The sequence below is a fragment of the Dokdonia sp. genome (assembly GCF_039945015.1).
Lineage (GTDB): Bacteria > Bacteroidota > Bacteroidia > Flavobacteriales > Flavobacteriaceae > Dokdonia.
On record NZ_JBDUXP010000002.1, the window covers coordinates 230,686 to 346,028 of the forward strand.

90 protein-coding genes (2 of these 90 only partly in view) are annotated in these 115,343 nt (G+C 31.9%); 49 read left to right on the forward strand and 41 right to left on the reverse strand.

What is annotated here, in order from left to right; genetic code table 11:
* The 4 genes from ABJD27_RS01215 to ABJD27_RS01230 form a co-directional block, all read left to right on the forward strand.
* Nucleotides 1-1,117 carry the 3' portion of an ankyrin repeat domain-containing protein gene (locus ABJD27_RS01215; protein WP_348173258.1) on the forward strand. The gene continues 785 nt to the left of window position 1, outside the view, so 1,117 of the gene's 1,902 nt are visible here — the last part of the coding sequence; its start codon lies beyond the left edge, outside the window; its stop codon occupies nucleotides 1,115-1,117.
* 41 nt (nucleotides 1,118-1,158) lie between these two features.
* Nucleotides 1,159-2,049, forward strand: coding sequence for an ABC transporter ATP-binding protein (locus ABJD27_RS01220; protein WP_348173256.1), 891 nt, complete (start codon nucleotides 1,159-1,161; stop codon nucleotides 2,047-2,049).
* A gap of 12 nt (nucleotides 2,050-2,061) precedes the next feature.
* Nucleotides 2,062-5,676 carry a M1 family aminopeptidase gene (locus ABJD27_RS01225; RefSeq protein WP_348173254.1) on the forward strand — a complete coding sequence of 1,205 codons (3,615 nt, stop codon included), beginning with the start codon at nucleotides 2,062-2,064 and terminating at the stop codon, nucleotides 5,674-5,676.
* Nucleotides 5,677-5,833: 157 nt separating this feature from the next.
* The gene (locus tag ABJD27_RS01230) at nucleotides 5,834-11,251 is read left to right on the forward strand and encodes an ATP-binding protein (RefSeq protein ID WP_348173252.1); all 5,418 of its coding nucleotides are present in this window, start codon (nucleotides 5,834-5,836) and stop codon (nucleotides 11,249-11,251) included.
* Between the two features lie 126 nt (nucleotides 11,252-11,377).
* Here the strand turns inward: ABJD27_RS01230 and ABJD27_RS01235 are convergent, their stop codons facing one another.
* The 11 genes from ABJD27_RS01235 to ABJD27_RS01285 all read right to left on the reverse strand — a co-directional run bounded on the left by ABJD27_RS01235 (nucleotide 11,378) and on the right by ABJD27_RS01285 (nucleotide 22,212).
* Complete coding sequence (locus ABJD27_RS01235; RefSeq protein WP_348173250.1) at nucleotides 11,378-11,530, reverse strand: hypothetical protein; 153 nt, start codon at nucleotides 11,528-11,530, stop codon at nucleotides 11,378-11,380.
* Between the two features lie 501 nt (nucleotides 11,531-12,031).
* On the reverse strand, nucleotides 12,032-12,946 hold the full coding sequence (locus ABJD27_RS01240; protein ID WP_348173248.1) for a M23 family metallopeptidase: 915 nt from the start codon (nucleotides 12,944-12,946) through the stop codon (nucleotides 12,032-12,034).
* A gap of 114 nt (nucleotides 12,947-13,060) precedes the next feature.
* A complete protein-coding gene (locus tag ABJD27_RS01245) occupies nucleotides 13,061-14,389 on the reverse strand; it encodes a peptidoglycan DD-metalloendopeptidase family protein (RefSeq protein ID WP_348173246.1) in 1,329 nt (442 codons plus the stop codon).
* A 1-nt stretch (nucleotide 14,390) separates the two neighbouring features.
* Complete coding sequence (locus ABJD27_RS01250) at nucleotides 14,391-14,774, reverse strand: BlaI/MecI/CopY family transcriptional regulator (protein WP_348173244.1); 384 nt, start codon at nucleotides 14,772-14,774, stop codon at nucleotides 14,391-14,393.
* Nucleotides 14,775-14,972: 198 nt separating this feature from the next.
* Nucleotides 14,973-15,194 (reverse strand): hypothetical protein, encoded by a 222-nt coding sequence (locus tag ABJD27_RS01255; RefSeq protein WP_348173242.1) that lies wholly within the window; start codon nucleotides 15,192-15,194, stop codon nucleotides 14,973-14,975.
* Between the two features lie 151 nt (nucleotides 15,195-15,345).
* A complete protein-coding gene (locus ABJD27_RS01260) occupies nucleotides 15,346-15,498 on the reverse strand; it encodes a hypothetical protein (RefSeq protein WP_348173240.1) in 153 nt (50 codons plus the stop codon).
* 91 nt (nucleotides 15,499-15,589) lie between these two features.
* Nucleotides 15,590-15,748, reverse strand: a complete 159-nt coding sequence (locus tag ABJD27_RS01265; RefSeq protein ID WP_348201989.1) for a hypothetical protein — start codon at nucleotides 15,746-15,748, stop codon at nucleotides 15,590-15,592.
* Nucleotides 15,749-15,821: 73 nt separating this feature from the next.
* Nucleotides 15,822-17,411, reverse strand: a complete 1,590-nt coding sequence (locus ABJD27_RS01270; RefSeq protein WP_348173236.1) for a vitamin K epoxide reductase family protein — start codon at nucleotides 17,409-17,411, stop codon at nucleotides 15,822-15,824.
* 223 nt (nucleotides 17,412-17,634) lie between these two features.
* Nucleotides 17,635-18,519 (reverse strand): T9SS type A sorting domain-containing protein, encoded by an 885-nt coding sequence (locus tag ABJD27_RS01275; RefSeq protein ID WP_348173234.1) that lies wholly within the window; start codon nucleotides 18,517-18,519, stop codon nucleotides 17,635-17,637.
* 88 nt (nucleotides 18,520-18,607) lie between these two features.
* Nucleotides 18,608-20,356: an AraC family transcriptional regulator gene (locus ABJD27_RS01280; RefSeq protein ID WP_348173232.1), complete on the reverse strand. Its 1,749-nt coding sequence runs from the start codon at nucleotides 20,354-20,356 to the stop codon at nucleotides 18,608-18,610.
* A gap of 227 nt (nucleotides 20,357-20,583) precedes the next feature.
* A complete protein-coding gene (locus ABJD27_RS01285) occupies nucleotides 20,584-22,212 on the reverse strand; it encodes an FAD-binding protein (protein ID WP_348173230.1) in 1,629 nt (542 codons plus the stop codon).
* A 343-nt stretch (nucleotides 22,213-22,555) separates the two neighbouring features.
* Between ABJD27_RS01285 and ABJD27_RS01290 the strand changes: the two genes are divergently transcribed.
* Nucleotides 22,556-23,449 carry a phospholipase A gene (locus ABJD27_RS01290; RefSeq protein ID WP_348173228.1) on the forward strand — a complete coding sequence of 298 codons (894 nt, stop codon included), beginning with the start codon at nucleotides 22,556-22,558 and terminating at the stop codon, nucleotides 23,447-23,449.
* A 78-nt stretch (nucleotides 23,450-23,527) separates the two neighbouring features.
* On the opposite strand, the gene ABJD27_RS01295 is transcribed toward ABJD27_RS01290, so the two are convergent.
* On the reverse strand, nucleotides 23,528-26,980 hold the full coding sequence (locus ABJD27_RS01295) for a hypothetical protein (RefSeq protein ID WP_348173226.1): 3,453 nt from the start codon (nucleotides 26,978-26,980) through the stop codon (nucleotides 23,528-23,530).
* 511 nt (nucleotides 26,981-27,491) lie between these two features.
* Between ABJD27_RS01295 and ABJD27_RS01300 the strand changes: the two genes are divergently transcribed.
* The 4 genes from ABJD27_RS01300 to ABJD27_RS01315 all read left to right on the forward strand — a co-directional run bounded on the left by ABJD27_RS01300 (nucleotide 27,492) and on the right by ABJD27_RS01315 (nucleotide 31,876).
* Complete coding sequence (locus tag ABJD27_RS01300; RefSeq protein ID WP_348173224.1) at nucleotides 27,492-28,457, forward strand: pyridoxal-phosphate dependent enzyme; 966 nt, start codon at nucleotides 27,492-27,494, stop codon at nucleotides 28,455-28,457.
* Nucleotides 28,441-29,391 (forward strand): NAD(P)-binding domain-containing protein, encoded by a 951-nt coding sequence (locus tag ABJD27_RS01305; RefSeq protein WP_348173222.1) that lies wholly within the window; start codon nucleotides 28,441-28,443, stop codon nucleotides 29,389-29,391. Before ABJD27_RS01300 ends, ABJD27_RS01305 begins: the two co-directional genes overlap by 17 nt.
* An 84-nt stretch (nucleotides 29,392-29,475) precedes the next feature.
* On the forward strand, nucleotides 29,476-30,927 hold the full coding sequence (gene thrC, locus ABJD27_RS01310) for a threonine synthase (protein ID WP_348173220.1): 1,452 nt from the start codon (nucleotides 29,476-29,478) through the stop codon (nucleotides 30,925-30,927).
* A 1-nt stretch (nucleotide 30,928) separates the two neighbouring features.
* Nucleotides 30,929-31,876, forward strand: a complete 948-nt coding sequence (locus tag ABJD27_RS01315) for a homoserine kinase (protein ID WP_348173218.1) — start codon at nucleotides 30,929-30,931, stop codon at nucleotides 31,874-31,876.
* A gap of 48 nt (nucleotides 31,877-31,924) precedes the next feature.
* On the opposite strand, the gene ABJD27_RS01320 is transcribed toward ABJD27_RS01315, so the two are convergent.
* Nucleotides 31,925-32,503 (reverse strand): YceI family protein, encoded by a 579-nt coding sequence (locus ABJD27_RS01320; protein WP_348173216.1) that lies wholly within the window; start codon nucleotides 32,501-32,503, stop codon nucleotides 31,925-31,927.
* 116 nt (nucleotides 32,504-32,619) lie between these two features.
* Between ABJD27_RS01320 and ABJD27_RS01325 the strand changes: the two genes are divergently transcribed.
* Nucleotides 32,620-33,486 carry a winged helix-turn-helix domain-containing protein gene (locus ABJD27_RS01325; RefSeq protein WP_348173214.1) on the forward strand — a complete coding sequence of 289 codons (867 nt, stop codon included), beginning with the start codon at nucleotides 32,620-32,622 and terminating at the stop codon, nucleotides 33,484-33,486.
* Between the two features lie 12 nt (nucleotides 33,487-33,498).
* Here the strand turns inward: ABJD27_RS01325 and ABJD27_RS01330 are convergent, their stop codons facing one another.
* Complete coding sequence (locus tag ABJD27_RS01330; RefSeq protein WP_348173212.1) at nucleotides 33,499-34,056, reverse strand: YceI family protein; 558 nt, start codon at nucleotides 34,054-34,056, stop codon at nucleotides 33,499-33,501.
* 524 nt (nucleotides 34,057-34,580) lie between these two features.
* Between ABJD27_RS01330 and ABJD27_RS01335 the strand changes: the two genes are divergently transcribed.
* Entirely contained in the window at nucleotides 34,581-37,826 is a 3,246-nt protein-coding gene (locus ABJD27_RS01335; RefSeq protein ID WP_348173210.1) for a S8 family serine peptidase, read from the forward strand.
* A 54-nt stretch (nucleotides 37,827-37,880) separates the two neighbouring features.
* Here ABJD27_RS01335 and ABJD27_RS01340 read toward each other — a convergent pair whose 3' ends face one another.
* The 3 genes from ABJD27_RS01340 to ABJD27_RS01350 all read right to left on the reverse strand — a co-directional run bounded on the left by ABJD27_RS01340 (nucleotide 37,881) and on the right by ABJD27_RS01350 (nucleotide 39,670).
* Nucleotides 37,881-38,051 (reverse strand): hypothetical protein, encoded by a 171-nt coding sequence (locus ABJD27_RS01340; RefSeq protein WP_348173208.1) that lies wholly within the window; start codon nucleotides 38,049-38,051, stop codon nucleotides 37,881-37,883.
* Nucleotides 38,032-39,183, reverse strand: coding sequence for an FAD-dependent monooxygenase (locus tag ABJD27_RS01345; RefSeq protein ID WP_348173206.1), 1,152 nt, complete (start codon nucleotides 39,181-39,183; stop codon nucleotides 38,032-38,034). Before ABJD27_RS01345 ends, ABJD27_RS01340 begins: the two co-directional genes overlap by 20 nt.
* A 124-nt stretch (nucleotides 39,184-39,307) precedes the next feature.
* Nucleotides 39,308-39,670 (reverse strand): hypothetical protein, encoded by a 363-nt coding sequence (locus ABJD27_RS01350; protein WP_348173204.1) that lies wholly within the window; start codon nucleotides 39,668-39,670, stop codon nucleotides 39,308-39,310.
* A 353-nt stretch (nucleotides 39,671-40,023) separates the two neighbouring features.
* Here ABJD27_RS01350 and ABJD27_RS01355 point away from each other — a divergent pair, with 353 nt between their 5' ends.
* The 7 genes from ABJD27_RS01355 to ABJD27_RS01385 all read left to right on the forward strand — a co-directional run bounded on the left by ABJD27_RS01355 (nucleotide 40,024) and on the right by ABJD27_RS01385 (nucleotide 52,226).
* On the forward strand, nucleotides 40,024-43,311 hold the full coding sequence (locus tag ABJD27_RS01355) for a hypothetical protein (protein ID WP_348173202.1): 3,288 nt from the start codon (nucleotides 40,024-40,026) through the stop codon (nucleotides 43,309-43,311).
* A gap of 153 nt (nucleotides 43,312-43,464) precedes the next feature.
* A complete protein-coding gene (locus ABJD27_RS01360) occupies nucleotides 43,465-43,914 on the forward strand; it encodes a hypothetical protein (RefSeq protein WP_348173200.1) in 450 nt (149 codons plus the stop codon).
* A gap of 12 nt (nucleotides 43,915-43,926) precedes the next feature.
* Complete coding sequence (locus tag ABJD27_RS01365; RefSeq protein WP_348173198.1) at nucleotides 43,927-44,544, forward strand: Crp/Fnr family transcriptional regulator; 618 nt, start codon at nucleotides 43,927-43,929, stop codon at nucleotides 44,542-44,544.
* A gap of 144 nt (nucleotides 44,545-44,688) precedes the next feature.
* Entirely contained in the window at nucleotides 44,689-47,025 is a 2,337-nt protein-coding gene (locus ABJD27_RS01370; RefSeq protein ID WP_348173196.1) for a TolC family protein, read from the forward strand.
* A gap of 19 nt (nucleotides 47,026-47,044) precedes the next feature.
* The gene (locus ABJD27_RS01375) at nucleotides 47,045-48,130 is read left to right on the forward strand and encodes an efflux RND transporter periplasmic adaptor subunit (RefSeq protein ID WP_348173194.1); all 1,086 of its coding nucleotides are present in this window, start codon (nucleotides 47,045-47,047) and stop codon (nucleotides 48,128-48,130) included.
* A 131-nt stretch (nucleotides 48,131-48,261) separates the two neighbouring features.
* Entirely contained in the window at nucleotides 48,262-51,372 is a 3,111-nt protein-coding gene (locus ABJD27_RS01380; protein ID WP_348173192.1) for an efflux RND transporter permease subunit, read from the forward strand.
* Nucleotides 51,373-51,554: 182 nt separating this feature from the next.
* A complete protein-coding gene (locus ABJD27_RS01385; RefSeq protein WP_348173190.1) occupies nucleotides 51,555-52,226 on the forward strand; it encodes an ion channel in 672 nt (223 codons plus the stop codon).
* 4 nt (nucleotides 52,227-52,230) lie between these two features.
* Here the strand turns inward: ABJD27_RS01385 and ABJD27_RS01390 are convergent, their stop codons facing one another.
* Nucleotides 52,231-52,575 (reverse strand): helix-turn-helix domain-containing protein, encoded by a 345-nt coding sequence (locus tag ABJD27_RS01390; protein ID WP_348173188.1) that lies wholly within the window; start codon nucleotides 52,573-52,575, stop codon nucleotides 52,231-52,233.
* A gap of 102 nt (nucleotides 52,576-52,677) precedes the next feature.
* Here ABJD27_RS01390 and ABJD27_RS01395 point away from each other — a divergent pair, with 102 nt between their 5' ends.
* From ABJD27_RS01395 to ABJD27_RS01425, 7 genes are all read left to right on the forward strand, one after another.
* Nucleotides 52,678-53,751: an alkene reductase gene (locus tag ABJD27_RS01395; RefSeq protein WP_348173186.1), complete on the forward strand. Its 1,074-nt coding sequence runs from the start codon at nucleotides 52,678-52,680 to the stop codon at nucleotides 53,749-53,751.
* Nucleotides 53,752-53,879: 128 nt separating this feature from the next.
* Complete coding sequence (locus ABJD27_RS01400) at nucleotides 53,880-54,071, forward strand: cold shock domain-containing protein (protein ID WP_348173185.1); 192 nt, start codon at nucleotides 53,880-53,882, stop codon at nucleotides 54,069-54,071.
* A 121-nt stretch (nucleotides 54,072-54,192) separates the two neighbouring features.
* The gene (locus ABJD27_RS01405; protein ID WP_348173183.1) at nucleotides 54,193-54,642 is read left to right on the forward strand and encodes a KTSC domain-containing protein; all 450 of its coding nucleotides are present in this window, start codon (nucleotides 54,193-54,195) and stop codon (nucleotides 54,640-54,642) included.
* Between the two features lie 42 nt (nucleotides 54,643-54,684).
* Nucleotides 54,685-55,977, forward strand: coding sequence for a DEAD/DEAH box helicase (locus ABJD27_RS01410; protein WP_348173181.1), 1,293 nt, complete (start codon nucleotides 54,685-54,687; stop codon nucleotides 55,975-55,977).
* A gap of 213 nt (nucleotides 55,978-56,190) precedes the next feature.
* Nucleotides 56,191-57,210 carry a type 1 glutamine amidotransferase domain-containing protein gene (locus ABJD27_RS01415; protein WP_348173179.1) on the forward strand — a complete coding sequence of 340 codons (1,020 nt, stop codon included), beginning with the start codon at nucleotides 56,191-56,193 and terminating at the stop codon, nucleotides 57,208-57,210.
* 23 nt (nucleotides 57,211-57,233) lie between these two features.
* Nucleotides 57,234-58,289: a helix-turn-helix domain-containing protein gene (locus ABJD27_RS01420; protein WP_348173177.1), complete on the forward strand. Its 1,056-nt coding sequence runs from the start codon at nucleotides 57,234-57,236 to the stop codon at nucleotides 58,287-58,289.
* 41 nt (nucleotides 58,290-58,330) lie between these two features.
* Nucleotides 58,331-58,870: a hypothetical protein gene (locus tag ABJD27_RS01425; RefSeq protein ID WP_348173175.1), complete on the forward strand. Its 540-nt coding sequence runs from the start codon at nucleotides 58,331-58,333 to the stop codon at nucleotides 58,868-58,870.
* Between the two features lie 52 nt (nucleotides 58,871-58,922).
* On the opposite strand, the gene ABJD27_RS01430 is transcribed toward ABJD27_RS01425, so the two are convergent.
* The 10 genes from ABJD27_RS01430 to ABJD27_RS01475 form a co-directional block, all read right to left on the reverse strand.
* Nucleotides 58,923-60,038, reverse strand: a complete 1,116-nt coding sequence (locus tag ABJD27_RS01430) for an acyltransferase family protein (RefSeq protein WP_348173173.1) — start codon at nucleotides 60,036-60,038, stop codon at nucleotides 58,923-58,925.
* A gap of 106 nt (nucleotides 60,039-60,144) precedes the next feature.
* Entirely contained in the window at nucleotides 60,145-61,017 is an 873-nt protein-coding gene (locus ABJD27_RS01435) for a LytTR family DNA-binding domain-containing protein (protein WP_348173171.1), read from the reverse strand.
* A 108-nt stretch (nucleotides 61,018-61,125) separates the two neighbouring features.
* On the reverse strand, nucleotides 61,126-61,629 hold the full coding sequence (locus tag ABJD27_RS01440) for a hypothetical protein (protein WP_348173170.1): 504 nt from the start codon (nucleotides 61,627-61,629) through the stop codon (nucleotides 61,126-61,128).
* Nucleotides 61,630-62,066: 437 nt separating this feature from the next.
* Nucleotides 62,067-62,708, reverse strand: coding sequence for a thiamine phosphate synthase (locus ABJD27_RS01445; RefSeq protein WP_348173168.1), 642 nt, complete (start codon nucleotides 62,706-62,708; stop codon nucleotides 62,067-62,069).
* A gap of 108 nt (nucleotides 62,709-62,816) precedes the next feature.
* Entirely contained in the window at nucleotides 62,817-63,377 is a 561-nt protein-coding gene (locus tag ABJD27_RS01450) for a DUF4494 domain-containing protein (protein ID WP_348173166.1), read from the reverse strand.
* Between the two features lie 308 nt (nucleotides 63,378-63,685).
* Nucleotides 63,686-65,452 carry a serine hydrolase gene (locus ABJD27_RS01455; RefSeq protein ID WP_348173164.1) on the reverse strand — a complete coding sequence of 589 codons (1,767 nt, stop codon included), beginning with the start codon at nucleotides 65,450-65,452 and terminating at the stop codon, nucleotides 63,686-63,688.
* Between the two features lie 37 nt (nucleotides 65,453-65,489).
* Entirely contained in the window at nucleotides 65,490-66,212 is a 723-nt protein-coding gene (locus ABJD27_RS01460; protein WP_348173162.1) for a response regulator, read from the reverse strand.
* A gap of 1 nt (nucleotide 66,213) precedes the next feature.
* Complete coding sequence (locus ABJD27_RS01465; protein WP_348173160.1) at nucleotides 66,214-67,032, reverse strand: histidine kinase; 819 nt, start codon at nucleotides 67,030-67,032, stop codon at nucleotides 66,214-66,216.
* A gap of 393 nt (nucleotides 67,033-67,425) precedes the next feature.
* Nucleotides 67,426-68,127 carry a response regulator transcription factor gene (locus tag ABJD27_RS01470; RefSeq protein ID WP_348173158.1) on the reverse strand — a complete coding sequence of 234 codons (702 nt, stop codon included), beginning with the start codon at nucleotides 68,125-68,127 and terminating at the stop codon, nucleotides 67,426-67,428.
* Nucleotides 68,114-69,136 (reverse strand): histidine kinase, encoded by a 1,023-nt coding sequence (locus tag ABJD27_RS01475; RefSeq protein ID WP_348173156.1) that lies wholly within the window; start codon nucleotides 69,134-69,136, stop codon nucleotides 68,114-68,116. Before ABJD27_RS01475 ends, ABJD27_RS01470 begins: the two co-directional genes overlap by 14 nt.
* Before the next feature lie 162 nt (nucleotides 69,137-69,298).
* On the opposite strand from ABJD27_RS01475, the gene ABJD27_RS01480 reads away from it, so the two are divergent.
* Nucleotides 69,299-71,146 carry a S41 family peptidase gene (locus tag ABJD27_RS01480; RefSeq protein ID WP_348173154.1) on the forward strand — a complete coding sequence of 616 codons (1,848 nt, stop codon included), beginning with the start codon at nucleotides 69,299-69,301 and terminating at the stop codon, nucleotides 71,144-71,146.
* A 186-nt stretch (nucleotides 71,147-71,332) separates the two neighbouring features.
* On the opposite strand, the gene ABJD27_RS01485 is transcribed toward ABJD27_RS01480, so the two are convergent.
* Complete coding sequence (locus ABJD27_RS01485) at nucleotides 71,333-71,890, reverse strand: Crp/Fnr family transcriptional regulator (protein WP_348173152.1); 558 nt, start codon at nucleotides 71,888-71,890, stop codon at nucleotides 71,333-71,335.
* 95 nt (nucleotides 71,891-71,985) lie between these two features.
* Here ABJD27_RS01485 and ABJD27_RS01490 point away from each other — a divergent pair, with 95 nt between their 5' ends.
* A complete protein-coding gene (locus ABJD27_RS01490; RefSeq protein ID WP_348173150.1) occupies nucleotides 71,986-72,558 on the forward strand; it encodes an HD domain-containing protein in 573 nt (190 codons plus the stop codon).
* Nucleotides 72,559-72,562: 4 nt separating this feature from the next.
* A complete protein-coding gene (locus tag ABJD27_RS01495; protein ID WP_348173149.1) occupies nucleotides 72,563-73,735 on the forward strand; it encodes an MFS transporter in 1,173 nt (390 codons plus the stop codon).
* 196 nt (nucleotides 73,736-73,931) lie between these two features.
* On the opposite strand, the gene ABJD27_RS01500 is transcribed toward ABJD27_RS01495, so the two are convergent.
* The 3 genes from ABJD27_RS01500 to ABJD27_RS01510 all read right to left on the reverse strand — a co-directional run bounded on the left by ABJD27_RS01500 (nucleotide 73,932) and on the right by ABJD27_RS01510 (nucleotide 76,662).
* Nucleotides 73,932-74,405 (reverse strand): heme-binding domain-containing protein, encoded by a 474-nt coding sequence (locus tag ABJD27_RS01500; RefSeq protein WP_348173147.1) that lies wholly within the window; start codon nucleotides 74,403-74,405, stop codon nucleotides 73,932-73,934.
* Between the two features lie 184 nt (nucleotides 74,406-74,589).
* Nucleotides 74,590-75,705: an ABC transporter permease gene (locus tag ABJD27_RS01505; protein ID WP_348173145.1), complete on the reverse strand. Its 1,116-nt coding sequence runs from the start codon at nucleotides 75,703-75,705 to the stop codon at nucleotides 74,590-74,592.
* Between the two features lie 36 nt (nucleotides 75,706-75,741).
* Complete coding sequence (locus tag ABJD27_RS01510; RefSeq protein ID WP_348173143.1) at nucleotides 75,742-76,662, reverse strand: ABC transporter ATP-binding protein; 921 nt, start codon at nucleotides 76,660-76,662, stop codon at nucleotides 75,742-75,744.
* Nucleotides 76,663-77,145: 483 nt separating this feature from the next.
* Between ABJD27_RS01510 and ABJD27_RS01515 the strand changes: the two genes are divergently transcribed.
* Nucleotides 77,146-78,258, forward strand: coding sequence for a TIR domain-containing protein (locus ABJD27_RS01515; protein WP_348173141.1), 1,113 nt, complete (start codon nucleotides 77,146-77,148; stop codon nucleotides 78,256-78,258).
* Nucleotides 78,259-78,349: 91 nt separating this feature from the next.
* On the opposite strand, the gene ABJD27_RS01520 is transcribed toward ABJD27_RS01515, so the two are convergent.
* Genes ABJD27_RS01520 through ABJD27_RS01530 form a run of 3 tightly spaced genes read right to left on the reverse strand, consistent with a single transcriptional unit; the run spans nucleotide 78,350 to nucleotide 81,209 of the window.
* Entirely contained in the window at nucleotides 78,350-79,897 is a 1,548-nt protein-coding gene (locus ABJD27_RS01520) for a hypothetical protein (RefSeq protein ID WP_348173139.1), read from the reverse strand.
* 34 nt (nucleotides 79,898-79,931) lie between these two features.
* Nucleotides 79,932-80,795, reverse strand: coding sequence for an ABC transporter ATP-binding protein (locus ABJD27_RS01525; RefSeq protein ID WP_348173137.1), 864 nt, complete (start codon nucleotides 80,793-80,795; stop codon nucleotides 79,932-79,934).
* Nucleotides 80,796-80,822: 27 nt separating this feature from the next.
* Nucleotides 80,823-81,209, reverse strand: coding sequence for a hypothetical protein (locus ABJD27_RS01530; RefSeq protein WP_348173136.1), 387 nt, complete (start codon nucleotides 81,207-81,209; stop codon nucleotides 80,823-80,825).
* A 213-nt stretch (nucleotides 81,210-81,422) separates the two neighbouring features.
* Here ABJD27_RS01530 and ABJD27_RS01535 point away from each other — a divergent pair, with 213 nt between their 5' ends.
* The 3 genes from ABJD27_RS01535 to ABJD27_RS01545 all read left to right on the forward strand — a co-directional run bounded on the left by ABJD27_RS01535 (nucleotide 81,423) and on the right by ABJD27_RS01545 (nucleotide 84,264).
* A complete protein-coding gene (locus ABJD27_RS01535; RefSeq protein WP_348173133.1) occupies nucleotides 81,423-82,400 on the forward strand; it encodes a sensor histidine kinase in 978 nt (325 codons plus the stop codon).
* A gap of 1 nt (nucleotide 82,401) precedes the next feature.
* The gene (locus ABJD27_RS01540) at nucleotides 82,402-83,100 is read left to right on the forward strand and encodes a LytTR family DNA-binding domain-containing protein (RefSeq protein WP_348173130.1); all 699 of its coding nucleotides are present in this window, start codon (nucleotides 82,402-82,404) and stop codon (nucleotides 83,098-83,100) included.
* A gap of 483 nt (nucleotides 83,101-83,583) precedes the next feature.
* Nucleotides 83,584-84,264, forward strand: coding sequence for a type II CAAX endopeptidase family protein (locus ABJD27_RS01545; protein WP_348173127.1), 681 nt, complete (start codon nucleotides 83,584-83,586; stop codon nucleotides 84,262-84,264).
* 42 nt (nucleotides 84,265-84,306) lie between these two features.
* Here ABJD27_RS01545 and ABJD27_RS01550 read toward each other — a convergent pair whose 3' ends face one another.
* Both ABJD27_RS01550 and ABJD27_RS01555 read right to left on the reverse strand, forming a co-directional pair.
* On the reverse strand, nucleotides 84,307-85,005 hold the full coding sequence (locus tag ABJD27_RS01550) for a LytTR family DNA-binding domain-containing protein (RefSeq protein WP_348173124.1): 699 nt from the start codon (nucleotides 85,003-85,005) through the stop codon (nucleotides 84,307-84,309).
* A 4-nt stretch (nucleotides 85,006-85,009) separates the two neighbouring features.
* Nucleotides 85,010-86,689 (reverse strand): histidine kinase, encoded by a 1,680-nt coding sequence (locus tag ABJD27_RS01555; protein ID WP_348201990.1) that lies wholly within the window; start codon nucleotides 86,687-86,689, stop codon nucleotides 85,010-85,012.
* Nucleotides 86,690-86,845: 156 nt separating this feature from the next.
* Here ABJD27_RS01555 and ABJD27_RS01560 point away from each other — a divergent pair, with 156 nt between their 5' ends.
* The 8 genes from ABJD27_RS01560 to ABJD27_RS01595 all read left to right on the forward strand — a co-directional run bounded on the left by ABJD27_RS01560 (nucleotide 86,846) and on the right by ABJD27_RS01595 (nucleotide 95,792).
* Nucleotides 86,846-87,748: a hypothetical protein gene (locus ABJD27_RS01560; protein ID WP_348173118.1), complete on the forward strand. Its 903-nt coding sequence runs from the start codon at nucleotides 86,846-86,848 to the stop codon at nucleotides 87,746-87,748.
* A gap of 97 nt (nucleotides 87,749-87,845) precedes the next feature.
* Nucleotides 87,846-88,730, forward strand: coding sequence for a DUF5050 domain-containing protein (locus ABJD27_RS01565; RefSeq protein ID WP_348173115.1), 885 nt, complete (start codon nucleotides 87,846-87,848; stop codon nucleotides 88,728-88,730).
* Between the two features lie 5 nt (nucleotides 88,731-88,735).
* A complete protein-coding gene (locus tag ABJD27_RS01570; RefSeq protein ID WP_348173112.1) occupies nucleotides 88,736-89,629 on the forward strand; it encodes a hypothetical protein in 894 nt (297 codons plus the stop codon).
* Nucleotides 89,630-89,731: 102 nt separating this feature from the next.
* The gene (locus ABJD27_RS01575) at nucleotides 89,732-91,573 is read left to right on the forward strand and encodes a serine hydrolase domain-containing protein (RefSeq protein WP_348173109.1); all 1,842 of its coding nucleotides are present in this window, start codon (nucleotides 89,732-89,734) and stop codon (nucleotides 91,571-91,573) included.
* Nucleotides 91,574-91,624: 51 nt separating this feature from the next.
* The gene (locus ABJD27_RS01580; RefSeq protein WP_348173106.1) at nucleotides 91,625-92,863 is read left to right on the forward strand and encodes a serine hydrolase; all 1,239 of its coding nucleotides are present in this window, start codon (nucleotides 91,625-91,627) and stop codon (nucleotides 92,861-92,863) included.
* 221 nt (nucleotides 92,864-93,084) lie between these two features.
* Nucleotides 93,085-93,789 carry a hypothetical protein gene (locus ABJD27_RS01585; RefSeq protein WP_348173103.1) on the forward strand — a complete coding sequence of 235 codons (705 nt, stop codon included), beginning with the start codon at nucleotides 93,085-93,087 and terminating at the stop codon, nucleotides 93,787-93,789.
* Nucleotides 93,790-93,969: 180 nt separating this feature from the next.
* Nucleotides 93,970-94,860, forward strand: a complete 891-nt coding sequence (locus ABJD27_RS01590) for an alpha/beta hydrolase-fold protein (RefSeq protein WP_348173100.1) — start codon at nucleotides 93,970-93,972, stop codon at nucleotides 94,858-94,860.
* A gap of 5 nt (nucleotides 94,861-94,865) precedes the next feature.
* Entirely contained in the window at nucleotides 94,866-95,792 is a 927-nt protein-coding gene (locus ABJD27_RS01595; protein ID WP_348173097.1) for a hypothetical protein, read from the forward strand.
* A 178-nt stretch (nucleotides 95,793-95,970) separates the two neighbouring features.
* On the opposite strand, the gene ABJD27_RS01600 is transcribed toward ABJD27_RS01595, so the two are convergent.
* Entirely contained in the window at nucleotides 95,971-96,861 is an 891-nt protein-coding gene (locus tag ABJD27_RS01600; RefSeq protein ID WP_348173094.1) for a LysR family transcriptional regulator, read from the reverse strand.
* Nucleotides 96,862-96,990: 129 nt separating this feature from the next.
* Between ABJD27_RS01600 and ABJD27_RS01605 the strand changes: the two genes are divergently transcribed.
* Both ABJD27_RS01605 and ABJD27_RS01610 read left to right on the forward strand, forming a co-directional pair.
* Entirely contained in the window at nucleotides 96,991-97,683 is a 693-nt protein-coding gene (locus tag ABJD27_RS01605; RefSeq protein WP_348173091.1) for an amino acid racemase, read from the forward strand.
* Between the two features lie 41 nt (nucleotides 97,684-97,724).
* Nucleotides 97,725-98,579, forward strand: coding sequence for a LamG-like jellyroll fold domain-containing protein (locus ABJD27_RS01610; protein WP_348173088.1), 855 nt, complete (start codon nucleotides 97,725-97,727; stop codon nucleotides 98,577-98,579).
* A 380-nt stretch (nucleotides 98,580-98,959) separates the two neighbouring features.
* Here the strand turns inward: ABJD27_RS01610 and ABJD27_RS01615 are convergent, their stop codons facing one another.
* Nucleotides 98,960-99,652 (reverse strand): hypothetical protein, encoded by a 693-nt coding sequence (locus ABJD27_RS01615; protein ID WP_348173085.1) that lies wholly within the window; start codon nucleotides 99,650-99,652, stop codon nucleotides 98,960-98,962.
* Nucleotides 99,653-100,038: 386 nt separating this feature from the next.
* Between ABJD27_RS01615 and ABJD27_RS01620 the strand changes: the two genes are divergently transcribed.
* From ABJD27_RS01620 to ABJD27_RS01630, 3 genes are all read left to right on the forward strand, one after another.
* Complete coding sequence (locus ABJD27_RS01620; RefSeq protein ID WP_348173082.1) at nucleotides 100,039-101,133, forward strand: histidine kinase; 1,095 nt, start codon at nucleotides 100,039-100,041, stop codon at nucleotides 101,131-101,133.
* Nucleotides 101,114-101,869 carry a LytTR family DNA-binding domain-containing protein gene (locus tag ABJD27_RS01625; RefSeq protein ID WP_348173078.1) on the forward strand — a complete coding sequence of 252 codons (756 nt, stop codon included), beginning with the start codon at nucleotides 101,114-101,116 and terminating at the stop codon, nucleotides 101,867-101,869. Before ABJD27_RS01620 ends, ABJD27_RS01625 begins: the two co-directional genes overlap by 20 nt.
* A 108-nt stretch (nucleotides 101,870-101,977) precedes the next feature.
* The gene (locus tag ABJD27_RS01630) at nucleotides 101,978-103,273 is read left to right on the forward strand and encodes an amidohydrolase (RefSeq protein ID WP_348173075.1); all 1,296 of its coding nucleotides are present in this window, start codon (nucleotides 101,978-101,980) and stop codon (nucleotides 103,271-103,273) included.
* A gap of 468 nt (nucleotides 103,274-103,741) precedes the next feature.
* Here the strand turns inward: ABJD27_RS01630 and ABJD27_RS01635 are convergent, their stop codons facing one another.
* Together ABJD27_RS01635 and ABJD27_RS01640 are read right to left on the reverse strand one after the other, a co-directional pair.
* The gene (locus ABJD27_RS01635) at nucleotides 103,742-104,437 is read right to left on the reverse strand and encodes a LytTR family DNA-binding domain-containing protein (protein ID WP_348173072.1); all 696 of its coding nucleotides are present in this window, start codon (nucleotides 104,435-104,437) and stop codon (nucleotides 103,742-103,744) included.
* 1 nt (nucleotide 104,438) lies between these two features.
* Complete coding sequence (locus tag ABJD27_RS01640) at nucleotides 104,439-105,431, reverse strand: histidine kinase (protein ID WP_348173069.1); 993 nt, start codon at nucleotides 105,429-105,431, stop codon at nucleotides 104,439-104,441.
* Between the two features lie 183 nt (nucleotides 105,432-105,614).
* Here ABJD27_RS01640 and ABJD27_RS01645 point away from each other — a divergent pair, with 183 nt between their 5' ends.
* From ABJD27_RS01645 to ABJD27_RS01660, 4 genes are all read left to right on the forward strand, one after another.
* Nucleotides 105,615-106,490 (forward strand): hypothetical protein, encoded by an 876-nt coding sequence (locus ABJD27_RS01645; protein ID WP_348173066.1) that lies wholly within the window; start codon nucleotides 105,615-105,617, stop codon nucleotides 106,488-106,490.
* A 145-nt stretch (nucleotides 106,491-106,635) separates the two neighbouring features.
* Entirely contained in the window at nucleotides 106,636-108,627 is a 1,992-nt protein-coding gene (locus ABJD27_RS01650) for a serine hydrolase (RefSeq protein ID WP_348173063.1), read from the forward strand.
* 346 nt (nucleotides 108,628-108,973) lie between these two features.
* On the forward strand, nucleotides 108,974-111,853 hold the full coding sequence (locus ABJD27_RS01655; RefSeq protein ID WP_348173060.1) for a T9SS type A sorting domain-containing protein: 2,880 nt from the start codon (nucleotides 108,974-108,976) through the stop codon (nucleotides 111,851-111,853).
* Nucleotides 111,854-112,614: 761 nt separating this feature from the next.
* A protein-coding gene (locus tag ABJD27_RS01660; protein ID WP_348173057.1) for a T9SS type A sorting domain-containing protein crosses the window boundary here: on the forward strand, nucleotides 112,615-115,343 show its 5' portion. The gene runs 436 nt beyond the window's last position; the window shows 2,729 of its 3,165 coding nt (coding positions 1-2,729); the start codon lies at nucleotides 112,615-112,617; its stop codon lies beyond the right edge, outside the window.

Sequence of the window (115,343 nt, forward strand, 5' to 3'; positions counted from 1 at the left end):
TAAGTTATTACTAGATTATGGCGTAAACCCTAATCAAATTCTTCAAGACAATTACTCTGCTATTGATGTAGCAAAAAAAGAAAACATTCGAGAAGTATTAGAAGTACTTAACATTCCTTATGAGGGTGTTAGTGATGGTCCATATGTACAGGAATCAGAAGCAGGACGCACTGCTATTTGGATACACAAAGGAGAAACTCATCTGGAAAAGAATATTTCTATAACCTCTCAAACCATACAATATGAAGATATGAGCGTTGCACTTCATCCTGGAAATTTGGAAGAAGAAGATCAACTGGAATATCAAGGAGTTTCTAAAGTTGCAGCTATTAGTGATATACACGGTCAGTATGACACATTTATAAAGCTCTTAAAAAACAATAATATTATAAATCAACAAGGGAAGTGGAGTTTTGGGCAAGGACATTTTGTTGTTGCTGGCGACATTTTTGATAGAGGATCTCAAGTTACTGAGGTATTATGGTTCTTATATGACTTAGAAAATCAGGCACAAGAGCAAGGAGGAAAAGTACACGTATTACTTGGGAATCATGATGTTATGGTACTTAACGGAAATTTACGCTCTGTACATCCAAAATACACAGAGGTTGCTACTATTTTGGGAAAACCATTTCACACTTTCTTTACGGATGAAACCGTACTAGGAAATTGGCTACGTACACGTCCTGTTGTAGTCAAAATAAATACTTTATTATTTACTCATGGTGGTTTACATCCAGATTTAGTTACTAAAGGGATATCTCTTAATGAGATAAATAGGGAATTTAAAAATCAATTAATTGAAAGTGAATTGTCAAATGGCCGTAATGAGTTAGGAACTTATCTGCATAGAGGTGATGGTCCAATTTACTATAGAGGCTATTTTCAAGGAGAACTTGCTACAGATAATCAGATAGATCAATTACTACAACATTTTAAAGCCACAAATATAATTGTTGGGCATACTACGCATAGGCATATCGAAACACGATATAATGGAAAAGTAATTGTCATTGATGCCAATATGAAAAGTGGTGAAATGGCTGAAATTCTTTTATGGCAACCCGATACGTTCACTCGCGGGAATCTTGCAGGAGAGAAATTAACATTAGAATAGTCCAGTACATCATCAGATACAACAATCAAAAAACGGATTTTATGGAACTTATAATAAACAATTTATCCAAAACATATACTAATGGGGTTAAAGCTCTTAGCGGAGTTTCCTTAGAAATTTCAAAAGGGATGTTTGGACTCTTAGGCCCTAACGGTGCAGGAAAATCAACCTTAATGCGTACCATCGCAACACTTCAAAAAGCTGATCAAGGCACAATTACCTTAGGAGATATAGATGTCTTAAAAGAGCAAAATACTGTACGAAAAATGCTAGGATATCTCCCACAAGAATTTGGAGTGTATCCTAAAATATCTGCCGAAGTATTGCTTAATCATCTTGCTGTATTAAAGGGGATAACACACAAAAATGAGCGTAAGGAAATTGTACAAGCATTGTTACATAAAACCAATTTATATGAACATCGAAAGAAGAACCTTGGAGGCTATTCTGGCGGGATGAAACAACGTTTTGGGATAGCACAAGCATTATTAGCAAACCCTTCATTAATCATTGTAGATGAACCTACAGCTGGACTAGACCCAGCAGAACGTAATCGATTTTATAATTTATTGAGCGAACTAGGAGAGCAGGCTGTTGTCATCTTATCGACACATATTGTCGATGATGTAAAGGAACTGTGTACCGATATGGCAATTATTAATAGAGGAGAAGTATTACTTAAAGGCAACCCTAAAGAAGCCATAACACAACTAGAAGGAAAAGTATATCGTAAAACGATTGAAAAACAAGAACTACAAAGTCATAAACAAGAATACAAAATTATTGCTGAAAAATTTCTTCAAGGAAAACCAATGATTCATATCCTAAGTGAGACACATCCTAGAAATGGTTTTGAACCAATCCAAACAGATCTTGAAGATGTATACTTCTCTCACATCTTTGGAAATATATCTACTCATTCTGCCAATTAAAATGATATTATAATGTTTTTAGAAATATTCAAATTCGAATTAAAATATAGAGCCAAACGAGCAGATACATATATCTATTTTGTAGCACTATTCTTGTTTTCGATTATTGCTGTTGATTTTTTAAATGACGAACCTCTAGGAGCTCTTAAAAGGAATGCTCCTATTGTAATTGCTAGAACCTTAGGTATTATATCTGCACTTTTTATGATGATCTCATCTATGATTATGGGCGTAGCGATATTAAGAGATTTTAATCATGGAATGGAATCATTGATGTTTATTAATCCAATCAAGAAAAGAGATTACTTGGCTGGACGGTTTTTAGGATCCCTAACAGTATTACTTCTTATTTTTTGCGCCGCACCACTAGGAATGATGCTAGGGGATCTTATGCCTTGGCATGACCCTATTATATTGCTTCCATTTAATGGATGGCACTATATACAACCGTTTATAACGATTGTAATCCCAACATTGTTTTTTGGGGGAGCTATTTTCTTTGTGAGTGGTATGCTTAGCCGGAAACTTATTGTAGTGTACACACAGGGAATATTATTTTTAATGATCTATTTGATTTCTATGCAATTAGTAAAAGGAAGTGATCACCTTTTTACCGCTGCATTATTGGAGCCATTTACATTTATGACTATCGGCATTATAGGACAATATTGGACCATTGTAGAGAAGAATAGTTTTATAATTTCTTTAGAAGGAGTGTTGCTATACAATCGATTAATTTGGATGGGAATAGGAATACTTGTATTACTTATTGGATATTATCGCTTTCGACTGATCGTAGTAAGAGATCGTGTTCGAAAACGTATACAAACCAACACAAAAGATCAAGAAGTTTTTAAATCAGAAAAAATAATCGAGATCCCTCATACTGTACAAGAAACAGGATATAAAGCTTTTTGTAAATTATTAGTCAGACATTCTTTATTCTATTATAAATCTATTCTTAAGGAAGTATCATTTTGGGCCATAATTATTTGTGCCATGTCCATAGTACTAATTTCTTCTATTAATTTAGGAACTGCTTTTGGAGTAGATAGTTATCCTACATCATTTATTATAATTGGAGAACTTATAGAGAATACTGCCATTTTCTTTTTATTAATTATCATTTTCTATTCTGGAGAATTAATATGGAAAGAAAGGGATAAGAAAATACAACCTATTTATGATGCATTACCTATCTCAGACACCTTAAATATTACAAGTAAGTTTATAGGCCTTATGTGCATTCTTTGTACTTTGATTATAGCTATGATTATTGGTGGTGTATTATTTCAAACATTTAAAGGATATTACCAATATGAATTAGATGTGTACTTCACTATATTTTTTATAGGAATATTTCCATTTCTATTTTTATTATCTATTGTCAGTTTCTTTTTTCAGGTATTGATTAATCATAAATTTGTGTCACATATAGTCACTGTTATTGTTGGGTTTGCGATCACAATTCCTCTAAAAGTAAAAGGACTAGATCATGGATTGTATACCTTTGGAGGTGCTGATTTAGGGGGATATTCTGATATGAACGGCTATGGGCATTTCTTAACACCATATCTATGGTTTAAAGTTTATTGGATTGCATTTGTTTTATTATTATTTATTGTTGCTATTATCATTTCTGTAAGAGGCTTAGAGGTTTCATTTTTGAAACGTATACAACAAGGAAAGTTGCGTTTTACAAAATCATTACAAAAAGCAAGTAGTGTACTTATATTGATCTTTGTGAGTTCGGGAAGCTATATATTTTATAATACGAATGTTTTGAATACCTATACATTCCCATCTACAGAGAACACATATAGAGCAAACTATGAGAAAGAACTCAAGCAGTTTGAGCATATACCACAACCTAAAATTGTGGATGTACACCTTACTGTAGAATTATATCCTTCAGAAAGGAAGTATAGTGCAGAAGGTTATTTTTTATTGACTAATACAGAGAATGATCCCATCACAGAAATTCATATACAAGAACTCCCAAGTAACGATGTACATTATGAATATCTCACATTAAATAAAGGAACGACAATCAATAAAGAATATGAAAAGTTTGGGCATCCCATTTTTGAACTAGATGCCCCATTACAACCTGGAGATTCTATACACCTTAATTTTAAACAAGTATATGCACCTAAGGGATTTACGGAGGACAAAGAGTATGCTATTATACATAATGGTACTTTCTTTACCAATTTTCATTTTCCAACAATAGGATATCAGGGTGATATAGAAATAGAAGACGTTGAGACACGTAAAAAACATGGCTTAGAACCACAAAATGGAAGAGCAACTATAGATGACCCACTTGCTCTTATGTCTGCAAGATCTGAGGGAGATGGTGAAGAGATTAATTTTGAAATGATTATGGGTACCGAAGCAGATCAAACTGCTGTAGCACCAGGGTACTTACATAAAGAATGGATAGAAAATGAACGCCACTATTTTCATTATAAAATGAATAGTCAGATGTCTAATTTTTATGCTATGCTTTCTGCTCGTTATGAAGTAGTAAAAGATCAATGGGTATCTTCAGGAGACACAAAAATGACACCCGTTGGTCTTGAAATTTATTATCACAAAGGACATGAGTACAACCTAGATAGGATGCTACACGGAATGAAGAAATCTTTTGACTACTTTAATGTTGCATTCAGTCCGTATCAATACCAACAAATTCGTATTGTAGAAATGCCTAATTACCAAAAGAAAGCACAATCTTTCCCTACCACAATACCATTTTCAGAAAATATAGGATTTATCCTTGATATTGATGACAATGAAGATTTAGACATGCCATTTTTTGTAACTGCTCATGAATTAGCACATCAATGGTGGGGACATCAAGTAAATCCTGCCAATGTACAAGGAAAATCCATGATCTCTGAATCATTAGCACAATACGGAGCTATGATGGTGTTTAAAAAAGAGTTTTCAAAAAATAAAATGCAGCAGTTATTAAAGCAAGAAAGATATCGTTATTTAAAAGGACGAACATTAGAAGAAGGTAGAGAAATGCCATTAAGTCTAGTCGATCGAAATCAAGATTACATTCATTATGGAAAAGGAATGGTCAATCTATATGCATTTCAAGATTATATTTCTGAAGATAGTGTCAATGTAGCTTTACAGCGTTTTATAAAAGATTGGAATAGCTTTGATGGGATTAAAAAGACCCAAACAAAACACTATCCTACAACAAAGAATTTGTTGAGATATTTTAGAGAAGTTACACCAGATAGTTTGCAGTACACAATTACAGACTTGTTTGAAACAGTCACTCTTTATGAAAATAAGACAGTAGGTGCTTCTTATAATATGCTCTCAAATAATCAATATAAAGTACAGCTAGAGGTAGAAGCTTCCAAATTTCGTTTAAATACGGATGGTATAGAAAATGAAATCCCCATAAATGATTGGATAGATATCGGGGTGTATTCAGAAGAGACTAATGAGCTCCTCTATTTAAAAAAGCATAAGATTACAGAACATATGACTACACTAGACATTATAGTCGATCAAAAGCCTTCTAGAGCGGGAATAGACCCTCTTTCAATGCTTATTGATAGAGAAGATGATGATAATATCATGTTACTTGAAGAGAAGTGAAATTATCATTAGTTTGATGTGATTAAGTATGCTTTCGCGAAAGCGTACTCAATCACTTTTTTCACAACTAAAAAACAGGTGTATATACTTGTTTTTAAATTTATTTATTTTGTCTAAATTGCTGATATTCTTGTAGATAAATATCAAATGCAATTGTATGGATAATAAATACCACGACTACTATTCAAAAATTAAAGATGTATTTATTGAATTACCTGGATTTTCATTTTTCCATAGTCCATCTGGAAGATTTCGTAATAATCCAAAAATGGTAGGTCGAGAAAGGGTTAAGAAAAAATTATATGGAATTTTAACTAATGCAGAAACTAAAACAGGATCCTATATAATAACAGGATTTCGTGGGGTAGGTAAGACAAGCCTAGTAAATCAAGTAATAAATAAATTACAACCTAGAGGCGTTATTTTAAAACAAGCATTATTGATTATAATAACATTGGTTATTATACATTTAATAAATACTAAAATAGTATTTATACATTTAATTAAAACTAAAATAATATATATAACTATACTATATAAATATATAAACGTATACATAGTATATATATGTTTATTAATATTTAGTACACTCTTTCTTTTTTATAGCAATAAACTTATTAGGTATGTACTAAATTCATCTGAAAGATTTTATAAGAATCAGGATGGGAAAGAGAAAAATACTTTATTTCTAATATTTAAAAAAATTAAAAATGACTTAATTAGTATATTTATTTTAGATTTTAGTTTTTATAAAAAATCCAATGCATTTAGAATATATTGCATATTACTTTATAGCTTATTATTAGAGTTATTTATTTTCTTTTTTTGGGAAATTAAATTAAATTTTGCCTCATTAGTATTGATTTATTTAGGCATTATAACTATATCCTACATATTAGCAAAAAGAAATAAAATACGAAATCTTTTATTGAAGTTACTTATAGAAATTACTCCAAAAAGAATACATGCAATTTTATTAAAATTATTATCAAAAGAGTCAAACAAAAACAGTGACATAAAATCAAGTAATTACCTAAAACAATTTGTTAATCACAGTCAAAAAGTCTTTGTACGCTTAAGTTTTCCTCAACATACTATAAATTCTAAAGATATTTTAAAGTCACTTGCGCAAAATATGTACAAGGACTACAGAAGGTACAGTGGTTTTAATAGATGGGTCTCTAAATTTTTAATTTTTTCAATAGTGTATATTATCACATTTATATGTTATTATAATTCTGCAGTTTATGATAGTTGCATTGAAATAAAAGATTATTACAATGTTTCTGATTTCTTTCCTAGTCAAGGATTAAATAATAATACTAGTGAAAAAAACAAAAAAGTATATGCCCTTTTAGGAAATGATTTTCTTTTTTTTAAAAAAGATCAAGATATCATAAAAAGTTATAAGAAGAGTCCTATTATGACATATAGTGAAGTATTAGGGACTTCAACAATTACAAATAGTTATCAATCGTTACAGGCATATACATTAATAATAGACTATTATATTTCTTACCTTTATAACAAACTACACACCTTTATAATTCCAGATATAGGTATCTTCAATTCAAGTAAGCCCCTATTTCCAAGATATCCAGATTTTTTCTTTTTCTTTTTTCTAATGTTATCTTTTTTTATCGTCAATTTAGTAAGTCGACTTGGATATAAGTTTGGATTTATTACAAATGGATACATTAATAGATTACTTAAAGATCTAAATAACAGGTGTATCGCTGAAATACAATTAGAAACTCAAAGAACTCAAAATTTAGGTATTAAAGCACCACTTTTGAAATTTATAGAAACGATTGGGATTTCTTCTAGACAAACTAAAAACTTAACATATCCAATTGCAGACGCAAGAGATATAGAACAAGATTTGATCTATATTTTTGATCAGTTAGATAGAGTTCCAAGAATACTGGCTCCTCCTGAATTTGTTTTTATTTTTGATGAATTAGATAAAGTAGAGGTTCTGAATAGTGATACTGCTGATGAAATACTAGAATCCGAAAGGATAAGAAAAAAAAGAGAAATAGTTTCTGGTATCATGGCTAGCATGAAAATCTTCTTTACTACGGCAAAAGCAAAATTTATTTTTATTGCAGGTAGAGAGATGTATGATGCATCTTTAGCTGATTCTTCCGATAGAGAATCTTATCTAGGAAGTATCTTTCATGATATTATATATGTAAGTAGCTTATATAAAGATCCATATGATGATCATTCTAATATTTCAAAGAAACCCATTGATATAACTTATTTTACAGAGAAGTATGTCTGTGGTCGATTGATTCCAGAAAATTCTCATCATAAAAATAATTTAGAAGGATATTCTAATTATTTAAAAGAACAATTAAAATTTGAGAGTAAACCTGATTTAAATACGATAGAATACAAACGTAAAGTTTATAAATTAAAAAAAACTATAAGTATTATAAATGTATTTATTAACTACATCGCTTTTAGGAGTAAAGGTAGTCCTATGAATATGGTAAAATTGTTTGAAGATTTTGTTGAAGAATTCCCCAATAAAAGATATAAAGTATTTAATGATAGAGATAAAGAAAAACTCATTTTAGGATACAGTAATCCTAAAAGTTATTTTTTAACTTTTGATTTTCACGCACAATACAGAATATCATTAGTTGCAGACATCTTCAGGCCATATATATTAAACAATGGATTGTATCTTAAAAATTTAAGTGATAAAATTTTAGTTTCTACTAGTTATCTATTGGATCATATATATAAATTTCATGAGTTTGGATTTTCATGGAAAAACTTAGAATTACTACCCGAAATTATAGATATTAATAGAGCTCCTCTTTTGAGAAGGCATATTGAAAATATAATCACCTTTTTATCAGATTCTAGTATAAAAAAAGTAGATAATGGTTTTGTGAATTTCAAATTTCATAGAAAAGTCATAGAGGAAATCAATTTTCTCTCTAAACAATCTGATGCTGAATCTGCTATTTTTAATTTCACACTAGATGAATCTTACACTATTAAAAAACATTATTCACAACGTTTACAGAAACTTAGTGAATCCTATGAACAATTCAAAAGTTCTGAAGCTGAATTTGTTAGCAGCAAAACTTTTTTAGAAGTTGTTTTAGGAGATCTTCATTTTTTTGATAAAGAATATGATGAGGCAATTTTATATTATACAGAAGCTAGTCAAAAACTTAAAAAAATGAGTATAGATGATAAACTTTCATTATCTCAATCTTTTTTCTATACTCAAATAATGTTAAAAGAAGCTTTAGTTTTTGAAAGGTTAAATACTTACGGAACTGCTTTAATTAAATATTCAGAATTAGTAGAATTAATAAGGTCACATGGAAGTAAATTAAAGAAGTTAGGAGAAGAGGATTCAAATAATAGAAAAGCTGTAAAGGGCAAGAAAAATCTTTTCAAAAAATATGATCTGCAGAAAAAAACAAAAGATAACCGTTCAGATTTCCATTTTGCAAAATCTATGTATGAAAATTTTTCAATTATGTTTCTTTCAATATTAGCAAAACTAGTTAATATAGAAAATATTGGAAAACAGGGAATTACATTAAAAGACTCTAGAAGAGCAGATAGAGATTTTCATTCAGTATATGACTATTTGAAAAAGGATGAAAAATATTTAATTAAAGTAGAATACCACTTGCAAAAAGGGGATATTCTATTTTATAAGAATGGTTTACTATATAAAGATTATAATAGAGCATCAGAGACCTTGCAATTAAGAGGGTATAATAGTATTCCGGATGGAGGATACAGAGATTATAACGCTCCATTTAGTGCCTATGAAGAGTACTTATTTGGATTATCTTTAGCCGTTCATAAACTTAATGACAATTTTTTAAAAGACTTAATAGATGATTCTAGCTTAGACAACCCTAAAATTGGTAGTGATAAAATAGATGTGCTAGAAATAAAAAAGTATGAAAACTTCACAGAGGTACTGTTTAAAAAATTAAGGGACAATCATAAAGGAGAAGGTTTAAAAAGGTTAGAAAACGATCTTATTAAATATATAATTCCATTTCTTAAATTTCAAAAAGATAGTTATAGTCAATTAAATATCTCACATAATACCTGGAATATCATTGCTCGATTATTATCAGCTGTTGGTGATTGTTTATTAATTACTTGCCCAAATCCTTCTATAAAAAATCTTACTAAAAAATTTAAAAAAGGGTTTAGTCTTATAGGTCAAGATATACTTGAGTATTTAAAAAGTAATGATAAAAGTATAAGTAAATATACGAGTAAAGGTAAAAGAGTAGGTCAATGTAAAGAATTTTCAAGAACTGAACTTGCGCTTATATATTTTGCAGCTTCTGCAAAATGCTATGAGCGCGCTAATGAAATTAGGAATAGTGCATTTCAAAATAAAAAAATCCTATATACGATTAAATCTTTAAAAAAATATTTTAAGATAGATACTAATCTCTCAAATACAAATCATTTTTTAAGTGAATTAACAATAGGAATTATAGAATTATTAAATAAGAATAGAGATTTAATTATTTATCCAGAATTTTCAAAAGCTAAGAACCTAACAAAACCTCTAAACCTTCCTCCATCAAAATTATATAATGAATTACGAGAGTATTATCGATTTTCATATAATACAGAAGTAAAAATGACCATTCTTCATTGGTATGATTTATATATATGCGATTTTAAAAACTCAATTTTTTTCTCTAAAAATAAAAACCCAGATTTTTCAATACTATTAGATAAAATACCTATTAACTCTTATAGTTCTGTTAATGATCAGATGGTTAGAATGTTTGAATTACGATTTAAAGATCGATTGAACCGAAAAATATTTTTGGATAGAATGTTTGATTATTATACAGAAGAATCTTCATTTAAAGAAAAAATTATAGAATATTGGAATAAACTATCTAAACAAGATCATATAATAGATGATTTAGATTGGTGTGAACAATATTTCCCTGTTGATAATCATATTATTAATGATTTTTCAAGAAAATTTATTACAATTGATTCTAAAGTAGTTTTAAAAAATTTATATAACAAGAAAAAACGTGATGAAATACAATTTTTAATAACTGATAGTATTTTTTGTAATTTAAGAATTATAGGAAGTATCCAATTAAATGAAATTTCTTATATAAAAGGTTATAGTTATCTAGGAGATGCATACTTCTCATTAGGGTGGTGGGTTGAATTATGGAATCATTTTTTTCGAAGAAATCAAAATCCAGAAGAAAATAAAGAAAGTAAAGAACGAAAAGAGCTTCAAGATATGATAGGTGAACATGAAATACATTATGTTGATAATCCCGAATATGCATATCAACAAGCATTATCACACTATTATAAATGTATTAATATGCACAATGAAGGGTCAACATATAAAACAATTTTAAATAACATGTATTTTACCGAAGGTGATTTTCATGATGATAACCAACATTATTGTGCTACGATAGAACGCTTTCTAATTAATAATGGTAAAATTAGAAATAGGATAGAATTTATTAAAAAGTTTAAAATCAAAAACGATAACCTTTTTGAAAAAGAAAATATTGAGATGTAATTGTGTTTAAAAAGTAATAATGATTTGATATTCGCTTTCGCGAAAGCGTATATTCATAAAAGAGGCTAGATACATTACTTCAAAAACAGAGATGTATCTAGCCTCTTATTAATGCTTATACAACCATTAACAGGCTACACAACGTCCATTTATACATACCTCAGGTGCTGGACATTCACCAAATGGAGTACAACGTCTTCCGGTGCCTCCATTGATAACAACTTGTTCCTTTTTTTTAAGCTCTTGAGCTCCTTTTAGATTTAAAATGTGTGTTAACATAATACTAGAATTTAAAGATTATTATCATGTGATTATTTTAAGACATTCACAGTATATGTCTTTCCTTGCAAGAATTTTTATAGCATTCGTTTTTTATCAATTGCTATATTTTTTATAAGAGATTTAGAGTAAACTTTTATTTTATAGAAATATACTTTTGGGAATGACCAATACTTAATGAGGTTAGTAAAAAAGGGGGATATTTTTCATATTGAGAGCATGTATGGTGAACTCAAATATACAGATCAGAAGATGATCTTTAAAAAGTAAGAAAGTCAAATTTATAAATTTGATAAAATTAACATATCTTTTTGATTTTAAGATTGTTATAAGGTTTATTTAATCTTAAGATATCATTGAAATAGATGCCAGTAAAAACATGTTTTCTATACGAAAATTAGAAATGATTATACTATGATGAAGACGTTTCTAAGTACGCTTTCGCGAACCTACCTCGCCAGCAGGCAGGAGCGTATTCATTCTTTTTAAAAGTTAATATTATTACTTATTTACTACCAATTTTTGCCCTATCCTAAGGGTACTAGTTTTCCTTATAGAATTTTCTTTACAAATAGCAGTTATGGAAGTGTGATGTCTATTTGCAATTTTAGAGAGTGTATCTCCTTTTCGAACAATATAGATTTTCTTTTGTTTTTCTTCATTCTGAATGGCTTCTTCTTCAGAAGTAGCTATTATAATAGTACTTTGTCTTTTGGAATTATGTAGATACGGTGTTGCCCATCTTCTGGTTACCCAAAGTTCTTGGCTTCTAATTTTATTTTCTTCCCCAAAATCAAATAAATATTCAGGATTAATATACACACCTTTGTAACTTACAATAAGATGTAAATGGCTTCCTCGAGAATTTCCTGTATTTCCACCTTTGCCTATAATAGTTCCTTTAGTAATGGTGTCATTTACTTTTACCAGTTGTTTTGATAAGTGACCATAAACGGTTTCAATACCATTATAGTGCCTAACGACAACCGTTTTACCTAACCCTGGGAATGTCTTTACAGCGCGTACTTTTCCATCAAATAAGGCCATAACTTGATCACCCGTAATTAAGTCTATATCAATTCCTTTGTGAGCCCTTCTATTTCTCCACCCATAACGTGAGGTGACTACTTTTTTACCAACAATGGGAGATGCATACGTACTATCTGTAAATGAAACTTGAAATGGATACGTTTGTTTATAATACTTATAAGGATTAAAAATGGTTGTATCCCAATGTTCTGTCATTATAGCAAGAGAGAGACTGTCTTCTTTGACTAGGGTTTTTGAGAGAAGATAAGAATCTACTTGATTTGTAAAAATAAGACTGTCTAATTTTAAAAGCCTAAGATCAATTGTCTGGCTGTATCCATTCATATACATACAAATACAGCAAGCGATAAAGGAGGTGAGTTTCATAAAAAATGTAAATTTTACTTGATAATATCAAGCATAGGCGTCCACTGTCTGACATAAAAAACAGTAAGACTAATTAAGTAACGTAAAAAAAATAGGTTTATGTTAGAAGGCTAATTATTCAAAATAATCCATAGGGTTTATACTTGTTTTATGGTGTTTTAATTCATAATGTAGGTGTGGACCTGATGAGTTCCCTGTATTTCCCACATATCCAATGATTTCTCCTTTGGTAACCACTTGTTTTTCTGTAATAGCAAAGCCTTTTAAATGTGCATACCAGGTTTCATATCCATCAGGATGGGTGATAACAATTAGATTTCCCCATGCTCCTTTATTTGCGGCTATAGAAATAACACCATCGGCGGTGGCAACCACAGGAGTGCCACGTACAGCTCTTATGTCAATTCCTGTATGACTACGAGTTATTTTCACATTTTTAATAGTTCTATCTCTGGCGCCAAAAAATGAAGTAATATTATTCTTAGGACTATTTTCAATTGGAAATATAAAAGATGGCGTACTTGGTGTAGACTCAACAATCTGTACAATATCTTTTATAAGTGTATTTTCTATGGGTTGTTTGGTATATGCCATGAGTACTAATGCACAAACCGGAAGTAATAAAATGTATACAGATTTTAAGAATGAATGGGATGTTTTCTTTGTCATCATATCAATTCGTTTTTTGAGTATAGGAGTATTAAAATAACTATAGAGTTGATTTTGATGGTTGTTTCCTAGATGTTGTATTACCAATTTTAAATAATGAGATGTCTTTATTTCGTTTCTTAAAACGTGTTGATCTGCTTGAAATTCGTGTACAGATCTTAATGATTTTCTATATGCATATACCATTGGGTTATACCAGAACAATGCAATATAGAGTTCGGTTATAATAAGATCTACCGTATGTTTCAATTGGATATGTGCTTTCTCGTGCTCAATGATTAATGGATCACATGAACTTCCTTTAGGAATAAATACCCATTTGAAATACGAAAATATAGTTGTAACATCTGCATTGACTAGTGTAACTCCAGACTGCTGAATTTGAGAGGCATTTTTCTGAAGAATATAGAGACGCCGCATACTATTATAAAACCGATATAAGCATATTATAACGCCTACACAGTACAATATAATTCCAATAATGAGTATATAGTTGGCCCTAGAAATAGCCTCTAGGTTTTCTGTAAAGACTAGGGGAGTGGTCATAGTAATTGCGGTCTGTATATTTTCAAATGCCTGTGGTATTTCTATTACCGTATTTGACATTAATAATGGTAGTATAGTAGCTATCCATGGAAGTAGTAATGAAATAGGAATAAGGGCTATTAATACAAACCTATTTGCCGCATGAAAAGTAAGTTTGCTTAAGACAAACTTATATACCGCAAATAATACAGAAAAAAGGATCGTTGCTTGTAAAAGATATAAGACCATATCAATCATTATTTTCTTTTAGTTTTTCGATTTTTTCTTCAATCATATGCTTCATTTCTTCTAACTCAGTCAGGTTTATATCTTCTGTTTCTGTAAAGAATAATGCAAACTTACTTACCGAACCACTAAAGAAGTTACCTATAACATCCTTCATATGTCTCTTAAAATAATTGTCTTTTGATATAGCTGGATAATATTGCCTAATTTTGCCATAAGTTTCAAATTTCAAAAACTCTTTTTTAACCAAAACCCTTACTACTGTTGAGATAGTTGTATATGCTGGTCGTGGTTCAGGGAAAGCTTCGACGATGTCTTTAAGAAATGCTTTCTTTAATTTCCAAGAGTATTGCATCACTTGTTCTTCTGCCTTTGTGAGTTCTTTCATAGGGCAAATATACTATTATTTTTGAATTATGACTATAAATATAGTTATACAACTACTTTTATAGTCACATTATTGTGTTTTTATGGAGTATGCTTTCGCGAAAGCGTATAAAATAGTATTAAAATAAAGAGGCCAGATACCTGATATAATCGTAGTACCTGACCTCTCATCCAACTGATGTGTGGGATGCTTATTTGCTTAACAATGGTAGCAATAGTAGTTTTGACAGAAATCGCCTGGAGCACAGTCAGCATTTGATGTACATTGTGGTGTAATACAATGACCAGCTGCGCTACAAACACGACCACCAAAACAGTCATTATCAGAGTCACATAAGAGTCTTATACCTCCATTAATAGTTGCTTGCTGACTTTTTCCTAACGTATGAACTCCTTCTAGATTTAAAATTTTTTTTAACATGAGTAATAGTTTAAAAGTGATTTTATTGTGAACATTTAAAGACACTCACAGTATATGTCCTTCCTTGCAAGAAATTTTTAAGACGTACGTCTTATATCTATATTTTACTGTTTCATTTTTTTGATGTGATGTTGTGTTTGTTGTCTAGAGACTAACATGGAACACATCTTCCATTAATACATTCTAGTCCATCTCTACAAGAGATAAAAAAGCAAGCATTAATCTTGTTACCTCCATTGATGTGTACTTGTTCTGCTTTGTTAATTTTCTGAACTCCGTTTAAGTTTTTGATGTTTTCTAACATAATAATTTATTTAAAAAATTGTATTTCGTGTGATCATTTTGAGACACTCACAGTTTATGTCTTTAGGATTTATTTTAATTGAGAGAGGTGTTTAACAGTCTATAAATATGCACTGACCAATAACACATTCTTCTCCTTCTTCACAAGAAGCATCACTAGTACAGCGTGGTGGTGCACCTCCCATGAGAAATAGTTGTTCTTTTTTTTCTAGTTTTAGAACTCCGTTTAAATTTTCGATTCTTTTTAACATCATAATTGTATTTAATAATTGTAGTTATTCTGTGAACATTTTGAGACACTCACATATGTGTCTTTTGTTATGATTATTCTTCTAAGACAGGGACTTCACTCTCTATAGCATCGAGTATTAAGTCATCTATAAAAAATAATAAATCACTAAGTTGATATGGATCTTTTGGAAATGCTCTATTATTTATAATCGTTTCTGGGGTATAATTCATATTGTTTTGTTGACACCATCCACTATAATTTGTAAGTATTTCTAACGTGCTATTTGCGGTGATTTCTTCTTTCTTGGGATATTTTTCTGTCCAAGATGTTACGTTCTTTTCTCGATACCAATCAAGTAATGCGTTCCAAGCCAACATTTTATTTTGCTGATAAAGCCTTATTACTTGCATCGTAATTTCTGTTGCCTTATTCTTTACATCCAATGGGGTGTTAAACACTAATGATATCTGTACTTGATTAGGATAATAGGTTATCAACCTAGCATAGGTTTCAAAAGGCTCGCTACAGTATCCACACAAAGGATTGGTAATAGCTACGATTTTAATAGCTGCATTCTCATTACCAAAAGTCAGTGCATATGATGATATGATATCATTTGTGGGTATAGGCGCATTTTCATGTAATGCTTGCTTAAACAAGGTTTTATTTCGCTTAAAGCGAAAATATTCTTGACGTACTTTTTGATGTTCAATTTTATGTTTCCATAATTTTTTAATTTGTGTCCAACCTATAGCCGTCCAGATTACAATGATCGCAGAGAATATGAGATAAGACAACGTCATATCCCAACCAGAAAATGCAGTAATAGCTAGCCCAAATTGTGCCATCAGAATCATAGAGGTAACGACACACAATAAACACCATTTTTTGAGTGTAATAGCCTGTATATACACAGAAGCTATAACAACGGGAATAGAAAGAGCCGAGAGAGATAAAAGAATAGTCACCTCAAAGCCAAGTATGCTTACAATTAAATAAAGGCTTATAAAATAAACCATCACTAGCGTTTTAAAGGGAATATATCTCACTCCTTTTAATTCTTTTGAATTAATGAGAGAACCACAGTCACTGCCAGTCTTTGATAAACTGCTGCATAGTTTGGTAATTCTTTTATCTTTTATTCCTAGCTCTTCCTTAGTTATAAAATACCCCGCCATCATTCCTAGTAAGCATAAAAACAATTCTCCTTTTACAATCCACGTGGTGCCTAGATATATTTGTAAAAAAAGAGTGCTGACTAGTAATACTATAAAAAATAGAGGTTCAGTTTTGATTGTTTTAAAAGAGGATGATAATTCTCTTTTTTCATTCTTCTCAATGGCGATTATAGTGCCTGTCCATTGTTGTATAAATTGTTCTCTTGATTGTTTTATCGTTTTACCATCAGCTTTTTTGAGGTGTATTTTCTTTTTTACAGAAATATGAACTAATTGTTTTTCATTTTCTTGTTGAATAAGCGCTAAGAAGTTATCGGGTAATTGATGTAAAACATCTTTGGGTACGTTTGCCGTTATATTTTCGATGCCAAAATAATCTAATGTGTCAGTAATCGATTTTACACTTGGGTATTCTGGATGTGATACTAATTGTAGATGTACATCATTAGTACTTACTGTATATATATGATTACTATAAAGTAGCGATATAATGAGTTTTTCCATAGTTTATATTATTTAAATACACGAAGTAATTTAATGTATTGTTAGAGGGTGATTGTTCTATGTAACTTATTTGTTATGAGTTAGTTTGAGTAGCTAATCTATAAAGAACACTGGCATATAAAAAGAAAGGAATAAGCAGATTTATAAATTTGACATTCTTTTTAATAGGAGGGAACACTTGTATTTTTATAAAGTGTTCCCTCTTTACTTTAAATGCAGTTTATTATTTCTTAAGTAGTGATTTAGTATACGTTTTATCACCTATGTGTATGACATAGTAATAGAGTCCAGGAGATAAATCTGGATTTTGAAATTGATACTGCATACCATCCTGTTTTTGAGTTCCAAATGTAAGAGGACTTGTATACAGCTGTACTCCTGTAGTGTTATAAATAGTAATTTTTGCTTTTGAATTTAGATCCTTGGTAAGATTCTTAATATAGAGATCTGATTGTAGTGGGTTTGGGAATACATCTATATCACTAACTTGAGGAGTATGAGTAGATTGTGCAGTAGAGTTTGGGAACGTATTGTTTCTTACCATAAAATTGCCTCTAAGTTTAGATACTAGAACCCTACCAGTTGGAGAATTATTTAAAAATAAATTAAAGTATAGATATTTGTTTCCTATTTCATTAAATACAAAACGTTGTTCATTTGTTTCTACAGGAAAATCCTCATCATCTTCCTCTTCAACTGGTGGAATGGTAATAGGTTTTAATCCTCCTAATATTGGATCATTATCACCTTCAACTAATGGAACAGCGCCAGAAAGGTCAACATCTTCTAAGTATTCTATTCCAAAATCGAGAGGTACAATAGGGGGGATTGAAGAGTCGTATTTCAAAATAATACGAAACCCAACATAATCTTCTAAATCAAAAACCTTATAACGAGGAGTATATTTTGGAAATTCTAAAGAATACTTTTGTACAACATCTACATTACCATTAATATTAAAAGTAATACTATCCTCTATATGTAATACGATGTCATAAACATAAGTAAACGGTTGGGATATTCTTTCTATTGGCGTTTCAGTCTGTTGAGAATTTACGGTTGTAACCATGCATAAACATATGATTACTAGTGAAATAAATTTTTTCATGAGATTAAAGTTTTAAGGTGAACTCAAATATACAGATCAGTATACCTCGTTTTTAATCACATAAAATCAAATTTATAAATTTGACATTTTAGGTAAACATTTTAGATTCTAATTGCTTAATATAATAGGAGGGAGTTAAGCCAGTATGTGTCTTAAATGCTTTGGTAAATGTATTAATACTTTTATAGCCTACTTCTGCAGAGATTGCTTTTAGCGTATAGGCTCTAAACCTAGTGTTTTCCTTTAGTTGTATCAAAATATATCGAATTCTAAGTTCGTTGAGATATTGATTAAAAGATTGCTTCTTATAGGTGTTTAATGTTTTTGATAGATAGGTTGTATTTGTATCTATTTGTTTTGCAGTATTATATAGATTACAATCCTGAGCAATAAAGAAATTAGTCTTCTCAAGTACCGTTAACCGTTCAATTATTCCTAGTGCCCGATCATCTTTTACTTGTGTATCTTCATTTTTATCATTTGAGACAACAGGAACAGGAGTTTTTACCTCTTTTAAATCAGTTATAATGGCCTGAAATTTCCTTTCATTGGTTTTAATTTTATGTTTATAACGTATCCAAGTGATTAATAATAAAAGAAGCATTACAAGAGCAATACAAGCTGCTATTTTTTTCTTGAGTTCTTGTTTTTCTTTCTCTATATCTAATAATTTATTATGATCTTTTAGTGTTTTTACATCACTATCAAATAGGAGATCTCTAGTCTTTGTTTGATTTTCTAGCTTTAATTTACTGAGGAGTTTATTTTGATTCAGAAATATAAGCTGTTGATCTGTATCTTCTTGTATTTCTGCAATTTTAATCCCAAGGTCATACATCTCTACAATCTTATCTGTCTTGTAATTTGCTCCTATAACACCAAAATTGTGTTGTAACAGTTCCATGGCTTCATCATAATGTTGTGTCACATAAAAACATTGTGCTAAATAATAATTTGTAATTAATATATTATTATACGTATCATTATAATGTTCACTAAGCAATTGCTTTGCTCTTTGTAAGTAATCTATTGCAAGCTGGTACTGAGCTTTTTTGTAGTAGAGGTTCCCTATATTAAGGTAAAATTCTCCATTATAAATGGTTAGGTCATATTTTTTGGCAAGTCTGATACCTTCTTCGTATGTAATTAGTCCTTGATCATAAAACCCTAAATCCACAAGACTTTTTCCTTTGCCTAAAAGTGTACTTAAACGAGTATGAATATTTGAAAGGTCTTCTTTTCCTAACAGTGATAACGTTGTATTATAAGCCTTTAAAGCATCTTCATTACGTCCTAATTTCACACGGATGTTTGCTATATTAGATAAGCAAACAAGTTCAGAACTCTGATCGTCAGTTTTCTGAGCTAGTTCTTTGGCTTCTTGATAGAGTTTTAATGACTTATCATAAATTCCTAATTGGAAGTATACATTACCTAATAATACATGACTTCTAATCATGTATGAAGAATCTTTAGCTTCTATTGAAGCTTTTAGAGAAATAGCCGAATACTTAAAAGCTCTTTCATAATCTGCTATTTTATTATAATAACCTCCCAATCTAGATCCTGAATAATATTGAATTCTTGGCGCCTTAGTGCGTGTTCCTCTATCTAAAAATAGTTTGTAATACTCCATTGTTAGGAGTGTGTCTTTATCCAGGCGTTCTGTTCTCTTAAACAAATCCTTGATTTTCTTTATAGAATCTGACGTTGTGATAAACATTTTCACCTTGTCAGAAACGACAGGTACGGTATCACCTTTATGATGCTGTTGCCCATAAGTATGTGTTACAAGAGCAAAAAAAATGAATATAGAGGTGTAAGTTTTATAATACATAGCAGGTAATTGTCTTGTTCATTATAATAGACGCAAAAAATATAACTATGTATCAATTTTACAGAAAAAAATATACGTAAACTGTTATTTTTCAGCAATAAAGATGTATAAATTAACGATGGATCAATATTGAGTACGCTCCTGTCTGCCGGCGTGGCAGGTTCGCGAAAGCGTATATCTCTACAATTTACGCCTCAAAAATAAGTCCAAAGAGTTATATGTCCCTACTATGCTTCTTGAGGAATACTCATCTCAAAGTCAAAGAAATTTCTAGGATCATAATGCGATTTTATGCTACGTAACCTTTCTAAGTTTTCTGTACCGTAATAGATAGTTAGTAACTCTATTCGTCCTTCGGGAGTTGTAGGATCCTCGACCAATAATTTATCTACAAAATTGATGAAAGCGCCTTCTATATGTGGTGCCAAATAGTTCCTATACTCTTCTACCCATTGTACATATGCCTCATTACGGGCCACATTGGTAAATGCATTTCCTGCATTATCCCACCAGCATTGTATTTGTAACATATATGGTTTATTATAAAAAGCAAATACCCTCGTATCACTATTTTCTCTGACAGCACCACCCAAACAGTGAAAACTCATATACCTACTCACATCTTTATAGTAGCAAGTCCGCCCTAAAAAGTGGTAAATTTCTTCTACCAGTTGGTGATGTTCTTTCTCAGAATGAGCTATTGGAAATCCAGAAGTGATCTTATGAGGATGAGGGCGATCACACGTAGATGTAGGAGCATCAGGAAGGATCCGATAGTTTCGATCACCGCAATGTTCGGTCTCTAACGTATGCTCATAAGTGGGTACTGTAGGGTTTACAAAATCTGAAATATGACTTTGATGTTTAGAAAGAGATACATTCTCAGGCGCTGCAGCTACAGCGTTCTTAGCTGTACTTGCGAGATAATGTTTCTCTTGAAGAGTTACAAATTCGCTTTCTTTTTCTGGAATAAGCGTCCCAAAATGATCTCGTAGTAAACACAATAAATCATCTTTTGACCCATAAAAAAGCCCTCCCATTCGAGCTTGTACATTGCTTATGTGTCCCGCTGGTAATACAACACCTTTAGCATTAGGATCGGCAACCATCATTCCACAAGCAGTAGATAGTGCGGGAGTCAATGCACCTGGAGTCGCATGGATAGAAGTCCATATCTTTAAAGCTGATAGTGCTTCATCCGATTTTTCCCAAAGTAATGAAAATGATGTCGTCACTGGCGCTAGCGAGAACAATTTAAATTTAAAACGAGTTACAATACCAAAATTTCCGCCGCCGCCGCCCTTAAGTGCCCAAAACAAATCTGGCAAATTGGTAGGAGATGGGTAAGCAATCGTACCATCTGCAAGTATTATTTCGCATTCAAGAATAGCATCACAAGTCATCCCAAACTTCCTGATAGAAAGTCCCCAACCACCACCTTGTGTGATTCCGCCTATGTTTACAGACTGACAACCACCACCAGGAATTATTTGACCTCGATCCTCTAACTCCTCATATACTTTACCTAACTGTTTTCCTACTGGAATCCACGCGTGGTCACGATCGATGTAGGTTATTGTATCCATTTCAGAAAGGTCAATAATTAAAACACCATTTCCAGAAGACATTCCTTCATGTTGATGGCCACCAGATCGGATTCTAAACTTTTGATCATATTTACGACAATAATCTATACAAAACTGTACATGACTTGTCGTTTTACAATATGCAATACTATAGGGCATATCTCCAAATCGAGCATTAGAGATGACACGTGCATATTGATATAATGGATCCCCTAATGAAATAATTTTAAGATCGCTTGGAGCATTGTCTTTTATAGGATTGGTTGACATAAAGAACGGTTTTGATATATGGTTAAATTATCGAATAGTGAGAATGAATCTAAAAATACAAAATATAACTTATTGAAAAAGAAATGAATAGTATTTTGATAAATCATATAAGTCTAGGAAATAGTATTCATCAATAAGAGGTATTATTCCATATAAAAAAAGTACATATTGGTTACTTTTTTTACTAATTTATAGTACCAAAATTTATTTTTATATGTAGGTTTACGCTTTCGCGAAAGCGTACTTAGAAATCATCCCGCTGTTTTCTATATAATTGTAATACAGTATGTTATGAGTTTCTTGTTTTTAAAATAATTCCTATACGTTGAAGAATACAGTACCCATGAAGATTTATAGTTTCCTAGTATTATTTGTGCTTACATCTACCATGAGTTTAGGGCAATCTCTAATTCAAGATCCTGGAGAGAGTTTATCCCAACGCTGGTTAATTAATGATACCATTACTAAGCGATTTAAAATTATACCCTATAAACCCGTTTATTTTCTAGCGGCAAATTATACCACAAATATTAACAACTTTCCGACAAGTGATAACCCACTTAATACGGTAACAACACCTTCTGAGTTTTCTGACATCGAATTAAAGTTTCAGTTAAGTTTTAAAACGAGAGCTGCTAGAAATTTATTAGGAAAAAAACTAGGAGGAGATCTCTGGATAGGATATACACAGACCTCTAGATGGCAATTATATAGTGCAAATATTTCTCGCCCATTTAGAGAGACCAATTACGATCCTGAGATCATGTTTATCTTGCCTACTAAATATCGACTTCTAGGATTAAATGGTGTATTTACGGGAATAGGTATTAACCATCAAAGCAATGGAAGATCCAATCCATTATCAAGAAGTTGGAACCGAATTATCCTGCAACTAGGTCTAGAAACTCCTTCTTGGAGTATCGTGTTACGTCCTTGGTTACGATTACAAGAAGATGACATAGAAGATAATAATCCAGATATAGAAGATTATGTAGGTCGAGCAGAAATCTTAACGGCATACTCTAAAGGAAGGCATGATCTAAGTATTCTTGCAAGACATTCATTAAATACCGGAAGTAATAGTAGAGGCGCAGTAAGAATAGATTATTCTTTTAGAATAATAGATAATTTAAATCTTCATGCACAAGTATTTCATGGGTATGGTGAAAGCCTCATTGATTATAACCATAAACAAACTACTTTTGGGCTGGGGCTATCTTTATTACAATGGAGATAATACTCATATATCTGATTGCTCTTTACTATTATCACAGCACAAAACTTTTGTTTAACCGCATTTCTGTTCAATATATAACTATTTAATAGAGATAATTTCTTGTATATCTTTATGTGCTTCTGAATCTTTTCCTAACATAGATTTCATAAAATCATAGGCATCATTGGCAAGTACTCTACTCATAGGGGGCTCAATCACTCGACCATAATTAAAGTCACATACTGAATTTAACAACCCTTTTATTTTGCTATCGTTGTCAAGAACACTTTGGTATAAGGACTTATAAGTCTCGCTTTGTCCATTTCCTAATTCCAATTCTTCTCCATATATGTTTTTAACATCATTCATAGTAAATGTATGCGGTAGATATATGGTTTTAAAATCTATCAACCCTTCTTTATCTAATCGCTCTAACTCTTTTTTAATATAAATAGGCATCATCTCGGTAGATGCAATAGAATTAAGAATAGCATTGATTTCTGTACTCTCATTAATTTTATTAATTCGTAAAGTATCCTTTATCGATTTTTCTACAACATTTTTGATGTATAAATTTTTATCATTCACGATATTAATAAAAACATTACGCTGCGTGAGATGACTTAAATCCCTTATTGAGTCAAGTCTATTTATACTCCTAAAGAGTTTGTATGCAGAAAGTAATCCTGAATTATCATAAATACCTCCGTCATTATACTGACCTAATGTTTTAATCGTTGCTGCAGGACTAATTAAAGGAAAACGATTTGATGTAGATGCTGCATTGTAATAGGAGAGGGTCACATCCGTAATTGTAGGTATGGTATCATTATCTATATATTCTATACGTTCTAGATCTAAAATATTATTAGCACCTTGATATAAAAGTGAATATTCTGGTTTATTTTCATCTATCTGAATACTTACAGCCATCCCTTGATTACCAGATACATTGGTTGTATTTGCAATTAGAATAGGAAAGTGACTATTTTTTGATTCGTATAATTCTTTCCAATACACTCTAAAAGGAATTGAATTTACAGTTTCTTGTGAATTTCCGGATAAAGAAGCATAGCGTTGCATAGCCCGTGTAGATCTATCTTTTCCGCTTAAATTTATTCCTGGTATAAAAAGATGATTAAAGGTATCCCTTCCCAAAATATGTGTCAAATCTAATGAAAGTACATGCTCTGTAGAGATATTGGTAATCATCTTTTGCTGTTCCTCAACAATTTGTTCGCGATTTACAATGGCAGACCAATTAATTAATCCCATAGTCCCTCCTGAAGCACCAGAGATGACTACTGCCTTTTCTAAAAATTGTGGATCATCATTATAAAATTTATTAAGAACTGATAAAGTCCAAGCATTAGACTTCATACCACCACCATAAGCTCCTATATAATAACGTGTTTGCTTTTCAGGTAGTTTAGAAACATACGTTTCCAAATCTAATTCTGCACTTACTACACGATCAACCGTTTCAAGAGTAAACAGGTCATTGGGAAATATTCTACCCAATCTATTTCCAAGGAATAATATGAAAAAACCTAGCACTAAATAGAACTTAAATTTTTTGCGATTGTTCATGGCATATGACTCTTTAGAATATTTGTAGAAAATATAATTCTTTGTCAAAACCACTAAAATTCCATAATACAAAAATAATGAAGAGAGTATAATGAGAGCAGCATTAAAATAGAAAGAAGACCAATCTATGCTATTAATAATGATAAGAAAAAATGTATTAATTAAACCAAAAACGATCGTAAACTGAAGAAATAAAACATCATTACTGAGTGATCCAAAACTAAAAAATTTAATGTTGAATATCCCATTATTCCAACGACTATAAAACTTTAAAATTCCTGTAAAATCCCCAAATGGTTTTTGTTCAAAAAAGGTGAGTAATTGTTTTTTTTTAAAATCTATATGATATTGTGATAACTGTACTTCTTCCTTTGGATTTACCTCAATAACTCTCATAATGTAAAAAGCATTTATAATGACATCATTATCCTTAGAAAAGAACACAAACTTTAATATAGATCGAAAAGTACGGTAATAAATGTAGGTGATCATCTGTGAAAAAATACACAGAAGACTAAGTAATACAGGGATACGAGAGTAAAAACAATCATTGCATTCTGCTATAAATGCAGCATATCCAAAATATCCAAATAATAAGACATGAAAGATAATTGTGGTGGTCAATACCCATAAATAAGCTCTTATTGATGGTAAAATTTTTTGTAGATTTTCTTTTTCACCTTTTGAAATAGGTAGTTTTGCAGTGATGGACTTTCGACGATTTTCTAAAAGCCTTTTTAAAGCTTTTAGTGCATTTGCTTCTTCTTTAGTAATCTTTTCTTCATTAGCTTTCTCATCACTATTCTCTTCTTCTTCCTCTTGTGGTTTATTGGATTGTTTTGTAATCCTTGGGTTATAATCCCCCTCCGAAAAAGGAATCCTTTTAGATAAAAAATAAATATTTGTATATAACCAAGTGTTCTTTCTTATCGTTAAGTTATATAATACATAAATCCCTAAGGCGAGCATGGTAATTGCTATCCCAGAAGTTGAAATCCCCCATTTAAAATTGATTTCAGAAGTAAAAGCAATCAAGTAAAAAAGCGCTACATAAAATAAAATCCCTAGAATTCTAAAAAGAAAATTAAGATCTCCTTCTATAACACCATCGCTATCTCCTTTATGGTCTTTATTACGTCTATAAAATACCGTACTGGCTAATCCCAAACGACAAAACGCTCTATACCATTTACGGAATTTCTCATCTATATTAAAATAACTGGGATAATGTGCTAGCATTACAGAGTAAATAGGAGCAGAGATTACCAGTAAAATAAATAGGTTTAGAGGATGATCATAGAGGTTAACCACGATAGAATTTATCTGAGTTGCTGTAGGTAGTAAAACACCAATAATAACAATAATAAATAAGCTATATACAGAAGCTTTTAAGAAACTCAGGACTGTTTTATTATAGACCTTAAAGTACTTTCTTATCACTAAAATAAGAAACAACAACGCTACAGCTGTGTATAACGCAATCTTAAGATTGACAAGTCCTTCTGGGTAATAAAAATCTTTTAGGTAGATATAATTCTCTATACAATCTGCACTATATGCAGCACAAATAACTATTATAAAAAATACAAAACCTATTCGCATTACCCAATGAGTAGCATGCTCATTTCCAGGAATGAGTTTCCATTTGGAAAGTGTTTTTTTATATTCTTCTTTTACAAAATAATAAATGACCCAAAGAAGTAAGAATGCCCAAAAATAATCAATGATAAAAAAAGTATAATATGCCCAAAGCATATCGTTTAATCTTAATTGTGTTTCAACCCAGTCCCCACTTATTGGAGTCGTAAATTGAGGATGATCAATGAGTCCAGGAATAGTACACATACTAGAGATCAATATCATTAACAAGGTCCCCGCGAGTAGTATTTTAAATCTTCTTTCTTGTATCCAAGAGAAAAACTTCTTTGGGTTAGATGATCGTGTATTCTTAAATGTAGTCATCGATTTATTTTTTAACAATGAATAAATGCTAGGTCATATACTGTTTATAAATATTCGGGAGGGGGAGAACTATCTGAGTAGTTTACAGGATGTAAGATACAGAAATCGAATTATTTACAGATACCCATTATAGGGTATTTTTTAAATAGCCATTTTTCATCGGTATGAAAAATACACTTTACAATGGATATTTGTGGGTATACGCTTTCGCGAAAGCGAACTTTTAAACAACATATCTTATGATCCTATTTTGAGAGTATAAAAGCATAACAACGTTTCTCTTAGATTGATTTTTTTTTAAATTATAGGAAGTTTTGTATATTTGTAGTTCGAAAGAGCAATGGTAACTTTGGTTACAGGCTTATTTTCTATCATAAGGAAGACATTGGGAAAATAAGTTATATTTCTTACGGAAATCTCCGTATACCTTAATTAGTAATAACTAATTTGGTGTACGGAGATTTTTTTTTTGCGCCAACTTAAAAGCTTTAAACATGAAAATAAAGGTAACATGATCAGCAAAAAGGAAATAGAAATAACATATGCTACTATCAAAAATGATATTATAAAAACGTCATTAGTATACTCAGCAAAACTGAGTGAGTTATCGGGAGCAAATGTCTATCTCAAAATGGAGCATTTACAGCATACAAGCTCTTTTAAGCTTAGAGGGGTCTTAAGTAAGATGAACTCTTTACACTCAAATGATTTTGAGAACACTTTTATCGCAGCATCTACAGGTAATCATGCGGCTGCGTTTGGATATGCCTCTGAGAAATTTGGTTTTAAAGGGGTATTGTTTCTGCCAGAAAGTGTAGAAAAAGAAAAGCTTGCTTCACTTAACAACTATGCCATTGAGAAAGTATTATATGGACAAACTAGCATGGAAACTGAAGCAAAAGCTACCCAACATGCTAAGGATACTGGAGGAGTTTTAATCCATCCCTATAATGATATTCATATCATAAAAGGGCAAGGGACTATTGCTTTAGAAATAGAAGCACAGTTACCTCAGGTAGACATTGTAATTGCCCCTATAGGAGGAGGAGGACTTATCTCAGGAATATGTTCTTATTTTTCAGATAATAAGCGTGTAAGCGTTATAGGAAGTCAACCAGAACATGCACCAGAGATGTATGATTCTATAAAAGAAGGAACTATTGTTCCTCCAAGTACCTTAAAAACAATTGCCGATGCCGCCGCAGGAGGAATCGAGAAAGATGCTATCACATTTACAATTTGTAAAAATTACCTTTCTACTATACAACTTATAGAAGAAGATGCAATTAAAAAAGCAGTATCGTTTTTATATTCCTATCATGATACTATAATAGAACCAACTGCTGCATTACCCATAGCTACGTTATTAAAAGATGATATCTATAGTGATAAAAATGTGGTGTTAGTGCTTACTGGAAATAAAATAAATAAAGAATTATTAAACGAAATAAATACAAAATATGGCAACTATTATTAATCTTGAAGAAATCAAGGCTATTGTAAAAGATATAGATGTTGTTGCGGCAATGGAAGAAGGTTTTATTCATTATAGTAACGGGAATACGGTAGTTCCTCCTGTAGGAGAGTTACTATTTGAAGAGCCTAAAGGGGATGCACATATCAAATATGGATATATAAAAAAGGATGCGTATTATGTAATTAAAATTGCATCAGGTTTTTATGATAATGCAAAACTTGGAATTCCATCTAGTCAAGGACTCATGTTATTATTTGATCAAAAGACAGGTGTTCCTAAGGCAATATTACTTGATGAAGGGCACTTAACAGATATTCGGACTGCAGCTGCAGGAGCACTAGCTGCAAAATATTTTGCTCCTAAAAAAATAAAAGCCATTGGAATTATAGGTACAGGAATACAAGCTAAATTACAATTAGAACACCTGCAAAAACATACACCTTGCCAGACAGTTTGGGTATGGGGACGTACTATAGAAAATACAGAGAAATTTGCAAAGGAGTTAGGTAGTGATTATAATATACAGATTGCAAAAACTGCCTCAGAAGTTGCAAAACATTGTAATGTAATTGTTACCACAACACCATCTGAGCTTGCATTACTAAATGCCGATGATGTTCAAAAAGGAACACACATTACTGCGGTAGGCTCAGATACTCAAGATAAGCAGGAATTAGAAAGTAAGTTATTGGCAAAAGCAGATATCGTCATTGCAGATAGCATCCCGCAAAGTAAAAGTAGAGGAGAAATTTATAGAGCTATACAAGACAAGGCTATTTCTGAAAATAAGATTGTAGAGTTAGGTACAGCTATTCAGGATTCAAAATTACAGCGTACTAACGATGATCAAATTACTATTGTAGACTTAACAGGCGTTGCCGTCCAGGATATTATGATTACCAAAGCAGTGTATACTAACTATTCTGCTGTTTAATATAGAGTTTCTCTGAGAGTGATACGCTTTCGCGAAAGCAGATAAAGAAACATCTCAGATCAAATAGAATAAAAAATAAGAATTATGCTTCAATTTGTAAGTACTAAAGGTGGGGGAGAACCCGTAGATTTTGAAACAGCCATTCTAGATGGTTTTGCTGTTGATGGTGGTTTATATGTCCCAGAAACATTACCAGGAATTACTCAGGATCAATTAAAAAAATGGAAAGGATTAAATTATACTTCATTAGCTTTTGAGATTCTTTCTTTATTTATAGATCGTTCTATTGTTTCTTCAGAAGATTTAAAGCAGATACTACATACTGCGTATGAACCATTTGAAAAGAAAGAGATTATACCATTGCATTCCCTTAAGTCTAGAAAAGACACCTATATCATGGAGTTGTTTTACGGACCTACGATTTCTTTTAAAGATGTTGGATTAGCATTTTTGGTAAATCTGGTCAACTTTTTCTTAGAACGAAAAGGAGAACATCTATCTGTGGTTGTAGCAACTACAGGCGATACAGGCCCTGCTACAGCATATTTTGTCGCTGGAAAATCAAATATAGATGCTTGGGTACTTTATCCTAAAGGATTAATTACAGAAGAACAAGAACGCCAGATGACTACTTTACAACAAACTAATGTGCATCCTGTAGGCGTTTCAAATTGTCCAGATGGTGGAGATGATTTAGATATCGTTATTAGTAAATTATATGCTAATAAAAGATTTAAAGAAAAACTAAAACTCTCTAGTGTAAACTCTATAAACTGGGGACGTGTAATGATGCAAACTGTGCATTATTTTTATGGTTATTTACAAGTTACAGATACGATAGGCGAGCATGTTAGTATGTCGGTTCCATCTGGAGGATTTGGTAATTTATGCGCTGGAGGCTTGGCTCGTAAAATGGGATTGCCTATAAAACACTTAATTGTCGCAAATAATAACAATGCCTGTTTACACCGTATTTTTTCTAAAGGACTCTTTACCAAAAAAGCTATTATAGAAACACCCTCATCTGCGATAGATATCTTGGTTCCATATAATTTTTGGAGGTATTTATATTTCTGTGTAGATAAAAATCCTAAAAAGATAAAAAAATGGATGCATGAGTTTAATACTACTGGAAGTGTGCAGTTTGACAAAGATACATTTGAGCGTTATAGCGATGGATTTCTTTCAAATAGTAGCTCAGACAAAGAGACCTTAGATACCATTCAAGATATCTATAAAACAGAATCTTATTTACTAGATCCTCACGGAGCAGTATCTTTACATGCTGCAGATGCTTTAAGAGAAGTACTAGGCAATGAGAAACTCATATGCCTAGCAACGGCACATCCATCAAAGTTTCCTGAAGTAATAAAGAAAGCGTTGCTTACAAATGCGTTACCAAAAGAAGCGACACATCAACGTATAGAGGATGCAAAGCGCTTATGTGAGAAAGTACACCTATGTGATCATTCTCATCTAGAAGAAGCCCTCATGCACGCTATGGAAGCTAATTGGGATGAAACAAAAGGCATATAATATGGCACAGTACACTATTTTAAATGATATTGACGTACAAACTATTTTATCTCATTATGGTAGTGAGATTGTAGTATCTTATCAAGTATTGAGTGGAGGATCAGAGAACACTAACTATTTGGTGAATACCAGCACAAAATCTTATGTATTGACCATTTGCGAACAAAAATCACATAAGGAGACAGAACAACTAGCACTATTATTAGAGTATTTAAACGATCATAATTTTGCTACTTCCAAAGTAGTAAAAACAAAGAATAACCTATTAACTTATATCTGGAGTGATAAACCCATCATGCTTAAAGAGTTTATAGAAGGAGAAATCGTTGAAGATTTATCAAAAGAATTATTAATTTATTTAGGTCGAGAATTAGCAAAGTTGCATCAAATTAAACCTCTTGGATATCTTCCTAAGACCGTAAGTTATGGTTTAGAACGTTTTGATGAAGTTATTGTTTATGCTCCAGAATCTTCTTTTTATACTTGGTTAAAAGAAACACAAGCATTTATTGAAACTTATATACAAACTGATTTACCAAAATCTTTGATACATAGCGATATATTTTATAATAACATTATTGTAGATAAGAATGAAAAACAAGCAACTATTATGGATTTTGAAGAAGCTTGTTATTATTATCGAGTATTTGATATAGGAATGATGATCATCGGTACCTGTAGTAAAGACAACACTTTAGATCTTGAAAAGGTTTCTAATTTACTTAAAGGATACCAACAAGAAATTACATTATTGGACATAGAAATAGAAGTTTTAAAAGTTTTTACAGTCTATGGAGCTACTGCAACGGCTTTTTGGAGGCATCAAAACTTTAATTATGTCCAAGTAAATAAAGAAATGGCAAATCATTATATGGCGATGCAAGAACTAGCGACGCATGTTATTGCTATTTCTGATGAGAAATTTAAAAAATGTTTTGCATTAGAATAATAATTTTATTCTAATGCAAAACAGATAATTGCAAAGGCATTCTATGTTTTAAAAATATAATTTAGCCTCAAATTCAATTGCATCAGACAGAATATGATCTTTTACACTTGTAATAGATTTAGATGCAAAAACGACACCCCATCGCGTTCTATCAATAATAAATTTAGTGGAGAGCTCTCCTTTATTAGAATTTATCTTTCCAGAAAATTCAATAGGCTTAGTAATTCCTTTTATAGTAAGATCTGCACTAATTTCTACAGTAGTATCATCTATATAAGATACCTGAGTAATTTCTAACATTGATGTGAGGTAATTAAATACATCAAAAAAGTCTTTGTCTTTTAAATGCATAACAAGGCCTTCACTATACTCCCCATCTGTATTAACAATAGTATTCATATCTATTATAAATTTTCCTCCAGAGATACGACCATTGGTTATTTTAAGATGACCTTCTTTAAATAATACTGTTCCATAATGTTCTCCAAAATTAAATAAACTTGATCCTTTCCAGTTTAGAATGCTTTGATCGGTCTTCATCTTAAATTCTTCTTTTTTTCTTGTTTGGGCATTAATACTTATAGAAAAACTAATTAAAATGATGCAGGTAAGAATGATTTTTTTCATGTGATTTGATTTTCAAGTAAAACTAAATCTGACGAAGATAAAAAGTGTCAAAAAAATGTAAAAGAAGTGTCAACCATTGTAAAAAGTCAAGAAATAGCGTGTTATTTGCAACAATTATGAGCAGAATAAAAACGTATTCATTTATTACCGTAATCATCCTTTTGATTTTAGCTTGGTTTCTTTTTGAACCTAATGAAGATGAGAGTCAGTTCCCAGAAAGGGCTAAGATTGCTATACGAGAGATCGGAAATCAATTATTATTAGCAAATAATGATACGACTTCATTAGTTTCTCCAGTCATAGAAGTAGAAGATCTAAAGTACAAGCTATCATTTGAGAATATGTTAGCCATATTACCTGATAGTTTAGTGTCTATTTCAAAACGAAGTTTGGATAAAGCAGGATTGCCTAAAGAATACCTTGTAGAAGTAATAGATTGTACCGATAAAGAAGTCGCTTATAGCTATGGGATTTTTAATGAAACTGCAAAAGATATCATTCCATGCTCTGGTAGGTTCTTACCTAGAAATTGTTATGCCCTTGAGGTAATATTTACAAAAAAGGAAACCTCATTTATAAATAAACAAGTACCAATATATCTCTTAATTTTGAGTGTGATTATATTTTTAGGAACTCTTTTTTATAAAAAGAGATTTAGTCAAGAGCACAAAGAAAAGGGGGGGACATATACTTCTATTGGTCATTTCCAGTTTTATCCAGAACAAAATAAATTAGTAAGAGAAGCCGTAGAAATTGGACTTTCTAAAAAGGAATGTGAACTCTTAGCCATTTTTGTAGCAAATCCCAATCAAGTCATTAAACGAGATGAGCTTACTAAAAAAGTATGGGAAGACAATGGGGTTATTGTAGGGAGGAGTTTGGATACCTACATTTCTAAGCTTCGTAAGATCTTAAAAGATGATGATACTATTAAGATTACAAATGTTCATGGGGTAGGGTATAAACTAGAGATCAATAGGTGAGAAGGAAGCACTCTAAAATTGTAATAGTACATTAAACTCAATAGCCTCAGCAATGGCTTTGTTTTTAACTTTGTTATTATACGTAATTCCCCAACGAGTACGATCTATTTTAAATTTGGTAATCATCCGTTTTGCATCCGTATCTACAAAAGCGATAAAATTAATAGGCCGTGTAATTCCTTTTATAGTAAGATTTGCTTCTATTTTGTGTTCGTTATAATTTGCGTGATAGATTACATTGGTGATTTCTAATGTAGCAGTTGGATACTTCGTCACATCAAAAAAATCGGTATCTCTTAAGTGTGCAACAGCTCCTCTTTTTGAAAGATAATCTTCATTAGAGATTGTAGTCATATCTATGACAAATGTACCACCAGTTATATGACCATCGTTTGTTTGTAATTCCCCTTCTTTAAAATGTACGGTACCAGTGTGCTCACTAAAGAGAAATGCATAGGTGCCTTTCCAATTAATGACACTTTCGGTGAGGTCTAAATTATGTGTTTTCTTGGTTTGACCAGTAACTATAATACTGGTTAAAATCATGAGTGTACTTACTAGTTTTTGCATCTTATTTAATTTTGATATAAAACTAAATAGTGCTGAATACACAAGTGTCAAAAGATTGTAAAAGAAGTGTCAAGCAATGCAAAAAGTTAGTAAACTATATGTCAATTGTTATACGCTTTCGCGAAAGCGTATAGAAGAAGTTGAATAACAAAAGAAAATAATTTTGGATATTCCAGTTATTTTCTCTTCATTTGTAATAACCTCTTTTTAAGTTAAGTAAGCAAACAATCACATACCTCTTTTGATTGTACTTAATGTATCAAATTTGCAATTTTAGAATACGATTAACCATTTTTAGTTACAAAAACCTCTCTTATATTAAGTATGCAAACAATCATGGACTACTCATCTTGGTTGTACTTGATGTATTAATATTTTTTTGCAGTATTTAGAATACGATTACCATTTTTTTTATAAAAACCTCTCTTGTATTAAGTATGCAAACAACCATATTTTTTGGTTGCACTTAATGGAACAATTATTTGCAATTTTTGAATAGTATTAACCCTTAATTTATTAAAATTATGAAGAAACTTACACAAAATTTTAAAAGTATTACTAGAGGTTTTCTATGTATCGTCGCTTTTTTAGGAGCAACCATTCATGGTATTTCTCAAGAATGGACAAACAACAGTTCGCAACTTTATTATGTAACAAAACAAGGAAAAATATATATGGAACCAGACTACAGTGCTGCTGCCATATATTTTAATGAAAACCTCTCAGAAGAAAAGGCTGACATTATAAGAAATAGATTAAAGTCGACTAACACAGAACCTGAGTCCTTAGGAATTGAATTTATGAATTTTAAAGGTATGGTACGATTAAAATCTACTGTTGGATTAAGACCTATTAGAAATTTGGAAAACCGACAGAATTTTTTGAGTTCTTATGGTTTAACAAATGATGGTGCATATGATGTTTTGCCTGCATTTACGGTGGGTGGTATTCAAGCTTGGATGACAAAAAGAATTGTGATTAGGCTTAAAGAAGGATACAGTCTTAATTCAATAGCAGCTATCATGGACGAGTTTGGTGCTGAATACATTAAAAATATTACAGATGCTAATACATTCCATATTAAAGTCGAAAATATTGGAAATCAACTTGAAATGATTCATAGGATTAACGATTTAGGTATATTAGATTGGGGGGAACCAGATTTTAAAATGGAATTACAAAGATTTAATGATCCTCTTTATCCAGATCAATGGCATTTAAATAATACTGGAGGAACACTAGATGGAAAACCTCTTGTAAATGATGTAGACATTGATGCACCTGAGGCTTGGACACTAACAACAGGAAATAATGTAGTAGTTGCTGTTATTGATGATGGAATGGATAATCATGAAGATTTAACAACCTTACTAACTGGTTATACTCCTGGAGTAACTTCTGGAGATGGATCTGCTGGTTTTCCACAATATAATAATTTCAGTAATCCACCTGCTCATGGACAAGCTTGTGGTGGTCTTATTGGAGCCACTCATAATAATATTGGAGTAAAAGGGGTTTCACCAGATGTATCTATGTTTAGTGTAAATATCTTTCATAGCTCTGTAACTAATGCAGATATAGCCATTGGAGTTGATTGGGCTGTTAATGCAGGTGCTGATGTAATAAGTAATTCTTGGGGGTTCTCATGTACAGTCACAATTTCTGTAATTACATCTGCGTTTAATAATGCTGCAGAGAATGGTAGAGGAGGTTTAGGTTGTCTTCTTATAGTTGCCGCAGGAAATTCTAATCTACCATGTGTGAGTTATCCAGCTAATCTTACATCTGTGATGGCAGTAGGCGCTATTTCTGGTGATGGCGAGCGTAGTGAATTTAGTCAATATGGTTCAGCATTAGACATAGTAGGTCCGAGTAATGATGATTTGGAATATGATGCTAATGGTTTTTATGTAGGATCTAAGCATGGCTTGAGAACATTAGATTTGATGGGAAGTGATGGTTATGAGCCTGGAAACTATGACCCTGATTTTGGAGGTACCTCAGGGGCTACTCCTATTGTTGCAGGCGTAGCTGCTCTCGTATTAGCTATTGACCCAACATTAACAAAAAATGAAGCAGAATACATTCTTTACTCTACAGCTGTAGATGTTGGAGATTCATATGAATATGGAAATGGGATGGTTAATGCTTATGATGCGGTTTTAGCAGCATCTTCATTTACAGGAGGAACTATTAATTGCACTACAACTGTTTCATCATATCCCTATTCTGAAGGATTTGAGTTTGGTGATGGTTGGATACAAACAACTGTAGATGTTGGGGATTGGGTAAGGAATTCCGGAGTCACTCCATCTACCGATACAGGACCAAGTGGAGCCACTGAAGGTTCTTTTTATATGTTTTTAGAAGCTTCTACAAATAGCACTACAGGTGCTATCGGAAATAATGCTACTGCAAGGCTACAAAGTAATTGTTTTGATCTTTCGGGAATTAGCAATGCAACATTCTCTTTCCAAAATCATATGTATGGAACTTCTGTAGGATCACTTACTGTACAAGTTTCTGTGGACGATATTAATTGGACTAATGTTTGGAGTCAATCAGGAAATCAAGGGAATCAATGGAATTCGGTGGATATAAACTTGGATGCTTACATTGGAAGCAGTATTAAACTTAGAATTGTAGGAATAACAGGAGATGGCTGGTCAAGTGATATTGCTATTGACGATCTTTCTATGACAACTAGTGGTAGTGTTAGTGACATAGAAGCCCCTACAACACCAACAAACCTTATTTCATCTAATATAGCGGAAACATCGTTTGACATCTCATGGAATGCCTCTTCAGATAACATAGGAGTTACACAATATGAAGTATACTTAGATGGTATATCTGATGGTCTAACAACGTCTACTTCATACAGTTTTTCTGGTTTAACAGATAATACGACATATTCAGTCACTGTTTTAGCTAAAGATGCGGCTGGTAATGAGTCTACACAAAGTAATTCTTTAAATATTACTACTCTTGAAGATATTGGTGGTTGTACTGATACAACCTATGATTCTGATGATTTTGAAGGTGGGTTTTCTTCCAGTATATGGAATGATGGAGGTACAAATGCCCGAATAAATTCAAATGATAGTTCCTTTGCCAATTCTGGAATACTCTGTGTTAGATTACGAAATGGAACTAGTACGTCTACAATTACTACTGATTCTATGGATTTATCTTCTTACGAAGAAATCACAGTCACATTCAGTTATATAACTAGCAACTTAGAAAATGGTGAAGGTTTCTCATTACAGAGTTCTACAAATGGAGGTTCTTCGTTTACTATAGAAGATTCTTGGCTATTAGGAAGTAATTTTTCTAATAATGGTTCCAGAGAGAACGGTGTGGTGACGATCTCTGGACCATTTTCTAATACAACTCAATTAAAATTACAACACAGTGCAAATAGGAATAATGAGAGGACGTATTTTGATGATGTAATCATTGAGGGATGTTCATCAAATGAGACATCTTCTATTATAGCTTCTAGCAATGTTGTAAATTATAATAGCAATATAGAATTAGATTATATCATGGATGATATAATGGTATATCCGAATCCAGTAAATCAAATTTTAAATATTGATAATCTTCCTATACAAAGTACTATGAGATTAATGAATATTTCTGGACAGTTATTAATGGATGCATCAGGAAAATCTCAATTAGATATGTCTAGATTTAAAACTGGGGTATATATATTATACATACAAGCAGAAGGTAAAACGAAAGTTATTAAAGTTGTCAAGCAATAGATTGCTTATTTAGAGAATAGGGTTATGAGTTTTATCATAACCCTATTTATGTTATTAATGAGAAATAATCCCTATTACTTTAATACCTTGAGTTGTATGTATAATTCTATGTATTGAATACGTATCCTTGTTATACTCGATCCACTCTCCACATTGAGGTTGTGTTTCTAAAGTAAGCTCTCCAATTTCTTTGTTACTGTGATTCTCAATTAATAGTACTTTCATAGTTCTTTAATGTATAAATTGATCTCCATCTAATTTTAAATATAGAAGATGGAGTATATGTTAGAATAAAATTTCTTAACCAGACAAAGTATTTCCAATGACCTATAATTCCCATTAAAAGAGATTGCCGTACAATTAAGTTTACTTTCTTACTTCTATTTTGTTGAAATACGCTAAACGCATGAGATTTACTTTCTTGACAAATAGCTTTTGCCAAATAATAGGCATCTTCAATAGCTTGTGCACCTCCTTGTCCCATATTTGGAGTCGTTGCGTGTGCCGCATCACCTAGTAAGCATATATTGCCTTTATACCAATATGGCATTGGCTTTACATCATTTAAGTCGCTTCTAATTATCTTTTCTTCATGGGTTGCTCCAATAAGTTTTCCTACTACTGGGTGAAAGTTTGCAAACGTTTTTAATAAAATATCAGTAATTGTATTTGGAACATCCTTTTGGTTTTGTGGACTTAAAACCACAGCAAACCAATAAAATGTATTTTCTTCAATTTTTGTAATTCCAAAACGTGCTTGCTCTCCCCACATTTCTATACCACGATAGTTGTATTCTTCCGCTAGATCTTCATAATTACAAATCCCTCTCCAGCAGGTCTGTCCAGAATACCTAGTCTTACTTTTAGGGAATAACTGCTTTCTAATGTTAGATTGTATTCCATCTGCTCCTAGTAAGAAATCAGTTTCTATCTTAGTACCGTCTAGAAATGTAAGATGAACTTTTTCTTTTATCTGTTTAAACGTGTCTAGTGATTTACCAAGGTGTATTTTATGCGTAGGAATCTTTTTTAAAAGAACATTTTGAAGTTCCCATCTATGAATAGAGATAGCGTAGAACCCAAACATTTCTTTTACATCTTCCTGAGCATAATCAAATAAAGGTGTCATATCTGGTTTTGTCAGCGTTATTTGTTTCATAACACTACCACATAGCGAGACATCATCTAATATCCCTAACCACTCAAATACTTGTAATGAATTAGGAGGGAGCAAAATTCCGGAACCTACAGGAATTAACTGTTCAGCTTTTTCAAAAAGTTGGTATTCTATACCTAACTTTTCAAAAGCTAACGCCGTTGTTAATCCTCCAATGCCTCCGCCTATAATGCTATACATTTTATTTTAATTAATATACACAACAAAGCATATCGTTAGTGTGATATCGATATGCTTTGATATATATATATAGACAATTAATATTCTAGTTTAAACTAAAATAAAATCTTGTTTTAATTATTTATTACGCGGCAGTAAGTGATTCTTCTGGTTTATGTAAACTTACTACTACTAGTACCGTAGCTCCAAGAACCCAGTAATAGTATGCATCTAATCCTTCAAAAGCAAAAATGAAGGGAGCAACTAGAAATACAATCGCTACTGCAAAATCCACGATCAAGTGAAATTTGTATGGTATCACACGAAAAGCACCTAAGTGATGATCTGTTAATAAAGTTAATACAAATGCAGCAACTCCTGTAGCTATAGAAAGGTATTGTGCAATAGGATTAGAAGTTCCTAATCCTAATAAGAAAGGAAGTACTATTAATGCAATGGCAACTGGGTAATCTAAAAATGCGTGTATTCGTTTGGTTATAAATTTCATAATCTAAATTTTTAATATTCTTAATTATTACGGTACAAAGATGAAGAATATGCAAATCAGGAATGCTACAAAAAAGTCCCTTTAAATTGTACTTTTTACATTTTATCATTTATTTAAGAGTTTTTAAAAAGTCATTATATGCTTAAAATAAGGCTTTTAAGAATATATAAGTCGTTACTAAACTATAGCAAATATGTACGTTGTAGAAGTTATAAATATCGAATTACACCTAATGATTATAATAAAATCATTGAATAATTTCTTATATTTAATTGATCTTTAGTAAAATATCCCGAATCCTTCCCCTAAGAAAGTTTGTTAAGTTTTAAACTGTTTTAAAATTATCAAGTAGTATGAAAAGGTTCTTCATTTTATTCTTCGTCCTCTTATTTATTAATGTCAATAGTCAAACAATTTCATCTGTAAATGGTGTTCACGCCATCATTTTTGAAGTAGAAGAAGGCAGTATATATGTATATCTACCAGAAAACATTATTAAAGAAAAGGTCTTCTCTGGTACGATATCCATTTTTCCTAATGGAACGACCACACGACAACAATCAAAAAACCTTGAAAGGCTAAAAAAGTACAAAATTCAAATTATTGACAGGGAATTTTCGGCAGGGACTAAGAGATTTTCTGCAACAAGTGCTTCTAGTACGGCTGTTCTTTCGCTGAAAAGCGCCAAAGGAAAAAATGTAGAGAACCAACAAGTAACATTTAATTTAAAATCAATATTACCACCAGAAACACCACTTACGCTACCAAGTCATATAGCAAATAGTGTTAATACTTCCTTCTATGGTTTCTTTGATGGGAATATAGATAACACCTCTGTGACAGCAAATGGAAAAGGGATGCAAGTTATTGCGGAATCTCCTGTGCAGATCTCTTTAAGGCCAGAAAGCCTAGATAGTGTATCTTCTACAATAGAAGTTACAGATGGAGATATCAATTATTCTGGACAATGTAATTCGATTTATTATACTCTTGAAATCGGTCCTACAAATCTAAAACGTGGTGAGTCAACCTATTTTGATGCGACTATTCATGGTGTAGAAACTATTCAGGAAGCACTTACCTATACCGTAACCAATATGACTCCTGCGGTTGTACTCCTAAATGGAGGTAACTCCCAATCATTTATAATTAATCCTGGAGATGGAGAAGGTGGTAATTGGTTTTATCACTTTACTATTAAAAGTACTTCGACAGGGAGTTTTACACTTAATACCTCCCTTATAGTTCCAGAGACTCCATATCCATCTATAGGTTTTAACCCCAACGGGGTGGTTTCCGAAGAAACGCCGCCTACAATTCAAGAGATTATAGATTGTCGTTTGTATCATCAAAGTATTCATATGACTAGTGCAGAATGTGCACAGTTAGGAGGGCAAATATTTAATGGAACATATGAACCATTAGAAACAGAGACAGAAGATTATATCCAAGAAAGTAATGTAGTGATTACGACAACGCAGGATAGTAATGAAATAGAATTACTGATCAACATTGAGGGAGGTGACCTACCAGAAATGGTGGTGTCTACCATGCAATCTTTTAACCCTGAAATTCAAGCTGCAGTTCAATTTTTACCTTCACAACAACAATCATATAGTATTAATTATAAAAATCAAAGTTTTGGAAGTCCAAGTGCTGCTACTATAGAAACAACTTTATTATTCTCCAATGGAAATTCACAAACTATACATACAGGGGTGAATTTTTCTGGCAATCCATTTTATAGTATTGCAGAAAGCGAAGAATTAACAGGAATTAGAGACGAACAAAGAAGGATTAAAAATGAGTTAAGAACCGCACAAAAAAATAAAAAAGAACTTCAAGAAAAACGCAAGCTCGTAAGGGGTAGATATAAAGCAGCGCAGAAAAAACTTGAAGAAAATCATAACCATTTTTGGAATTTATGGCGTATAGATCAGAGTCTTGAAAAAGCGAGACCTGCATTTGCAGATACCCTAAAAGTATTAACAGACAGTTTAAAAACTTTTAAAAAACGAACTAATGGGGCACCAAGCAATGCCAATGCACAAAAAATAGAAGACAATCTACGTGATGCAAAAAAGAGTCTTCAAGACTGCTTAGATCAGGTGGCTAGTTTACAACAGGAGCAAACAGTTCTTACGAAAGAGAAAGAAAAGTTAAAAGAACAACAGAAACAGATTCATAGGGATATCATGAATCTTTTTAGAACTACAGGAATGGATTTTGCTGGTAGTACACGTAGAGATAAAAATGGGAAATTTCATTATCAATACGGTGTTGTCACTGTTTCTAGTAATGGGACTGCAACATACCATAAAGGAGGTTTACCTGCACAAATACTATCAAAGGTTTCTGCTCTAGAAAAACAAATGAAGCTGGTAACAGATAGACTGAATGCCATTACAGAAAGATTGAACAATCTTCCTGCAGAACTAGCTGTAAAAAATATAGTTTGTACTACATTATCAGAACAATTGAAACAAGCTAAAATTGCAAAAACTAAAAAGGATGCCATCATTGCAGAAAGCCAATACTGGAACAATAAGATAAAAGCTGTTTGTGATAGAATACAAGCATTACTTATTAATCTTAAAAAATGGGCAGTAGTGAATGATGCAGATCTTTTAGCTAAAATTAATAAAGTAACCTGTGGAGAAGATATTTGGATACATATCAAAAATGTTATTACTAGAAAAAAAGGGTTAGAGAAAGAATTTGAAAATGAATTAGCCAGTGCTCGGCGCAATAAGAATACTGAAAAAAGTGCACGTGATACATTAGATGATCTTATAAGAGAAGAAGACGAAAAGATTAAGAAATTACAAAGAGCATTCATTGCAAACCAAGAAGCTGAGGCTAAGGCAGCGGTTATTGCACTAGCTAATGACCAACAAAAGTGTTTAAAAATCATGGATGAACTCGGGTATGGTGCAAAATCTGCGATAGATGTAATTAATCTATATGAGATTTCACAAGATGTGAAGAAAGCAGCAGAAGAAGCCAAAAGCGCTATGGATAATTTGAAAAAAGCCATTGCTACTGGTGAAAAATATGGATTGGATGCAGGCGATGCTAAGAATTGGGTAAAAGCAACTCAGAAAAGACTAGGAGATATCTCAAAGAAGTTAGCAAAATTTAAAGAGTATGCAGATCTAGCTAAGAAAATACAAAGCTATGTAGATAGAATAGATACTTTGACAGGATCGGATGGTAGCCCTTCACAAAATGCAGAAGCATTTGGAGAAGGACTAGGGTTTATGAATGAAGCTTTAGATGCTCTAGCCAGTAAACTTCCTATACTAAAGGTATTCACTGCCTATTTTACTTTTATTACAAAATCGTATGGTGCCATTATGAAAGGTGCAAATAGCGCACTACGGAAAGAATATCAAAAGCTATTAAGTAGTGTTAAAAATAATTTGAAATGTGAAAAAATGATGCAAATTTGTCGTAGTAATAATGATGAGTTAGCCAAGATTAAAGAAGAAGTGTATAAAGAATTTGTAGTGAAACCTGGGTATAATTTATTAAGACGTGATCAATCTCAAGCAAAAGATATCATTAGTAAGTTAGTTGAACAAAAAATGGCAGAATGTTGTTTTACACGTTTACAAGCAATTAGAGCAGCACAGCAATAGAAACAACATAACTTTAAAATACAAATATTGCCCATTAGGTAGGAGGGAAGTACTCATTTATATGGATACAGCAGTTGTTTGTTTCCAAATATAGAAACTAAACGGGTTTTTGTTTCCGTATTTGGAAACTATAATCTACCTTTGCCCCATCTTATGAAAGAACAAGAACTTATAGATGCATTTGCTTTAGTGTATAAAGAAGATAATTACCCTCCAATTGCTGGAAAGGTATTAGGGTATTTTTATGTCTCTAATAAAAAACACCACACTTTTGAAGAAATTATGGATGGCATTAAAGCGAGTAAAAGTGCTACAAGTAAAGCACTCAAATTTCTAATAGACCTAGAAGAAGTTACTTTTAAGTTTTCTGAAAAGAATAAACGTAAACGTCTTTTCTTCCCAAATTATGGAGGCACTAAAAAAAGGCTTGAGAAAATTATTATAGCTCACGAGACTGAAACGATATTGCTTAAAAAAGTACTAAAGAGGAGGAATAGTGATACTATAGAAATGAACACCTTAATACAAAATATCATAGCTTTTAATGAAGATATATTGGATTTTATTTCCGGTAAAGTCGATGAGCATTTTAAAAATGAATAAAACTAATTCTATATGGATGATACCCTTCTAGATAATTTAAATAAAACTATAGGACATAAGTTTAGAGAGAAGATAGAAGAATACGTCTTGATATCAAACGAAGAATGGAATATTATTGAAAATCATTGCGAAGTTTTTCAAATTAAAAACAAAGAAGTTCTAGTTAAATATGGAACACTAAATAAAAATGTATTTTTTTTAGCCCAAGGTAGTTTTGAAATGTCATTAATATTGGAACATGATGATACTAAGACTGTTTGGTTTTTTGAAGATGAAATTTTCAATATGCTCACTACTGTAGATAGTGTTCTCTTAAATGAACACACCAAATATGAAATTACAGCACTAGAAGATTCTCTCGTAGTAAAATTTGATTTTGATAAATTTGATTTTTTAGCATCCAAGTATCAAAATATTAATGAGTTTATAAAGAGGGATATTATGGATGGTTTTGTGGTTTTTCATGAAATACGAAATCATATGATTTCACATTCTCCAGCAGATTTTATTACATATTTTCATAAAAAATTTCCAACCATATTACATAAAATACCAGATAAAAATATTGCTCAATTTATGGGGATCACACCTGAGTGGTATAGTAAGATTAAAAAAAAAGTAAAGACTTGAATTAATTCAAGAGTCATCGAACTATTAGTTGATAGATTTGTGGTTTTATTAGTTCTAAACTAGGATGATTCAATTAGAAAAGTGGTTTATAGTAATCCTTTATTATCAAATATAATTTTCAGAAGTGTCAAAATTAACTAACTCATGAGAAAAGCCGTCATAGCATTATTGCTACTCTTTACAATAGTAGCCTTTTCACAAACTAAAGAAACATATCATATTGGTATTTTATTAGATAATCAGGCGCCAGAACTAGCTCCACTTTTAGATACATTACAAGATGAAATAAAAGCGGTAGTGGGAGAAGACGCTACTATTCTTTTTTCTGAATCAAATGTTCTTATAAACGATTATAACGTAGAAAAAGCAACTTCAAATTATAGAATGCTTTTAAACAATAACACAGATATCATTATTGCATTTGGTGTGATCAATAATGAAGTTATTTCTAAACTTAAAACACATATAAAACCTACTATATTATTTGGTGTGATTAACAATGACTTTGATTATTTTAAAGAAGAAAGTCTAACTTCGGGAATTTCAAATTTCACATATTTACTTACTTCTCAGTCATTTAAAAAAGATTTAAACACATTAAAAGAGCTTACCAGCTTTACTAATGTTGGTATTGCAATAGAAGAAGGTTTGATTGATGTGCTCCCATTTAAAACCATATTTGATAGAGAAGCTGCCGCATTAGGTGTTACGTATAAAATAATCCCATATAGTTCGAGTGATGACATCCTTAATGCTATTACAAATGATATAGATGCGTTTTATTTAGCAAGTGGTTTTTTCCTTACTAAAAATGAGATTTCGCAAATTGCAAATAAACTTATTGAAGAAAAAATTCCATCATTCACTACTACAAATATTAACGATGTAGAGACTGGTATCATGGCGACCAACCAATCTAATGATAACATAAATCAGTTTTTCAGACGTATAGCATTAAGTGTCGAATCATATATTAACGGACAAAATCTTTCGGAACTACCTGTTTTAATAGAGTACGAAGATAAACTTACGGTAAATTATAATACAGCAGAAAGTGTTGGGATGCCTATAAAATACAGTCTAGTTGCAAATACTGATTTTGTTGGAGATTTTGTAAACGTTTTATCAGAAAAGAAGTATAATTTACTGGATGTTATGAAAACTGTAGTAGGAGAAAATCTAAGTCTACAATCTAGTAAGAAAAATATTTTATTAAGTGAACAGGATGTAAAAACATCTAAAAGTAATTACTATCCAAGTGTTACAGCAAGTGCTACAGGAACTTATTTAGATCCAGATTTAGCTGAAATATCAAATGGTCAAAATCCAGAATTTTCAACTTCAGGTGCTATTTCTTTAGAACAAACTCTTTTTTCTGAAGCTGCAAATGCAAATATTTCTATTCAAAAAAATCTATTAAAAGCACAACAAGAAACGTATAATGTAGATGAGCTCGATGCCATATTTAATGTATCTAACGCCTATTTTAATGCCTTAATTTCAAAAGCTAATTTGCAAATTCAGAGTCAGAATTTAAATCTTACCAAAAAGAATTTACAAATTGCAAATCAAAATTTTGATGAAGGTCAATCTGGAAAATCCGATGTATTACGTTTTACGAGTGAGGCAGCACAAAACACACAATCCCTTATTGAAGCTACCAATCAATTAGAACGTACATATTTTACTCTTAATCAATTATTAAATAACCCCATTGATTATGAAATTGATGTAGATGAAGCCGAATTAGGCGAAGGCATTCTAAAGAATTATAATTATCAACAATTACGTGATGTCGTAGACGACCCAAAACTACGTGAACCATTTATAGATTATCTCGTTAAGATTGCTAAAGAAAATGCGCCAGAAATCAAATCATTAGATTATAACTTACATGCAAATAAGCGTTCTATAAAACTTAATAGTTCTGGAAGATTCTTACCCACACTTGCATTGCAAGGACAATATAATCGTGATTTTAATAGATGGGGGAAAGGAAGTACACCAGCACCTGTGCTAAATGACAATTATAATGTAGGTGTAAATTTATCTATTCCTGTTTTTAATAAAACGCAAACCAATATTAATAAGCAGATTGCTATTATACAGCAAGATCAACTTATTATTAATAAAGGAAATATTGAACTTAATATAGAAGCAAATATTAATAATGCCATACTCAATTTAATAAATGAGATTACGAATATTGAGATTTCTAAAGTATCTGAAGCTACAGCAAGAGAGAGTTTAGATCTCACACAAGTATCCTATTCTAACGGTGCTGTAAACATTGTGCAATTACTAGATGCACAAAACAACTATTTATCTGCACAACTATCGCAAATAACAGCTGTGTATAATTATTTATTGAGCTCTATACAGTTAGAACGCGATATAAGCTATTATTTTTTATTGCATTCACCAGAAGAGAACCAAGCGTTTATTCAAGCATTTTATGATTTTTTACAAACTAGAAACTAACACTATAACCATTAGTAATATGAAACATAATAGATTAATAATAGGGCTATTTTTAATAACCATATTCTTTATGTCTTGTGCAAAGGATAAAAAAGAAGAAAAACCGCCTTTGCGTCCAGTTGCTTATCAGGAAGTTAGCCTTTTAGGAGGTGAAGCTACACGTACATTTAGTGGGACAGCAAATACAGATAAGGTTATAAATCTAAGCTTTAGAAATACCGGCATCATTACGGAGTTTAATCTAAAAATAGGGCAGTCTATAAAAAAAGGACAATTACTAGCTAAGTTGGATAATGTACAATCACGTCTTAATTACGAAAATTCGTTATCCTCTTTAAATAGTGCTGAATCACAAATGAATACTGCAAAATTAAGCTTGAATCGTGTACGCTCTCTATATGAAAAAGGAAGTACATCCTTAAGTGATTATGAAGCTGCAAAAAATTCGCACAGAACTGCTATTGCAACTCATGAATCTGCTAAGCGTACTGTTTCTATACAACAAGAACAAATACGTTACGGATATTTATATGCCCCAGAAGATGGAGTTATCGCACAAGTAAATGCCGAAATTGATGAGAATGTAAGTACTGGTCAAAACATTGCTGTTTTAAATGCAGGAACAGATATGGAAATCGCATTGGGAATACCAGAAAATGTGATTAATCAAGTAAAACAAGATATGACAGTTGCCATTCATATTTCATCACTTCAAGATGAAACTTTTAGTGGTAAAATAACCGAAATATCTCCATCTATAGATCAAAATACATCTACCTATCCAGTACGTGTAAAAATCACAAACCCATCACAAGATATAAAATCAGGAATGGCGGCCAATGTTACTTTTCAATTTGGAAAACAACAACCTACAGTTAAAACACTAGTCGTTCCTGCAAAATCTGTTGGTGAAGATGCATCAGGGAACTTTGTGTTTTTAATAGATGAGTCTGGAGATAAAACTATTGCAAAAAAACAACCTATCACTATAGGTAAACTAACCTCAGAAGGATTTGCTGTTACCAATGGGCTATCTGCTGGTCAAAAAATTGCAATTGCAGGCTTACAAACCTTATTAGATGGACAGGAAGTAAAGTTGCAATAGCATACACACGAATCACTAAGACCATAAAAGTATTCCAAAACAAATTGTATACATGGATTTTTAGCTTTCGCGAAAGCGTAATTTCTAAGAAACCCACTTTTAGTAATAAGCATACTACAAATCATCAAACTATGAATCTTACAAAGTTCTCCATAGAAAAAAATAGAATCACATATATGATTCTGACTACGATTATCATATTGGGTATCACTTTATATCAATCTTTACCAAGAGATAGTATGCCTCCTATGACGATCAAAGTGGCCTCTATAGTATCTCAATTCCCAGGAGCAGGGCCAGAACGTGTAGAAGAGCTCGTTACTGATAAAATTGAAAAGGTAGTTCAAGAATTACCTGAACTAAAAAAAGTAACGAGTACTTCAAGAACGGGCTTATCTGTTATAAGTGTAACTCTTAAAGATGAAGTTGCTGCCGAAGATTTACAAAGTATCTGGGACCGATTACGCCGTAAATTAAACGCTATTCAAGGATTACCGTCTAATGTGAACCCTAATTTAAATGATGAAGGAATAGGCGATGTTTATGGTATTGTTTTAGGGATTACAAGTGATGGCTTTTCATATGCAGAAATGAAAGAATATGTAGATGACATCAAAGATGATTTGATAAAACTTGACAATGCTGCCAAAGTAGAATTAGGCGGGGAACAAGAAGAACGGGTATTTGTAGAATTTGATGATTCTAGATTAAAAGAATATGGGCTTTCTGCTCAAAAATTAAGTTCTACTATTACTGCACAAAATATATTGAGTTCTGGAGGACAAATTAATGTAGAAGATGAGCGTATTGTATTAGAACCTACTGGAAATTTTGATAGCCTTTCTGATATTCGTGATATGCTAATCCCTGTCGGAGATGGTAGTCAGTTAGTATATTTAAAAGATATTACAAAAGTAGAAAAAGGATACATTTCACCTCCAACTCAAAAAGTAAGTGTCAATGGGATGAATGCCATAAGTATGCACGTGTCCTTAAAAGATGATGCAAATATCATCGTATTAGGAGAAGAGGTTCATAGGATAAAACAAAAATGGCAAGCGCTATTACCTGTTGGTTTAGAGCTTCACACCTTATCATCATTAGATACTTATATAGATAACCAAGTAAGTAATTTTATGGTAAATCTAATGCAATCTGTTGCTATTGTATTTGCGGTAATGTTATTTTTCCTAGGTTTTAGAACCGGATTAATTATTACAAGTCTAATACCTATTGTTATTATAACCACATTTATGGTAATGGGACTTATGAATATTGGTATTAATCAAGTATCGCTAGCCGCCTTAATCATGGCATTAGGAATGATGGTAGACAATGGTATTGTCGTTGCAGAGACCATTGTTGTAAAATTAGAAGAAGGTATCGGTAGGAAAGAGGCAGCCATACAAGCTTGTTCGGAGTTATTTACACCGCTTTTAATCTCCACACTTACGACAGCTGTTGCATTTATGTCTTTTTACCTTGCAGAATCAGTTATGGGAGATATTGTTGGCCCTATTTTCTTAGTAATTACTATTGCACTGGTGTCCTCTTGGTTTATTTCACTTACGATTATCACATTGCTTTCGTATGTATTTATGAAAGTAAAACCAAAAGATGCCAAAAAGAGCATCATAGATAGAGCCATAGAATGGTTAAAAGGACATTATAAAAACCTCATTTTAATATCGCTAAGACACAAAGGCAAAGTCATGTTACTTATTATCGGAATGTTTTTTATAGCTTTATTTGGCTTTACAAAAATTGAATTTTTATTCTTTCCAGATAGTGATCGTAATATGGTTACTGTAGATATTAATTTACCCTTAGGAACCAATATAGAGCGTACAACACAGGTTGTGACTGATATTGAAGCGTTTATTGCTACTACTTTAAAAACGTCCAAGACCAATACAGAAGGTGTTTTAGATTGGTCTTCATATATAGGAGAAGGTCCAGAATCGTATGACCAAGGATATTCTACAGATGAAGCAAACTCTAGTTATGCACATATTTTGGTAAACACCTCTAGTTTTGATATCAATCAAAATATGATCAATCAACTAGATGCATTTTGTTATGACAATTTCCCCAATGCCGATATTAAAGTAGGATTACTAGCTGCTGGAGGAGGAGGGACCCCTATTGAAATAAAAGTAAGTGGAGATGATCCAGATCAACTTGCTTCCATTTCAGAACAAATAAAATTAAAACTAATCACTATTACAGGAACTAAAAATATAAAAGATGATTGGGGGCCAAAAGCAAAGAAGTTTGTTATAGATATTAATCAAATAAGAGCACAAACAGCTGGTGTATCTAGTCAAGACATAGCAACCTCTTTGCAAACTGTTTTAGACGGATTTACGACAGGGGAGTATAGAGAAGGAGATAAATCGATTCCTATTGTAATGCGTAGTGATAAGAGTCAAGAACAAACCCTAGAATCAATAGAGACCTTACATGTATTCTCACAAAACACAGGAAAAAACGTGCCTTTATTACAAGTAGCAACTATAAAGCCCGTCTGGCAATACGCAAAAATAAAACGCTTAGATATTAACCGTACGATTACCGTTTCTAGTGAGTTACGTGAAGGCGGAAATGCCTCTGCAATTACTGCCGAAATTACACCTTGGTTAGAAGAACTTGCTACAACTTGGGATACTGGATATAATTATAAATTTGGTGGAGATGCAGAAAACACGGCAGAAAGTATGGGAGCTGTAATTAAATACTTACCACTTTGTGGTTTTATCATTATGTTACTCCTAGTAATACAATTTAATTCATTCAGAAAAATGATTATGGTGTATTGCACCATTCCATTGGCTATTATTGGCGTTGTAATTGGGTTGCTTACTTTCAGAGAACCCTTTGGATTTATGCCATTTTTAGGAATCATAGCACTAGCAGGAATCATTATTAATAATGCCATTGTATTAATAGATAGAATGGAAATTGAGCAAAAAGTACTTAAAAGGAAGGAAGAAGATTCTGTAGTTACTGCGTGTTTACAACGTTTCAGGCCCATACTACTTGCAACATTTACAACTGTTTTAGGGCTAATTCCATTATATTTAACTGGAGGAGAAATGTGGGAAGGTATGGCAATTTCAATTATGATAGGATTATTATTTGGTACGGTAATTACCTTATTTTTTATACCTACCTTTTATAGTGTATTGTTTAAAGTAGATTATACAGACTATACTTTTGATGATACGTTAATTGAAGATTAATCATTTATGGTGAACTTTCTTTTTTTTTATTTGGGCGTGACCACAAGGGTCGGGCTATCCACTCATACTCCTCGTTATTTCTTTTGCTTCGCTTCAGAAATAACTGTGGGGTAACCGTTGCTATCCCTCACGCAAAATGAAATTTTATATTATATATTTGACAGATAACATATGTATAGTTTATGAAACGCCTGAAAGAGATAATATATAAATATAGATTCGAGTTCTTTTTAGCAACCTTAGTTTTTAATTTATTTGGAATATTACTCTTTACAGACGCATTATTTATCACCTATTTATTTCCCATAGGATTGTTATTGAACATCTTAGCAGGAATTAATTTAATTTCAATTAAAAAGGTAAAAATTCTTCTTACGATACTATTTTTAGCCACGGCATTTACTTCTGGTTTTGCTATGTCTGATATACAGCATATATCTCTTGATCTACTTCGGTTTGGATTTTATTTCCTCTTTTATGTTGTCATAACGTATGAAATTATCAAGCAAATATGGTTTACTAAAGATGTAAATAAAGACCTCATTATAGGAGTAATTTCTGGTTATATTACTTTAGGACTTGTAGGTTTTTTCATTTTTATGGCAGTAGAGATGGCGCAGCCTGGTTCTTTCCATAGTTCTCTATTTACAGATACCTTTACAATGACTCAAAAATCAGATAGCATTTTATATTACAGTTATATCACATTAATGACTATTGGTTATGGAGAGATTGTCCCAGTAACGACTGTTGCTCAGAAGGCAGCTATTTTATTAGGATTATGCGGGCAATTTTATCTAGTAATTATAACAGCAGTCGTTGTAGGGAAGTACTTAAATTATGCTCAGAAATAATATCTTAGTCCTCTTTATAAACACAAGGTTCCTGAATTTCCTTTCCCCATTCACATAGCTGATTAAGTATTGGTATTAACTTTTTCCCTTTAGGAGTCAATGAATACTCAACTCTAGGAGGGATTTCTGAGTATGATTTTCTAAAAACAATACCATTAGCCTCCATTTCTTTAAGCTGTTCTGTAAGTACCTTTCTGCTTATTTTTTCTATCCGAACCGCTAGTTCTCCAAAACGAAGTGTTCTATCGTGTAGTATATATACAATAATAGACATCCATTTGTTTCCTATGATGTTCATAGTGTGCGTCATTGGGCAATTATGTGGGTTTTCTATAAGACCTCTTGCCATATTAGTTACTTTTAGGTTACTACTATTATCATAACAAATGTACAAAAATATACAAAGGTAACTATCATTAGTTACTTTTGTATACTAAAGTAAAATATACATATGAAAACATTTGAACCTACCATTTTAGGAAATAGAAAACTAAATAATAAAATAGTAATGGCTCCATTAACTCGATGTAGAGCGATTAACAATACACCTAACGAATTAATGAAAACCTATTATACCCAACGAGCAACTGCGGGTTTAATAATTTCTGAAGGGACTTCTCCTTCTCCTAATGGGTTGGGTTATGCTAGAATGCCTGGCGCATACACAGATGAACAAGTACAGGGATGGAAATCTATTGCAGAAGGGGTTCATCAAGAAGGAGGGACATTTTATATCCAACTCATGCATGCTGGCAGAGTTGCATCCCAATTAAACCTTCCTGATGATGGTAGAATTATTTCACCATCTGGAGTACATCTGGACTCTGGAGAAATGTATACAGATTCAAAAGGATTTCAACCTCATGATATTCCTGAAGAAATGACTATTGAAGATATTGTTGCTACAAAAGAAGAATTTATAAAATCTGCAGAAAAATTAATAAAAGCTGGTGTAGATGGTATAGAACTTCATGCTGCAAATGGGTATTTATTAGAGCAATTTATAAACCCTAAAACAAACCTAAGAACAGATAAGTATGGTGGAAATTATAAAAATAGAGCTCGATTTATTATAGAACTAGCTTATGAACTTGGTAGAGCTATAGGAAATGATAAGGTCGGAATTCGTTTTTCACCATACAGCGTTTTTAATGATATGCAAGGAGAATATGAGGATCTTATAGACATCTACACCTATCTAGCAGATGAATTAGGAAGCCTAGGACTAGCCTATGTACATATTGTAGATCAAACAGTAGCAATGAATGCACCTGAGTTTGCTACAGACATTAAACGCACTATTAAGAATGCATTTGAAGGAACAGTTATCGTAGGTGGGAATGTCCATTCGACATCTCAAATCGAGAATCATCTAAATGAAGGATATGATTTGGTGTATATTGGGCGTCCATTTATATCAAATCCTAACTTAGTTGAGAAATTAAAAACTAATGGAACCTTAACGCAGCCAGATTTTGAAACCTTCTATACAGCTGATGCTATAGGATATACAGACTATATATAGTTTTAGAGACTAACTTAATGACTAATTCTATATGGGTATATGAAAATAAATGAATTAGTTTGTTATATATCAAATTAATGGCACCATCTTTGCAAAAGATATATTATTATAAATTTAATTACAATACAATGAATAAAGGAACAGTAAAATTCTTCAATCAATCTAAAGGATTCGGATTTATCACTGAAGAAGGTGCTGACAAAGATCACTTTGTGCACATTTCTGGATTAGTAGACGAAGTTCGTGAAGGCGACTTAGTAGAATATGATCTACAAGAAGGAAACAAAGGTTTAAACGCAGTAAACGTAAAAGTTATCTAATACATATACTTAAAGTTTAGTAAAAAGCCCATCATTAATGATGGGCTTTTTTAATGCTTAAAAATATATCGAGTGCTTACATAAAATAATGTAATTTCGCGCCCGATAAAATTCTTTGATAATGAAACGAATAAATGAATACAAAAAACTCTTTGGAGTTGAGAAAGAGCTAGATCTTAAAATGCTTAAAAAAAGCTATCGTAATCTAGTAAAAGAATGGCATCCAGATAAGTTTCAAGAAGATGATGCAAAACGTGAAGAGGCAGAAGAACAGAGTCGAAAAATTATTGATGGTTATCACTTTCTAGTAAGTATAGCTCCTGAAACAAAAGAAGCCAACTTACCTGCATATACAGAAACAATCACCAATGCTGGTATTGCAGACTATCATCACAAAGGACTTTTATTAGAGATTACCTTTAATGACGGTACTACCTATGAATACTTTGGGGTAACTAAACAGGTATATATTAAAATGGTAAACTCTGATAAATTAAATCGTTTTGCAAAACGTGCGATCTATCCTAAGTATACCTACAGAAAATCAAAAAGATACCTTCAAGAAGCATAATAGCGATCTATCTTTACATATTCTCTTTAAAAACGATTTATTATGGCAACTCATTTTTCTGATTTAGGCATCATCGAACCTATACAAAAATCATTAGAAACACTTGATATCACACAACCTACAGATGTTCAAGTAAAAGTAATTCCAACGGCGCTTACCTCAAAGAAAGATGTTGTTGCTCTTGCCAAAACAGGATCTGGTAAAACCATTGCTTTTGGAGTACCATTATTACAGTTAATAGATCGTACCAATCCAACTGTGCAAGCAGTTATTCTAGTGCCAACAAGAGAATTAGGACAACAAGTACATGCAAATATTACCTCATTTGCTGGACAAATGCCAGAGATATCTACTGCATTTATCTGCGGAGGTGTTCCTATTAAACCACAAATAAAACGCCTTACAGAGCCTACTCAGATTGTAGTTGCAACTCCAGGTCGCCTTATTGATTTAATACACCGTAAAGCAATAGATATTAAAAATGCAAACTACCTTGTACTTGATGAAGCAGACGAGATGGTGAGTTCGCTTAAAGAAAGTCTAGATGAGATTGTTACCGAAATGCCAAATAATCGTAGGACATTCCTATTCTCGGCGACTATGCCTGGTACAATAAAACAGCTCATACAAAACTATCTATCCAAAAATCCGATTCATATCGAGTCAGAGATGGAGACACTAGGCCATCAGGGGATTACTCATGAATTTGTTGTAGTAGAACCTATTGAGAAACTGAATGTATTAATGCATTTTTTGAATACACGTATTGGACAACGAGGGATTATTTTTTGCAAAACCAAGGCTGCTGTAAATAAATTAGCAAAAAACCTAGCCATTAATAAATTCTCATCTGGTGCTTTACACGGAAGTCTTTCTCAACCTATTCGTGATCGTATTATGGGACAATTTAGAGAAGGACATATTGATATTTTAGTAGCCACAGATCTTGCTGCTCGTGGGATTGATGTAAAAGAGATCACCTATGTTATAAATTATCATTTACCAGAATTCTATGATATGTATGTCCACAGAAGTGGTCGTACCGCTAGAGCTGGTGCATCCGGATATGCACTTACTATTTTACAAAAGGAAGAAGCACATGAAATTGCAGAGTTTGAACAGGAATTAGGTCTTTCTTTTTCCGCTTTCGCGAAAGCGGACTCACAACAACTAGAAGATAATAACACCTTATTATGGGCAAAAAAGATCTTCAAGACAAAGCCAAATCGTAACATTAGTCCTGAGTTGAAAGAAAAGATACATACCGTTTTTCATCACCTTACCAAAGAAGAATTGATAGATAAGTTATTGGCAAATAAAACAAATAGCAAATAGTAGACTGTCTTTCCATTTGAGTTTTTAAATGATCTTTTACACTGACGGAATGATCATTCAAACAGTGTTTACGGGAAGTTTTGACGTATTTAGCCATGTATTTATCAATCAAATAACATGACTAAAAAACGCAGCATCCGTCGAATCCTTAAATGGATACTTATAACTTTTACATCTTTATTTCTTGTTCTCTTATGTTTTGGGATATGGTTTATGAGCTTAATACCTCCCAAAGATCTTACTTTAGAAACGTCACTTGTACAAGATTTACCCTATCTGTCTGAAAACGTCGTGCCACGAAGGGGTAAAATCTTAGCCATAGTTACAAGTACAGATAAAATGGGAAGTAGTGATAAAAGCACAGGATATGAATTAACCGAGCTATCTCGTGCATATTATGTATTTAAGGCTAATGGTTTTGAAGTAGATATTGCAAGTCCATTGGGTGGAAAACCTCCTGTAATTATAGATGATGATGATATGGGAGCTTTTGATTACGCCTTTCTAAATGACTCTATAGCACAGTATAAAGCAAACCATACAATACCCGTAGAAGATATTATTCCAGATGAGTATGAAGCTGTATTCTTTGCAGGGGGAAAAGGAGCTATGTTTGACTTTCCTGATAATAAAGCAATCCAATCTATTATTCGTACATATTATCAATCTAATAAAGTGGTAGGTGCTGTATGCCATGGTCCAGCTGCTTTAGTTCATGTAACCTTAGATAACGGCCGCCCATTACTAGAAAATAAAATGGTGAGTGGTTTTACAAATGATGAGGAATTACTTTTGATACCAGATGCAAAATCTATTTTCCCTTTTCTTTTACAAGATAAAATTGTTGCTCAAGGAGCGCGTTTAAATAAAGGTGATATGTATTTAGAAAAGGTCAGTCATGATAAGAATTTAGTTACTGGTCAAAACCCTTGGTCTACTTGGGTATTAGCAGAAACTATGATCAAACAATTGGGATATACACCAAAGTATAGAGAAATTACTGATGAAGAAAATGCAGTACATATATTATCAGTTTATAACACCCAAGGGTCTCAAAAAGCAAAAGAAGTCATAAAAGAAATGTACCAGACAGAAAAGAAAAAAATCAATAGGGTTCTCATAGCTTCACATAGCATTATAGCTGCTATGAAAGGAGACATTGGTCGATTTTATGATATCTTAGGATTGGTTACTTATATAAAAAAATATGACTCTGCTGAAGTTAAAATATAAGTACATTTGAAAAAAATATCATATTGGATTTTCTAGATATACTCCTTATTATTATAAGTAGCGCAGGACTTATACACGGTATTTTATTTGCCGTGTATCTCTGTTTTATAAAAAAGAAAAAGACGATTTCTAATCTTTTATTAGGTCTTATGCTCATTTTTATGGCATTTAGAATAGGTAAATCTGTCATGCTACATTTTGGACATAATCTAGAACCTCTATTTATTTTTGCAGGTTTAGCTTTTTTATTATTGATAGGACCATTACTAAGATGGTATGTTCTTGCAATGACTCGTTCGAATTTTAAATTACCAAGTTATTATGCGATAGAATTCATTCCATTTATACTCGTGTTTGCGATGAGTTTTTTTATAACAAAAAATTGGTTTGATCCTACAAATAGACAGGCCATTATAGTGTTTGGTAGTATCCTTATCTTTATTTACCTCCATTTTGCAAGTTATATTTTTATATCAGGAAAACGATTACAAAGCGCAAAGAAAGTCTATGCAAAAAAACTCCAGACAAAAGATACAAAGGCAATATTTGAATGGCTACATATACTCATAATAGGGTTTATCATTATTTGGATTTCTTATTTTTTAAATATCATAGAAGATACAATACCCTACATTGTGGGGCCTATTGTATATTCTATAGTTATTTATTTTTTAAGCTATAAAGCGTATTCATTAAAAATCACTGATATTGACGGAAATGTATTTAAAGATAATGATCATACACCATTATATAATCGTATAGTACAATTGGTTGTAGATGATAAATTATACTTGGAACCAAATACATCACTTTCTAGTTTAAGCAAATTATTAGGGGTGAGTTCTCAAAAAACATCTAAGGTTATCAATCAACATGCAAATAGAAATTTTAATGATTTTATAAATTATTATCGAATACAAGATGCTAAAAAACAACTTCTAGATGTAACAAAAAACAATTACACAATCTCGTCTATTGCTTTTGATACAGGCTTTAGTAGCTTATCTTCATTTAATAGTGCTTTTAAAAAATTTGAATCTACCACGCCATCTTTATATAAAAAAGAGAATGGAAATTAATCTATTTACGTATTTTGTTACTATAGAGCACAACGACTATTATGGAAAGATCATTAGAATCTCAAAGAATCGAATTTACTAATCAGAAATTTCTAGCAACACCATTGTCTGGTTTAATCGTATGGCTACTCATTGGTATATCTGGAATACTGTTTTCAGATGAAATCACAGTTTGGGTATTATTTATTGGAACTGGGAGCATTGTGTATTTGGCATTATTTATTTCAAAATTCACTGGAGAAAATTTCCTTAAAAAAGGTAAACCTAAAAATGTATTTGATACTCTTTTCTTTTATACTGTTGCTCAAGCAGTATTAGCTTATGCCATTGCCATTCCCTTTTTCATCATTGATTATACATCAATCCCTTTATCTGTTGGCATATTAACAGGGACCATGTGGTTGCCATTCTCTTGGATTATTAAACATTGGGTAGGGCTGTTTCACGCCATAGCAAGAACCGTCCTCATTGTATTATTTTGGTATTTGTTTCCAAATGATAGATTTGTAATTATTCCTTTTACAATTGTTATAATTTACATTATAACAATGATCATTTTAAAAAATAGGAGCGAAGCTTAATAAGTATACTTTCTCCAGATAATTAAGAATTCTTATAGACTGGATGATCTCATTATAAGTTATCTTTCTTTTTCATTCCAAATAAGATTCTTGGTATTTTAAAGGGGTAAATCAACACTCTATATATGATTACAATGAGAGGAAACGATGTTACAACTAGTAATCCGATTTTTGACAAGATTCCAATATCTAATTGAATGATATAATATCCCAAAATAATAATGATGGTTTGATGTAAAATGTAAAATGGGTATATCGCTTCATTACATTTTTTTAGTAACGTGCTTTTTTTGTTAAACCAAGTTTGTCCATATCCGAGAAGTGTTGTAACAAGTGTCCAACTTACTAATGCACACACTAGATACCATATACTCCATCTACTACTTATAGAAAGATATGGTGATATATAGTCACCTGGTAAAAAATAGTAAGTGTAAAATAGTATGGTACTTATTACAAAAGCGATAAAGTTGAATTTTCGATGTAATCTAAGGTGATTCCAACTATTTTTAGACACCGTAAATAGCATCCCTGAGATAAAAAAATAACTGTAATAAAAAGTCGAAGATAGGTTTGTTATATCTTTTGAATCACTTGGGTATATTTTTTTTAAGAAAATAGTTATTATAATTAAAGGAACAACCCATAAAAGGATTCCATATTTTTTTGAAGTAATTGTATCAAGAAGGGCAATCAATGCATTTGACTTAGATGATTTCAATAACAAAATCAAAGGAATTAATACAATAGATAACACAAATAGATTCACAATAAACCATAAATGATTTGTTTCAAAAGCCCCATTTTTATAAACATCTATATATGAGTTATAGTTATCTATAAATTCATAATACGTTTGTGGGGGAACAATAAAAAGAACACCAAAAATGAGTGGAATTACTAAACGTGTACTTCGTTCTTTTAAAAACTGAAACCAACTTCTTTTTGAAAAAGCAAACATAGTTCCTGTGCCAGATATTAGGAATAAAAGTGGTAATCTAAATTGCTCAAAAAACACCATGATATCATCTAATACTTTACTAGATTCAGAATTCATTATATGAAATTTATCACCATTAAAAGGCATCCCAATATGGTGTAGATATACCGCTAGGATAGCAATTACACGTAACCAATCTAAATCATACCGTCTCTTTCTTTTTATCAAAATTGTTGTCTTTAAGTTTAGTCTACAAACCTAAGAACAAATGAATCTATGAATCATATTATGTGATATATAACAAGTAGAAGTGACGAAATACAAAGGGTAATCTTTATACTTTAGAATAGACAGCATTAAATGTTGCAATATTTGACCTGGAAACCGGAATACGCATCGATCCTTTTTTTAAGGTTAATTGATATCCTTGAGCATTTCCTGAAATAGATTTAATTGCATGTAGATTTACCAAATAGGAGCGATGTGTTTTATAGATATGTGTAAAAGAATTTAATTGTGCCTCTACCTCTTTAAGCGTTATCCGAATTAATGTTTTATTAATTCCATCAGAGGAAGACGTAAATATTTCTGTATAGTTACTTTCTACTCTTGCAAATAGGAAATTTTTAATTTCTAATTTAAACTTCTCACTAGATCCCGAATCCACTAGAGATACAAAGGTATTATTTGGTTCTAGCGTGTGGATAGATATATTTTTTAAACTAGAAGTATGTTTATTGATAAGTCGTTCTAGATTTAATGGCAATACAATAATTAATATAAGAAACCCCACCAAAAATGTATTTCGAATTTCTTCCCATAAATATTGAAAAGACCAATTATTATGGTTTGTATAAATTAAATCACGAATTAAAAAATCAACAATACCAATAATGAAAAGTATCACTGACAGATGAAAAATTTCCTTTCCAAGTGTCCACGTGATATCATCTTTACGCATTTTATCCATTAAACTGATGTATATATAAGCGATAGGAAATGGAATACACGCATGAATCAATAAAATCCAAATAGCATCGATTTTATGCTCGGTTACAGTAACCGTAAAAGGTTCAAAAAAATAAGAAAAACAAAAACTTAAGATAGAAATGAATAATAATAATAAAACTAATCGTTGTTGACTACTATAATAATATGGATATGGTTCTTTTAAATACTTTTTAATGTATGTTAATATCAATTTCATTGAAGCTAAATTAGTTTTTTTACTTGGTCTAATAAAATCATTATTAAAGCAATACTAACCTATAGAGTATTTGCATGAACTGGAGAATCTATTAATGTATAATTAAATCTAATCTGTTCCAGATCCAACAAAATACACCAATTGGATAAAGGCAAAACTATTCCAAAACATATGTAACCCTAATGAATATAGAAAACCATAATGCATTCTAACATATCCATAAGTCATTGCAGAAACTAATTTTGGCAAGGTAATTATCGGGAGAAGAAGAAAGTGTTTTAAAGTTAATTCATGATTTAAAATATGCATCCAAGCAAATGTAAAACAGAAAAAGTAGAATATCCATTTGAAATTCTTTTTCCAAAACCTATCCAATGTGCTTTTAATTTTTAATCGGGATATAATATCATAGGAAATAAGTATGGTGAAGATGCTAACTATAACTCGAACCTCAAAATGATTATCAATACTGCTCAGGCTTACTTGATAGATAAGCTTTGTAAACAAATAATACATTAATACCCCTAAGGTTAACGTTACATGTAAAACCTTAAATTTTAATGACAATCTAAATGCAATCTCTTCAAGGAATGGAAGAATGATAATACTCAATAAAAATATAGTTTCCGTAGTGTATAATTCAGTCCATCTAACTTTAGTTAGATTTATGGGATCATATATTAATTGGGCGACTATTCCTGTGAGTATGGTTAAAATTACTTTGATTACAAAAATGTTCCAAGTTCCGCTAATGTTCTGAAGAATTGTATTCTCATTAGATGTTATATAAACGGGTTTTAGAATATAATTCTTAAACCCCAAAAATTCTCGATAGTAGTGTTTTGGATTAATTAATTTTAATTTCATGTTGGGAGTATCCTATTTTGTTAAACACAAATTATGCATACAAAATGGAAATCTATAATAAGACTATTATATACTCTGATGGATTTATCATTCCATTAGGTAACTACACACATTTAAAGCAAGATTTTAGAAATACTATCTAATTGGATTACGTACAGTTTTTAGAACTTTATTCAACTGGCTTACTTAAATGTATGGCGTTGTTCTTCTGTTGAAGATGCCTTTAGTAATCGGTGAAATGTTTGTATGGTATTAAAATTTCGGGTTATTACTCCAGATACTGCAATTCCAGAAATACCCGTTTTTAAAATGTCTGTTACATCATCTGTTGTGATCCCTCCATAACCAATAATAGGTGTTTCAGTTTTTAAAATATTGGTAATCGCAGTGTATCCGTTTAAACCTAAAATCGGTGGTATACGATCTTTAGTTGCCATACATCTAAAAGGACCTAAACTTATATAATCTACTTGTTTTGTAAGTAATGCTTCACAATCTTGCAAACCAGCAGCCATTCCTCCAATACTTTGCCAAGTATATAGGTGTATTCTAGCATCAATAGGGCAGGAGTCATTTTTTTCTAAAAATACACCATCGGCTTTTACTGCTCTTGCTATTTTATAATCCCCATTAATGATTAATCTGGTTTGAAAATGAAAAGTGATTTCTCTAGCTTCTTCAGCTAGCTTTAAAAACTTTTTTTCTGAAGCATTTTTAAAACGTAATTGTACTAATTCTGCACCAGATGAACATGCGTTTTGAATGTTTTCCAATTGCTCTTTTGGAGATGTTGCCTGAGAGATATAATGTAGTTTAGGAATCATCAAGATTTAATTTTGTGTAAAACAACTATAGAGCGCCTACCTTTAATTTATCACATTAAAGGTAGACACTATTTACTGTTCAATAAGGGTTTCTTAGTAAAAAAATAATTACTCAGTTTCGACAGCAAGTACATCAGCCATCTCCAAGTCTTTATCCATTCCAATAGTTACAGGCACAGAATCTTTAAGTGCTGTAAACTTTTCCAAACGTTCCATATCATCTTCTTCTCCAGAAAAATAAGGAAACACATCCATAATTGGAGATTCTGAGATAGCCGGTATTGAATATTCACCCATCGTATCTTTCATTGTGCTTACCGTGTTTTCATAAGCTTCCTTTACATTATTGGCTTGTACCAATAGATATAGATTGGTTTTACGTTCCTTACCACTTTCTTCATCAAAGGCAATTAAAGATACCTTAGATTTAAACCATCTATCAGAATTCTCAAAGGGATGAATCTCAGCATAGTTAGCCACTTTAATATTCATAATCTTAATTTCATCACTATCACTTAAGTAAACTGACATCTCTTCGGTGATTCTACTTTCGGCTTCAGTATAAGAAATAGCATCGACTAAAAAAGGTTCTGTCTTTACCTTTAGCATTCCAGATGCATCATCAAATTTTCTATATTTCACCTTGCATTCATACCATGTTGCACTCATATCTTTTTTGTTTTAAGGGTGCCAAATATAGGGTTTCGCTCAAGGCGAAAATGTAATCATTCAGAATAGATGTTCACAATTTTAAGAAGATTTTTATACTGCTTTTAATCTGAAAGGATTAAGGTGTATTCTAGAGGTATTTTTATTTCTTTTGCTTTCGCGAAAGCGTAATTAAAAAGAATCCTATGTCTCTTCAAAATTCATAGTTCTTTGGTTTGAAAATCAAAATGTGCATGGAATAAAATTATAAACTAAGAAGTTTCAAAAGGATGTCTTGAAACTTCTTAAATATGTGTAAACACTTGTTATTACTGAGTTAAAAGAAAATCAAGTAAGTTTAGATGAAACGTATTTTTATGCTCAGAATTGGTGAAAAACACATAACCCACTTTCATTTCAGGATTAAATATATACAGTGCTGTGTTGCTTAAATTATCACCTCCATGTGAGTAGTTCGTCCCGTATGCAGATTCTTCTATAACAATGCCCAATCCGTATTTGCGCTCTTTTGATTTTTTAGTCGCTAGTGAGGTTGACTGTATTTTTAATAGCTCATTACGACTCTTTTGTGATAAAATTTCAAGGTTCATTATGGCCATTAAAAAATTTGAATATGCTTTAGATTCTGTTTGCAAACTAGCCGATGCTTTAAAGTTTGGGTCTTCTGCATCATTACTATAACCATTATTCAGTTTCCCCTTAAAATGACCATCAACACGATGCTTTTCTATATATTCATTCCATACAAAAGAGCTTTTACCCATATTTAAAGGGTCAAAAATCTCTTTTTTAATCAATGTTTGTAGTTCATTCTTTTTCAATCCTTTAAGATGTGCTATGACTTTTGCCAAATATTCATACCCTTCTCCTGAATATTGAAATTTAGTTCCTGGTTCAAACTGTATCGTAAGTTTATTATTGGGATTATAATTTCCATTTTGATCAAGAAACCTCCAATTAGGAAATCCGCTGGTATGTGATAATACCATTCTAGCTGTGATGGATTTGTAGCGCTCATCATATGCAATATCAGGATATTTCATATACGTATACAATGGGGTATCCAAGTCAATAAGTCCATCATCTACCATTTTCATAGCAAAGAAGCTAAATACTGTTTTAGACATAGATGCAGCATCAAAAATAGTTGAATCATCTACTTTTTCTTGTGTTTCATTGTTCTTAACTCCTAATGCATCGTGATATACTATTTTATCATCATTAATAAATGCTATAGATAACCCAGGCATATTAAGAGAATCCATTTGATGCTTTATAAAAGCATCAATTTTTGATGAAGAAATATGATTTCCATTAAAAGATCGGATAGTGTTTTGAGTTTGAATAAGATCATTTTTTGATTGTTGTATATTCCAATTTTTGAATTGTTGATCTAATAAAGAAACAGCTGGTTTTCCACCTTTTTCAATTCCATGAACAGAAAGTTTTAAAATGGCATCATCTTTTGGATTATACACAGAAATAAATGCAGATCTAGCATATTGTAATCCACAGCGTTTATCACCACCAGCCATCTCACCTGCCTTTAGTGCAGACATTAAACGCATAGCAAACGATTCTTCTCTGTCATTATTAAAAGCTTCGAATGCATTTTTAATAACCATTTCGTCTACCAAAATATTTCCTAAAACAGCAAAATCATCTCCTACTTTTGATCCGTTCCAATCTTTTATAAGTTGGCCGGAATAGGTGAGTGGAGCATTACTATCATTTAATAGAACAACTCCATATTGCTGTCTCTCAGGATTAAATTCTTTATCCCTCATTCCAGAGAGAATAGCTTCTGCAGAGGAATCTGACATCATTAACTCTACACCTTTCATCCGTGCAAAATAACTACTCCCAGCTTGTACTACAATCGCACCTTTTTTGGGCACTATAGATGCAATCCCTTGGACATCAAATGTACAGGAAGCCCCAATAATACCAATCTCTCCTGTAACCCTATCTACAGCGATAATAGACCAAGTTGCATAAGATGGTATAGAAATTAATAATGTTAGTAAAACAACACTAAATAGATGTCTTGATTTTGCTTTTTGTTGATGTAACATTTTTTGATTTTTTTGATTGATAAATTTAATATGATATTTATAGACTGATCCAATTTTTAAATTTTGCAGATTGTCTACTTGATACTTCAAAAATTGCTCCTGTAATGAAAACCAATTGGAGTTTATTTTTGAAATAGGGGTTAATTTTTTCTATGTAATCAATATTTATAATTTGCTTTCTATTGATTCTAAAAAACTGTTGTGATGGCAAAATATCTTCCAATAAATTTAAAGATTTTTTTATTAGAACTGTATTGCTATTATAGTGTATACGTGCATAATTCTCCAATGATTCCAATAGCCATATATCGCGAACTTGAATTAAATGACAATTCTCATTGTCCTTGACAAACACTTTTTGGTGGATGGATACTGATGTCTCATTCTTGTTTTTTTCAGAAAGTGTTTTTATTACTTTTTCAATCGCTTTATTAAAACGCTCCTGACGTAATGGTTTTACCAAATAATCTAAAGCATTCAACTCAAAAGCTTTTACCGCATATTGGTCATAAGCTGTTGTAAATACTACTTCCGGAACCATAGTTAGCTCATCTAGTAGTTGAAGCCCTGATTTCTCTGGCATATGAATATCCAGAAACAATACATCTACATTCAAAGAACTGATTAAAGTCATTGCTTCTTCTGCATTACTAGCCTCACCAACAACTTCAAATTCTGGAAAAGGCATTAAGGCTCTTTTTACCTCCTGTCTTGCTAAGCGCTCATCATCAATAATTATGGTTCTATACTTCTTGCTCATTTTATGTCTTGGGTATTAGAATAGTAACGGCAACTATATTTTTAGTTTTTTTTTCAATGATAAACTGTGCTTTTCCATCAAATTGTATCTGTAATCTTTCTTTTAAATTTTTAAGTCCAATTCCATTAGCTTCATGCAACTTGAGCTTTCCTGGATTTTCTACTTTTATTTGGATAAAATCATTTTTAGCTGAAATAAAAATAGAGATGCAACCTCCCTCAATGTATTTATCTATACCGTGTTTTATGGCATTTTCTACCAATAACTGAATACTAAATTTTGGTATTTTATTTTTTTCCAAACGAGAATCCACATTAATAACATATTCCAATCTACTTTCATATCTTATCTTTTCAAGTTCAAAGTAATCTCTAACCAACTGTAACTCATCTTTAATTAGAGTAAGTTCACTATCTTTTTGATCAAGAGACGATCGTAGTAAATCAGATAATAAATCAATAGATCTTCTTGCTGAAGACGGGTTTTCTATGATTAATGACTTAATCGAATTCATACAATTAAATAAGAAATGTGGATTAAGTTGTGTTAATAAATTATCTAGTTGTGCTTGTTTTGCCGCTGTTAATAATTCTGCATTTAGTTTTGATATATGCAATTCTCTATTGTGATAGTTATAAAGATGATAAGAAAGTAGCCAAATGGACATAAGGCGCAGTCCTGTAATAAATACAGGATCCCAGTCCAAAAGTGTCTGAAAAAATCCAAAATTCTGATTTGCAACATGCTCCCAGAAATAATACCATTTTAGATTTACTAAAATCATAAAACAGAATGCAAGTAATAGTACAGTTGGTATCAATATCAAAAGTAATTTGCCAATACCTAATGAATTCCAATGGTATCTTATAGCTAACTTCCTATATATATGAGTTAGAACTATACCAATTACGACATCCAAAATATAATTACAAACAGCAAGAAAAATAGAATAATCATCTCTGATTAAAGTAATGTATAACCAATATAAAGATACCACACCCCATCCTATAATTTGGCATTTCCAATAAAAGGTCAATTTGTTTTTTAAAGCCATATTTCATACAAATTAATCCATAATAAATAGATACTAAAAATAAATTTCCATAAACGCAGTAAATCGTTGATAAACGTGATCGAATGATGTTCTTTTCCTTTTTTTGCTTTCGCGAAAGCGTACTTTAAAAGGGAAGTAATACCCAATAAATAGGTAATATTATAACTTATTAGTATTTAAATACACCTTTAAAGCCTCTCTATAACTACTACCTACTGGGATTTCTGAATTATTAATCAGCACACATTTTCCATTGTACTGACTTATTTTACCTAATGGAACAATATAAGATTTGTGGATTCTCATAAATGCATACTTACGCAATACTTCTTCTATCGATTTTAATGTTTTTAACGCTAGACAATAATTGTTTCCAGTTATAATCTTAGCATAATCTTTCAAGCCTTCGATATAATCAATATCCTTTATAATAATCTTAATAAACTCATCTCCTTCTTTTACAAAAAAGGAAGGTTCAAGCATGTTATTATCTTCCTTCTTTTCTATATTTTCAAAACGCCTAATAGCTTTACTAATACGTTCAAACGAAATGGGTTTTAATAAATAATCTACCACTTCTAAATCAAAACTTTCAACAGCATATTCGCTAAAAGAAGTCGTCATTATAAAGGAAGTAGTTCCCATAGAAAGTTTTACTAGTTCAATTCCAGAAATTTCTGGCATCGCAATATCTGTAAAGACAACATCTATAGAAGAACCTTCTTTTAAATAGTGTAATGCATCAATAGCGTTTGTAAACGTTTTAACCACTTCAAAATTTGAGAAACGCTTTAAGTGATGTGTTATAACATCTATAGCCAAAGGCTCGTCATCTATAATGATTGTTTTATACAATTTCATTTGAGAGTGGTATTTTAAGCTGCGTAGTATAACTTTCTTTAGTAGTAGTAATACTCATATTAGACCGTTTAGGATACAACAACTGCAAGCGTTGTTTTAAATTTTCAAGGCCTTTTCCATCCCGATTGCTTTCTTGAAAATGTTGTTTACTAAAAAGGCTATTCTCTACAGTGCATAGAAGATTGTTATCTTTAATATTCAAATAGATGTTTACAAATGCATCTTTTGAGTTGGTATAAAATCCGTGTTTGAAAGCATTTTCTACAAGTGTTATTAAAAGAAAAGGAGCTATAAATGTTGAGCTGTAATCAGAATCTTTGATAGTAAGTGTAATACGTGCATCCTCACCAAACCTAATTCTTTCTATAGCTATGTATTTCTCAATAAAATCAATTTCTTTATGTAAAGGTACTTTGGTAAGATGTGTTTCATCTGTCAAATAACGCATCATACTGGATAGTTTTAATATATAGTCAGATGTCTCAGGATGATTTTTTAATGACAAACTATACAAGGAATTAAATGCATTAAATAAAAAATGAGGATGTAATTGATTTTTTAGCAATTGTGCTTTTGCTAGATTTAATTCTTTTTCTAACATTTTATAACGATTTAGAAACTCCAATCGATTTATAAAATAAATACCTGAGTAAAATAAAAGAGAGATCCCTAGAGAGCTTGTGAAATATTCAAATGTTTGTTTAAAATCAGTAGTACCGTGTATTCTGTAATCTTTTAGTGATGCTAGTAATAACAGTATGATAATGCAAAGAATGATCATACTTATTTTTTTCCAAATATGATCTAATCTGAATACAAAATAATATAATCCATAAGCAATACAGGCACATATAAAATTCTCTATAGCATCACTTGTCAAAAAGAAAAGCCAATCTTCTGGAAGTAAAAAAGAAGCCTTTCTTAAAAGTTCAAACGTAATAACACCTATAAAAATCACGTGAAAAGTATTTTTTATAGTATGTATGGTCTTAGGTGATAGTTCCAGCATTCTAGTAATTTATAAATACAATGTAAATATATACAAATGCAATACCGCTACGTCGATTAGAAGATTAGGTTTGTCGATTCGTTTCTATAGATTGTCTATATCGTTTTTACAAATGCTCCAATTAAAATATGTTTGGTTATGATTTACTTTAAAAATTGAAAAATGAGAACATATTATATCCTTATCCTTTTATGCTTTAGCTCACTACTTGCCTTTAGTCAAAAATTAGAGATTAAAAAGGCATCTCCTTTTACTGCTGTACAGTGGGAAAAAGAACAACCTATCGTTCAATTTGATAATGAATGGTATCATTTTGAAAAGTTAGAACACTTTAGTAAAAAACAAATTTTAGAGTTCTGTAAAAAACAATACGGACATAAATGGCAAAAACGTTTCTCAGAAGACCTTGTAGAAGTATTACAAGGCTTAGGGTATCAACCCAATATAAAAGTAGCTTTACAGCTATCTAAAGAAGGTGTTATAAAAACTTATACAGGAACATTTACTTCAAGAAATAGAGATCTTTCATTGCAGTATAATAATGCTATTGTAACGCCTAAATCTATAAATACGCTTTCGCGAAAAATAACTCTTGCCGATGCTCTAGCCGATCTAAAACAATTTGAACAAATACTAGCGTATAGATCATCGTATGCACAACTTTCAATGTTTGATTATAAAAAGGCGATACGAGAATTAGCCGAATCAATAATAAGAAAAAATAAAGAGATAGAGATCAATGAATTTACAAATGAGCTAAGCAAAATTATGTCAGAAATAGGGGATAGGCATTCCTCGATTATGAATGAAGTATTTGATAAAAAAAATCATAAAACGCACAACCTAAGATTGCCTTTTGGTGTAACAACTATAGATGGAAAAATTGTAGCAGTAAAACAAGATCAAAATGATAAGAAGTATAGTTACTATGATACTACACACCCATACATTAAAAGCATCGATGAGATAGCGGTTGAAACACTTATAAACACCTATAATTACAGAGATAAGAAAGCACCAACACAAACAAAACTTTCAAGAGGTAGTCATGCTATTCAAAAATACGGCGAACTATTATTTAAGAATACTATACCATGTCCAGATAGTGTAACCGTAGTCTTTAGTAATGATTCTTCTGAAAAAAAGGAAATTGTCCCATTAACGACCATTAATAATGAGTATTTTTCAAAAACTCTTCAAGAAAACTATAAAAATAGGAGCAAGGTTGAAAATGGAAACTTTGATGATTTACATAAAAGAGTAGGCCAGAATATTGGATATATAAATATTCCAAGGATGTATCATTATGATGAAATAGAGGGGCTAGAAAACTTTATAGAAAATACGCTTCAACGTTTCTCTAATACAAAAGCATTAATTATCGATATTAGAAATAATCCAGGAGGTGGAAGAGAAATACTTCAAACATTTGCACAATATATTGTGCAACCAGAACAATCTCCTTGGATAGCCAATGTTGCATATTTACGAACAGATGCAACACCCCTTGAAGATGTAGCATCCATGAATGCTCGTTATTTATATAGCTATAATGCTACACAATTAACCGATACAGATAGAACAGCAATAGATCAATTTAATACCAATTTTGAGCTTCAAGCAAAAATTGACACCTCAAAGTTTAGTAATCCTTTTTATATGGTTTTACATCATGGAGATAAACCCTATACACAACCTGTCTATATTTTAATAAATGAACAAAGTTTTAGCGCGGCAACCGTTTTTACAAGTGCATTTAAAAGTTTGCCAAATGTGAATATCGTTGGAGTAACCACAGATGGTTCCAGTGGAAACTCAAGAGTATTACATTTAAACTACTCAAACATTAGAGTAAAAGTATCTACCATGTTATCCTTTCAAAGAAATGGAAAAACTTTAGATGGACATGGTACTGTTCCTGATATTAGTATTCCAATAGATGAAATACAGCTGCTAGAAGGTGTAGATACTCAGCTAAGTACATTGATCGAAATGATTAACAGTAAATAAGAAAAGATGACAGAACTCATTTTAAAAAGTTAATTGAGTATCATATATGACTTCAATGTGAACCTTTCATAATCCAAAACATACCCCCAAGACGATACATATTCTGGAATATTTTACATGAGTGTACGCTTTCGCGAAAGCTTTCTCAGTTTAATTAAGAATAAGAGTTATTCTACTTTAAGAATCTTATTTCAAACTATTTAAAGTTCTATTCAGGCTACGAATTGTAATCCCTAAATAATTGGCAATATCATTTTTAGGTAATATTTTATAGTAATCTGGATACGTTTTTTTAAGTTTCAAAATATTTTCTTCGATAGAATAGGAATGTTGAAAAGAATGCCTAGGTGCTTTATATCCAATCTTTTTCGCCAAAGCTTTCATTACTAATCGATTAAAAACAGGATCATTTTCTAACAGTTCATTATAATGTTGATGAGAAACTTTGTAAACATCAACGTTAGATATTGCTTCAATAGAGCAAAAACTTAAATTACCACTAAAAACTTCCAACTCTCCAAACTCCATTCCTTCACCTAAAAATTCTTGAATAAAATCTTTTCCGTTTTCATCAGATAAATAACATTTTGCTATTCCGCTTTTAATAATAAATAAAGAAGAATATTTCTTGTCTTGTTTTAATATAACTTCCTTAGAATTATACTTTTCTAACAGAAAATAACTTACATGTTTTTGATTTAGGATTTCAATATATGTCAAGAAATCGATGTCTTTTATAATCATATTTTATGAGTTGGGACAATTGTCCTTTTATAAGAATTCTAATAGCAAGTCCTTTGCAGTGCAAGATTATACAATTAATTAGAATTGCTAATAAAATGAATATACTATTACAGCAAATAGAGTTTATCAAAGAAATAGATAAATTAAAATACATTCAACGTAAAACAAGATTATTTAATAGTGAACGACATGAAAATGATGCAGAGCATAGTTGGCATTTAGCAATGATGGTATTGATTTTTGCAGAACATAGTAATATGAAAATTGATCTTTTAAAAGTTTTAAAAATGGTATTGATCCATGATATTGTAGAGATTGACTCTGGTGATATTTTTATTTTTGATACCACTAAGAATCATGATAATACTGCAGAAGAATTAAAAGCAGCAAAAAGAATATTTGGTATGTTGCCAGAAACTCAAGCATTAGAATTGATTGCAATATGGTTAGAATTTGAGGAAGGAAAAACGAATGAGGCAAAGTTTGCAAAAGCCATGGATCGTTTTGAACCTATTCTACAAAATGCTTCAAACAACGGAGGAACTTGGAGGGAGTATAATGTACCAAAAGAAAAGGTGCTAGATAAAACAATACCCGTTGCGTCTGGTTCTAAAGCTATTTGGGACTATTCATTAAGCGAAATAGAAAGGCTTTATAAATCATTGTAATTCTATGAAAATTCAAAAGCAAAAAATATATACTTCGCAATTTGTTTTTATTTGTTTGAGTTCCATATTTTTTTCTGCAAGTTTTAATATGTTAATTCCTGAATTGCCAAATTATTTAAGCAATTTAGGTGGCTCTGAGTACAAAGGACTCATTATCGCATTATTTACCCTAACAGCTGGTTTATCAAGGCCATTCAGCGGGAAGTTAACCGATACTATTGGTCGAAAGCCTGTATTGATATTTGGAGCTATTGTTTGCGTAATTACTGGTTTGTTTTATCCAATACTAACTAGTGTTACTGGGTTTTTATTTTTGCGATTGTTACATGGGTTTTCTACTGGATTTAGTCCAACCGCAATCGCTACTTATGTTTCAGATATCATTCCTGAAAATCGTTTGGGAGAAGCAATGGGAATACAAGGGTTGTGTTTTAGTACGGGCTTCGCTTTAGGGCCGGCTTTAGGAAGTTATATTAAACTATATACAGATTATAATGCATTGTTCTACAGTTCATCTTTTATGGCTTTATTATCTATCATTCTAGTTGTAAGAGTAAAAGAAACATTGGTCCATAGACAGAAGTTTAAACTACAAACGCTTAAAATATCAAAATCAGATATCATTGCTAAAGAAGCTTTACCAGCCGCATGTATCACTTTTATTTCCTATTTAGGATTTGGGGTTGTATTGACATTGATTCCTGATTGGAGTGATCATTTAGGAATTATTAATAAAGGAACATTTTTTATTGTATTTACATTTGCATCTATTTTTGTAAGGATTATTGCTGGTAAGATTTCTGATATTTATGGCCGTAAAATTATGATTATTACTGGATTAGTATTTTTAATTCTAGCATTATTATTACTTGGTAAACTAGATAGTATCTACGGCATGTTGGTTGCAGCAACGTTTTATGGTTTGGCAATGGGTATCATATCCCCAACAGTAAATGCATGGACAATTGATTTAAGCAATCCGTCAACAAAAGGAAAATCTATTGCAACCATGTATATTGCTTTAGAAGCCGGAATAGGATTTGGAGCATTGTTTTCTGGGTGGTACTATCAAGATGTGCTAAATAAAATTCCAATAATATTTTACGTTTGTGCCTTTTTTGCATTCTTAGGATTCATCTATATGCTTTTCTATAAAAAAACAATTGTAAATAATTAAAAGCGAAGCAAAAGTTTTATTGAGCTTACTTTTTGTTTAACAAGCACAATTGCCATTAAAAACTATAAATTTCCAATAAGTGTACGCTTAACAAGTAGTTTTTAAACTGGGATATTCTATTAATACTATATAAAATAAGCGATTCAAGCGTATTTTGTTTTGGTAATTTACCAACTTCTAGATAGAATAACAGTTCTTATAATTGGCCATGCTCTTCTAAAAATCGCTTTTTTACTTGAATTATCCATTCAATCATTTTTGCCTTATCCTCCTCCGATAATTCTGACTTAGGATGAAACATAGTATAATTCTTTTTGGGCATTTTATCTGAATCTATATTAAAAGAAATGGCAGAAAACAGAATCTCTTTCTCTATGATCGATATATTTTTCCAATTAGAGAAGTTTAAAACTGAAACGCCTTTTTCTATATTAGCATCTATAAACCATGAGACAGGAGCAATGTTATCAAACCATTCATAATTTGTATAATTAGAATGACAATCGTAACAAGCATTTGTATATAATTTTGATATTTCAGCTGGAGCGTTTTTAGATATTAATATGTCACTTATTGTAGCTCCCTTCTGCACATTCTTATTAGGTCTATAAAATTGTATACAAACTAACATCAGTAGAATTAAAACAATGATTTTATATTTTAATTTCATGGTTTGCGTTCTTAAAAAGAGCTTACTATTTTAAAGGAATTTTTAATGCTAAAAATATCAGTTTTATATTTAGTATTACTATACATTTTTCTAGATTTTCTATTCCTTAAAATATTTATAAATCATCCAAATATAATTATCGTATGCTGCTTATGGTAGTTTATAAAGATTACTAAGAATAAAATTACCCAATCGAAATAATATTCTTCCTAAATAATACGGTAGATAACAAGGTCATTCCTAAACCGATGGCCAGTAAAATTCCCATTTTAGGGAGAATATCCATCAAAGGTAATTGTCTCCAGAAAATATCAAAGAAACCTTCAATTCCCCAATAATTCACACTAATTACGGCAATTTCTTGCATGAATGCTGGCATCATACTTATAGGAATCATACTCCCTCCAATTGCTGACATCAAAATGATAATAATAGTGCTCATACCTTGTAATTGTTGACGTGTTTTTACTGTAGACACTAGGAAAACTCCAAAACTTGAAACTGCAAACGAGATACATAATATCAATAATATCAATGTAGTTACATCCATAAAAATAGGCAACCCAAAAGCCAGCCAAGCAAAGACAAACATAGCTGTTAATTGTAAAATAGAAACCACCATGGCTGTCCCCATTTTTGCTAATAAAATGTCCATTGGTTTTACAGGAGCAATTAGTAAACGTTTTAAAGTTCCTGCTTCTTTTTCATCTAGCAATCCACCGCCTATAGCAGCAATACTAAATAACAACATCATAATTGCTGTTCCTCCTACAGCTTGCACCAAACCTGGATGTGCCTTAGTAGAACTCTCTTTGATTAATGACGTTGTTTTTAACTTTATCGTATTAACCACATCTGCTTTTCCTAAATGATATTTGAACCCTTCTTTTAAAACAGTATGTACAATTCGCATCTGTATATCTCTTGCAGCATCGTATTTTAATTCTATAGGAAGTTCGGTATTAGCAGTGACGGCATTAGAAAACCCTTTTTCAAAAATTAAAACGGCTACATTTTTCCCTTTCCTTACAAGATCTAAAGCTTTCTCCTCTTTAGAAGTAATCAAACGAATGGTTTGCATAGCATTCAATTTTGTAATCAACTCTTGAGAAACTACTGTAGCATCTTTATCTACAACCAACACTCCTAAAGGTTTTGGAGCGCTTTCCTTTTTTCCAACCCCACCAAATGCAAACGCAAATAACGTAATCATAATAATAGGCAGTAAAAAGGTAACAAGAACTCCCTTTTTATCTGAAAAATATAATATTAAATCTTTTCTTAAAACAGTTCCTATCATGATTGTTGATTTTAGAATGGATGATTGTGATGTTTATTAATCTCTTAATTGCTTTCCTGTGAGGTTTAAAAAGATCGCTTCTAGGTTTACTTTATTCAATTGTATGTCCTTGATACTTAATTGTAATCCATGACACGTTGTAATCACCTTAGAAAGCTCTTTTACTGTACTTTCTATCAGTAATTTATTCTTGTTATGTGTCATGGTATAGGAAAGTAATTTTCTAAGTTCATGTACATGACTTTCTGAAAGGATATCAAATTCAATCTGAATGCTTTCTTTTGTCTGTACCAATTCTTTTAATTGAGATTGTGTTCCTTGTGCAATAATTTTACCTGAGTCTATAATGGCAATACGATCACACAAACGCTCTACTTCCTCCATATAATGTGTGGTATAGACAATAGTCATTCCTTGTTTATTTAAGGTTTCTATGACTTCAAAAATGTGATTTCTACTCTGTGGGTCGATCCCTACAGTAGGTTCATCCATAAACAATACTTTTGGATTATGTAACAATGCCGCAGCAATATTGATTCTGCGTTTCATTCCTCCTGAATAGGTTTTGATCAAATCATTTTTTCTATCTAACAATCCAATAAGTTCTAGTGTCGTATGAATTCTCTCTTTCAGTTTTTTGGATGGAATTCCATATAAACTACCCCAAAACAACAAATTCTTATATGCCGATAGCTCTTCATATAAAGAGATTTCCTGAGGTACAAAACCAATCAAATGCTTGCATTCTTTTGCATTTTCATTAACATCTTTGCCATCTATACGAATACTTCCTCCGTCACTTTTTAAAATGGTACTCATCATATTCAGTGTGGTAGACTTTCCAGCACCATTAGGCCCCAAAAGCCCGAAGATTTCTCCTTTATTAATGGCAAAACTAATATCGTTTACCGCTTGTATGTCTTGAAATGATTTGGAAAGATGTTGTACTTGAATCATAGATAGTTGTTCATTAATTATTTAAATGTCGTCAAAACACGACTATCTATAGCATCTATATTACTGAATTGTATTTTTTAAAGGATGAACTGTCTATTAGATAAAAATTAAAACATTTTACGATACTCTTTTCAAGTATGAATAAGGTAAAGCATTGAAATATAAGAGTACTATCATTTTATTTGCTTTCGCGAAAGCGTATTTAAAAGTGTAGTGAGATCCTTGATGATATGATTTTCTATTTATAACATTTAGAATAGGAGATAAGCAGAATTATGTACCTAGAGTAAAATCATCTAATACAAAAATCTAAAAGGAGAATAGTCAATTTTACTATTAATGAGTCCTCAATTTTATCCTCAGAATTAATGATTCCTAAATCATAATAAGTAATGAGGTATAATGATTTATAATATAAGAACTTAGTATAATACATATAACATTCTATAAATCAAACAATAATTCAATTTTAATATAGAAAGAATGGAACTTCAATCATTTGCAGAGCATTTAAAAAACATCTCATTATCTATAGATATTGTTAACGATATTACTTTTACTAGAGTAAAAACTGAAATGACAGAGTACTTTAAAAAACTTGACATCCAGTTTTTTGAATTCCTTGTTCCATCAATTGTAGAAGATTCTCAGGGTTTGAATACTTTTTGGCATATTGGAGGAAAACCTTGGTCTAAAAGGATTAAAGATGATACAGGAAAATATAAAGGACAAATATCTTATAGTTTTGATCGTGATATGAAACTATGCATAGTTGCTACAAACAATGCTAAGCTTTCTGAAGCAACAGGTTATAACAATCTATGGAAAGATCAAAATGAGATTATTAAGCTTCCTCAATATGAGGATTTATCAAATTCACCAACGTATTCATCAATAATGATACCTGTGAAAGACCGAAGTGATAATATGCTTGGGATTTTCAATTTTGAATTCGGGAATAACATAGAGATTACCATGTCACTTCAGGAAGAATTAGAATTATTAACACAAGCATTTAGTAATTTATATGTGCTTAATCGTGCAAATAATACACAGCGTGTAAATACTAATAAAGTACTAAGTTCACTTAGTAAGTTGAGTAGTTTTTCGGTAAACTTTAAAAAACCAAAAATATTTGTTGCAACATCAGGAAAAGCAGATCAAAATGTGGTAAAAAGTATTCAAAAAGTACTTGATAACTATAAAGATAAAGTGACGATCAAGTATTGGTATAAAAGCCGTAAACCTGGAAGCATCATTAGAGAGATTATGGACGATATAGAGAATTGCACCTTTGGTATTTGTTACTTATCTGATTGTATCAAAGACGGCAATCACTTTCATTATCCAGACAACCCAAACGTAATTTTTGAAGCTGGCATGTTACATGGCTTATCTAGACTTGCCGCCAATGGTCCTAAAAACTGGATTCCTATTAGAGAAGCAGATGAACTTGCAGGTAAATTACCATTTGATATCGCTAATGAAAGGATACTTGAAGTCCCTCGTAACAATGATAAATTTAATAAGAAAGCATTTGAAACAGAATTAGACAATGTCTTGCAAGAATTAATCAAACCTATCATAAAATATTAATGATTTAAAAGTTTAATCTATACGCTTTCGCGAAAGCGTACTCAGCATGATCATAGATAGGAGCAAGGTAGTACTATGCTTAGAACAGCAGTTATTTCTCTAATTGCGACTTTCTCATAAGAATACTGATACTTCCTAAAAGGATGATAAAAGCAATAAGCTGAATCAAATAGAATGAATGATGCTCAAATCCTCCATAGTAATCTACAATACTGAGCCCATTGATATTTGCATACGTAATCATAAAAAAGAGTACCTCAAATAGTTTTTTTGCTCTTGTGAGAATGCCTAATGTTGCAGCAAGCAATACAATAAACAAAGCTCCTAAGATTACAGCGCCTACAGATACATAGTCTGATATTATGATAAGACGAATAAGCAATGGCAAGGCTAAGACAAGCATTAAGAGATACCCTGCAAATATTTGAGAAGTCAAAAGTCTACTCAACGGTTTATATGAAGTAAATCCAAAATAATGAACGTTGTACATGGATTCTTTTGTGGTCAAACTAGACAATCTACTTACTTGTAAAAACCATAAAACTGGAAGTACTATTTGATGGGTCACTTTTATAGGCAGTACTGCTAATAAAACTACACCAATGATCGTAACAATCCAAAGCCATTTTTTACTATTTCTAAATAATAACAAACACTCAGCTTTAATCAATGGGAAAACACTAAAATTGACAAGAGGACTTGGTAACCTTGATATACGTATAGTCTTTACTGAATTTGACTGCAGATTAATAACAGCCTTATTCTTTTTAAAGGGCTTCTCTTTTAGGTTAAAACGATGAAACAAAGGTGCACTAAGAAAGAGCAATACTATTCCTAAAGCCATCCATAGTAAACGACTTACAATAAAAGAAGTAGGGAACTCTATTCCTGTAAATTCAAAGGTCTTTGTTTCATGATGGTTTCCGATAGAAAAACCAATGTTCATAGCCATTTCCTCTTCACTATTTGTAATTTCTCGTACGCGTTCCTCTAGCTGATGCATGATAATCTTACTCCCAAAAACATCTAGTGAATAATCGCTTTCCGTTTTAGGATTGTATACCATGAGTATAGAAAAAAGAAAGAAATACCCTATGTTTTGAAGGGTGGAATATTTTAGAAGAAAGACTTCAAAGAGTACCGCTACAATAGAAATCACAAACAATGCAGGGATAGTAATAAGCGCATACGGTTTTATAAACTGTAACGGTTCAAACGGATAACCAGCATTGTACACAAAAAAGAGCGTCACACTCATGATCCCTACCATCAAAAATATCGTTAAAAGCACTAAGAAATTACTGAGGGCTTTCGCAATTAAATAAGTGAAATTTTTAATATTAGTGGTGGCAATAATCTGCCCAACTTTAGTATCATAATCTGTTTTAATACCACTATTCACTAAATAGAACCCAATTAATGATAAGAAAATACTTGTCATAATTGCAGTAACATAGCCAAACCATACAGAATTATACACCCCAACATAATCACTAATTCTAATGGTAGAATAACCCGCGTCTGTGGCTGGCACAAAGGTATATGCAATGGCAAGACTCGCACAAAGCGTGATTAAAAACGCATAACTTCTGGTACGCTGTAAATAATCAGATTTTATAATAGTGATTAATAAATTCATGGTCAATAACTTTAAGTGAGTTCTAAAATTTAGATTAATTTGTTTTTGTCACATACAAGTAAGCATCTTCTAGATTGGCTTCTTTAGGGGCGGCTATTGCGTTTGATGTATCTGTTATAAATCTAATGACTAGTTTATTGTTTTTTCTGGATGTACTTACTACAATATGTTTGGTTTTGAAGGCAGCTAAGTCTTCTTTTTCAATAGTAGTCTCAAAGACTTTCCCATGTACGTTTTGTACAATATCATCTTGATTTCCATAGGAAACAAGCTGTCCATTTTTCATAATAGCTACGGTATCTGCAATCGTATCAATATCTGATACGATATGCGAAGACAGAATAACAATACAGTCATTTGATAAATCTGAAATTAAATTCCTAAACCGAACCCGCTCTTCAGGATCTAATCCCACTGTGGGCTCATCAAAGAGTACAATCTTTGGATCGTTTAATAATACTTGTGCGATGCCTACACGTTGTTTCATCCCACCAGAATAACTACCTATTGGTTTTTTTGCAGCATCTATAAGGTTTAACCCTTCTAATAATTGTGCAATTCTAGGTTTTAAATTCTTTCCTCCAATTCCTTTCATTGCTGCGATGTATTCTAAAAACTCATAAGCGTTTAAATTGGGGTATACTCCAAAGTCTTGTGGTAAAAAACCCAATTGTTTACGCATATAATTTGGGTCTTTAATAATGCTATTTTTATTCAGGGAAATAATACCAGTTGTAGGTTTATTCACCGTAGCAATCATTTTTAATAAAGTAGACTTCCCAGCACCATTTGGACCTAGTAATCCTAAGATTCCTTTTTCTATCGTGATAGAGAAGTCTTTTAACCCATATTTATTTTTACTGTATCGTTTAGATACATTTTGAATTTCGAGCCTCATAGTTTTAATTTAGAGATGATGAGTCAACTAGTTGGATTTTACTCTTTTTATGGTTGTCACATATCCATTTTGAGTGTACTTTAAAGCATTTTTATCATCTTTAATAAGCTCTAAATCAACACCTCTAGTAGGTTCACGTAACGTAGTCTCATTTTTTATAACTAGTAGGTCTTTAGAAAAAGAAGTAACGATATACATTTTGTCATTTTCGGCAAGGATTTCTAATGTAAAGTTTGCTTCTTCTAATAAATAAGTGCCAATAAATTTCTTAGTGTCAGTTTCGGTTTTTGAACTTTCCTTTTGTAAAACAGTATCTTGTTTAGTAGGAGTAGACGTTGTGCTTTCTGTTTGACTGTAACCAATAGTTTGAACTAATAAAAACAGTACTGTTGTAATTTGAAATACATTTTTCATAATGATAAGTTTTAAGATTAATACCCCAAAACTCACTCAATTCTCCACCACTTAAAAAAAAGAGTGACCAACGTCTATTATAAAATGATATATGTTATAAATATGCTTTATCAGTATTTGAGGTTCGTTCAAACAGAAAATGAAAGCTTTCGTCACTAAAAAACAAGAAATAACATATGATAGGCTATTTTTGAGAAGCTTTAAAAAACGATTATGTCAAAATTAGATCACTGGATAGATAATAAAATTGTACAAAATGCATTTGTCTGGTTTCTCCTATTTTTAATATTGCTCACAACCATACAAGCAGAAAGCAGAATAGCTACTTCTTGTTTTATCATATTGCTATTAGCTCCTGCTGTGTATATAAATAATTTATTAATTCTACCATTTTTAAGAAAAAAACTCCTTGTTTTTCTAAGCCTGTTCTTATTGAATCTATTAGTGTTTACTACCATTTCGGTCTCTATAATTAGAACAGTCTTGGATCAGGAATTTGAGGTGATGATGTTTGTCAATTTTTTCGGAATTTTGGTATTAGCACTTGTATTTGCATCTGCCATTAAGATTGCGAGAGATAGCTTTACAAGAAGACAACACGAACAAGAAGCAGAATTAAAATTACTTAAAGAACAATTAAATCCACATTTCTTATTCAATACCCTTAATAACTTATATGGTTTATCTGTCGTGAAGTCTGATAAATTACCCGATTTAATGCTCAAATTATCTGATTTATTACGCTATAGCTTATATGAGACCAAAGAAACCTACGTGCCATTAGAAAAAGAAATCACGTATCTTGAAAATTACATCTCGCTGGAGAAAATAAGATTAGAAGATAGTACTAACATTCGCTTTGAGAAATCTGGAAATCTATCTTCAAAAAAGATAGCGCCTATGTTGTTTATTGTTTTTGTTGAAAATGCTTTTAAATATTTGGGAGTTATAGAAACCAAGAAAAGTAAGGTCACTGTTTCTATAAAGGAAGAAAATAATACACTAACGTTTACTTGTGATAATACAGTAGACGCGCATGATATTAATGATGAGAATTTAGAGAAAGACAAAAGTGGGATAGGTTTACAGAACGCTAAGAAAAGACTAGCATTAATGTATCCAGAAAAACATACATTAACCATAAAAGAAAACAAAGGAACCTTTAGTGTTGTTCTAAAACTCGATTTATAAGATGAAAACACTACAATGTATTATAGCAGATGATGAGCCTATAGCACGTCAAATTTTAGAAACCTATATCGAGGCATTGCCACATTTAGAAATCTGTGCATCTTGTAAAAATGCTTTTGAGGTACTCGAAGTTTTGCAAGTAAAAACTGTCGACATCTTGTTTTTAGATATCAATATGCCTAAGCTTTCTGGGTTAAGCCTCTTAAAAACGATGCAGCAAAAACCAGAAGTAATCATTACGACTGCATACCCAGAATATGCCATTGAAGGTTTTGAGCTTTCGGTAACAGATTACCTATTAAAACCTTTTTCTTTAGAACGTTTTTTGCAAGCAGTAAATAAAGTACAGAAAAACGTAAAAGAAGAAACCAAAATTATTTCTACAGATAGAGAAGAAGCTACAACATCAGTATTTGTAAAGAGTGATAAAAAAATCATTAAAATTAATTTTGATGAAATAAGTCATATTGAAGCATATGGAAATTATATCAAAATTTTCACAGATAAAATGATATTAACTCCGCAAACATTATCAGATTTTCTTAGTAAACTCCCAGACTCTTTTATCAGGATTCATAAGTCATTTGTAATCAATTTTAATCAATTAAAATTGATTGACGGAAATCAAATTATACTCCAAAATGATATTAAATTACCTGTTGGTAAGTCTTATAAGAAAGAGCTGTTAGATATGATCTAAATGCATAAGATGCCAAATTGAGTTGGAGTTCTGCTCCTTCCTTTTTCTATTCAAAAAATTGTTTAAAATGTGATTGTATACGCTTTCGCGAAAGCAAAGCCAACATTTTTTTAGAGGAATGCTCAGGTCATTGAAAACCTAAGATTGAAATAATTCCAATTTATAAAATTTCAATCACCTAACTTCTATTCAAATCTTTATACGAAAATCGTTGCTGTTATAATTAGTATCACAAAAAAAGAGAACACTTTTTAATCTTTAGTAAGCGTTTATCACTCAATTTGACACTTATATCCCAATAATTTTTTGAAGACAATTTGGGAGTATACATTTGACAAAATTAAAATATAGAAATATATAAAAATGTGTCTTAGTATAAATCTCATTTTAAAGATGCTTCCTCTTAACTGGCAATAGATAGAATTGTTATGAAGTATGTAGAGTAGGTGAGAAAAAGAATTTTAAACTATAAATCAGGGATAAATGAAAACGAAAATATACCATACATTAACGAGATCATATGTTGTTGTATTAGTAATGCTTTTTGCACCACTATTAAATTATTTTGATAGAAATTTTAGTTTTTTCTTTGGGCTAAGTATTGTAGCATTAATACTTTGGTCAAGTAATTACAATTGGTCTTTATTCGGGTTTACAAAAAAATTAACTAAAAAAACGATATTTAAAAGTGTATTGTTGACATTGGTTTTAATATTATTTGATAATTGTGTTGGAATTATTGTGCAAAATTATTTTGGAGAACCAGACCTATCCTCCATAGATGTTGAAGGAAATACGCTTAATTATATAATTTTTCTTGTTATAATATGGACAATCGTTGTCTTTGGAGAAGAATTTTTATTCAGGGGATACTATTTTAAATGGTTAGCTAAATTTTTAGGAAACACAAAAAAAGCTTGGTTTTTTGCTGGTATAATCGCTTCTATTTATTTTGGAATATCTCATTATTATCAAGGTATTTCTGGAATGATCACAATCTCAATAATTTCGATGTTAAGTGCCTTTATTTTCTATAAGAATAGAAATAATTTATGGATTCTTATTCTTATACACGGGTTACATGATACTTGGGGATTAACCTTTTTGTATTTAGGAAGGTCAAGTCCTATAAAACAATTGTTTGAGCAACTTTTGTTAAATTAAGCATGAAGGAACAATATGCAGAACACATAGACTAGAGCTGTTTTAAAACCACTTTGCTTTTATGTCTTTGTATTTGGTTCTTCCGATAGGGATACGTACGCCATTTTTAAGTTCGGCTATGTATTTGCTTCCAGATTCTACAATAATTTCATGTACCTCAGACATTTTTAGTAAATATGATTTATGGATGCGCTCAAAAGAAGACGCCAACAGCTGTTCTAACTTTTCAAGTGATTTATCGTGTAGTTCTTTTTTCCCATCTGTTAGAAAAAGTTCTGTATAAACTCCAGCTCCCTTTACATAAAGCACATCTTCAATAGGTATTAACTGTATTCTGTGTCTTTTTTTTACAGCTAAGAACTTAATATCATTCGAATTTATATTTTCTTTTGAAATGGTCTTATGTAATGCTTTCTCTAACCGATCTCTATTAAAAGGTTTGGGTACGAAATCTAGAACTCCATATTCAAAAGCAGTTATTGCTTGATCTTTATAAGCAGAAATAATGATGGTATGAAACGATTCGGAAACTGCGGTGGTAAGTAAATCAAACCCACTGTCACCATTAAGATTTAAATCTAATAACATAAGATCCAAAGAGTTATTTTCAATAAATCGCAAGGCTTCTTGAAGTGTGTTAATATGGGTTAACGATTGCAAAGTATTGCCAAAAATATCACGAGTCATTCGTTTGATTCTTTTGGCAATTCTTGATTCGTCCTCAACGATTAAAATGTTCATCTCTTTAAGAGTATATTTTTATGGTATTTTTCCAACCGTGCTTTGCAGGTTCAGAAGTAAAATCCCATTGCTCCTGATAACTTTCTGATAATCTAGCCTTGACATATCTCAATCCTGTACCATCTTCACTATTATTCTTTGTTTCTAGTACATTAGCATATGTTAAAAATGTGTAGCATTTATAATTAATATTCGATTTAAAAATCAATTTAAATTTAATACTATTATCCTCTTGTGGCAAACTATGTGTGATCCCGTTTTCCAATAACGTGTGAAGAATTCCAGGAGGTATTTTTTCTTCAAGATGTACACCTTCATCTTGCCAAGAATAATTGATTTCTTTCCGATACTCCATAATCTCTAGATGTGAGCGGCAAAGCGCTATTTCTTGCGAAATAGAGATTAATGTTTGATTTTCAATTTGATTAAAAAGATCAAATTCTTTAGCTAAGGCCTCTATAAACAAAACGCCTTTCTTTGGTGATTCTTCTATCCAGTCTATTAATGAGGTCAAGGTATTCATTAAAAAATGTGGTTGGATATTCTTTTTTAATAATTCTAGACGTAGACGTGTGGATTGCACCAGGGAAGTTTCATAAGCAAGTCTTTGTTCTTTGATTCTAAGAGAAAGCAAATAGAACATTCCAAGAAGAATAAGGCTAAAACCTACAAAAAGACTTATGTTAAAAGAAGTGACAAAATTTATAAGCAAGGATAGGAGCAATGTTATTAATACGAGGGTAGCTCCTTTAATTTTTTTATAAACGCCAAAGAGCACAATACCGAAAGAAAACATCCACATACTTAACGCCATGTTACGCGATGTAAAATCAAATAAATCATGTTTGATAAAGAAAATAAACAATAGAACTCCTGCGTAAATAAATAACAATATTTTTCGTTTGGGGTACGGAAACTGCATAGAAAAATAAAATGGAATCAAAAAAGAAATACCAAACATGAGAATCCCGATGACTTCCAATCGTATCTTATGCATACTATAATGAATAGGTACATACGTTGTGATGAATTCTGCAAGATTTAATATAAAAAAGAGAAAGCAACTGATACTAAAAATAAGCATGGGATACTCTTTTTTATTTCCAAGAAATAGAAAAAGGAAATAGATAGAGGCGATTAAAAAAGCACCTGCAAAAATGTGCATATAGGAAGTTTCTATAAGCCGATCTGTTAATAAATCGTCATAATAAGCAATATCCACTTTCATACCGACATGATCTGGGAAATAATGAAGACTCGATCGTATGGCCAGAAGATGTTCACCTTCTTCAGTTAAGTGAGAAGGAATGACAAAAGCAGTTAGCATTTTACCCTTAGGACCAAGCATTGCTTCCTGCCCGGGATTTCCATTTTTTCCAATTAAAATCCCATCCCAAAAGACTTCATACTCTCCATAAAGATATGGCCGAATAGCATATGGATGTAATGGCTCTGGTGTTTTTAAAATATCAATTGGAGTTCTAGACCAGAATACTCGACCATCTTCTAATAAAGGTTTCGCTTTATCCCAATCTTCATCGTTCCAATTTTTAGCAGCCCACTCTTCTTGGTCACCTATTTTGGCTACTGTATTATATTCCTTAAAAACAAGAGATTCAGAACAAGCAGTCATCAATAACAAAATAGATACGAATAGAAAATAGGAGAACGATCTCAAGCTCATTTTGATCAAATTTTATGGATGCAAGATAACCATTATCAAATGGCTACTTAGAGTCGTTCATTACTATATAGAGCAGTTGAGATAATATAGATTGGATTCATATGAGAAAAATATATCCTTTACTAGATAAAGAACTATGAAAACAAATTGAAAATAATGAAACACGCATATTTTATTTTGATACTCATACTAACGCTGTTTTTAAATGCTTGTAATTCTAAAAATCAAAAATCAAAAAACACTAATTCGCCAACTATAGAAACTACTTATTTTGGAGAAAAGCCACCAGGTTTAATTCCTGTAATGTTTGCTCCTGACATTGTTTCTCCAGAAGGGCATTTTGAAGGTGGCACGTTTTCACCAGATATGAAGGAGTACTATTTCTCTAGGAAAAATGGAAAATATGAAAAACGTACATTTTTTGTTATTCGATACGAAAATAATCGTTGGGGAAACGAATCTGAAACCGATATAAAATGGCCACAATTTTCTGAGGACGGCAAAATGATATATGGTGGAAAGGAATATAGGAAACGAACAGATACGGGTTGGTCGGAGCCTAAATATCAAGGGGAATTCTTAAAAGATCAGGCACATGGTATCTCGCTTTCATCTAAAGGAACCTATTATTTTGGTTTTAATGAAAAGAAAGGCAGAGGATATGGTTCTATCCGTTATTCACGCCTCATAGATGGCAAACGAGAAAATCCAGTAAAAATGAGTAAGGAAATTAACACAGGAAGATGGATTGCCCACCCCTACATTGCTCCAGATGAATCCTATTTGATGTGGGATGCCGAAAGAGAAGGGGGATATGGTGATAGTGACTGTCATATTAGTTTCAGACAAAAAGATGGTTCATGGGGAACAGCAATTAACCTGGGAGATATCATAAACACATCATCAAGTGAAAGTAGCCCAAGAGTGACACACGATGGGAAATATTTCTTCTTTTCGAGAGGAGACTGGGAGGTTAAAGAAGATGAAAGCACTAACTGGGTAGGAAAAACGTATTGGGTAGATGCTCAGGTTATTGAAAACCTCAGACCAAAAGAGTAAATCATGAAGTAAGTGTATCAACACTGATAAATGGTCTAGTTGTTACTCCCATTACTATAAAATAATAAAATATTTTTTGAACGTCTAAATTAAAAATATGAAATATATAAAAGCCATATCCATTTTTTTGACTTTACTATCTGTTAATTCGTATTGCCAGAATAGTGAAACATCTAAATCAGTTTCTTATACAATTGCCTATGGGTCAAAAGGAATTTGTCTTACCGATATTGAAGGCACATCAGAAGTTAGGCTTACCACTGGCGATCATGGTTACCCAGCTTGGTCCCCAGATGGAAAACACATTGCTTTTTATGCGTATCATGATGGGAAAAAGACATGGTCTATTCATACGATGAATAGTGATGGTACCAATAAAAAACGACTAACGTATGCAAAAAACAAATGGGATAGTACACCTTCATGGTCTGCTGATGGAAAGAAAATTCTCTTTGCAAGAGAATATAAAAATTCAGAAGAAATTTGGGAATATGAAATTTGGATTATGAATTCAGATGGTAGCGAAGAGATGCAAATAAAATCATTAGTAGGAGGGAATCCTTTTTTTACACCAGATGGAAGAATTGTCTTTTCCGCAGAATTCAAAAATAAAGAGAGTGATATACATATTGCTGATGTTGATGGCCAGAACATCATTCAGGTGACAAATAATGATGCTAATGAGTGGCACCCAAAGGTTTCACCAGACGGTCAACAAATCGCTTTTTCATCTGACAAAAGTGGTAATAGAGAAATTTATGTGATGAACATCGATGGTTCTAATCAAAAACGATTGACAAAAATTCCTAGTGGTGGTCCGTCTTGGTCTCCTGATGGCTCTCAAATTATTTTTCAAACAAAAGGGGATAAGGGAGATAAAAAAAGCAATGTTTATATCATAAATAAAGATGGTTCATCATTAAGAAAAATAACTTCTCAAGGAGGTTGGCAAGCTGCATGGTTAAAAACTGTTAAATACTAGAAACTATGAAAAACAAAATAGGGCTCCATTTTTTAATGTTTCTTATACTAACAAATAGTGGCTTTGCACAAGAAAATAAAGAAAGCGATTTCGACTTCCCATACATAGAAGGAGCTTACATGGGACAAAAGCCACCGGGCATGATCGCAGAACCATTTGCTCCAGGTATCATTTCCAAAGAAGGTTGGGAGATTGAGGGCGTGTTTGCGCCAGACATGAAAGAGTTCTACTTCACTACGCGAAGCAAAAAAGACGCACCCATCACCGTAATTGGCTTCCGACAGCAAGACAATGTCTGGAAGAAATACATTGAATTTAAGCGTAAAGGTGAAATATCGTTCTCTCCCGATGGTTCACGCATGTATATGGCCAAAGGTTACAAAGACCGCAAGAATGATGGCTGGTCTGAACGCAAAAGCCTTGGCCCCATGTTTAATCGGGACAATTGGGGTATTATGCGCCTGACAGCCTCATCAAATGGCACCTATGTTTTTGACGATTATAAAAGTGGTGATGTAATCCGCATCTCAACACTTAAAGACGGCAAACGTCAAGAGCCAAAAATGATGGGTCCAATAGTGAACACAGGAAAATGGACAGCTCATCCCTTTATAGCCCCAGATGAAAGTTACCTGATTTGGGATAGCGAAAGGGAAGGAGGCTATGGGGATTCTGATCTCTACATTAGTTTTCGTCAAAAGGATGGCTCATGGGGTCCTGCCATCAATATGGGCGATTCGGTCAATTCTGATAAATGGGAAGCGTATGCGAGCGTTACTTCAGACGGCAAGTACATACTCTTCAACAGACTCATAGATGACGACAGTAATAATGACATTATGAATGTGGATATCTATTGGGTAGATGCAAAGATTATTGAGAATCTTAGACCCAAATAGGGCGAACGTATTGAAAAAGGCCTAGTAGACCTTTTTAGTGAACGAGCCAACTGGTAGGTGGAATTATATACTGTAAATGCAAATTAGTGAAAAATGAAAATAATGAAATGGATAATTTTGATATGTGTTATATCGATTAACACCGTTTTTGCCCAAAAAGCTGTTACTACAACCAATTTAATTAAAAAGGTAGAAACTGGTCTCACAACTCCGGTATACATAGAAGGGGATTCAACATGGTCTATAGAAGAACGTATGAAGCACTATGGAATTCCAGGTGTGAGTATTGCTGTCATACATAATGGTGAAATTGCGTGGACAAAGGGGTATGGAGTTGTCGATAAAGAAAGTCAAACCCCAGTAACTACACAAACACTTTTCCAAGCAGGAGCACTGAGTATTCCTGTAACAGCCTATGGTGCATTATGTCTTGTAGAACAAGACAAAGTAACATTAGATGAAAACATTAACAGCTACTTAAAGTCTTGGAAATTGCCAGAAAATGAATTCACGAAAGAAGAGAAAGTAACCATAAGAAATCTTTTAAATCATTCTTCAGGAATATATCCTCGTATAATAGGAGGGCATAACTATAGTATAAATGAAAAAACTCCAACACTAGTAGAGATACTAAACGGAATTTATCCTGCTAAAAACGAGCCAATCACCGTAAATAAAGAACCTGGTGAAAGTGTTCGTTTTGAATATGAACACTATATGCCTATTCAACAAATGATGCTCGATGTTGAGGGTGAGGGGAAAACATTTCCAGAGATCATGCATGAACTCGTGCTACAACCCTTAGAAATGAACAATAGTACGTTTAATCAATCGCTAACAACAGCGCAATTAACGAAGGCAGCAACAGGTTATTTACGAGATGGTTCAATGGTAAAAGGTAGAAGAAATATATATCCTTCAATGGCTGCATTTGGATTATGGGCAACTGCAGAAGACTATGCAAAATTTATAACCAACATACAGCAAACCATAAAAGGTAAGCATACTAAAGGATTATCAAAAGATCTAACAGAATTAATGGGCACACGATTTGGGGCTCAGAATTCTGGTTGGCCAGCTAGCTCAGCTTCACACGGATTAGGGTTTCAACTTCAAAATAGAAACAATGAAATCTACTTAAGGTATCATGGGTGGAACGAAGGTTTTTATGCTGAGATTATGGCTCATAGAGACAAAGGTTATGGTGTGGTAGTGTTCACTAATTCCAATTTCCCACAATTCAATGCTGAAGTGATTCGCTCTGTAGCTTTGGCGTATGATTGGGATGGCTTTGTTCCTGTATATGAAAAAATAGAAATTGAACAGTCTTTAATCGATAAAATTAAAGGTAGGTATATAGCTAATGGCAGGATTATAAAAATTTTTCAAAAGGACAATCAATTGTTCTATAAAAATATACTTAACATAAAACCTGAAGAACTAGTCAAAGTCTCGGATAATAGTTTTGTGAGAAGAAATTATACTCGACTTATGCAATTCATGCCAAATTCTGAAAACAAAACGCTCAATTTACATTATACAAATAGCAACGATGGAACAATAACTTCAATTTTTGTCAAGATGGATACTGATAAAAAAGAACCCGTAGAATTTCTTCTTGAAGGTGACTTTGAAAAAGCACTTAATGCATATAAAACCAGAAAAGAACATGACACAACCTATCCTACAGTTACTGAAGACTACTTAAATGATCTTGGTGATAGTTTTTACCACGAGAATAGATTGAAATTAGCACAAAATACGTTCAAAGTGAATATGATGCTCTATCCAAATAGTTTTAAAGTATACGACAGTTATGCAAAAGCCTGTGAAGAAATAGGGGAAACTGATCTGGCAATTTTGAATTACTCAAAATCACTTGAATTAAATCCTCAAAATAACAATGCAAAGCATAAACTCAAGGAATTACATAAAAATGAGTGAAAGGAACTTTTAGAAATAGTAAATAATAACTCATTTAAAAAAGTTATAAATATGAAAAATATTATCCTGGTTCTCTTAACTATATTTCTTTTACTTGCCTGTAAAAACGAACCAAAAAAGGACGCTAACATCTTAAACACTACATCTCCAAAATATGAAACGTATAATTATTCTGGATTTACAAAAGAAGAAATGTATGCATTCCATAAACATATGTACGAAGGTGGTAATTGGACCGTATATGGTGATACGGAGCGATATTTTTACCTAAATTTCTCCGAAATAAAGAATCACTCACGCATACTTAAGTCAGATATACCAAGAATTCTTGAAGAAATGCCGAGAGATGATGTGAAACATTTTATAACTCCAGCAGATTTAAAAAAAGGAGGTGGACTATCATTAAACGACTATGTTCAACAAGTAGAAGTTAATGGGTTAATTATAATTCATAAAGGCAAAATCGTCTTTGAAGGCTATCCGAGAATGTTCCCAACCGATTTGCATATTAATATGATAATAACCCAAGTGTTTGTTAGTACATCAATTGCTATTTTGGAGAATAGAGGTTTAATAGACACTAGCAAACCAATTGATCATTATTTTGATGATTTTAGAGGCTCAGGTTGGGAAGGTGTACCAGTAATAGATATTCTTAACATGAGCTCAGGAATTGAGTGGCCTTTAGTAGATACTTATGAATTAAATATTGACCCAATAAAAGGTTTAGCTACTTTAAAATCTGTTAAATCGTCAGGAACGGAACACCAATTTTCGAATGCTGATGCTGCAGTATTAACCTTACTAGTTGAGAAAATTAGTGGTCTTACCTTTCGAGATTTTGTGGAACAGGAAATATGGAAAAAGATAGGGTCAGAATATAGTGCTCTTTTAGGAATTAATACTAATGGGACCTCTGTTTCTCATGCTGATGGCATGTCAACAACACTTCGAGATCTTGCTAAATTTGGTCTAGCTTTTACTCCTAGTGGCAAAAAAAGTGATAATTCAATAATTTCTGATGCACACTTATTTAAAATCCAAGATGTAAATAAAAATCTCAAAAGGTCACGAGATGTAGAAGACATGAAATATAGCAGTTATCAATGGGACGTATATGATGATGGCGATTTTTATAAAGGCGCACATGGAGGACAAGGTCTTTACATATCTCCTTCTAAAGATTTGGTTATTGCATTTTTCGGGACTGCCAATATTGATCGTCAAAGGAATCAACTTGATGTCATTTCTCGACAACTTTCCAAATCCGGATTGTTTGATCTTGAATAAAATAGCCTAGAAAATATACAATACATCAAATATCTAGGTACTAATAAACATTTATAAAAATTTAAATAATGAGAAAAACGTATTTTATTTTAATACCTGCATTGTCGCTGTTTTTAAATGCTTGCACTACTAAAGAACAGAAAACAAAAGACAGTGATTCACCAACTAAAGAAAATACCTATTTTGGACAAAAGCCGCCGGGCTTAAAGTCAGAACCATTAGTGCGAGGTATCCTCTCCACAGAGGGCTGGAAGCTAGGAGGTGTGTTTACTCCAGACATGAAAGAATTTTACTTCACCACCTCTGCTGGTGACGCACCCCTTGACCCCTCTGTTACCGTCTTCCGTAAAGAAAATCGTGTCTGGAAGAAATATGATTTTTATTCTGCAGGTGATAGTATTTTGTACTCGAAAGATAAATATATAGAACGTACCGACTCTGGTTGGTCTAAGATAAAAAGCCTTGGTTCCATGTTTGAAGACATTGGTATCATGCGACTTACGGCTTCATTAAAAGGAACCTTGGTTTTTGACGAAAGGGGTACAAATGGAAATGGTGTTCTTCGATATTCACGACTAGTAAACGGCAAACGTGAAGCACCGAAACCCTTTGGTAAAGAAATAAATACTGGTACTTGGACTGCTCACCCATTTATCGCTCCAGATGAGTCTTACATTATTTGGGATAGTGAACGCGAAGGTGGTTATGGAGATAGTGATATGTATATCAGTTTTAGACAATCAGATGGCTCCTGGGGTGCCGCCATAAACTTTGGGGATACTATAAACACCGATGGCGAGGACGGTGGAGGATACGTAACGCCAGACGGTAAATACCTTTCTTATTGCCCCCGTTGTGACCCTCCTGATTATAATAGAATGTGGGTGGATGCAAAGATTATTGAAACACTTAGGTCCAAACAATAAATATTAAAAACAAATGGATACAACTTATATAACTCAGTCATGGATTATAGACAGCTCCTTATATTTCTAAACTATTCATCTAAGAGTAAAGATGCTTTATACGCTTTCGCGAAAGCGTATACTTAATATATAACCTAAAGAGTAGTATTTAATACAATAATCGCAAAATAAATTACAATAATGAAAACAACAAAATTATTACTATTACTATGTGTTATATCGTTTAACATTGTTTTTGCTCAAGAAAATATTGAAAAGTCATATTTAGAGTTGCCTAAGATAGCCGTGATCCCCATAAAGGATACTAAAGCTGATAGACAATATGAATTATATGTGAAATTACCAGAAGGATATTCAGAAAATAACGACATTCAATATCCGGTGATTTACTATACAGATGCAATGTGGCATGTTGAAATAATCTCTAGTGCTACAGAATACATCATAGAAGACGTTATTCTAGTCGGAATTTCCTGGCAGAAGGACATTGCAGAAGATTTAATGCAACAATATGGGGCTCACGCTAGCCGATTTACTGATTATTCATTCTGGAAAAAAGCCAACCCTAATCATCCCAAACTGAAATTTGGCCAAGCTGAAAATCACTTGGCATTTATTAGCAACGATGTTATTCAATATGTAGATAACAACTATCGCACTGATCCAGACAGTCGGACCTATTTTGGTTACTCACTAAGCGGTGCATTTGGGGCTTATATATTACTGACTCAACCTGATACTTTTGATAATTACATTCTTGGTAGTCCATTGAGCAAAGGCCTAGTTCCCTACCTTTCTGAGATTAATACTAAACTCGGAGCTTTCGAGTCAAATAAAAACAATACATCAAATGCTAACGTATTTATCGCCTATGGCACATTAGAAAAAGAGAAGACCGAATCTACTGACGATTTTATTAATTTACTGGATAATAGAACAGATTTAAGTGTGTCCATACAAAAGAAAGTAATTGAAGGTGATCATCAAACCGCTTTCCCAATGATTGCTGTACAAAGTATCGCTTGGTTAGCTAATTTGCTTAAAGAAAAGGGTGAAAACAATAAGAATTAAACATCATGAAAAAGACTTATTTAGCTTTAATACTTATATCCTGCCTAATTGTAAATGCTTGCAACACAAAAAAACAATCCTCTAAAGCGAGTGATGTATCCACAATTGAAAACCTGTATTTTGGGCAAAATCCACCAGGTATAATTCCTGAATTATTTGCTCCGGGAGTTATTTCTATATATGGAAGATATGAACATGGTATTTCATTTTCTCCTGATTTAAAAGAATTATATTTTGGAGCTAATTATGAAGACCAAGAGCCAAGTATATTTTTTTCAAAACTCAAAGATAAAAAGTGGACAAATCCTAAAAAAGTAAATTTCACAAAAGGAAAAAAAGTAGGTGAAATGCATCCATTTGTAAACCCTAATGGTACAATAATTCATTTTGCAGCTCATGATTCTTTTACTTTGCCTCACCATAAAGAATCAGTTAAAACTTGGTATGTGAAGCGTTTAGGGAATTCCTGGAGCGATGCAAAACAGCTTGATTCGCCTATAAATGATGATTTTGTTTTTTATTCGAATGAAGCAAAAAACGGAGATCTTTTTTATACAAATATGTCAAAACGAAAAATGTATTACGCGCCTAAAAAAAATGACAGATATCCGGAAGTACACGAAGTTGGAGCGGGAGGCTTTCACGGTTTTATTTCTCCATCTCAAGATTATATAGTAGTAAACGCTAGAAACAAAGAAGATGATCAAAGAAAAAGCGATATATATGTTTATTTTAGAAAGAAAGACGGTGGATGGTCAAAACCCATTAACCTTGGAAGTGAAGTAAATTCTAATTTTGCTGAAACATGCCCGAGTATCACTCCAGATGGTAATTATTTATTTTTTGGCAGATATAACGAAGAAGGAGGTTTATCAAACTTTTATTGGGTGAGCACAGAAGTTATTCATAAAGTAAAACCTGTTGATTTATGAGTCTGATATACTTTATAATGTTACTACCTATATAAAAGTAACATTATAAAACACGTGTTAGGGATAGAACGGATACCCCGCAGCGGAGCGAGGAGTATGAGTGATAGCCCGACCCGAAGGGTAACACCCTAAAATAACAACGTCAGTATGAAGGAAGCCTACGGTGAGTGGGATAGCATTATATTTCTAAAAAATCTTCTTCAAAACTAGATATAAAATCGTGTATATATTTTTTATTTCTATGTTCCTTTTTTACAACTAAGTAATGATTTCGTTTGAACCCATTTTTACCAATACGTTTAAAGATCAACTCTTTTGACAATTTAAAAGGCGTTAATTGCCATTTTGGAGCGCACATAACACCCATATTTGCTTCAATCATCGATAATGTAATCTCGGTAAAAGGAATAGCAGAAATCTTTTTAGGATTGATTTTATTAGGTTTTAAGAAATGTTCATACACAGATACGCCTTCCAAAGGGAAAGAGTTTATCAATAGATGTATGTCTAAAAAATGACTTGCTTCCAAATGGTGTAAGCTATTGAGTGGATTTTCTTTATGCATAATTGCAAAAATCTCATCTTCAAATACTTTTATACTTTCCAATTCTTCAGAAGCAGGTTTTGAGGTTACGATAGTAATATCAATTTCATTAGAAACTACTTGTGAGATCGTTTGATGCGTAGTCCCCAAGGTTAAATCAATATCAATTTCTGGATAAAGTATTCCCATTTTTTGAATAAACCCAGGAATGGTATGAAAAAATGATTGACATTCTGCACTCAATTTAATAGAACCCTTTGAACCTTCTATGATGTGTTTTATGTTGCTAAAACCTTCATCGATTGAATTGAATAGCTTGTTTGCCAATTTATATAATTCGGAGCCTTCTTGGGTTAATTCCCATTTATTTCTTGATCTATGAAAGACTTTAAAGCCTAAACGTTCTTCTAACTCACGCAATTGATGACTTAGAGCCGACTGAGTTAAAAACAGATGCTCTGTAGCATTTGCAATACTACCTTCTTCTGCAATTGTTTTTATCAATCTGAAATATTTGAGTTCCATAAGTACAAAGATAGAATAGTTGGTTATACATTATAGTTGAAATTATTTCAGCTATCATTTTATTTATCTCAATTTCTGAACTATAGATGCCTTGTTATTCTTGATAGTTTTGTGAAACAAAAATTGATTATGAAGACAATAGGATTGATAGGAGGGATGAGTTGGGAATCATCAAAACTGTATTATGAGTTTTTAAATACCAAAGCAAAAGACATATTGGGAGGTTCGCATTCTGCAAAGTGTATTATGGTATCTGTTGATTTTGCAGACATAGAACGATTCACTTTTAAAGGCGATTGGGAAGCTATCGGAGAGCTTATGAAACAAGCAGCTATACAGTTAGAAAGAGCTGGAGCAGATATCATTTTACTTTGTACAAACACTATACATTTAGTAAGTCATTATATCACTGAAAATGTGAGTATTCCATTTATGCATATTGCTACGACTACTGGTGAATCTATTAAGAAATCTGATCTAAAGAAAGTAGCATTATTAGGTACGAAATTCACCATGGAAAAAGATTTTTATACAAAAACACTGATGCATGATTTTGATCTCAATATTTTAATTCCCGATACAAATGATAGACACGTAGTTCATGCTATCATTTATAACGAATTAGTTAAAGGGCAATTCACAAATTCTTCAAAGCATAAAATCATTGAAATTATAAACGAACTACAAAATCAAGGGGCACAAGGAGTTATTCTAGGTTGTACAGAATTACCTATTCTAATTTCAGAATCAGATATATCCATTCCGATATTTGATACAGGAAAAATTCATGCACACACAGCTATGGAATGGAGTATCAATTAGTAAAGCTCATCCTATGACTATTAATCTTTAATCAAAAAATCATGAAAACACCGATGCATGTAGCTATAGCTAGCGTATTCTTTCTACTAATGACAACTATTTCTTTTTCGCAAAATAAACCATTAAAAGACCATGTGCTTTTTTATAGTTCTTTTGACGGAAAACTATCTGCAGATATATCTGTAGGTGATTCTATGATTTATACTGCTGAAAACTATAAAAAAGTAGATAGTGCCAAACCTGGCTTACATAGTGCGAATGTTGTTTTAGCTAAAAATAAAGGTCTTACAGGGGATGCACTTCATTTTAGAAAAGCAAACACTTCTGCCATTTTTTATAAAGGGTATAAAAATTTGGGATATCATTCAGAATCTTGGAGCGGTACTATATCATTTTGGTTGCGATTAGATCCCAACAAAGACTTGGCGCCTGGCTATTGCGACCCAATATGTATTACAGATGTTAGGTACAATGATGCGGCTTTATGGGTAGATTTCACAGATCATGACCCTAGAAAGTTTAGATTCGGAGCTCTAGGAGATTTAAATGTTTGGAATCCAGAAAATAAAAACGATGAAGCTAAGTGGATAAAACGTACTGTTACCGTAAATCAACCACCTTTTGAAAAAGAGAAATGGACACATATTGTCATTACTTTTTCTAAAGTAAACACAACAAAATCTGTATTTAAATTATATCTAAATGGTACATCCAGAGGTATTATAAAAGATGCAAACGATCCTTTTACATGGGAAGCAAAAAATGGAAAAATCATGCTAGGCTTGGGATATATTGGTATGATGGATGAGCTAGCCATTTTTGATAGGCCATTAGATCTTAAAGAAGTAAGAGCAGTTTTTGAACTAGAAAATGGAATAAAGTCTTTATTTAAATAAAAGTATAGATTCTAACAATTTTTGATCATTATTATGAAAACATATATTATAAATTATACTTGTAATACACAGGTAAATAAGAAATCAACGTTACATACAATGCTACAAAGAGCTTTTGCAAATTATGTATGCGCCATGAGTACATGGATATTTTACGATTCAGATTGCAAATACACATCAAATAAGTTTGATATAGGCAGAATGATTCATAAATAATAGTGTTTATGAAAACATTGTAAGCAGGTGAACTAGTTGTTTTAGTATTCAATTATCCACTGGGTTGGAAATAAAATACGTATAAAAAACAAATTAATAGAGAGACTATTTTTTTGCTTTTTTAAAGCATATACTTCCTACACTTAATCTTTTATCTAGAGGAGTTACCTAATTATAAAATTCAAAATTTTAATTAAGTCATTTTCTTTCTTTAAAGATAATTTACTTTTTTCTATATACTCAACAATAGATTTTGAGTTTACTTTATCAGATTCAAAAAGCCTAGAGAAAGACTTTTTAGACAGTTTCATCTTGGTTAATTTATTTTCGCGATATAAGTAATATAGTTCCTTCTTAATATATTTATTTGTACTTCTATTAAGCATAGGGTTTACAGATGCTTCTGAATAGAGTACACTATAATGTTTATATACTGAAAATCCATTTCTAAAAATCTGTTCGAAAATCTTTAATTCACCATCGATTTCAAATATTCGAAAAGCTTTTTTATTAATTACTATTTTCATCAAGTTATTACTATCGAATGTGAAAACAGAATTTTCATCATAAATGGCTTCAAGTTTATTATCGTACAGATTTATATTTACTTTTTTAATTTTAAAACTTCCATTCTTTTTTGTGTAAATGACACCTTCTGTATTCCAATCTTCAAAAAAATATGCAGAGCCATCAGTCTTAAATTTTGGGTTAACAAAGCCAAGTCCTGCATCAAAAGATGAGTGTGTTCCAAATCCTTGTCTTGTATTATTCTTCGGGTTTGTATTACTAGTTGTTTCTTGAGCTAAGGTTGGAAGAATGGATATAATAAATAATAATAGGATGGCTATTTTTTTCATAGTATTTCTTAGAATTAATTGTATTAAAATGTTGTATGTATACTTAGTTAACAAATTTGCAACTTTGTTACAATTATCTTCAATAGATTTTCTTCTACTACATATTTTAAACTTTAAATAGTATAAATAAAGGTGTTGTATACGCTTTCGCGAAAGCGTAATTATAAGACTTATAATCAATTTATGTAATGAAATATTCTTTTTCCAAAACAATAATAGGAGAATAGTGTAATTTATATAAAATGTTATTATATCCAAAATTATAACAATTCAGAGACATATTACGACGATTCAAAATAATATGAAATCATATTGTTTTTATCAAAAATATATTTGCTATCTTCTATTAAGATACACAATGTATACTGCTAATAAGCTTGTTATTTATGGTACTATTTAATAAAAAAAAACGTATCCAGTATTTAGGATTTAATGATCTTTGGTTTTCTATAATAGGTATTCTTATTCTAAGTATTATAGCAAACTATTTATTTAATAATTTATCAGAAAGAGAATCTTTAGATCTACTACTTTTAGGTTGGGTTGCTGCATTGATTCCTACAATCTGTGATTGGTTTATTATACGATTTATTTTGATTTTTTTACGAAAAAAATACCCCAGTTTTAAAGATGATATTAAGCGTATTATTTTTCTTCTTTTCGCAATTATTATTGTGATATTTATTATTGATTTTACAGTAGGTTTTTTACTTGCAAAAACGTTCACTTTTTTGGGCTACAACTCTTCACATATGGTCATATTGAAGATTCTTTTGCCTGTTATTTTGATCGTTATTATGATAATGGCTATATATGAAGCAATTTATTATAATGTTAGACTTAAAAAATCAATTAGAGAAGAAGAACAGACCAAGCAAGTCATGATTCAAGCGCAGTTAGATACCTTACGAAATCAAGCGCAACCACATTTTTTATTCAATAGTCTAAATACCTTACGAGATATTATTGACCAAAACTCTAAAGATGAAGCAAAGGCATTTGTTGATAATCTATCAGGTGTATATCGCTTTATATTAGAATCTGATAGTACGAATTTAATTTCGCTTCGAGAAGAGTTGAAATTTGCGAAAGCCTATATCCATATTCAATCCGAAAGGTTTGGAGATAACCTGAAGGTGAATTGGAATATTTCGGAGCACGCATTGACATCTATGATAGTACCTATGAGTTTACAGCTTTTACTAGAGAATGCAATAAAACACAATATCGTTTCTAGAGCTAAGCCTTTAACCATACATCTAGAAACTAAGGATAGCCAATTAATAGTGAGTAATAAAATTCAAGCAAAATCAACTCAAATACCATCTACAAAAATTGGATTAAAAAATATTGAACAGCGATATGCTTTAATTACTCACAAATTACCAGAAATTACAAATGATGAAAATCGATTTACGGTGTCTTTACCTTTATTAAAACTATCTGATCAAAAGAAAGATTATGGAAATACTAATCATTGAAGATGAACCGCGTGCAGCGAGTCAATTACAAAATTTATTAGTTAAAAGTACTTTTAACTTTAAGTTATTAGACATTATTGATACTGTTGAAGATGCTGTAGTATGGTTTAAAGAAAATATTGCGCCAGATTTAGTTTTTATGGATATCCAATTAGCAGATGGGTTGAGTTTTGAAATATTTCAGAAAATCGAAGTTGTTGCACCTATTATCTTTACAACAGCTTTTGATGAGTATGCTATTCAAGCCTTTAAAGTAAATAGTGTAGATTACTTACTAAAACCAATTCAACAAGACGAATTAGATACAGCATTAAACAAATTTGAAAAATCTAATACAACAATACCTCCAATAGGTTCTGAACTTTTAAAAAGTCTTCTTCAAAGTATACAAGGGTCTAAAAAGCGTACAGGAATACTCGTCAAAGAGGGGAGTGGTTTTGTTCAAATAAAAACATCAACTCTTTTGTATGTATATTCTCAAGATAGTATCACTTTTGGAATTGCTCATAACAAACGATATATTATAGATGAGACGATGGATCAACTATTCGATTCGTTAGATGATACTATATTTTATAGAATTAATCGAGGGCAAATTGTCGCTAAAAATTCTATAGAGAAAATAGCCCCTTATTTTAACCATCGTGTGAAGTTACAAATAACAAATCCTAGAGATCAGGAGTTTATTGTAAGCAGACAAAAGACCAGTGATTTTAAGGACTGGATGAACAAATAATGTTCTTGTTACATTTCAAATGTCAAATACGATACTTCAACAAAAAACGTTACTCCTAGCAACAAAATAAGTCAATCTTTGTGGTATAATAACTAACAAAATTATATCATGAAAATACAACTTATAGCCATACTCTTTTTAGTATTTACTGGAATACTTTCTGCCCAATCAGATAAAAACACTAGTATCTATCAACAAATAGAAAAACAAACAGATATCATCTATAATAGCTTAGTTAATATTAGAAGGGATTTACATATGAATCCTGAAATATCTAAACAAGAAAAAAGAACTTCCAAAGTTGTTGCTGAGTATTTAAGAAATTTAGGATTAGAAGTTAAAACGAATGTTGGAGGAAACGGTGTCGTTGGAATTCTAGAAGGAGGCAAAAAAGGTCGAAAAATTGCTTGGAGAGCAGATATGGATGCTATAAAAACTGATGATCCAGATGTTGTCAGTTTTAAATCTAAAAATGAAGGAGTGAGACACATCTGTGGCCACGATGTTCATACTACAATAGCACTAGGAATTGCAAATGTTTTATCGCAACAAAAAGAAAACTTAGAAGGTACTGTTTATTTCATTTTCCAACCAGCAGAAGAGACCTTTACAGGCGCAAAAGATATGATTGAAGATGGTCTTTTCGAAATTATTAAGCCAGATGAAGTTTATGGATTACATATTGGCCCAGAAGCATCCGGAATGATTAACGTGAAGGCTAATGAGTTATTTGCATACCAGAAAACACTTGCTATAAAATTTAAACCTAATGTCAATAAAAAAGAGTTAGAAAACTTTTTGAACACGCTATTAAAAGGTTTTGTTCGTAATATTGAACAGAATGGCTCACCATGGGACATCATCAATAAGATTACAGATCCGACAATAGGATTGACAAGCAAAGAAACAATTTTTAAGGATTACTTTATTTTACAAGGAGCAAGACTTCGCACAGAGAAGGGTGTTACTTTTTATAATGCTAGTTTTCTTGAAACAGATTTGAAAAAAGTAAATAATATACCTCTTGAAATAAAAAAACAAATCCTTTCTTCAACATTTAAAGATTCTTTTATCTCTATTGACTATTCAAAGGATTATTCAGGAACTCCAATAAATGATCCTGAACTAACAAAAATTGCAACACAAACAATTTCTAGTTTTTATAACAAAGAAATATTTATGCCTCTGTACGGACAAGTTCCATATTTTGGTGAAGATTTTATATTCTATCAACAAAAAGTGCCAGGCGTATTTTTTTTCTTAGGAGGATCTAATGTTGAAAAAGGAATAAGTTCAATGCCACACACCGCCAACTTTGCTGTAGATGAAACCACCATAAAATATGGCGTACAGTCTTTTGCTTCTTTACTCTTTGAGCGAGCTAACAAAAACGCTTCAAAATGAAAAAGGCGATGTATGTTAGACATAGCAGAATTCAAGATGAACCATTGCTAAAACTCTTTTATCAGAGATGGTCAATAAGTAACTATTTGTAATCTAATTATTTTGGAATGTTTTTAGCTAACATTCCAAAATAGTATGGGTTTTTCTACGTGAATATTAAATATCACGTAGAGAATAGTTTTTATACGCTTTCGCGAAAGCGTATAGCAGAAAAATTTATATTATTTAAAAGTAGAGAAGTGGTGACAAAATATGTATATGCTATTACAAATAACATTTATACCATCTATCCTGCGTTCATGTGCTTTTTCTTTTCATATTAAAAAGCAATGTGTTTCTTTGTCTGAGTTGGTTACGTGGTACAAATGACAGCTATATTAAAATCTCAATTTACATGAAGAATTAAACACTTTTTATACAACGACGTAGGAGGGAAGCATAATGTGTATGGAATAGAGGTTAGTTATTTCATAATTTTGCTAAGATTTCCAGTTTTTCAAAGACAACAACCTTATACATAGTACTTACAGGTACTTTTTTATCTTCAATTAACAAATGGGTTCTACTTGCTTTTGAAACTCTATTTAAATTGGCTATGTATGATTTATGCGTGCGTTGGAAATTTTTAGATAATAAAGTAGTAATATTAATTAGTGTTTCAGAAATAAGATACATTCTTGAATCGGTAAAGATTTTTAAATAATTCCCAAAACTCTGAATGTATAGAATTGATTTAAATGATATATTAACTGGCATGCCATCATGTTTTATTTGAAGTTCTTCGCTTTCACTATTTTTTTTAGGGGCTGTTATTTTTGAAGCAGAAACTTTATTTATGGCTTTTAAAAAGCGTTCAAGTTTTATGGGTTTCAATAAATAATCTACAACACCATAATTATAACTTTCTAATGCATACTCAGAATAAGCGGTAGTTAAAATCACTTTAGGTGGTTTTAACATAGAACGCAAAATTTCCATCCCATTAAGTTCGGGCATTTTTATATCAAGAAAAATGAGGTCAACGTCATTTTGTTGAATGAAATTGATAAATTCAAGTGGATTGCCAGTACTAACAACAATATCAAAGTTCTCAATTTTAGAGCAGTACTCCTCTAACACTTTACGTGCTAACAATTCATCATCGACAATACCAATTTTTATCATATTACACGGTTAAATCAACAGTTAAGTTTACATGATATTCGTTTCCTTTATCAGCAATATCTAATGTGTGAGCATTAGGATATAATAGACCTAAACGTCTTCTTACATTTTCAAGCCCTAGCCCGTTTCTATTTGATGCAGTAATTATCGTAGGTTTTGAATTGACCACACTAAAATATAGCCTAGTGTTTTTTATAGTGGCAGAAATATCAATTTTACTCTGCTCATTGGTGCTTTGCGCTCCATGTTTAATAGCATTTTCAACAAAAGGTATTAACAACATTGGTGATATTCTTAACCTTAAAAGGTTGCCTTCAATTAAAAATTCAACAGTACATCGTTTACTGAGTCTTTTTTCTTCAAGCAACAGGTAATTTTCTATAAACTCAAGTTCTTCTTTTAATAATACTGTTTCTTTTTTTGAACTTTCTAATTGATACCGCATTAATTCGGAGAGTTGCATGACAAGATCAGGAGTCTCTGGTGATTGCTTTCGCGAAAGCGCATAAATACTATTTAAGGAATTAAATAAGAAATGTGGATTCACCTGCTCTTTTAAATAGTTAAGTTCCATCTCTTTTTGCAACTTTTCTTTGTCTTCTTTTTCTCTTCTAAACACTATATTTCTTCTCAAAAAGAAGGCAGCCATTCCAGTTCCGGTCGTATATATAAGAAAGAAAACCATTTTATAAACACCATACCAGCCATCCTTTCCATATCCTTTCAAATATGCCCCAAAAAACACACTCCCAATAAGAAGTATTGTATATAAAAAATAGCGTCTCTTATCAAAAACAAATGGAATGAAAACAAAATGATTTATCCAGATGATGCCCATAATTGCAATTGTATAATTAAGACCATGTAAGAAAAAATAATAATTAGTATCAAACTTATCCTTAATCGCCCACATACTTAATACTTCAAGTATGAGTACTAATAAAAAGGCTCCAATATTAAGGAGTATTGTATTCTTTAAAGAGGTTTTAATCATAAACTATTTTAATATCTAATAAAGATACTATCTATAAACGCAAATCATCTTAATTTCTTTATATAAGGGTTATATCAATGACGAAATGGGTTTGTCATTTAACTGTTGTGTTTATCCTATTAATGAATTTACACCTTGAATATACTATACATTTATTCAACATTTTGAATAAAAAAATAAACAATGAGGAATTACAACTTTATAATTTTAATACTTGTATTTACAATGTTTTTCAATTCATGCAATACTGAAAAGCAGAAAGTAAACGATTCTGATTTTCCACGTTTAGAGGATCCTTTTTTTGCGCAAAAACCACCAGGTTTGATTCCTGAAATTTTTGCTCCTCGTATTGTTTCGACAGCACATAGTGAACTAACAACTGCTTTTTCACCAGATGTAAAAGAGATCTATTTCCGCAAATATGATGAGGGGTTAGAAAATGAAGTCTTGGTTGCCATTCAATACAAAGATAATCTATGGGCCGAAACTTTTGAAGTACCCAGAGGAGAACATATTTCTCCTGACGGTAAGATTATGTACATAGGAAACGAATATAGAGAGCGAACCCCTTCTGGCTGGTCAGAGGTGAAACCACTTGGCGCACCGTTTGATTCTATTCCTATTATGCGCCTTACGACTTCATCAAAAAACACTTACTATTTTGATGATGTGTCACTCTTTAATGATAAGCCACCTATAGTAAATATTCATTATTCACGATTAATAGACGGCATATATGAAAAACCGAAAATATTAAACATTGATACGGGAACAACATTGAAATTTCACCCATTCATCGCTGAGGATGAGTCCTACCTAATATTTGATAGTAAAACAGAAAATGGAAATGCTAATATATATATTAGTTTTCGCCAGAAAGATGGTTCATGGGGTGCTGCAATTAATTTAGGAGCTCAAATAAATACAGAACTCTCAGAGGTTCATGGCAGTGTGACACCAGATGGAAAATACTTTTTCTTTAGACGGACTCTTAGCAATGGCGAGAAAAATAGAATGTGGGTTGATGCTGGGTTTATAGAAGCTCTCAGACCCAAATAAGGAGGAACGTATAGAGGACACCATTCAAATGGTAATATTTACCATTTGAATGGTGGATCAATTGATGTTGCAGTGAGTAGACCTTTTTAGTGAACGAGCCAACTGGCGGATTGGAATTATAAATTACAAACACAAAGAATAAAACATGAAAACAACGAAATTATTCATATTGATATGTATTATATCGTTTAATACTGGCTATGCACAAGAAAATAGCGTAAACAGAAACTCGCAGTTAGTGAATGAGTCTTCCTTAGTATTACCACAAATACAAGTAATCCCAATAAAAGATACTAAGAATGATCGACAATATGAATTATATATAGAGCTTCCTGAGAGTTATTCAGAAAATAATGACACGAAATACCCTGTTCTATATTATACAGATGCTATGTGGCATCTCGAAATGCTATCTGGCTCCACTGAATACATGCTGGAAGATGTTATTCTAGTTGGCATTTCTTGGCAAAAAGATATAAAAGAAGAATTAAAGAAAGAGTATGGTCCGCAAGTAAGTAGATATAGAGATTATTCAATAAAGAAATCAAGCAATCCAGAAATTCAAGCAAAGCATCAACTTGGACAAGCGAATAATCATTTGGATTTTATTCGTAATGATGTCATTACCTATGTTGACAAAACTTATCGAACTGATCCAAACAGTCGTACTTATTTCGGCTATTCAATGAGTGGAGAATTTGGCGCCTATATACTACTGTCTCAACCTGATACATTTAACAATTACATTCTAGGCAGTCCAACGGTTAAAAATGAAGTTGATTATTTATCTGAACTTAATACGAAATTTGGTCCTTTCGATGCATCTAATAGAAACTCGAGTCTGAATGCCAATGTTTTTATTGCGTATGGCTCATTAGAAGATGAGATGGTGGTTGAACCTGTAGAGGCGTTTATTAAATTATTAAATGATAGAAGAGATGATGGGTTATCCGTATTAAAAGAAGTGATTGATGGTAATCACGGAACTGCATTCCCTACGACGGCAGTTCGCAGTGTCGCTTGGTTGTCATCCTTGATGAGCCATGTTTCAAGTGATGATTATGATGTCTCATTCTGGGATATTCCACATCTTAATAATCCATATATCAGTACAACACCAGAGGACAGAAAAGATGGGATTTCTATTGGTGAATTATCTGTAAATAATAATGATCAAAATGCAATCCTTAACCTTTCTCAAGAGATTTTTGATGGCAAACATGGAAGCTATGATGCCTTACTCATTTCACACAAAAACAAATTAGTTTTTGAATCCTATTATAAAAAAGGGCGTATCAATTTACCGCATGGACAAGCATCTGCAGTAAAAGCGTATACTAGTTTAGTTTTAGGTAGAGCCATTCAAATGGGGTATCTATCTATGGAGGATCTGAACAAACCATTAATTAGTTTTCTAAAAGATGTAGATCCTAAAAAAATTACCAAAGGCGCCGAAAAAATCACTCTACATAAGGCATTGACCATGCATGGAGGGTTGACTATAGATACTGATGCATGGAAAGACATTGAAAATGACTCCGTTAGATTAAAAGGTCAGGGATTAGTTCAGACGCTTCTTGAGCAAAGCGAAGCTATAACTTCAGAGTCTCAAACGTATTTGTATGGTAATTTCAATCCAATGTTAGTGATGACCGTCATTGACGCCGTTGTTCCAGGAACAGCTGAGCACTTTATTAAAACAGAGCTACTTGACAAACTCGGTATTATAGATTATAAATGGTCAACTCATATTAGTGGTTTGCCAGAAGCTGGATGGCGTGCAAGTATCATGTCTCGCGACATGATTAAATTGGGTAATTTGGTTCTTAATAATGGTAAATTAAACGGCGAACAGCTTATTTCTATTGACTATCTTGATAAAGCGACTAGTGGCATTGTGAAGCCTACACAAGATTGGATGCCTAAAGACTATCGTTATGGTTATTTTTGGTATCAAACACTCGTAAAGGTTGGTCCAAAAAATTATGATGCCTCATTTGCTTGGGGAGGCGGTGGACAACGTATCATAGTGATAGAAGAACTTGATTTGACTATCGTAATCTCTGGTCATGATGGAGAAGATAAAATAATGACCCAAATTTCTGAAATCATTATACCTGCGTTTATTACACAATAATTCCTATAAAATAAACAGCTCAAATGAAAAAAGGTTGAATAATAGCACAATTAGAGCAAGTGTATATAAATTTACTCATGAGTTTTGAAATCTGTGAGATAATGAAGCGCCAAATGATAATGTCTCTATTCTAAATCAAACAGTCGTTAGCCCTTATGATCCTGATGATGGAAAAATAAGGCTAGAATTAGCAAATAATACTATTGATTCACAAATTTTAATAGGATTTATGCTTTTGATATCATTTTAGAAGACAGAGACGAAGGCATCTTCACTAATTTACGTGTTGCTACGTATTTTTAATCTATTTGTTCTTTAGTAGGTTTGTAATTAAACCTATTTCGTTATGAAGCCTACTTTACTTTTTTTACTAGCAACTTTTTTTACCATACAAATTGCTCATACACAGATTATTGATATTCCTGATGTTAATTTTAAGAATGCCTTAATAAATACCCCTTGTGCTGAGTTTACTAATGGCACATCGGGCGATGTCGATACTAATGATGATGGAGAGATACAGGTTTCTGAAGCAGAAGCTGTTTTAATTCTTCGTGTTAACGATGAAAGTATCAGCAATTTGACTGGGATATCTTACTTTACGAACCTTGAAAGATTGTATTGTAAAGACAATCAATTAACGACTTTAGATATAAGTAATAATAACTTACTAACATATTTATATTGCTCTGACAATCAACTAACTTCCTTAGATGTTAGTAATAATATCTCACTAGAGAGATTATTTTGCGAAAACAATCAATTAACGACTTTAGATATAAGTAATAATAACTTACTAACGTATTTATATTGCCCTGACAATCAGCTAACTTCCTTAGATGTTAGTAATAGCACAGGCTTAAGGTGGTTTGACTGCTCCAATAATTTGCTTACTACTTTAGATTTGACTTGGTGCGAAGAATTGGTTCTTTTTGATTGTTCTGCAAATACAACACTTACCAATTTAATCATCAGAAACTATCTTGACAATACCTTTTCAGATATACCACCATTTTTTTTCGGGTACGAAGAGCATATAAATTTTTATGACAACCCTAATTTGGAATCCATATGTGTGGATGAATCAGAAGTAGCGTATATTCAGAATTTATTGAACAGTTATTCTAATATGGATGCCAATATTACTACAGATTGTAATCTTAATTATGTTATCCCTTTTCAAGACATCAATTTTAAAAGTGCCTTGATAAACACAAACTGTGTTGACATAGATAACGACGGAACATTTGATGCAGATGCAGACACAAATGACGATGGAGAAATATCTTTAGGAGAAGCAGGGGCTATTACACATTTAAATGTTGAATCTCAAAATATAGCATCTCTATATGAGATTATATACTTTACATCCTTGGAGTCTTTAACATGTTCTGACAATCAACTCACTGCATTAAATATAAGCCATATCAGTAACCTTGAGATTCTTTTATGTGACCAGAACCAAATTCATTCTTTAGATCTTAGTGAGAACACAAATTTAAAAACGCTTTCCTGCCACGACAATCTATTGACTGATCTGAATATAAGTGCTAATACCAATTTGGAACTACTTTCCTGCGGCGCCAATCAATTAAGCTCCATTGACATTAGTGACAATGTAAATTTGGTAGAATTCTCCTGCGACGCTAACCAACTAACTTCATTAAATATCGAAAACAACACAAATCTGGAGACAATATCCTGTGGAGACAACCTGTTAAGCGACCTAGATGTTAGGCAGCATACAGCCTTGAGGACACTGTTTTGTGAAAACAACGATTTAAGTTCTTTAAATCTTTATAACAACATCAATCTAGAAGCTTTTAAATGTAGCGGAAATGCATTTGTTTCTTTAGACCTGCGTAACAATTCACAACTCAATGAACTGTATTGTAATTCTAATCTTCAACTAATTAATCTAATATTAAGTAATGGTCAAAGCTTTGAAAATTGTCCTGATTGTATGTTAGAGCTTGCAAATAACCCCAATTTAGAATTCATCTGCGTTGACGAAGAAGAAATCGGTTATGTGCAATCCTTGGTAGATAGTTATCCTAATACAAACCCCAATCTAAATACAGATTGCTCTGCTGCCCCCATCATCTATTTTGAAGATGAAAACTTCAAATATGAGCTTGTTAATTCCTGGACTGTAAGATTTTTTAATAATGGTATTTGGGGTGATGCAGATACAAATGACGATGGAGAGATTAGTATCCCAGAAGCTGAAGCGGTTATATCATTGAATGTTTTCGGTGATGATTTATCATCACTGGCTGGTATTGAATATTTTGAAAACTTGACGCATTTGTACTGTCAGGATAACCAATTTACAACCTTAGACCTCAACCATAATGTTAACTTGAAACATCTTCAGTGTGGTAATGAGAGCCTTAGCACTTTGTATATAGAAAATTGTACAAAATTGGAAACAATTTACTGTGTTAATGCTGGACTTACCGGTAACCAAAACCTAAGTAATTTCCAATATTTAGAATATGTAAACTTTTCTAATAATGCTTTGACTAGCCTGAACGTAAACAATTGCCCCGTCCTAGAAACACTGTATTGTAATAATAATCAACTAACATCTTTAAATGTTAACAACTCCTCCAATCTTAGAACATTTTATTGTAGAAATAACCTATTGACTACCTTAGATGTGAACGATAATATAAATCTTCGTGCTTTTGGTTGTAGGTATAATCGATTGACAAGTATAGATGTAAGCCATAGCCCAAATCTTGTATATCTATATTGTGATGGCAACGCACCACTCACTAGCTTGTTTATTAAGAATGGTTATAACTATGTTTCTTGTCCTGCGGATAACAATAACTGCGATGTCACCTTTTCTAATAATCCAAATTTAGAATTTATTTGTGCCGAAGACGATATGCATACCTATTTTCAAAATAAGTTAGACACTTACCAAATCACTGGTGCAACGATTAGTAGTACCTGTACATTGAGCACCAATGATTTTATAGCTAATTCGTTTACAATGTATCCTAATCCTGTTGAAAATATACTAAACATTGTGGGTAACGATGCCATTAAAGCTGTTTCTATATATGATATTTCAGGAAGGCAACTGCAGACTATTTCGTTTACTGGTAATAAAACAGAAATTAGTATAGATACTGAAGGGTTAGTAAACGGCACGTATCTAATTAAAGTAAAAACAGAACAGGGAGAAGGTGTCAAGAAAATTATAAAAAAGTAAGGTTGTCACTCTGATACAGGCTTATTTACAGTGGTGGCAGATTAATAGTCAGAATTTCAAATTTAAATTCTAAATGCTCTTAAACTACTCAAATCAAAAAAAGTTGAATTATAAGACAGTTAGAGCAAGTGTATAGAAATTTACTTGTAGAGAAATTTTAAGCTGTTGTGACTAACTTATAAGAATGTCATAGAAAAAAAAATGCAGGATGTTTCTATTATAAGGATATTCATATATAAAACGACAACTAAGCAATTTTATACTTCGACAGGCTCAGTACAGGCATAATGATTGATTATGGAATATTATAAATGTTCTATAATGTTCTATGTGGCGCCTGCCCTGAGCTTTTGCCGAAGGGTCACTTTGCTTTGGAACGGTCGAATGAAAAAGGTCTAGTAGACCTTTAGAAGTAGGAGCGAGTTGGCGTTTATTAACCCAATTTTCTTGGATTTTTTCTTTCTAAGGGTTCTTTAAAATGTAATGAAACCCTTCAGGGCTCACGAGCACCTATTTATCAAATAGGAGAGGAGCGAGTAAATACGCTTTGCCCGAAGCGACGATAGGAGAGAAGTGGAAATCGAAGAATGAGATTCACGATTTCTTAAAACAATAAGGATGTATGAGTAATGTGTGTGGAATGAGATTCTTCTCCCTGATTTTTAAATTTCAAGTACGTACCTACTCTTAATTTATTCGTACTGCTACGTATTTTTAATCTATTTGTTCTTTAGTAGGTTTGTAATTAAACCTATTTCGTTATGAAGCCTACTTTACTTTTTTTACTAGCAACTTTTTTTACCATACAAATTGCTCATACACAGATTATTGATATTCCAGATGTTAATCTTAAGAATGCCTTAATAAATACCCCTTGTGCTGAGTTTACTAATGGCACATCGGGCGATGTCGATACTAATGATGATGGAGAGATACAGGTTTCTGAAGCAGAAGCTGTTTTATTTCTTTATGTTAACGATAAAGGTATCAGTAATTTTACTGGGATATCTTACTTTACGAATCTTGAAAGATTGGATTGTAATGACAATCAATTAACCACTATTGATTTAAGTAATAACCCAAATCTAAGGAAACTGTATTGTAAAGACAATCAATTGACAACCTTAGATTTTAGTAATAATACCTCATTAGAACTATTAGATTGTGATCGCAACAATTTAACGTCTTTAGATATAAGTAATAGTCCTTTATTATCCTCTTTAAGTTGCGGAGGGAACCAATTGACAGCCTTAGATGTAAGTAATAATACAAGTTTATTGGAATTATCTTGTTGGGGCAACCAACTAACAGCTATAGATGTTAATAATAATTTAATGCTTGAAAGTCTGATTTTCGCTGAACAATTAACAACTTTAGATGTAACCAATAATACAAATCTAAAGATACTCAACTGCAATTCAAATCTGTTAACATCATTGGATATAAGCAATAATATAAATCTTGAAAGTTTAAGGTTTACAAACACTCCATTGACATCATTAAATATAAGTAATAATATAAACCTTGAAAGTTTAAGATTTACAAACACTCCATTAACTTCATTAAATATAAGCAATAATATAAACCTTGAAAGTTTATGGCTTTTAGACACTCCATTAACATCATTAGATGTAAGCAATAATATAAACCTTGAATATTTAACGTTTAAGAACACCCAATTAACAACATTGAATCTAAGTAATAATAGTAGACTTGAGGAAATATATTGTAATGAGAATAGTCTACTAACAGGCATAACTTTTGGTAGCAGTTACCTACATCTTAAAACCTTAAATTGCAAAGGCAACCAACTAACTTCGTTAAATTTAAGTGACCTAAATCATCTTGAGTTTGTAGAAGTATCAAATAATCTATTAACATCCTTAGTCTTAAACAGCACGTATCTTGATGAATTACGTTGTAATAATAATCAGTTGACATCATTGAATCTTAGTAATGCCATAAACCTCCGAGAGCTATTATGCCATAACAATCAATTGACCAGTATAAGTCCTAATAGCAGCAGCCTTGAAAGGCTTTTCTGCGGCAGCAATCAATTGACTACTCTAAATTTGAGCGATGTTGAAAACCTTACTGATTTAGATTGTCACAACAACGCGTTAACTAATCTTGATGTAAGTAATAATACCTTACTAAGGTATTTAAGGTGCGAAAATAATCAATTAGCAACCTTAGATGTAAGCAACAATACAAATCTTTTGTCCCTGGAATGTAATGACAATCAATTGACGGATTTGGATTTTAGTACTAATGTAAATCTCGAGTCTTTGAAATGTCATAACAATCAACTAACTATGTTAGATTTGAGTGCAACAAATTGCCGCACTTTATTTTGTGGCAATAACAATTTAATCAGCTTAAACATAAAGAATGGTGTCATACATGATACTGATTTTTGGCCTTTCATTAACTTGAACACAACTCTTAGGCTTGAGGACCTACCAAATCTGGAATTCATTTGTGTAGACGAGGACGAAAGAGTATTTGCTCAAGCCATGGTAGATGAATACACCACTACGAATCCTGCTGTTAACTCTTATTGCTCGTTTACTCCGGGAGGTACATTCTATACAGTTACTGGTGAAGCCAATCTTGATTTTGACAATTCAGGTTGCAATCTAGACATTTCTTTCTTTAAGCTTAATATTACAGACGGCAGTACTAGTGGAGCTTTCATTACAGGAACTACAGGAGATTTTGAAATTCCACTACAAGATGGAGTTTATACTATAACTCCAGAAATGGAGATTCCGGAATATTTCAATATATCACCTTCCAGTTTCAATGTAAATTTCCCTACAGATGCTAGTCCATTGACCCAAGATATTTGTGTCACACCTAATGGTGTTAAAAATGACCTTGAAATAACGATATTACCTTTAGCTAATGCTAGACCTGGATTTGATGCTCATTACAAGCTCATTTACAAAAATAAAGGAAATACAGTTTTGTCAGGAAGTGTTGATTTAACATTCCAAGATGAAATCATGGATCTTGTATCTACCAATCCTTTAGCTGATTCGCAAACTGTAAATAACTTAAGTTGGAACTATACCAATTTATTGCCATTTGAGAGTCGTGAAATTATAGTTACCATGAATCTTAATGCATCAACTGAAACACCGCCCTTAAATTCTGATGACATTTTAAATTTCACAGCTAATGCGAACCCAATAGCTGGAGATGAAACACCAGACGATAACAGCTTTACGCTACAACAAACAGTGGTTAATTCTTTTGATCCTAACGATAAAACCTGTTTAGAAGGCGATACTATTACATCTGACCACATTGGTAATAATGTACATTATCTTATCCGTTTTGAAAACACAGGTACTGCTAATGCAATTAATATAGTTGTTAAAGATATTATTGATACGAGTAAATTTGATATCTCTTCGCTATTTTTAATAGACGCTAGCCACGAAGTTGTAACCAGAATTACAAATGATAATACGGTAGAATTCAT

Excerpts from the sequence above, each read along its gene's own strand:
- ABJD27_RS01615 (WP_348173085.1), bottom strand. The coding sequence starts at position 99,652 with ATGAAAAAAATAGCCATCCTATTATTATTTATTATATCCATTCTTCCA.
- ABJD27_RS01335 (WP_348173210.1), top strand. The coding sequence starts at position 34,581 with ATGAAGAAACTTACACAAAATTTTAAAAGTATTACTAGAGGTTTTCTA.
- ABJD27_RS01570 (WP_348173112.1), top strand. The coding sequence starts at position 88,736 with ATGAAAAACAAAATAGGGCTCCATTTTTTAATGTTTCTTATACTAACA.
- ABJD27_RS01620 (WP_348173082.1), top strand. The coding sequence starts at position 100,039 with ATGGTACTATTTAATAAAAAAAAACGTATCCAGTATTTAGGATTTAAT.
- ABJD27_RS01390 (WP_348173188.1), bottom strand. The coding sequence starts at position 52,575 with ATGGCAAGAGGTCTTATAGAAAACCCACATAATTGCCCAATGACGCAC.
- ABJD27_RS01515 (WP_348173141.1), top strand. The coding sequence starts at position 77,146 with ATGGAACTTCAATCATTTGCAGAGCATTTAAAAAACATCTCATTATCT.
- ABJD27_RS01605 (WP_348173091.1), top strand. The coding sequence starts at position 96,991 with ATGAAGACAATAGGATTGATAGGAGGGATGAGTTGGGAATCATCAAAA.
- ABJD27_RS01260 (WP_348173240.1), bottom strand. The coding sequence starts at position 15,498 with ATGTTAGAAAACATCAAAAACTTAAACGGAGTTCAGAAAATTAACAAA.
- ABJD27_RS01600 (WP_348173094.1), bottom strand. The coding sequence starts at position 96,861 with ATGGAACTCAAATATTTCAGATTGATAAAAACAATTGCAGAAGAAGGT.
- ABJD27_RS01455 (WP_348173164.1), bottom strand. The coding sequence starts at position 65,452 with ATGTTACATCAACAAAAAGCAAAATCAAGACATCTATTTAGTGTTGTT.
- ABJD27_RS01535 (WP_348173133.1), top strand. The coding sequence starts at position 81,423 with ATGTCAAAATTAGATCACTGGATAGATAATAAAATTGTACAAAATGCA.
- ABJD27_RS01230 (WP_348173252.1), top strand. The coding sequence starts at position 5,834 with ATGGATAATAAATACCACGACTACTATTCAAAAATTAAAGATGTATTT.
- ABJD27_RS01285 (WP_348173230.1), bottom strand. The coding sequence starts at position 22,212 with ATGTCAACCAATCCTATAAAAGACAATGCTCCAAGCGATCTTAAAATT.
- ABJD27_RS01415 (WP_348173179.1), top strand. The coding sequence starts at position 56,191 with ATGAGCTTAATACCTCCCAAAGATCTTACTTTAGAAACGTCACTTGTA.
- ABJD27_RS01630 (WP_348173075.1), top strand. The coding sequence starts at position 101,978 with ATGAAAATACAACTTATAGCCATACTCTTTTTAGTATTTACTGGAATA.
- ABJD27_RS01545 (WP_348173127.1), top strand. The coding sequence starts at position 83,584 with ATGAAAACGAAAATATACCATACATTAACGAGATCATATGTTGTTGTA.
- ABJD27_RS01485 (WP_348173152.1), bottom strand. The coding sequence starts at position 71,890 with ATGATTATAAAAGACATCGATTTCTTGACATATATTGAAATCCTAAAT.
- ABJD27_RS01470 (WP_348173158.1), bottom strand. The coding sequence starts at position 68,127 with ATGAAATTGTATAAAACAATCATTATAGATGACGAGCCTTTGGCTATA.
- ABJD27_RS01275 (WP_348173234.1), bottom strand. The coding sequence starts at position 18,519 with ATGAAAAAATTTATTTCACTAGTAATCATATGTTTATGCATGGTTACA.
- ABJD27_RS01525 (WP_348173137.1), bottom strand. The coding sequence starts at position 80,795 with ATGAGGCTCGAAATTCAAAATGTATCTAAACGATACAGTAAAAATAAA.
- ABJD27_RS01640 (WP_348173069.1), bottom strand. The coding sequence starts at position 105,431 with ATGATTAAAACCTCTTTAAAGAATACAATACTCCTTAATATTGGAGCC.
- ABJD27_RS01510 (WP_348173143.1), bottom strand. The coding sequence starts at position 76,662 with ATGATTCAAGTACAACATCTTTCCAAATCATTTCAAGACATACAAGCG.
- ABJD27_RS01245 (WP_348173246.1), bottom strand. The coding sequence starts at position 14,389 with ATGGTCTTATATCTTTTACAAGCAACGATCCTTTTTTCTGTATTATTT.
- ABJD27_RS01340 (WP_348173208.1), bottom strand. The coding sequence starts at position 38,051 with ATGAAAGTACTATTAATTGAGAATCACAGTAACAAAGAAATTGGAGAG.
- ABJD27_RS01435 (WP_348173171.1), bottom strand. The coding sequence starts at position 61,017 with ATGAAATTGATATTAACATACATTAAAAAGTATTTAAAAGAACCATAT.
- ABJD27_RS01355 (WP_348173202.1), top strand. The coding sequence starts at position 40,024 with ATGAAAAGGTTCTTCATTTTATTCTTCGTCCTCTTATTTATTAATGTC.
- ABJD27_RS01400 (WP_348173185.1), top strand. The coding sequence starts at position 53,880 with ATGAATAAAGGAACAGTAAAATTCTTCAATCAATCTAAAGGATTCGGA.
- ABJD27_RS01460 (WP_348173162.1), bottom strand. The coding sequence starts at position 66,212 with ATGAGCAAGAAGTATAGAACCATAATTATTGATGATGAGCGCTTAGCA.
- ABJD27_RS01225 (WP_348173254.1), top strand. The coding sequence starts at position 2,062 with ATGTTTTTAGAAATATTCAAATTCGAATTAAAATATAGAGCCAAACGA.
- ABJD27_RS01375 (WP_348173194.1), top strand. The coding sequence starts at position 47,045 with ATGAAACATAATAGATTAATAATAGGGCTATTTTTAATAACCATATTC.
- ABJD27_RS01380 (WP_348173192.1), top strand. The coding sequence starts at position 48,262 with ATGAATCTTACAAAGTTCTCCATAGAAAAAAATAGAATCACATATATG.
- ABJD27_RS01590 (WP_348173100.1), top strand. The coding sequence starts at position 93,970 with ATGAAAACAACAAAATTATTACTATTACTATGTGTTATATCGTTTAAC.
- ABJD27_RS01520 (WP_348173139.1), bottom strand. The coding sequence starts at position 79,897 with ATGAATTTATTAATCACTATTATAAAATCTGATTATTTACAGCGTACC.
- ABJD27_RS01475 (WP_348173156.1), bottom strand. The coding sequence starts at position 69,136 with ATGCTGGAACTATCACCTAAGACCATACATACTATAAAAAATACTTTT.
- ABJD27_RS01220 (WP_348173256.1), top strand. The coding sequence starts at position 1,159 with ATGGAACTTATAATAAACAATTTATCCAAAACATATACTAATGGGGTT.
- ABJD27_RS01365 (WP_348173198.1), top strand. The coding sequence starts at position 43,927 with ATGGATGATACCCTTCTAGATAATTTAAATAAAACTATAGGACATAAG.
- ABJD27_RS01255 (WP_348173242.1), bottom strand. The coding sequence starts at position 15,194 with ATGTTAAAAAAAATTTTAAATCTAGAAGGAGTTCATACGTTAGGAAAA.
- ABJD27_RS01305 (WP_348173222.1), top strand. The coding sequence starts at position 28,441 with ATGGCAACTATTATTAATCTTGAAGAAATCAAGGCTATTGTAAAAGAT.
- ABJD27_RS01360 (WP_348173200.1), top strand. The coding sequence starts at position 43,465 with ATGAAAGAACAAGAACTTATAGATGCATTTGCTTTAGTGTATAAAGAA.
- ABJD27_RS01280 (WP_348173232.1), bottom strand. The coding sequence starts at position 20,356 with ATGTATTATAAAACTTACACCTCTATATTCATTTTTTTTGCTCTTGTA.
- ABJD27_RS01445 (WP_348173168.1), bottom strand. The coding sequence starts at position 62,708 with ATGATTCCTAAACTACATTATATCTCTCAGGCAACATCTCCAAAAGAG.
- ABJD27_RS01295 (WP_348173226.1), bottom strand. The coding sequence starts at position 26,980 with ATGACTACATTTAAGAATACACGATCATCTAACCCAAAGAAGTTTTTC.
- ABJD27_RS01410 (WP_348173181.1), top strand. The coding sequence starts at position 54,685 with ATGGCAACTCATTTTTCTGATTTAGGCATCATCGAACCTATACAAAAA.
- ABJD27_RS01575 (WP_348173109.1), top strand. The coding sequence starts at position 89,732 with ATGAAATGGATAATTTTGATATGTGTTATATCGATTAACACCGTTTTT.
- ABJD27_RS01405 (WP_348173183.1), top strand. The coding sequence starts at position 54,193 with ATGAAACGAATAAATGAATACAAAAAACTCTTTGGAGTTGAGAAAGAG.
- ABJD27_RS01530 (WP_348173136.1), bottom strand. The coding sequence starts at position 81,209 with ATGAAAAATGTATTTCAAATTACAACAGTACTGTTTTTATTAGTTCAA.
- ABJD27_RS01550 (WP_348173124.1), bottom strand. The coding sequence starts at position 85,005 with ATGAACATTTTAATCGTTGAGGACGAATCAAGAATTGCCAAAAGAATC.
- ABJD27_RS01555 (WP_348201990.1), bottom strand. The coding sequence starts at position 86,689 with ATGAGCTTGAGATCGTTCTCCTATTTTCTATTCGTATCTATTTTGTTA.
- ABJD27_RS01370 (WP_348173196.1), top strand. The coding sequence starts at position 44,689 with ATGAGAAAAGCCGTCATAGCATTATTGCTACTCTTTACAATAGTAGCC.
- ABJD27_RS01395 (WP_348173186.1), top strand. The coding sequence starts at position 52,678 with ATGAAAACATTTGAACCTACCATTTTAGGAAATAGAAAACTAAATAAT.
- ABJD27_RS01345 (WP_348173206.1), bottom strand. The coding sequence starts at position 39,183 with ATGTATAGCATTATAGGCGGAGGCATTGGAGGATTAACAACGGCGTTA.
- ABJD27_RS01300 (WP_348173224.1), top strand. The coding sequence starts at position 27,492 with ATGATCAGCAAAAAGGAAATAGAAATAACATATGCTACTATCAAAAAT.
- ABJD27_RS01560 (WP_348173118.1), top strand. The coding sequence starts at position 86,846 with ATGAAACACGCATATTTTATTTTGATACTCATACTAACGCTGTTTTTA.
- ABJD27_RS01265 (WP_348201989.1), bottom strand. The coding sequence starts at position 15,748 with ATGTTAAAAAGAATCGAAAATTTAAACGGAGTTCTAAAACTAGAAAAA.
- ABJD27_RS01635 (WP_348173072.1), bottom strand. The coding sequence starts at position 104,437 with ATGATAAAAATTGGTATTGTCGATGATGAATTGTTAGCACGTAAAGTG.
- ABJD27_RS01325 (WP_348173214.1), top strand. The coding sequence starts at position 32,620 with ATGAGCAGAATAAAAACGTATTCATTTATTACCGTAATCATCCTTTTG.
- ABJD27_RS01270 (WP_348173236.1), bottom strand. The coding sequence starts at position 17,411 with ATGGAAAAACTCATTATATCGCTACTTTATAGTAATCATATATATACA.
- ABJD27_RS01540 (WP_348173130.1), top strand. The coding sequence starts at position 82,402 with ATGAAAACACTACAATGTATTATAGCAGATGATGAGCCTATAGCACGT.
- ABJD27_RS01580 (WP_348173106.1), top strand. The coding sequence starts at position 91,625 with ATGAAAAATATTATCCTGGTTCTCTTAACTATATTTCTTTTACTTGCC.
- ABJD27_RS01480 (WP_348173154.1), top strand. The coding sequence starts at position 69,299 with ATGAGAACATATTATATCCTTATCCTTTTATGCTTTAGCTCACTACTT.
- ABJD27_RS01610 (WP_348173088.1), top strand. The coding sequence starts at position 97,725 with ATGAAAACACCGATGCATGTAGCTATAGCTAGCGTATTCTTTCTACTA.
- ABJD27_RS01250 (WP_348173244.1), bottom strand. The coding sequence starts at position 14,774 with ATGAAAGAACTCACAAAGGCAGAAGAACAAGTGATGCAATACTCTTGG.
- ABJD27_RS01645 (WP_348173066.1), top strand. The coding sequence starts at position 105,615 with ATGAGGAATTACAACTTTATAATTTTAATACTTGTATTTACAATGTTT.
- ABJD27_RS01500 (WP_348173147.1), bottom strand. The coding sequence starts at position 74,405 with ATGAAATTAAAATATAAAATCATTGTTTTAATTCTACTGATGTTAGTT.
- ABJD27_RS01315 (WP_348173218.1), top strand. The coding sequence starts at position 30,929 with ATGGCACAGTACACTATTTTAAATGATATTGACGTACAAACTATTTTA.
- ABJD27_RS01625 (WP_348173078.1), top strand. The coding sequence starts at position 101,114 with ATGGAAATACTAATCATTGAAGATGAACCGCGTGCAGCGAGTCAATTA.
- ABJD27_RS01650 (WP_348173063.1), top strand. The coding sequence starts at position 106,636 with ATGAAAACAACGAAATTATTCATATTGATATGTATTATATCGTTTAAT.
- ABJD27_RS01450 (WP_348173166.1), bottom strand. The coding sequence starts at position 63,377 with ATGAGTGCAACATGGTATGAATGCAAGGTGAAATATAGAAAATTTGAT.
- ABJD27_RS01425 (WP_348173175.1), top strand. The coding sequence starts at position 58,331 with ATGGAAAGATCATTAGAATCTCAAAGAATCGAATTTACTAATCAGAAA.
- ABJD27_RS01290 (WP_348173228.1), top strand. The coding sequence starts at position 22,556 with ATGAAGATTTATAGTTTCCTAGTATTATTTGTGCTTACATCTACCATG.
- ABJD27_RS01240 (WP_348173248.1), bottom strand. The coding sequence starts at position 12,946 with ATGAAACTCACCTCCTTTATCGCTTGCTGTATTTGTATGTATATGAAT.
- ABJD27_RS01235 (WP_348173250.1), bottom strand. The coding sequence starts at position 11,530 with ATGTTAACACACATTTTAAATCTAAAAGGAGCTCAAGAGCTTAAAAAA.
- ABJD27_RS01320 (WP_348173216.1), bottom strand. The coding sequence starts at position 32,503 with ATGAAAAAAATCATTCTTACCTGCATCATTTTAATTAGTTTTTCTATA.
- ABJD27_RS01385 (WP_348173190.1), top strand. The coding sequence starts at position 51,555 with ATGAAACGCCTGAAAGAGATAATATATAAATATAGATTCGAGTTCTTT.
- ABJD27_RS01655 (WP_348173060.1), top strand. The coding sequence starts at position 108,974 with ATGAAGCCTACTTTACTTTTTTTACTAGCAACTTTTTTTACCATACAA.
- thrC (WP_348173220.1), top strand. The coding sequence starts at position 29,476 with ATGCTTCAATTTGTAAGTACTAAAGGTGGGGGAGAACCCGTAGATTTT.
- ABJD27_RS01495 (WP_348173149.1), top strand. The coding sequence starts at position 72,563 with ATGAAAATTCAAAAGCAAAAAATATATACTTCGCAATTTGTTTTTATT.
- ABJD27_RS01330 (WP_348173212.1), bottom strand. The coding sequence starts at position 34,056 with ATGCAAAAACTAGTAAGTACACTCATGATTTTAACCAGTATTATAGTT.
- ABJD27_RS01350 (WP_348173204.1), bottom strand. The coding sequence starts at position 39,670 with ATGAAATTTATAACCAAACGAATACACGCATTTTTAGATTACCCAGTT.
- ABJD27_RS01505 (WP_348173145.1), bottom strand. The coding sequence starts at position 75,705 with ATGATAGGAACTGTTTTAAGAAAAGATTTAATATTATATTTTTCAGAT.
- ABJD27_RS01595 (WP_348173097.1), top strand. The coding sequence starts at position 94,866 with ATGAAAAAGACTTATTTAGCTTTAATACTTATATCCTGCCTAATTGTA.
- ABJD27_RS01565 (WP_348173115.1), top strand. The coding sequence starts at position 87,846 with ATGAAATATATAAAAGCCATATCCATTTTTTTGACTTTACTATCTGTT.
- ABJD27_RS01490 (WP_348173150.1), top strand. The coding sequence starts at position 71,986 with ATGAATATACTATTACAGCAAATAGAGTTTATCAAAGAAATAGATAAA.